The following is a 114844-nucleotide window of genomic DNA, read 5'->3' on the forward strand; positions in this document are numbered from 1 at the left end:
GCGAGGTGCCGAGTGTTGGGGCAAGAGCGTTTTGCTTACTTTTGCGCTTTTCAAAAGTGAGCCGCCGTAAGGGCGGAACCAATTTCAGCCGTTACCCAAATAACGGATATGCCCCCCCAGCCAACCCTTTGTCGCCAAAAAACCGCCACAACATTCCCCGGTTTTATTGGGTGCACTTAACCAAAGTCCCAGCTAATCTCCTAACACCCAATATTCAATCAAAATGGATATTTTTTTGACGCCAGGTCAGCAGTCGCAGGGAATGCACATGACAAAGGGACGTAGTGGCAGAGAGAGGCGAACGCTGCCAGAGGGCACTGCAATGAGGTGGCGCCACACGTTCCAAACCCGTATCGCCGGGGTGCTGGCGCTGTTACTGCTGGTAGTGGTCGGCGCCACCTATTTCGCCGTCAAGACCGCCACCACCCGCGCCGTGGAAAACCAGGCGCAAGTCCAACTGCAAACCGGCAGCCAAGTGTTCGAGCGTCTGATCGACCTGCGCGGGCGTCGCCTGCAGTACGGCCTCGACTGGCTGACCGTCGACCTCCCATTCAAACAAGCCGTGGCCGAAGCCAAGACGGTGCCGATTCTCGCCGCATTACGTCGCCACGGCACGGGCATCCGTTCCAGCGAAGTGTTTGTGCTGGGCCTGGATGGCAAGGTCATGGTCAGCACTTTGCCGATCCTCACGCGCGGCCAGCTTTTTCCCTATGACGACGCCCTGCGCCATGCCCGGCGTACGGGCCTGCAGATGCTGATCGTGGCCCTGGATGGGCGGCCGTATCTGCTGGTACAGGATGAAGTGATCGACGAGTTGCCCATCGCGCGCATCGTCATGGGCTTTCCCATGGACAAGCTGTTCGCCAATGAACTGCGTTCCATGAGCAATCTGGAGGTGTCGTTCCTCAGCGTGCAAAACGGCACGCCCGGCCAGCTGTACAGCACTCAACCGGATGCTTACCAGGCAGCCACCCTCAGCCTGTTGCGCGAAGGGCATGTCGACCCCGAGCCGAAAATCCATTTGTTCTACGGCCAGCGTGTGCTCAGCCAGGTGTTGCCGCTGGCCAATACCGGCGATGGCGATGAAGTGCGGGTGCTGCTGCAAAGCCCACTCGACCATGCCCTGGAGTCCTTTGCGCCGCTGGACCGGCAGTTCCTAGGGATTGCCCTGGCGGTGCTGCTGGTGTCGTTGGCCGGTGCGCTGTTTCTGGCGCGACGAGTATCGCGCCCGCTCAATGCCCTGGTGCAGGCGGCCGAGCGTATTGGTGCCGGTGATTACCGCACGCCGGTGCGGGTGCGCAGCCACGATGAATTCGGCTTGCTGGCCCGCGCCTTCAACGCCATGCAAAGCGGCATCGCCGTGCGCGAGCGGCAGTTGGCGCATAACGCCCTGCATGACCCATTGACCGGCCTGCCCAACCGCGCCCTGGCCATGGAGCGGCTGGGCAGTGCGATCAGTGCGCGGCGGCCGGTGGTGTTGTTGTATGTCGGCATCGAAAATTACCGCGTGATCAACGAAGGCTTCGGCCCCGAGGGCGTCGAAGAGATGCTGCGCGAAGCCAGCCGCTGCCTGTCCATAAGCCTGTTGGCCAGTGATACGGCGGCGCGCATCGCCGGCAGTGAGTTTTTGCTGTTGCTGGAAAACACCGAGGTCGACCGCGCCGTGGCCCGCGCCGACCGCCTCTACGCGTTGCTCAGCGAACCCCAACGCATTGGCAACGACGAGTTGCGCCACGAAGTGAGCATCGGCATCGCCGCCTACCCGGCCGACGGCCAGCAAGTGGAAGAGTTGATCAGCCGCGCCGCCATCGCTCGGCATGACGCGGCCAGCCTGCCCGGGCATTTGCAGATCTACCAGCAGGACCGCGACTTGGCCCACCAACGCCAGATCACCCTGATCCGCGACCTGCGCCGTGCCGCCATCGAGGGTGAGTTGTTCCTGTGCTACCAGCCCAAACTCGACCTCAAGCACGGCCATGTACGCCAGGCCGAAGCCTTGTTGCGCTGGCAACATCCGACCTTGGGCCAGGTGTCTCCGGCAGAGTTCATCCCCTTGGCCGAGCGCACCGGCAGCATGGGCAGCCTGACCCTGTGGGTGATCGAAGAAGCCATCCGCCAGATCGCCGAGTGGTCGCGGCGCGGCATGTTGATTCAGCTGTCGGTAAATATCTCGGTGGATGATTTGGCTGATGATGACCTGGCGATTCGCGTCACTGCGCTGTTGATGCAATATCAGGTCGAGGCCGAGCAACTGATTTTCGAGATCACAGAAAGCGCGATCATGCACAACCCGCAACAGGCCCTCAGTGTGTTGGAGCAGTTGCGCGGCTGCGGTATCAGTTTGTCGGTGGATGACTTCGGCACGGGCTATTCGTCCCTGGCGCAATTGCAGCGCCTGCCGGTGCAGGAATTGAAGATCGACCAATCCTTCATACGCAACCTCGACAGCACCAGTGGCGACGGGGTGATCGTGCGCTCCACCATTGAAATGAGCCACAACCTCGGGCTCAAGGTCGTCGCCGAGGGCGTGGAGTTCGCCCCTAGCCTCAAGCTGCTCAAGCAGTGGAATTGCGACACCGCCCAGGGCTACCTGATCAGCCGTCCGTTGAATGCCATGGCGTTCGAGATGTGGATGCGCCGGGAGCGGGTGCCGCTTTGATCGGTATAAAAAAGGCGGCTACCTGTGAAGGTAGTCGCCTTTGTTTTACCGCCAGTGTTACTTAATCCGGCAGTTTGAACGCCATCACATAGTCACCCTGCTTGGTCCCCAGGGAACCGTGACCGCCGGCCATGACCAGCACGTACTGCTTGCCGTCTTTACCGGTGTAGGTCATAGGGGTGGTTTGCGCGCCGGCTGGCAGGCGGCCTTCCCACAGTTGCTTGCCGTTTTTCACGTCATAGGCACGCAGGTACTGGTCGAGCGTACCGCTGAGGAACGCCACGCCACCGGCGGTGGTGAAGGTGCCGCCCAGGCTAGGCACACCCATGGTCAGCGGAATCGGAACCGGCGCGCTGTCACGCACGGTGCCGTTCTTGTGCATCCAAATGGTCTTGTGGGTGGTCAAGTCGACCGCCGCCACGTAACCCCACGCCGGCGCCTGGCACGGCAGGCCCATTGGCGAGAGCATGGCTTCGAGGATCACACCGTACGGCGCGCCTTTGTTCGGCTGCACGCCTTCGGTTTCGCTGACGCGTGGACCTTGCTTGGCAATGTCGGCGGCCGGGATCAGCTTGGATTTGAATGCCATGTAGCTGGGGTTCACGAACGCGATCTGGCGTACCGGGTCGACGGAAATGCCACCCCAGTCGAACACGCCGAAGTTACCTGGGTAAACGATCGAACCTTGCAGCGATGGCGGGGTGAAAGCACCGTCGTAGCGCATGGATTTGAAATCAATCCGGCACAGCAGTTGGTCGAACGGTGTCACGCCCCACATGTCACGCTCTTTGAGCGGCGGTGGCATGAAGTTCAGGTCGGACTTCGGTTGGGTCGGCGAAGTGCGGTCGCCGGCTACAGCGCCTTGCGGTACAGCCACTTCGTGGATCGGCACTACCGGCTGGCCGGTCGCACGGTCCAGCACGTAGATGCTGCCTTGCTTGGTCGACGCCATCACCGCTTGCTTCACGCCTTCAGCGGTCTTGATGTCGATCAGCGACGGCTGGCCACCCACGTCCATGTCCCACAGGTCGTGGTGAGTGAACTGGAAGGTCCACTTCACGTGGCCGCTGTCGATGTCCAGGGCGGTCAAGCCGGCGGCGTATTTCTCGGATTCGTCGGTACGGTCGCCGCCGTATTGGTCGGGCATCTGGTTACCCATCGGCAGGTAGAGCATGCCGAGTTTTTCATCCACGGCGAACATGGACCACATGTTCGGCGAGTTGCGGGTGTAGGTCTTGCCTTCGGCCAACGGAGTTGTGTCGTCCGGGTTGCCGCTGTCCCAGTTCCACACCAGTTTGCCGGTGTGCACGTCGAACGCGCGGATCACGCCGCTCGGCTCGTCGGTGGAAACGTTATCGGTCACGTGACCGCCGATGACCACCAGGTTCTTGGTCACGGCCGGTGGCGAGGTGGAGTAGTAACCGCCTGGGGCGAAGCTGCCGATGTTGGCACGCAGATCGACCTGGCCTTTGTCACCGAAGTCTTCGCACATCTTGCCGGTGTCGGCGTTGAGGGCGATCAGGCGGGTGTCGGCGGTCGGCACGAAGATGCGTTTCGGGCAGGCATTCGGCGCGGCAGCCGGGCTGGCGCTGCCGGTCGGGCTCTGCTCGGAAGCGTAGGCGGCGTCATCGTGATACGACACGCCACGGCAAGTCATGTGTGCCCAGCCCTTGAAGTTTTCGGCACCCTGGCTGCTGATCTTCGGATCGAAGCGCCAGATTTCCTTGCCGGTATCCGGGTCCAGGGCAATCACTTGGCTGTGCGGCGTGCACACGTAGAGCATGCCGTTGACTTTCAGCGGGGTGTTTTCTGCGGTGGTCTCGCCTGGATCGTTCGGGCCAGGGATGTCACCGGTGCGATACGTCCACGCCGGCACCAGCTTGTGGGCGTTTTCCGGGGTGATCTGCGCCAGTGGCGAGTAGCGATCGCCGTAGGCCGAACGCCCGTAGGAGTTCCAGTCACCATCAGCTTGTGACGGTGCAGCGCTGGCCATGCCAGGGACTGCATCGCGGTCCAGTTGGCCGGTCTTGACCATTTCACCGGGGTTGGTGAATTGGCTGGCCAGGGCGGTAGCACCCGCCAGCACCACGGCCACGCTCAGCGCGCCAGTGCCCAGCGGGGCAGGTTGGCCACGCAGCAACGGACGGCGAAACCACGGGAGCAACATGACGATGCCCAAGGCGAACAGCAGCGCCAGGCGCGGCACCAATTGCCACCAATCCAGGCCGACTTCCCACAGGGCCCACACGGTACTGGCGAACAGCACCAGTGCGTACAGGCCCAGCGCGGCGCGGCGGGTGGCCAGCAGCAGGATGCCGGTCAGGGTGATGCCGATACCGGCCAGCAGGTAGTACAGCGACCCGCCGAGCATCGTCAGCTTGATACCCCCGGCCAGCAAGGCCAGGCCCATGATCAGCAGCAAGACGCCTAGCAACCTGGGCAGCAGGCGGCTTGGGCTTGAAGCACCATCAGTGCTCATAGTGTGTTTCTCCGTGACGTTGGAATTATGTATCCCCGTGTTTCTTCACTGTAGATGACGATTCGACACGGGCTTGGTTCAGCGTTAATTCGGTTTTTCTGGGGATAAGTGTGGTTATCCACAGGCGGGCGATTTATTCCCAGGCGCAGGTCGGTGTAAGACAGCGCTGTCTTGGGCGGAGGGGGAATTCGGCAAGATAGGGTCGACCGCGGGCGTGAAACGTTTCAGTTTGTTGCGGCAAGGATAAAGGGAGAGCGCGTCGAGAGAAAGCGTCAATCGCAAGATGCATCATTTCAGATTTGGTAACAGTGACAGAACGTCGCTGCAAAGGGTCCTGCAAAACCTGTAGGAGCCGGCTTGCCGGCGATGGCGGTTTCAAGGACGCCATCGCCGGCAAGCCGGCTCCTACAGGTTAGAATTGCGGTGTTTTTAGAAGGTGGTTCGAACGCCGAACTGCACACTTCTACCCGGCGCCGGTGCAATGTCGCGCAAGATCGAGCTGGCATACCGCACAGTCTGGTTGGTCAGGTTTTCACCGTTCACGAACGCCAACCACTGACTGCCACCCATGTTGAAGTGATAACCCGCGCTCGCCCCCAACGTGGTGTAGCCATCGGTGCCACTCTCGTTATCCGGCACCCGGCCTTGGCCCGCTGCATGTTCCACGTCAATGCGCGCCTGCCAGCGGTCCAGTTCCCACAGCAAACCGCTGTTCAAGCGCAGCGGTGCAATACGCGGCAACGCTTCGCCGGTGTCCAGGTTGGTGGCGCGGGTGTAGTCGCCCGACAACTCCAGCGCGAACTTACCGTAGGCGCTTTCGCCAAGTTTCCAGTGATCCTGGGCTTCGAAGCCGGCGAAACGTGCACGCACGCCGGAGTATTTGTACTCAGGGATGCCGCCTGCGTCTTCTTCACCTTCATCGTTCAGCGTGCGACCGCTGCCCAGCAGGCCTATGTAGTTGGAGAAACGGCTGTAGAACACGCCGAAGCTGCCCTTGTGAGTGCCATTGTCAAAGCGCAGTGCCAGGTCGCTGGACACGGCTTTTTCTTTCTTCAGGTTGGCATCGCCCAGCTCGTAGGTGCCGGTGGCGACGTGGGCGCCGTTGGCATACAGCTCGTAGAAGGTCGGTGCGCGTTCGGTGTAACCCAGGGTCGCGGCCAGGGACCAGACCGGCGTGAGGGTGTAGACCGCACCGGAAGACAGGCTGCCGGCGGTGAAATCGTTGGATTTGTCGGCACCGGCAAAGCGTGCGTTGCCCTTGGCGTCCGGGTCGACGCTGGTGTGTTCCAGGCGGCCGCCGAGGCTGAGTTTCAGGCGTTCAGTGGCCTGCATTTCTTCGAGGATGAACAGCGCGCCGGCCGTGGTGTCGGTCTGCGGCACGAAGGCTTCTTCACCGAGGGCCGAGAACTCGTTGCGGGTCACTTGTGCGCCAACCACGCCATCGAGCGGGCCGATGGGCTGATGGCGGGCTTCAACGCGCGCTTCGTAGCCTTTGTTCTTGAAGATCGTGCCGGTTTCGCCACCTTCGATTTCGCGGTGTTCGTAGTCGGTGTAGCCGGCATCGAGTTTCACCGAGGTAAACGGGCCTTGCAGGTTGCGGATTTCCGACGCAAACGCGTAGTGATCCTGCTTCATGCGGATACGCACGTCCTGCTCGGCCGGCGAGCCGTAGTTCGCGTCGTAATTGCTGTAGGACAAGCCGGCATAACCGTCGTCCCAGGTGTAGGAACCGCCCACGGCCCCGCCGTCCTGGCGTCCGTCACTGTTGCCCAGGCGCGCGTTTTTACCCGGAGTGTCTTCGGTTGCCGGCGCGTGCCGACTGCGTGCCTGGCCGGGGATTTTCAGGTCATTGAATTCCCGCGCGTTGGCGTCCAGGTGCAAGGCAAAGGTGCCGTTACCGGCTTCCAGTCTGCCCGCGCTGCTGCGGGTGGTGTCGGCGCCGCCGTAGCGCAGTTCACCGGCACCGTGGATGCCTTCGATGGCCTCGGTAGGGATGCGGTTGTCGAAGGTGTTGACCACACCGCCGATGGCGCTGCCGCCATACAAAAGCGCCGCCGGGCCGCGCACGATTTCAATGCGGTCGACGTTGACCGGGTCCAGCGGCACCGCGTGGTCGTAAGACAGCGACGACGCATCCAGCGCGCCCACGCCATTGCGCAGGATGCGAATGCGGTCACCATCCTGGCCACGGATGATCGGCCGACTGGCGCCTGGGCCAAAGTACGAAGACGACACGCCCGGTTGTTTGTTCAGGGTTTCACCGAGGCTACCTTTTTGTTGCAGGGTCAGGTCATCGCCTTCCAGCACGGTGGTGGGCGAGGCGAGCTGTTCATTGCCCAGCGGGTTGCCGGTGATGACTTGGGGCTGCAGCTCAAGCGCGTGGGCTTCGGAGCAGATCAACAGGGCGGCGGCAAGCGGGGACAAGCGCCACAGAGAAGAGAAGGACATCAGACACATTCCTTGGCAAAACGACTAAAAGATTTGAAAGGTATGGTTACAATATAACATCTCTTTTTCGTTGAGAACGGGAACTTTTTTCTTCGTGCTAAAGTGACCGGCTGTATTTCTACTTTTTGTAAAAGGCCCGGCATGACCGCGACAAGCAACGACCCACTCCACGGCGTGACCCTGCAGCACGTCCTCACCACCCTGGTGGAACACTACGAATGGGAAGGCCTTGCCGAGCGTATTGATATCCGCTGCTTCAAGAGCGACCCCAGCATCAAGTCGAGCCTGACCTTCCTGCGCAAAACTCCGTGGGCGCGGGAGAAAGTCGAAGGGTTGTACGTGAAACTGATGCGCACCAAACGCCCGCTGGATTGAACCCATGAAGCGGTTAGTGGCAGCAGCGGCGCTGGCTGGTTGGACAGGGTTGGTGATTCAGCAATACCTGATTTTTTATTCGCGCTGGGAGTCTGGCGCCAGCCTGCTGGGCGGGTTGATCAACTTTTTCAGTTTCTTCACCGTGCTGACCAACACCCTGGCGGCGGTGGTGTTGAGCTATGCGTGGGTCGACCGCGATTCAGCCGCAAAGCGGTTTTTCCTTGAGCCCAAAATCAGCAGTGGGGTCGCCGTGAGCATTGTGGTGGTGAGCCTGGCCTACAACCTGTTGCTGCGGCATTTGTGGCAGCCCGAAGGCTTTCAGTTTATTGCCGACGAATTGCTGCACGACGTGATGCCGGTGCTGTTTTTTATCTATTGGTGGCGGTGCGTTCCCAAGGGCAGCTTGCAGCTCAAGCACGTTGCGGGGTGGGTGCTCTACCCGCTGGTGTACTTTGGCTATGTGCTGCTGCGCGGGGATTTGCTCGGGCAGTATCAATACCCGTTCATTGATGTGGGGACTCTTGGTTATCCACAGGTGTTTGTGAATGCCGGGGGGATATTGGTGGGGTTTGTACTGATTGCGTTGGCAGTAGTAGGGTTGGACAGGTTTCTGAAACCACCACAAATCTAATGTGGGTGCCGGGCTTGCCCGCGATGGCGGAGTGTCAGTCGACAGATGCACCGCTATCGCAGGCCAGCTCCCACATTTGATCTTCAGTGTGTTCGAGGGTTTTAGTCTTCTTCGCTGCCCTCGGCACGCCAGTAGCCCACGGCCTTGAGAAACTCTTCATTAACCTTGTGGGTATCCAGCAACACCCGCCGCACCTGGCGTGACAGCTTGGACTCGGTGGCGACAAAGCTGTACAGCGAGCCACTGGGCAGCGTCAGTTTCTGCACGGTATCCAGCAGATCATCCTGGCCGCGAATCACCCAGATCACCTCAACATCGGCAGCACTCTTCAGTGCCTGCTTTTCAGCCGCATTGGCGATCTCAAGCACTGCCAGCACCTTGCGCCCCGCCGGCAGTTCTTCCAGGCGTCGCGCAATGGCGGGCAGGGCGGTTTCATCGCCGATCAGCAGGTAGCTGTCAAAGATGTCCGGCACGATCATCGAGCCCCGTGGCCCGCCGATGTACAGGTGCTGGCCGACCTTTGCCTGCTCGGCCCACGTGGAGGCCGGGCCATCGCCGTGCAGCACGAAGTCGATATCCAACTCACCGATGCTCAGGTCAAAGCGACGCGGCGTGTAGTCGCGCATGGCCGGCTGTGGGCCGTCGCCCTTGATGGTGAAGGCCGGGCTTTCCAGCGCGGCCTGCTCGGCGGCGTTCTGTGGAAACAGCAGCTTGATGTGATCGTCGGCACCCAGGCTGACAAACCCCGCCAGCTCTGGCCCGCCCAGGGTGATGCGACGCATGCGCGGTGTGATGTCGACCACCCGCAACACTTGCAGGCGGCGGCGTTTGATTTCGTGGGTCACGCGATGGATGACTTGCGTATTCATTGAGCTTTCCCCTGGATAGGTGGGACGACCGGGCCGTCGACAATGGCTTGGGCAGTGCTGTTGAGCAGCGCCGCAACACGAATGATTTCTTCCGGGCTCCAGCGCCCGTGATGCAACTGCAAGGCATGGCGCAGGTTATGCACCGCCTCGTGGATTTCAGGCGGGCGATCATGGCCGCGCAACGAGCGTTTGCTCACATCGATGCGCATGCGCACGCCTTCCAGTGCAATCGCCTGCTCACCTAAAGAAAGACGACCGGCGTCGGTGATTGTGTAGCGTTTTTTTCCGCCTTCGGCGTCGCTCGTGACCAGTTCGCTTTCTTCCAGGAAGGTCAGCGTCGGGTAGATCACACCGGGGCTGGGGCTGTAGGCGCCGTCGAACATCCCTTCGATCTGGCGGATCATGTCGTAGCCGTGGCACGGCTGTTCTGAGATCAACGCCAGCAACAGTAGCTTGAGGTCACCGGAGGCAAATACGCGTGGGCCGCGGCCACCGCGTTCGCGCCCGGCGCGTTTTTCGAAATTGTCACGGCCATCGCTGTGCTCGCGGGGGGGATGCTCGCTCATATTCCGTTTCCTCTGTTTTGATAAGATATAACTTAAGATATATCTTTGTGCGGTGAAAGGCTTAGGTGACCAACGGTAACTCCCTGCGTGCGTGGCACCCATGTCGTACTACAGTCAATACTAAAACTTTTAATTGTGTTTTCAGCTCTGAAAGTTGTTTTTTAGTATTATTTGTATATCCTTTTCAATAATATTAAATGGTGTTTAATTTTTGTAGGTTTATTCTTTCAGGTGGACTTTAGGTTTTGACTAAATACCATCTTTTTCAGTCAAGCTTTGAACATTAAAGCCACGCTATTGTGCGAAATGGCTGGCATTCCTGTGGGTTGAATTGCTCCATCATTACTCCGCTTTTCATTCATTGATCAGCGCGTAGTACCCAACGCTAGTTGTGCCGTGGGTTACCCCTTTCACAACTTTTAAGCAATTCATATCAATGCAAAAACAGGTGTCGACTATGTTCAAGAAATTTGCAATTGCCGCCCCCCTGGCTGCTCTGGCGCTGTGTTCCACGGCGTTTGCAGCCGGTGAAGCCAACCACACTGTCAATATCAAGGCGAGCATCCCTACCACCGTGTTCCACGTACAACCGCGCGACCCGAACTGGGGCCGGGATGAGACCATGGCTTACAACTTGGCCAATGGTGAGTTGGCACCGTTGAGCGCTATCTATGACATGCGCAATACCAACGGTTCGATCCATGCCTACATCGACGGTGGCCCGGCCATGCTGTTCAACGGTGACGCAACTCAAAACATCCCGCTGACCGCCACCCTGAACGGTGTAGTGCTGACGGGCACGCCTCAGGAAGTTGTCAACGACGCAGACTCCACCCCGGGCCTGGGAGCCGAACTGCGTATTGCCGCTGCCAAGCCGTCGGCAACCCAGCGCGGTAGCTACACCAGCGTCATGCCGCTGGTATTCGACGCGGTACTGCCAGCCCTTTGATGCTAACCCGCGCCTTTTAGTCCAGTACTAAAGGGCGTCGCATCAGCAGGCCGGCGGGCGTTTCCAGACGTCGCCGGCCTGCTTTTCATTCTTGTCATTTGGCATTCAGAGTATTAGTTCATGTTCCCGATGACTCACATCGCGGCGGCGCTCGCGCTGCTGATTTGTATGGGTGTCCTGGCGGCGCCGAGTTCTGGTGCTGAGAACCCTGGCAGTCTGATCGCCCAGGCCCAAGACTTGCCCATGGGGTTCAGTGATCACTTCTTCGATGTCCCGCTGGCGGTGCGGGTCGATCTTGACCAGCAATGGCTGGGCGAGGCGTTGATCGTGCTGTCCCGGGATGATCGCGTAACGCTGCTTGAGTTTACCGACGTGGGTGAGAGCAAACTGCCCATGGCGACTCGCGACACTTGGCAGGCCATCCTTGAGAAGGGCGTGGCCCTGGGCGCCTGCAGCCAGTCGTGCCCCGAGCAAATGCTGTCTACCCACTACAGCCTTGAAAGTTCACAGCTTTCGATCATCACGCAAAACGTCGAGCACGCTGACGACGCCCCGCGCTATTACGCGCAGCCTGAGGGCGGCAGCCGTGGCTTGATCATTAACAATCAATTGAACCTCAATGGCGGCCAGGATGAAGACCTCGGTGGGCGGTTTGGTTTGCAGGCCAGTGCCAGCCTGGGTAACTGGAGCCAGGTGTTCAACCTGCAACTGGCTCGCCAGAGTGGCGATGAGGAGCAACTGCGCCACGCGATCCACGAGCTTTATAGCCAGCGTGAGTTGGAAGGGCGTTTTCTGCGACTGGGGCATTTCACTCCCAACTCCGATGGCCTGACCCGCCAACTGCGCAGTTTCGGCGCCAGCCCCGACACCGCGTTGGGGGTGATGTATGGCAGCTCCGACACCCTGGCGATCAACGACGCCAAGGCCAGTGTCTATCCGATCTACGTCACGGCCAACCGGCAGGCCGCCGTGGAGATTTACCGCAACGGCCTGCTGATCAATACCCAGTCGGTGGCCGCCGGTTTGCAGACCCTGGATACGCGCCCGCTGCCCGGCGGTATTTATGAGGTGGAAGTGCGCCTGGTGGAGGACGGTATGACCGTCAGCACCACCCAGGAGCTGGTGTACAAGCCGAGCAACTGGCGCAACGCTGATGACCGCTGGCGCTACAACGTGTTTGCCGGCCGGGAGACCAAATTATTCAGTAACTGGGATGAGCAGGCTTCCGGGGCGGTAACAGCGGGTGCGTCCGTCAACTACCTGCTGCACCCGCGGGTGATCCTCGGCCTCTCGGCGCGTGAAGTACGTGAGCAACTGCAATACGGCGGTTCGGTGGATTGGACCGTGGCCAACAACACCAGCCTCTACGCCAACCTCTACAAAACCCAGGAACACGGCACCGGGATGGACCTGCAGGCGCTCTACACGTTGGGTGCCACCAACCTGGTGTTCAGCCACAACCGCAGTTGGCTCGACACCCGCGATACCTATGAAACGCTGCCTGACGGCACGCGGTTGCGGCGCAATACCTTCGTCGGCGAAACCAGCCACTCGGCGTTGTCGGTCAACCACCGCGTCGATGCCTTCAACTCATGGAACGTGCGCCTGTCCCACAGCGAAGGCAACGTCGAGGGCACCGGCCTGGACCTGGGCTGGAACCGTCGCGGCACCTTGCTGGGCCATGACGCCAACTGGCGCTTCTCGGCGTTTGATCGGCCGGGCACCAGTGGCACCGACGATCAACGCAACCGTGGCATCGACATCACCTTGAGCCTGGCTCTGGGCACCGACGGTCGGCAAGTGTCCGGCAGTGTCGGCACCCGCACTGCCCGTGATGGCGGTCGCGACAACAATGCCTCGGTCACCTATCGTCAGGACCTCACCGACCACGTGCTTCAAAGCGTTTCGGCCACCGCCATCACCGACACCTATGGCGTTGGCCTATCAGGCACAGCCAGCTTCACGACGGACACGGTCAGCGGTGACGGCTACCTGCAGCGCAGCTCGTTCAACAACAAACTCACCGGTGGCTTGAACCTCAACAGCACGTTTGTGGCGGGTGCCGACAAGGCGTTGCTGACCAGCCAGTACCACGGCACGGGTGCGGGGATGATCATCGATGTCGAGACTGATCTCGACGCCATCACTTTGCGTGCCGACGACTTCAGTGGCGGTGGCGCGGTGCTGCGCCCCGGTCGCAATTTTGTGCCGCTGTCGGCCTACAAGAGCAGCACCGTCAACTTCGATTTCGAGGGCAACCACCCGCCGGCCGCCAATATCCAGCCGGCGCGTACCCGCTACCACCTGAACAAGGGTGGGGTGGACTACCGCAAAGTCACGGTGATGAAAACCGTCTCGGTACTGGGGCGCCTGCTCGACGCCCAGGGCCGACCTCTCAAAGGCCATCACGTGATCAACCATGCCAGCCGCGGGGTCAGCGAGGTGGACGGGTTCTTCTCGATGGAAATGAGCGCCAGCTCACCGACCTTGGAAGTGCGCTACCAGAACCAGTTGCTCTGCCAGTTTCGCCTCGACCCGGCCAACGCGCCGAATGAAAGCGATGTGCTGATGATCGGTGATCTGCGCTGCACGCCCGACTCGCTGGCCGAAGCCAACCTCAACGCAGGAATCGCTGGCTGACGGCTGCCCGCATCTTTGAACCGGAGAATGTATGAAGTTAGTTGCCGTAACCCGAAGTGCCTTGGGATCTTGTTGCGTACTCGTCCTCTTCATGGGCCTGTTCAGCACGCCGGCGCAGGCATTTGTCGAGGATATCACCGCCGTGTTCCGCCCCGATCCGAGCAACCCGATGGTCAACAAGTTTCAAAACACCACGCCGGAAAGCGGGATTTGCCCCTGGCATATTCCTGCGCGGTGCAAGGCGATGAATATTTTCACTATTCGCCGAGCCTTCAGCGCTAGGTCCAATCAGCCAATCGTTGCTTACGCCGAACCGCGTAAAAGCGCCTATTTCAAGGTTCCTTCGCAATGGCGCGATTTTCAAGTGACCCACCGTGCGACTGGAGCAATCGAGACCGTTCAAATGCGCATTGCCGGTATTGGCGTGCATTGGGATATCCCTCGTCCTCCCGGTGTCTCTGCTTGGGCGAGCACCATCACGCCCAATTGGTCGTCGCACTGGCGGAATGCACCGCCCCCTTGCCAGGGGGTGAACTATCTTGCGGCTGGGACATTCTTTGCGTTGGTTTTCTGGCTGGTCCCCGAGAATGCCGGTGCATGCAATGTGACGGCCGGCACTGAGATTCCCTGGATGAAATACTCGGCGCTTGAATACGCCTACGAACTCAGGACCCCGAACCCGCTTGCAATGTTTTCCGGTGAATACATCGGGGGCATCAGCTATACGATTGGCCCGGGCGGTGATTTCGACTTTGGTGATGTCATGGAAAGTGCGGACAGCGTCGCCACGTTCAACTTCCAGCTGTCCGTGGAACACGCCCTCAAGGTCGACATTCCACCCGGCGGCAACCGCATCGAGTTGATGCCCCAGGGCGGCTGGCAGGCCTGGCTCAACCATGGGCGCGCACCGGCACGTTTGTACCGCGACCAGACCTTCCGCATTGCGAGCAGCTCGCGTTTCAAGATGCAGCTCGAATGCTCGATCGTCATGGGCAACACCTGCGGCCTGCGCAATGCCGAGGGTGATGACGTACCGCTGCAGGTCGCCGTGACCTTGCCCAGCGGTTTGGTCGACCAGTACGGGCAAGCGGTGAACAAATTGCCGCTGCGCCTGGATGGTGTCGGCAGCGAGCTGTTCCAACCTTTGCATTACGTGAGCGACCGGCCGGGCAGCCTGCACTTCGAGGTGCAGCGAGACGACATGGGCGAAATGCTCAAGCGGCCGGGGAGTACTTATTCGGGCGTGGTGACCGTGGTCTGGGATTCGCAGGTCTAGACGGCCATCCGCAGTACCGGCCCGCGGGCTGTGTTCAATCATTGAGGCGTAATCAAACATGAAACATGCAGTGTTATGGATCGGGATGTTCCTTTATGCCCTGGGGGCCCAGGCGGCGCCGGCAATCAACGTCGGGGTGGTGTATGACTATCTGGAGCAGGACCGCAGCTCCTATCTCAAGCGCGTGTCCAACACCGGCACAAGCACGGCGTTTATCCGGGTCGATGTGCTGGAGATCATCTACAACGCCGACGGCACGCACCGCGAGGTGCCGGTAGCGTCGCTGGCCGACAACGAGGGCAAGACCACCAGTCGCGATGGTCTGATGGCCAGCCCGGCGCGGCTGATCGTGCCGGCCAATGGGCGCCAGGGCACACGGCTGTTGTACATGGGGCCGCGGGATAAGGAGCGCTATTTCCGGGTGCGTTTCATCCCGGTGGTACCGGAAAAGGACGACAACTTCACCGTCACCGACGAAGAGCGCGCCGAATACAAGGACAGCTTGGCGGCGGGGGTCAACGTCATGGCGGGCTACGGCACGGTGTTTTTCGTGCGGCCGAAAAACACACGTTTCGATACGCAGGTCAAAGAGACGGCTGGCCAGTACCAACTGCGTAACAACGGCAACAGCGTGGTGGTGCTGGATGAGTTTCGCGACTGCTCTGCGACGGCAAAAAACGACTGCCTGCCGACCACCAAGCACCACGTCATGCCAGGACGCCAGTTGGTATTCGAGAAAAAGGCCGAGCGCACCTACGTCTTTCAAATGATTGAAGGGCAGAAGAAAAAGTTGATCACAGTCGACAGTAACGGGTGATGACGATGTTCAAGCAACTGACAAGGCTTACGGTGTTGGCGGTACTGGTGTTTACCGCCGGTTCTGCCTGGGCGATCGAGGAGCGCCACGTGTTCGAGGTGTCGGTGACGATTCCTGTTCATGAGGCCTATGTCCTGCCTTCGGAGCCCGATTGGATGGGGCATGATCAAGTGCTTACGTGGAACCTGGTGAGCTCCCAGTTGAGTCGCCTGCGCAAGAATTTCGATGTGAAAAACCTTTCCGGCGGGGTCGCCGCACGCTTGGGTGCTGAGGCCTATCTGTTCGACGGACGGAACCGGATCGACTTGCGGGTACTGTTCAACCTGGTTCCCCTGACTCTGGACAGTACCGAGGTGGTCAAGGCTGCAGAGGCCCAGGTGGGCCGGCGCGCGGAACTGGAGGTCGCGGCGATTGAGCCCGTGGGCGGTTATAAACCCGGGGAGTATTACGGCACGGTCCATATCGTGTTCGACTTCCTTGCGCCTTGAATCGGGGCCAGCGCAGATAATGGTCTACCGCCGTGGGTCGCTGCACAGGCCTTGGCTTTCATGCTCCCTCTGCAAGAAAGCAATTTATGAGTCAAGCCGACTCCATCGCAGCGCTTCGCCATCGGTCTCTGGATCAAATCCACAGCCTGTTCGCCTGAGAGGGGGCTGGGTGCACACTTCACGGCGTGCACGTTGAGCGCCGAGCAGCTTTACCTGCGCCCCCGGTGCAGTCTCTGGCGGTCATTCTGATTACACGGCCTTGACGGGTGTGTTGTTGGCGAGCCTGGAAGCGGCATCCGGGCTGGATGTCGCCCCTCGCCACCGCTGACATTTCTTATCGAGCATTGCTTAAGGATGGTCTGAAATAGCCAGGTATTTTCCGGCTATCGAGCGGTCAGCACTTCAAAAAAACGACGCACATCAGAATTTGATCAATGCTCTTCGGTTTTTCAGGCCCATTGGGCACAGTAAGCCTCTGCGCAGCAGCTATTTCCTGTATCACACGGACACCTCTCCTGCGTTCGCCAACACATGTTGACGCGCCATCCACTGGTTCGACAGGGCGAACAGCGTCACCATCGGTGCAGTGTTTTCACCAAGCCTCGGAAGCGCGCCTTCGCATAACCGAACTGGCGTTTGATCACCCGAAACGGGGGCTCGACCTTGCGTATCGCTTTGTATATGGCACTGCGTTTTCCGTGCTTTTTGTAAGTACTGCGACGGGCTGCAATCTGCCAGATGACCTCGCGCCCTGCATGCTCTTCGCGTTTCTCGGCCCCGGTGTAACCGGCATCAGCGCAGATCACGTTTTCCTCGCAGTGCAGCAATTTTTCGACCTGCGTGGCGTCCGCAACATTGGCTACCGTGACGACCATGCTATGCACCAGGCCGGATTCATCATCTAAAGGCACGGCGACTGGTATCCGAAGATTTTGCCAACTCAGGAAGTCTTTTACAGAATCTCCTTGTAATCCGGTTCTTACATACAGGTACTGCACTAAGTCTTTATGATTAATGTTCGTGTAGTTCTCTTCTTACAGGCATTTCCCATGTTTTGGCAAATTGCCACACTTTTCCTATATCTCTCGGTATAACAAGACTACGCCGCTGTCTGAATTACCCGGCTTACGTACTCAACGTATCAGATGGAAACTTACATCGCTTCGAACGGATGCTGATCTGCAATACAAATAGTTGGAAAAGTTGCTTCGCGCTTAATGACGTGATTCGCACTTTTAGCTGTATCAAATCAGACGCCATATCTCGATCGATGCTGACTGAGTCCTACGCACTCCTGCGGAAGGGTTTCTACATGACATTCAATACTGTGTGAGTACGTGCAAATGAAAACCAAAATGAACACTGCGCTGTTGTCTATCGGGTTGCTGGTGGGTTCGGCTTCCGTTGCTCATGCCGCCGATGGAACGGTGACGTTCATGGGGTCGGTCCACTCGGGTGCTTGCTCGATCAAGCCTGACTCTGTCGATCAGACAGTCAACCTTGGTGCGATTGCCAAACACCAGTTGGAAAAGGGAGGCAAGTCTGAAGCACGGCGCGTGCTGATCGAGCTTGAAGGGTGCGATTTGAGCGGCCTCACCGATAACACCGTCACCACGACCTTCACCGCTGCGCCATCAAGCACCGTCCCCGGTGCAATCGGCACGGTGGGAGGCGCGGGTAACGTGGGCATCATGATGACCCATGGCAGTAAACCTATCGGGCTGGGTGTCGCTACCACCCCGCAAGCTATTTCCACCGGTAATAACACGTTGGAATTCGGTGCCTATGTACAAGGCGCCGCGACCGCGCCAATCGTCCCTGGTGAATTCAGCGCAGTCACCAACTTCACCTTGGCTTATCAGTAAGTTTTACCCCCGCCACTGCGGTGGTGGGGGGAACTTGGCGGGAGATAAAGGTGAACACAGTTATAAGTCTCGCTATTGCCTCTTCATTGACGATGCTCATCAGCCCTTGCGCTGTCGCCCAGGCGCCTGCGCAAGGCGAGGGTGTGGTCACGCTCGCAGGTGAAGTTGTCGACTCAGCCTGTGGGCTGGAACTGGCCAGTGTCGATCAAGTCATCGAGATGAACCCCGAGCCCATCGGTCGGCTCTTGCGAAACGCGCGGGGGGACATCCATCCCTTCCAGTTGCGCCTGGTCAATTGCTCATTAACGCGTCCTGACCCCTCACGGCCCGGTGCGAACCTGCCGGACTGGCAGCACATGCGTGTGACGTTTGATGCGCCCACCGACAGAGAAGGGCGCTCGTTTGCTCTCTTCGGCAGCTCGCAGGGAGTGGCCCTGCATATCGAGGACGCTGCGGGCCAGGAGGGTGTCCCGGGTGTGCCGATGGCGCTGCTTCCGTTGGTGGCGGGCGATATGACACTTCACTACACGCTGCGCCTGGTTGGCAATGGATTACCGCTGGCAGCCGGGCCTCACAACGCCGCAGTGCGGTTCAAGTTGGAATACTTTTGAACATTGATGGGCTGCTTGCATGTTGAATACATCGAAGGTCAGAAATACGCTGCGCCCAAGCCTTTTTGGCGGGTTGATATCACTGGCGGGTACCGCATTGGGTGCCGGGGATATCGAGTTCAATACCGACGTTCTTGATCTGAGTGATCGTTCCAATATTGACCTGTCTCAGTTTGCGCGCAGCGGGTTCATTCTGCCGGGTACTTACTCGATGGTCGTGCAGATCAATACTCAGCCTCTGTCTGAGCAGTCGGTGGCGTTTTACCCACCGGATAATGATCCCAAAGGCAGTCAAGCCTGCTTATCACCAGGCCTGGTGGAACAGTTGGGCCTCAAGGCGTCCGGCGCGGCCAGCCTTACCTGGTGGAAAAGCGGGCAGTGCCTGGATATTCAAGGCTTGCCAGGCATGGAGGTCAGTGGCGACCTGGCTACCGCCACGCTGAGCATCAGCCTGCCCCAAGCTTACCTCGAGTACAGCGACATTAACTGGGACCCGCCCTCGCGTTGGGATGAAGGGGTGCCGGGATTGCTCGTTGACTACAATCTGACCGCGCTGTCCAGCTACCGAAAGAACGACGGGGCTCGTAATAACCTCACGGGTAACGGAACGCTCGGCGCCAATGCCGGGGCCTGGCGCCTGCGGGCAGACTGGCAGGGACGTGTCGAAAAAGGCCGCGACGGGGCGCCCAGTCCTCAGCGGCTGGAGTGGAGCCGTTACTACGCTTATCGCGCCATTCCAGCGCTGAGGGCGCGCTTGGTTGTGGGCGAGGACTATCTGTATTCGGACCTGTTTGACAGCTTCCGCTTTACAGGTGCGGCGCTCAACTCGGATGAAAGCCAGCTGCCACCTAACCTGCGCGGTTATGCCCCGGAAGTGGTTGGCGTGGCCAAAACCAATGCGAAAGTTGTCATCAGCCAACAGGGGCGTGTGCTGTATGAAACGCTTGTGGCGGCGGGCCCTTTTCGCATTCAGGACCTCAATGACGCCGTCAGTGGCAGGCTGGATGTGCGGGTGGAAGAGCAGGACGGTTCGGTACACATTTCCCAAGTCGATACGGCAGGCGTTCCCTACCTGACGCGCCCGGGGCGAGTGCGTTACAAGCTGGCAAGCGGGCGACCGTCCAATCTCCAGTACGGCGCCGAAGGTGACTTTTTTGGCACGGGTGAGTTCTCTTGGGGCGTCAGTAATGGCTGGTCTCTGTTTGGCGGCGGCATCAGCGATAACAACTATCGGGCGCTCTCCATTGGGGGGGGCCGCGACTTGCTGGCGTTCGGGGCCGTATCGTTGGATGTCACGCAATCCCACGCCAACGTGTGGAACGAGACGCTCTCGGGTAAATCCTACCGCCTTCAATATTCCAAGCACTTTCAAGAGTACGACAGCCAAGTGACCTTCGCGGGTTACCGGTTCTCCGAGAAAAACTTTCTGAGCATGAGTGAGTACCTGGATGCTCGGCATTTCGGCAGGAACGGCGAGCGCCGCGGCGAGGGCTACGACCAATATGGCCACTACAGCGAGAGTGGGAAGCCAATTGGCGCCAGCAAGGCCCTTTATACGGTGACGGTCAATAAACAGTTTCGTGACCTGGGAGCCACCGTCTATGCCAGTTACAACAAGCAGACTTACTGGGACCGGCCAGACACTCATCGCTGGAACCTGTCGGTGTCGCGCTACTTTAATGTAGGCACTGTCAGGAACCTGAGCCTGTCCCTCAACACCTATCGGACGCAGGATTACAACTATAAGGATAACGGCGTATCGCTGACGGTGAGCTTGCCGTTGGGGCCCACTGGCACATTGTCGCTGGATGCCAATAGAGGTGCAGGGACCAACCGTTTTTCAACGCGCTACAGCGATCGAATCGATGAGCGTAGCAGCTACCAGCTCAGTGCAAGCGACAACGCTGCCAGCGGTTACTTGAGTCATGTGGGCGATCAGGCTGACATCAACCTCAGCGCCAGCCAGCAAGAAGGCAATTACAGCACCCTGAGCATGTCTGCCCGCGGCGGTGGCACGCTCACGCCTTACGGTGCAGCACTGCATCGTACTACCAGTACCGGCGGCACCCGTCTGATGCTGGATACCGCCGGAGTGCCCGATGTACCCGTGCGCGGTTACGGCACACCGACGCGCAGCAACGCCTTCGGCAAGGCGGTCATTGCCGATATCAGCAGCTATCAGCGCACGGCGGCCAGTGTCGACCTGGAGAGCTTGCCGAGCAACGTCGAGGCCACTCAGTCCGTCACGCAACTGACACTCACCGAGGGGGCTATTGGTTATCGCTCGCTGGAGGTGATTGCCGGCGAGAAGGCGATGGCTGTTCTGCAACTAAACGATGGCAGCACGCCGCCCTTCGGCGCGATCGTGAAAAACATGAAGCACCAGGACACCGGGATTGTGAATGACGCTGGCAGCGTCTACCTGAGCGGCATTCAGGCCGGCGAGCAGATGGTCGTCAGTTGGGGCGGTGCCGAGCGATGCAGGTTCACGCTCCCTGTCATTTTGCCCGCTGATGGCCTGACCGATGCCCTGCAATTGAACTGTCAGCGGATAGCCGCTGACCCATCCTCGCCCGCCCCGGCAGTGCTGACCGGCAAGCCACTCGATACGGAGACAACATCCTCATGACGCTGAATACACCCCTCACCGTGCAGGCATTTGCACTGCTGGTTCTAGGTTTGAGCCAGGGCGCTTATGCCGCAGTTGGGCTGGATCGTACCCGCGTGATTTTTGATGGCGGCAAAGAGGCCACCAGCGTGAACATCACCAATAACAACACCCAGTTGCCGTATTTGGCTCAGGGTTGGATTGAGGATGAAACCGGTCAAAAGATCACCTCGCCCTTGATCGTGCTTCCACCGGTTCAGCGCTTGGAACCTGGCAAACAAAGCCAGGTGAAAGTTCAGGCGCTGCCGGCGGCCAAATTGTTGCCCCAGGATCGAGAGACGGTCTATTACTTCAACTTGAGGGAGATTCCGCCGCGCAGCGATAAAGCCAACACCCTGCAAATTGCGTTGCAAACCCGCATCAAGTTGTTCTACCGACCGCAAGCCATCACGCCCAGTCAGCAAGACTTGTCCAACCCCTGGCAGGAAAAACTCACCCTCAGCCTTGAGGGCGAGCGCTATCGGGTGAACAACCCGACGCCTTACTACGTGACCCTGGTGGATGCACGCAGCAGTAAGGACGGCAAAACCGTGCCGGGCTTCGAGCCGCTGATGGTTCCGCCCAAGGGCTCGCTGACCTTGGGGCCGACGGCCAAGGCACTCGGCACCACCCCCTATCTGGCCTACGTGAATGATTACGGCGGACGCCCGCTGATGGCTTTCATCTGCAGTGGCAACGCTTGCAAAGTGAACGCGCAAGCATCCGCGGCCAATGAGTAGCGCCTGTTGCCGGAGAAAATCATGAAGTCGCACAACGTGAAAGTCGTGGGCGGCCTGTTACTGGCCTTGGCAGGCGGCTTACAGGCTCAGGATGGCGAGGATGTGGAGGGCATGAATGGGATGTTGAACGTCACCGGGTCCATGCACGAAATCCCGTGCAGTCTGGAGATGACCTCACTGCATCAAACGATTGACCTGGGCGCCGTGTCGACCAGCCGATTGCAACGGCCCGGTGATCAGGCAACACCTGTGGCCTTTCAGCTGCGGTTTGCCGATTGCCAACGCACCGCCGGCAGCATTCGTAGTGAGCGAACCGGGAACCTGACATGGAGCGCCTACCAACCCGTGCTCTCGGTGGCATTTCTTGCCCCGGCCGATGCCGACAATCCCCGGCTGGTCAAAGTGCACGGTGTCACCGGGATGGGCCTGCGCCTGACTGATGCACAGGGCCGCGATGTCCGTCTTGGCTCAAGGGGCGAACCGTTGTTTTTGCCCTTGGGCGGCAGCACCCAGACCTGGAGTGTTCAACCCACGCGCACCTCCGCGCCTTTGACCAGTGGGGCATTTCGGGCCGTGGTGGATTTCAGGCTCAATTATGAGTGAAGGCAGAACAATGGCTAAGTCAACCGGCTCACGGGCCGTGCTCCTCGGTGGCGGCCTGCTATGGGCGGTCAGCCAAGGTGTGCAGGCCGACACCAATCTGACCATCCGCGCGGTCATCATCGCGCCGCCCCCGTGCGTCATTAACAACGGCACCACGCTGGATGTGCCGTTTGGCAATGACCTGCTGACGTCACGGGTCGACGGGGTGAATTACCGCCGCGGCGTACCCTATACCGTCACCTGTGATTCGCCTTTCAGCAACGCCTTGACCCTGGAACTCAAAGGCACGGGTGCTGCGTTTGATAACCGCGTGCTCGTGACCCGCAAGCCGGACCTTGGCGTAAAGCTGTTCGTGAACGGCGACGACTGGCCGCTCAATACCGCCGTGAATTTTACCTATCCAAACTTTCCGGTGGTGCAGGCGGTACCCATCAAACGCACGGGCAGTACACTGACGGGAGGGGCCTTTGATGCGACCGCCACCCTGGTGGTCGACTATCAATGAAGAGGAATGATCAATGACCTGTTGGCAGCAGCGAGCGTTGCTCGCCTTGTGCTCCATCGGCCTATGCAGTGCAGCGTCGGCCAACCTGACCTTCAGTGGCACGCTGAACGAGCCACCGCCCTGCACGATTGACGCGGGTAACACGATTGAAGTGGATTTCGGCGATGTCGGGGTCAAGCGCGTCGACGGTGTGAAATACCGCAAAGGGCTCGCCTACACCATCAGTTGCGGCCCGGCCACGCTGCCGTGGGAACTGAAGCTGAGCGTGAACGGGTCCCCCACGTCGTTTGACGCCTCAGCGGTGCAGACCAATGTGCCTGCGCTGGGCATCCGGCTGTATCAGAACAACGTGCCGTTTCCACTCAATACGCGCTTGGACATATCTCTGCCTTCACCGCCGGTATTGGAAGTGGTGCCCGTCAAACAGCCCGGTGCAACACTGGCCCCCGCCAGGTTCGCAGCGGTGGCCACGTTGTTGGCCGAATACGAGTAGGAGCTGAGTCGATGCGACATGAAAGCGTTCACAAGGCTTGGTCATGTGCCGGGTTGGCATTTGTGCTGACCTGCGGCCTGGCGCCCAAGGCGTATGCGGCGGATAACCTGAGCCTCAAGGGCAACCTGGTTGAAGAGGCCTGCACGATTCGCCCTGGCGACGAGGCCATCACCCTGGAACTCTGGGACGTTACCAGCAAGCACCTTTACATCAACACGCGCACGCAGGGTAAGGGTTTCAAGGTGCACCTGGAGGACTGCGATACCACGATTGGCAACACGGTCACCATCCAGTTCGGTGGCCGGGAAAACACCGCACTACCGGGGCTGTTCGCGCTGGATGGTGGCAGTGGCGCCTCGGGGATCGGAGTTGGCCTGGAGACGCCAAGCAACAAACCACTCCCCCTCAATACCGTCAGCGATGAACAGGTGTTGAGCAATGGCAGCAATGTGATCGAGCTCAAGGCCTACGTGCAGGGCGAGCCGCGGGCCATCAACGATCAAACCATCGGGCACGGCGCCTTTACGGTGACCTCCACGTTTACGTTGGACTATCCGTAAACGCCGCAGACAAACCTCAACTCTATCCAGGCTGCTCGCAGGGCAAGGTCTGGGTAGCGTCGCAATGAGAGAAAAAAATGAAACGACTTTATGATGGAATCATGGTGCTTCTCGTCGTAATGGGGATTGCTACGACCGTCCGAGCGGCTGATTGCCGTGTGAACGGTGGACCGTGGATAGCGGTTGACGGAACCCTGCCTCTACAGGTTCCCGTCACTGTCCGGCTTGGTTCGGACACAACCCGCATTATCCTTGAAGGGGTGAGATTGGAGTGCCGGTTCACACCTGGCCAGCCGTATCCGACATTTCAGGACTATTGGGGAACTGCGGCTATATCCGGTGCTCCTTGGACAGCCGGCCCCAAATTCGCCAGCCAAGGCACCGGCTTACGAATAAACGGAGCGTATTACAACACCCCTGTTCCGTATAACATTCGGATATCGACCTTAGCCAATAACGGCGCGGCTTACCCAATCGATGTAACGCCCTACATTTTGGTAAACAACAACCCGACGAACCCTATCGACGTTCGAATAGGTGACGTTCTTGGTGTGTTACGGCTCAACCAGACAAACAATTATAATAGCGAGAGGAGGGGGCTCATGATTACGTACACCGCCGCCAATAACTTCTCCATTTCCCCTTCAACCTGCACGATCAACAACAACAACCCTATCGACATCAACTTCGGTAACGTCCACCAGCGTGCAATAGGCACCGATCCTTTGACAACGTCCATCCGCAGCGACCGCAGGCTCACTTACTCATGCCCGAACGGCGGGATCAGTACACCGATAACCATCTCCTATAAAGGCACCCCGTCATCCTTCAACAGTCACCTGTTGACGATGACCAACCCGGACATAGGCACGGCGCTTGTTCGTGCGGGGTCTGCGGTTCAAGTCAACGGTTCGTTCCTGACCCGTATTACCAACAGCGTGGGGGGCGACGATGTGACGTTTACGCTTGTTCGGCGCGCCGGGTCCCTACCTGCCGCCGGGCCCATCAGTGGCAGCGGTGTGCTGGTGATGGGCGTGCCGTGACGCCCCCACCATGCTGATGACCCTTCCCATGCGCATGGAGCCAGTGCGGTGAGCACCCTGAACTCTCCCTCTTACTCACCTACACCCCTGGAAATACAGAGTTACCTGAATCAGATCGGCCACCAGTAGCAGGGCATCGACACGCCGTTGCCGTCCAAGTGGCCGCTCCCGCTCGAGTTGCAGAAGCTCGAAAAGCTCAACCAGACGCTCACGGCGCATCAGCAATCGCACCTCGGTAAAAGTCGCGCGTTGTACGCCAGTGTTGCAGCCGCCGACTTGCAGAGCGACGCCGGTAAGCAACTGCTGACGAACCTCAAGCGTGACCTCACGCAACAGTTGCAGGCGCTCGATGAAGTCAGCCTACTCGACAGCAAGAGCCTGCACGCCTTCATGGCAAATGATGCCGGCCTGGTCGCGCTGGAACTGGAAGCCAAACTCAACGTCCAGGACTATCTGCTGCACCGTGAAGAAGCGCTGCTGGTGGAGAACCTCGGGTTAGGCCCGGCCTTCCGACCTGGCGTCTATGCGCTGACGTTCAGCTATCAGGCACACACCGTCGAATTTGCCGGCGCCTTTGTGCTGACCGAAAAAAATCCCTGAGGTCTCGCAGCTACCTCCCGCTACTGATGTCGGCTACGTCGTGTTGTTCACGCCACACCGTGGGTTCGAGTCGTTCAGTTCGCTGGCGGACATGAACACACGGTTGGGCGAAGGCATGCTGCAACCGGGCGTCGCCAGCACCTACGAGGGCAATGTCACGGTGATCTGGGACTGCGAGGTGTAGCCGGCGCGAGATGGCCGGATCGCCGTTTCATCATCAATGATCAGGTCAAACCTGCGAGGTGTGTAGGTGCGCATGGCCGTTTGCGGCCCTTCATCCTTGAGGGTGAAGCTCGGATTTTCCAGCGTGGAGCGAGCAAGCTCGCTCCTGCAATCAACAGCCTTGTGGGTCAGACGGGAGGCTGGGACGGGCCCGGAAGCGTCAAGTCTATGGGGAAGAAAAGTCCCAGTCGGTTGACGCGGGCCGCAACAGTAGGAATAGCCATATTGAAGGTGCCGTCGGACTTCACGTATTTGCTCCAGGAAGAGGGGTGGAGGCCATGATCAGTGGCAAATTTCCAGACCGCGCGCATGTTCTGGTTCTCCGGTCGAAGGGACAACTGATACCAGTCTTGATAATGCTTGTCGGTGAAGTGGGCGAAAGATGCGTCGGCGGGTTTTGTCAGTTTGGCCAAACGGGCTTTGCCAAGTTTGTTCAACGTCCCTTTCTTCGCGTCCAAGAACAAGGTTATACGCTCTGGACGAATGTTATGTAATTTCGCAAATGCAACTGCAGCTGCTTTGTTCGGTTGCTTCATGTTTACCCATTTCATGAACAGTTTGTTTGACAGGTGTGTAAACGTCTCAGGATTGAGCCGCGCCTTGCCCAGTTCGGAAATTTCGCCGCCTGACTTTACAAACTTGTTCCACGAGTAGTACGTGAGATTGCGACTCTTGAAAAAAGCGGCGGGGTCCAGCGTGGTGGCCGGGTTGGGCAACGCCGCGTTGGCTTTGACGTGTGCGTCCCATTCTCTAAGTGCTACGGTTACTTTGTTGTCGCTTCTTGGTCCGCCGCCGGGCGCGCGTTGCCATGTGTCCAATTCCCACCGTTTGTTCGGCAGGCGCCGCAACCGGAATGGGGTCAAGCCTCCAGAGGGAGTGAGCACGGGGGCGACCAAGCCATTGCGGTCATAGACGTTGAAAGAGTTCTGAATGCGAAACACCGGCTCTTTGCCCTTTTCACCGACGCCGCGTACCAGATAGGTGGGTGGCGAGCCGGGGACTCGATAAATGCCTGTACCTTCCGCCAGTTCCGCTCCGGGCGGGATGCCATTTTTCACCAGCAGGCGGGAGCTTTCCTGCTGGAAGTCTTTCTGGTATTTCGCCAGGTTCGGTCGCCGTATGCTTCTCGCGGGCCTCAGTAGCATGGGCAGTGGCTTGATACCCAGGCTGGTCGTGCGCGTCACTCCGGCGACCGTGGTGGTGACCTTTGCAAGTTCAAACAGCATGAGTGCGCGTGGCCCGCGACGTACGACAAGCCCCACCGCGCTTTGCCCCAGGCTGCGCAAGGCATGGACCGTGGTGCGCCCGACCCGGCCGACGAACCTGGCGGCCGAAGAGGCCAGCTGCCCGCTCCAGGGAAGACCGCCCAGCACGGTTGCTACCACTTCAATGCCGAACAGCACCTTATTGAGGGTGGACTGGGCGTTCAGCTCTTCGTTAGTCACGCTCTGCTCGTCGGCTTTGTTCAGCAGGTATAGATAGTTTTGCCGGTACAGCCCGGTCCAGACATCGCCTGAGTGTGCGACCAGGCGCGGATTGAGTAAGCGTGTATCGGCCGGTAAGCGTGCGCGAAGATAATCCAACCAGGCGGAGCCCTGCATCAGCCGGATCAGTTCAGCCTCGTTGGCCAGTTCCCTTAGCTCCAAACCGTCGGGCGCATGCGGGGTATACAGTACGCGCATGTCATCGGCAGCAGTGGAGAGAATCAGAACGCTATTCACGGTTTGTCCACCATGGCCTTCGGGGGCGTTGTTGGCAGGGTTGAACATCAGTGCATTGGCGATCACTGCGTGCCCGTCGACCAGTGGGCGTGTCGCGGGGTTTGGAGCGGCCTGCACCGCCGCCATCCAAGCGGCTGCTTTCTTTTGCTTGGGGGCACTGTGTGTTTCCCTGAGGTAGATATCAGGATTCAACCGGGCCGAAAGGGCCGCATAGTCAATAACGGATGCCTGGCTCGCGCGCCACGCCTGTCTCAAGGGGCGGGCCTCGGTTGCCGTAGCCTGCGGGGCGAGGTATTTATCGAGCACGTTTTGCGTGTACTGGTGGGCAACATTCAGGTCCTTGACCCACAGCTCAAGGCGTTGTTTGTCCACGGTGATGGGGCGTCCACGTGTATCGCGCACCCAGTTCCCTTGGGGGGTGGTCAGTGTGGCATCCAGATCGTCGTTTTCGACCCAGGTGAGGCTCTTTTCCCAGGGTTTGGTGTTTTTCAACAGCAGGTTGGTCAGGCTCATCGGCTTGCTCTTGGAGCTGGTATGCGTAGTTCCAAAACCGCCTCCACCGGCTACGACCCGTGTTCGAGTGGTCTGGGTGACTATCGTCTTGTCTGGGTCAATGCCCTGTTCGGGATAGTCCTGGCCTTTTTCAGCCAGGAAGGCACGAATCTTTGTCAGTACCTGTTGCTTTGCATACTCGGCCAATGTTGGGATAAGCGCTTGCCATTGCTTTGTCAGTTCATCCTGTTTGCCCTGGGTAGTGTCGGCCTGGTCTTGCAGAGCCTTCTGGTCCGCCGAGCTCAAGCGCTTTTCCCAGTCTGGCCGCCAGTGATCCTTCAGCAGTCGGTTGCGCGCCATAAACGGCCCGGCCAAATCCAACAGTTCGACCAGTTCCACGCGGCCATTTTTTTCAGTGTCCGGTTCGCCCTCGGTCAGGCCCAGAATGGTCTCGATGTCGGACTGCTGTTTGTCGAGCAGCGCCTGGATGCCGTCAGCCACGAAGTCGTCGGTTATCGGCGCATAAGTGGTACTCAGGTCGTTGCCCCACAGCCCGGTTTTGCCATGCTGAACCGCCAGCGGCAAGCCGCTGATACACAACCTGCCGGCGTCTTCGCCAGCATTGATGCGGGCTTTCAGCGTGTCATGCAGGGCTTGCAGGGACGCACATTCTTCAAACCCCATGTCCGGGGTATAGAGCACTACCGCACCAACCCCGGCCGTGTGAGTACTGAGGTTTTTGTGCCCATGGGGCCAATGGGGAGCGACGGGGCTGGAGCCGTCATCCAGGGTCAGGAAGAAGCTGGCGGCCATGCGCGCACGCGCGGCGGGGCCAGTGTCGACGGTCAACTGATACACACCGGGGCGGTTGCCATGGCTGAAGCGTGCTTCACGTCGGGCCTGGGTCGGGTAACGCATTGCGCGATCAATCAGCAATTTGGCTTGCGGGCTCAAGGTATTGTCGGCCACGCGCAGGCGTGCCTGTATCTCCAGGACCTGGCGCTGGACATCGATCAGCCGAACCTGTGGGCAAACCAATTCCGGCGCTATCGGCGTACGCCAATAGGTGGTGATCTGCTCGGCCAGTCGTGTCTGTAGGGTGTGCGCCAGGTCCAGCAGTGTATCGGTCTGGGCCAGCTCGTCGACCTCGTTGATAGCGGTCGGGCTGCTGAAGACGCTTTCAGCGAACGTGTCGAGCGTGGCGGTGCCCTCTTCTTGTGCTGTTTGATCCTCGTGCGTTTGCTCTGCGGGGGTGTCCCAAAGCAACAAGGCACACACCGCCTCGAGCAAGGGGCGGGAAGACTCAAAATGACGCAGGCCATCGCTGTCAATAAGGTAGCGGTTGACATACAGGCTGTGCAGCCCGGTGTCGGGTGGCAGATGTGGGTAGGTTTCTTTGAGCAGCGATGTCAGCACACCGTCCAGCGAGGGGTGTTTGTCCTTTTCCAGTACCTGGTCGAGTTGTTGGTTAAGAGAGTTCCACTGTTGTATCAGGTGCGTTTGTTGCCCTACGTCCGGCAAGGTCAGTGGGACGGGAGAGGCGCGTGTCAGGTCCGGCGATTCGGGCATGCGGGCGATCAGCCCAGGGTTGCCATTGAGGGGCAGTGCCAGGGTGGTTCGTACGCTGGCTGCCAGGGCTTCGAACGTGGCGTGGGACGCGCCGAAGGCCTGTTCGATATCGGCCTCTTGCTGGCGACGTTGGGCGTGCAGGCATGCACTGAATACCGGCCCGGTGATCGAGGGATAGGTGAGTGCCTGCCGACTTCTTAACGCGTCGGTGGCAGCGGAGCGTTCGCTGGCGACGATGTTGGCGAGCAGCAGGGTTCTTTCGTCGCTTCTCACCAGGCGTAGGCGCAAGGTATTTTCCATGGTGGAGAAACTCACGAAGAACTCAACGCCGAATTGCGGGGTATACAGGACGGTCGGTCGTATCCCATGCATGCGTTCGGTGAGTACGAAGCAGCCATTGAGTGGTGCGGCCCATTCAGGCTGGTCGGTCAATTCCAGCGTGAGGCCGAGTATGAGCGGCGGTGTGGCGTTGTTCGTGGTCTCATGGAGCACGCAGTTTTCGATCAATTGTCGGCCTTCGATCAACACCTCAAGGTGTGACTGGGCCGTGGTGACGGCCGCTTGCGCGTGGGTATCTTCAGGCGTTTTCTTTAGGGTTTGCTCGGCTTGGCTGAGCTGTTGCCGAGCATCCTGCAGTTTCAGGTCGGCCTCGAGCGTAAATACCTCACGCTGCTTTTGACTCACAGCCTCCAGGACACTCAGTGCACCCGTACTCGCGTGGGGCGATGACCAGAACGCCCTGAGACTGTTCAAGTACAGCGTCTGGCAGTTGAGTTGCAGATCACTGATCAACTGATTGACTGCTGCGACTTCCAACCGCGCCATCTCATTGCTGCGGCCGGCGCCGTTGGCATTTGCATAGAATCCGACTGCCTGGTTGATGGCGCCGGTTTCCGGCTCCTTGGTCAGCGCGGTCGGCATGTTTTGGGTGGCAATCGTCTCTTGAAGCACCTGGGTCAGGTTGCGTGCGCGGGTGATGCGGGGTGTCCGTGCGGTGCTGTCTTGATCTGCCTGCGACGCAGTGTCGTAAACGTACTCGTTGAGATAAACCGTATCCGGGTTCGGTGTACTGGCAGGCAAATGTTTTGCCAATGCCTGGCGCAGTTCTGTGGCCATGACCGTCGTCAGGTCTGGCTGTGCGTCCAGTAGGTGCTCGATGGCGGTGATACACACTGACGCACGGCGTATCAGGTCTTCGGTAGAAGGTTGGGGTTGTGAAGGCATAGCGCGGGTTTCCTGTCGCGATAGGGGGAATCGTGCAGGCCGGTGTCAGGGAAGGGGCTGCACGCTGATGCCCAGACTAATGGGCGTCGAGCGAGCGGCAGGTCTAAATAAGCACTACGTGATCCCTTCCTCTTACCGCAGGCACGTGGCGGAACCCCGAGGTTGCAGTAGCGGGTAGAGAATCGGAGCCATGCCTTTGAGCACCTGTACCGGCAACGCCGACGTGAAGGTGAAGTGCTGGGCGGAGGTGCCCGGCACAAAGGCGGTCAGTGTGCCGAAGTGGTATTCGCCGATGTAGAACACAAAGGTTGCCGTGCGGTTGATGGATTTGGAATTGAGAATGTGCCCGCCGGTACTCATGGCTTGGATGCGGTTATCGCCGGTGCCGGTTTTACCGCCCATGGCCAGCGGTGTGCCGTCCGCCAGCGTGAAGCTGCCGGCCACGCGTTTGGCCGTGCCCGCGTCCACGACTTGCGACAGCGCGCCGCGCAAGGCGCTGGCGACTTCGCTGGAGATCACGCGTTTGCCGAGATTCGGGGCGTTGATCACACGCGTTTCATAGGGGGTGCCCTCGGCAAACAGCAGGCTGTCGATACGCAGTACCGGCAGGCGCACACCATCGTTGAGGATAATCCCCATCAGTTCGGCGAGCGCAGCGGGGCGGTCGCCGGAGCTGCCGATGGCAGTGGCCAACGACGGCACCAAGTGGTCGAACGGGTAGCCAACCGCCTGCCAGCGTTGGTGGATATCCAGAAACGCTTCGATCTCCAGCATGGTGCGAATCCGGCTGTCACGGGCGCTCTGGTGACGGCTTTTGAACAGCCAGCTGTAGACTTCCTGGCGCTCGAATTCGCTGGCCTTGACCACCTCGCTGAAGGTCGCTTCAGGGTGGTTGAGCAAATAGCCCAGCAGCCACAGGTCCAGCGGATGCACCTTGGCGATATAGCCTTGGTCCGGCAGGTCGTAGGCGCCAGGGCCGTAGCTTTGGTAGAGCGTTTGCAGACGTGCATCGGTGAGTTTTTCGGCGTTCTTCAGGTGTGAACGTACGAAGCGATTGAAACTCTCCTGGCTGGCCTGGGGCAGCAGGTAGCGGTGCACCGCCGCCAGGCGAATCGCGGTGGGGTGCAGGCTGTCCATGAAGGTGTCGAGGCGCGTCTGGGTGTCCTTGTTGCGGTATTTTTTCCAGAATTTGAGCAGGAACGCGGTGCCTTCGTGGTCGGCGAATTTAGCCAGGTATTCCTGGCGGCGCGGGTCGTTGTCGTCCTTGAGCAGGCGCGCGCTGTTGTCTTCGCCGGAGTAGGTGGTGTAGCGCACCAGGTCGCGCATCAGGCGAATGAACGGCAGGTTGATCGACTCGCGCAGGGCATCGCGCAGGGTCGGGTTGCGGCTGTTGTCTTCGTTGCGAAAGTTATGAAAGCGGTGCAGGCCGCCGCCGGTGAAAAATGCTTCGCCGGGGCTGGCGGAATACGTGCGATCGAGAGCAGCATCGAGCATCTTCGACAGGTCGCGGTCGCTGCTGCGCAGCAGATAATCCAGCGCCCAGCGCGACAGCGGGTCCTGCTCGGGCACTTCGACTCTTTTCAACTCTGCGGGTGTTTTTGCACTGTAGCGCTCATGCAGTTCGTTGATGATTTGCAGGTAAGTGGTCAGCACCCGCAGCTTGGCGGTGGAACCCAGTTCTAGCTTGCTGCCTTCGTTGATATCGAAGGGCTGGTCGGTGTTGTCGGTTTGCACCCGCACGCGTGCGCCATCGGGCGTGAGTTCGAACAGGGTGAAGCTATAACGCACCTGAGGCGTGCTTTGCGGCGTGAGCAGGCGCGGGCCGAGCAGGCCCATTTTTGCGGCGAACGTCGGGTCGGCGAGGTGCTTGAGGTAATCGGTAGTCTGGCGTTGCAGCGCCGATTGCAGGGTGCTGGTGGCCGACAGGTCGAGGCGGTCGAGGTCATACAGCGAGCGGTTCAGCAGGCTGGCCAGGCGGCTGCGGGCGACGTTGATCGCCTTGTCTGTTTCCACCGGTTGGATCGTCGGCTGCTGCTGCCAATCGCGGTAGCCCAGGTGGCTGGCGAGGGCTGCGGAGGATAAAGCGGCCGGGAGGATGCCGTTCTGCGTCAGCAGGCGGATATGGCTGTCGGTCAGTTGCGCCAGCTCGTCGCGGCCCTTGTTCAGGTAGTGGGAGGGGCGACGCTGGGCGATCATCAACGCCAACACTTGGCGCAGTGCCAGCCCGCGTTCGGCCAGGCGCTTCGGGTCTTGCTCGGTGTCACTCAAGGCGCGGTTGACCTGATTGAAGTCTGCGCCGAACCACACCCGCAACCCCTCGGCCAGGCCGTGCACTTCACCATGCCCCGGTACCGCCGACAGCGGCACGCTGTTGAGGTAATCGCGCAGGATATTCTCCCGGCTGCCCAAGGTATTCGGCCCGGCCTGGTAAGCCCTGACGCTGGCGGAAAGCATCTGGCGGATTTTTTCGCCACCGGACAGCGTCAGGCCATCGGGCGAATGGCGGTACTTTTCGAGCTGCGTGGCCAGGGTACTGCCACCGGCGGTTTGCCCGGGCAAATGCAGCAGTTTGGCCACCTGTGACCAGGCCGCTTTGGCAAAGCGCGGCCAGTCGACCGCCGGGTTGGCCAGGGGTTGCTTGGGGTCCAGCAGGTCGCGGTCTTCGATAAACAGCAGGCTTTGCACCACCAGCGGCGGGATCGCGGCGAAGTTGGCATAGAGCTGTTGCGGGTAGGTGAAACTGTACAGCGGCGTAGCGCGGCAATCGGTGATGCTGAGGCCGGCCTGGACTTTTTCTGCGTAGGGCACGAACAGCCCCCGCTGCGCGTAATCCATCAACGGCGGTGAGAAGCGCGCCTGTGCCTGGACCAAGTAGTTGCGCTTGAGCAGGCGCGGCAGGAACTCATCCAGGTCGCTGTAGCCCAGGCGCTTGTCGAAGGGACCATCGCCCGGATAAACCACGGCCTCGCTGGTGCCGGGTGTGACCTCATAGCTCAGCGACGCCGCCAACGGGCTGAGGTACTCGGCCTGCAGGCGGGAGGTGCGCATTTCCTGGCTGGCGGCCCAGCACAGCGCTGCCAGGGCGATCAACAGTATCAGCCACACCAGCCGCCACCACAGCCTTCGCGAGCGGGGGCTTTGTGGCAATGGCGGTTGATCCGGGCTGTCGGTTGCTAACGCAGCCCTGTTCGAATCGGTTTGCCATAAAGCGCCCATAGTCGATTGATCCATTCACGCAGATTGATCGGACGTATGTGAAAGCTTAGACGCTGCTGGGCGTGGTCAAGGAATTTGTCTTGCGCCTAGCGGTTCTGCTGTTTGAGGCTTTGGTTGAGCAAGCTGCGCCAGCGCACGTCGTTGGCCTGTGCCCAGCAGTGCTGACCCTGATCATTGAGAAATACGAATATGCCTTCAAGGTCCCACTCGATCAGCTTGATCTCAAGCTCGTTGTTTGAGGGGAGCCAGAGCGCTGACTTTGTGGCGAAGACGGCTGATTTTCTCGGCGCTGTGAGACGTGGCAGCCGGTGCAATGACGCTGCACCCTCGCTGTGCAATACTCGGCGCCCGTTTATCGGCGACGATTCCTACGCTGTCCAGGTAAAGCTCCTCCGCAAAAGCGGCTTTTGCCGAGACTTCTCGCTGAATCTTGCCGTTTATTGAGTGAAAATCCCTGGGTTGAGCTTTTTATACTGCACCCCCGCTGATCTGGCCCAAGAGGCCAGCCCGGTGCGAGGACGTCATGGCCGACCCGTCATGACTTCCGGCACCCAGTGGCTCAATCCAATAACAAGACGAGGTTGTACCCTTATGCCCGTTGGCAACCACCTGCCCCATGGCGAGACCGCTCAGGGCGGCCCGCTGAAACGTGAACTGGGCGAACGGCATATTCGCCTGATGGCGCTCGGCGCCTGCATCGGTGTCGGCCTGTTCCTGGGCTCGGCCAAGGCCATTGAAATGGCCGGCCCGGCGATCATGCTTTCCTACATCATTGGCGGCCTGGCGATCCTGGTGATCATGCGCGCCCTTGGCGAAATGGCGGTGCACAACCCCGTCGCCGGCTCGTTCAGCCGTTACGCCCAAGACTATCTCGGCCCGTTGGCGGGCTTTCTGACCGGCTGGAACTATTGGTTCCTGTGGCTGGTGACCTGCGTGGCGGAAATCACCGCCGTGGCCGTGTACATGGGCGTGTGGTTCCCCGACACGCCGCGCTGGATTTGGGCCCTGGCGGCGCTGATCAGTATGGGCAGCATCAACCTGATCGCGGTCAAGGCCTTTGGTGAGTTCGAGTTCTGGTTCGCGCTGATCAAGATCGTCACTATCATTGCGATGGTGATCGGCGGCGTCGGCATTATTGCGTTCGGCTTTGGCAATGACGGCGTGGCGCTGGGTATTTCCAACTTGTGGGCCCATGGCGGCTTCATGCCCAATGGCGTGCAAGGCGTGTTGATGTCCTTGCAAATGGTGATGTTCGCCTACCTGGGTGTGGAGATGATCGGCCTCACTGCCGGTGAAGCGAAGAACCCGCAGAAGACCATTCCGAGTGCCATCGGCTCGGTGTTCTGGCGCATTCTGCTGTTCTACGTGGGCGCATTGTTCGTGATTCTGTCGATCTATCCCTGGAATGAAATCGGCACCCAGGGCAGCCCATTCGTGATGACGTTCGAGCGCCTGGGCATCAAGACCGCCGCCGGTATCATCAACTTTGTGGTGATCACTGCGGCACTGTCGTCCTGCAACGGCGGCATCTTCAGCACCGGGCGCATGCTCTACAGCCTGGCGCAGAACGGCCAGGCACCAGCGACCTTCGCCAAGACGTCGAGCAACGGCGTACCGCGCAAGGCACTGCTGCTGTCGATCTTTGCGTTGCTGCTGGGCGTGTTGCTCAACTACTGGGTGCCGGAGAAAGTCTTCGTATGGGTGACGTCCATCGCTACCTTCGGCGCAATCTGGACCTGGCTGATGATCCTGCTGGCCCAGCTCAAGTTCCGTAAGGGCCTGAGCCCGGCCGAACGGGCAGGGCTCAAATACCGCATGTGGTTGTTCCCGGTCAGTTCCTACCTGGCGCTGGCATTCCTGGTGCTGGTAGTTGGCCTGATGGCGTACTTCCCGGATACCCGAGTGGCGCTGTATGTGGGGCCTGCGTTCCTGGTGCTGCTGACGGTGTTGTTCTACGTGTTCAAGCTGCAACCCACCAACCTGGCCTCGCCTTCGGCGCGTTCGGCCTGATACTGGGAATGGCCCGTTGCGCGCAACGGGCCATACAGCCTACTGCGGCTGTGCCGCCAATTTAAGCGACTGATCCAGTCGTTTGTTGAATTCCAGCCAGACAGCCAGCATCACCATTAATGCCGCGCCAGCAACTGCCGTCAGTATTTGCATGGCGAATGCATCGCCTGCCAAGGCATTGATCATGTCCGCGAGTGGCGCGAGCACCACGCCAAGGCAAAACACTTCCAGCGAGTAACGGCCCATGCGACAGATGTGCTGCGCCAACCTGTTTTCGGTCCACGCACGGCTCGGCAGCAACTTCGCCGTCACATAGGCCAACGCGAGGAAATGCAGCAGGCGCACGGGTGACAGGTCAGTCTTGCTGATGGGGTAGAGCAAGTCGCTGAGCTGCGCGGGCATCCAAGCGTCATGCACCTCGGGCCAGCGCCACGATAGCGTCAGGATCCCCGCGGCCATCACGTACAGGGCCGCCGCCACGAACAGGGGGCGGTGCAGGAGCGGGCGGGTGTCCACAGGACGTGTCTTCCCCGCATGGATAGCCGCCGCGCCGCCCAGCACAAACAAAAATTGCCAGGTGACCGGGTTGAAGTACCACACGCCATCGGCAATGGCCCTTAAGTTCCAGCCCATCCAGGGGGCCAACAGGTAAATCGTTGCTGACCCGACCACTACCATCCAGGTCTTGCGCAGCATCAGTGGCAACACCAGCGGCAAGCCGGCCAGCAGCACGATATACAGCGGCAACGGGTCCATCAGGTTGGGCTTGAAGCGCAGCAGCAACTCATCTGTCAGGGCCTGTTGCGGATGGGTAACGAAGTGCGTCAGCCCCATCTCCTCGACAAGGTCGCGGGTTTCGACATGGCTATTGGCGAAGAACACGATGCCCATCAGCATCGCCAGCAAGAAGATATGCACCACGTACAACACCCAGGTACGACGCAGGATTTTCAGCGAGGCAATCCAGTAGCCGTCGCGTTGCAGGATCTTGCCGTAGGCCAGTACGGCGGCGTAACCGGCGAGGAACACAAACACCTCCGCCGCATCGCTGAATCCGATGTTGCGCAGGGTGATCTGGCCGAGGGGGTTGTGGGGGACGTGATCCCAGAAAATGAAGATCAACGCCAGGCCCCGAAAAAAATCGATGCGTGGGTCGCGTCCGTTCAGCATGGCAGCGGGCTCTTGTACGAAAGGTTTAGTAATGACAGGCGAACGCGGGTGTTGTCGTACGCCGCACGTCGGGCGGGCGCAGGTTGGCGGTATTTGTAAGTAATTGCAAAGGTTGGGTATTACTGAATGTCTCTATACATCCAGGATAACCAAAGTGCCATGGCTGCCTGCAAGTACGGCATGGGCGATACCCGCTTCGACAAGATACATCTGGCCCGCGTCCACCCTGATTTCTGCATCACCAATGCTCAGGCGCAAGCATCCGTTGATCACCAGCAAACCTTCGTTGTAGTCGTGGGTTTCTTCTTCGTAGGCCTGCTCATCCATGCGCAACACCTTGATCCGCGCCGGGCCGACCTGGCCCAGGCGCGTTGATTTCCACGTGGCGGGCAGTTGCCCAGCGATGGCGGCGAAGTCGAGTAGCGGCATGTGAATCTCCTTGTTTCAACAATGCCGTCGGTGGTCCGGTTCAGCAGGTAGGGATTGTTAATTTATCAGGCGGCAGCCACTTCATGGGGTTCAAAACTGTCGGCTCGCGCCATCTGCCACATGCGCGAGTAAAACTCACCGTTCACTTCACCGGTCAGCAACTCACCGGGTTTGAGGAACACATGCAGTTGCGAAAACAGCTTGATCTCGGTTGCCGACATGCGCCGTACCAAGTGCTTGGCCGATAACTGCGATGGATGATCGAGACCGGCGGCGGCGAGCATTTCCGCCAAGGCCTTGAGTGTGTTGCGGTGGAAGTTGAACACGCGCTGGGCTTTGTCCGGCACCACCAGGGCGCGTTGGCGCAGTGGGTCTTGGGTCGCGACGCCGGTCGGGCATTTATTGGTGTGGCAGCTCTGGGATTGAATGCAGCCGATGGCAAACATAAAGCCGCGCGCCGAGTTGGCCCAGTCGGCGCCGATGGCCAGCACGCTGGCGATATCGAATGCGCTGACGATCTTGCCGCTGGCGCCGAGCTTGATCTTGTCGCGCAGGTTCAGGCCCACCAGGGTGTTGTGCACAAACAGCAGGCCTTCGCGCAGTGGCACGCCGATATGGTCGGTAAACTCCACGGGCGCTGCGCCGGTGCCGCCTTCCTTGCCGTCCACCACGATAAAGTCCGGGAGGATGCCGGTTTCGAGCATGGCCTTGGCGATGCCCATGAACTCCCATGGGTGACCCAGGCAGAACTTGAAGCCCACCGGTTTGCCGCCGGACAGCTCACGCAGTTGCGCGATGAACTGCATCAGTTCCAGCGGCGTAGAAAACGCGCTGTGGCGTGACGGCGAGATGCAATCTTCGCCCATCATAATGCCGCGTGTATCGGCGATTTCCTGGGTGACCTTGTGCTTGGGCAAAATCCCGCCATGGCCGGGTTTGGCACCCTGGCTCATCTTGATTTCGATCATGCGCACTTGCGGGTTCTGCGCCTGCACGGCGAAACGTTCCGGGTCAAAACGGCCGTCGCTGGTGCGGCAGCCGAAGTAGCCGCTGCCCAATTCCCAGGTCAGGTCGCCGCCGTTTTCGCGGTGGTAGGGGCTGATACTGCCTTCGCCGGTGTCGTGGGCGAAGTTGCCCAGTTTGGCGCCTTGGTTCAACGCGCGAATCGCGTTGGCGCTCAACGAGCCAAAGCTCATCGCCGAGATATTGAACACCGATGCCGAGTACGGCTGCGTGCATTGTGGGCCGCCGACCATCACGCGAAATGCGCTGGGGTCGCTCAACGGCGCCGGGCGCATGGAGTGGCCGATAAATTCGAAGCCCGACTGGTACACGTCGATCAGGGTGCCGAAGGGTTTGTCGGCGGTTTCATTCTTGGCGCGCGAATACACCAGTGAACGCTGGGCCCGGGAGAAGGGCAGGGCGTCGCTGTCGGACTCCAGCAGGTACTGGCGGATTTCCGGGCGGATGGCTTCCACCAGGTAACGGATATTGCCCAGGATCGGGTAGTTACGGCGCACGGCGTGGGGGCTTTGCAGCAGGTCGAAGATACCGATCAGGCTCAGCACACCCGTGACCACGGTGATCGGCCACAGCCATTCATGTTCGATAAAGGGAAGGCTTGCGAGGGTGAAAATGACGCACACGGCAAAGAAGGCGTAACGGCTTAGTAACGACAGGCTCATACGGTTTTCCTTGGTTCGGACTCATCGGCTAGGCGTTTTGCGCCTGTAGAAAGATCGAGAACAGCTCTGACTGGGATTTGATCCCTAGCTTGCTGTAGATGTGTTTCTTATGGACTTTCACGGTTTCAACAGAGATTTGCAGCTTACGAGCGATTTCCTTGCTGGAGCAACCGCTGAGCATCAAGCGGCCTACATCCAGTTCGCGGGCAGTGAGTTGCGCGCCCCAGTCATCATTCTGGATCGGTTGCGGCGTGCTGACCTGCTTGAGTTCATGGGGCAGGCGTTGGCGCAGCAGGCTCAGTACCCAGGGTTGAATCAGCGACAGCAGGGCAATCTGCTGCGGATTGAAGCGTTGCTTCGAGCCCAGCGACAGGCACAGGGTACGCCCATCCGGCAGATGGCAATTAAATTGGATTTCATCGGCGACCACGTTCAGGCGGAAGTAGCGCTGATAGTACTCGGTGAGTTCGAAGTGCTCGGGCGCGACTTCGGCCAGGCGCAAAAGCCCCGTGCGCGCGTGTTCGCGGCTGGCGATGTAGAAGGGGTCGAGCAGGTACAGGCCGTTCAGGTAGTCCTGGAACAGCTGGTCCGGCGTGCCATCGGCGCCTGGGCATTCGGCAAACACCAGCGGGCGGTGTTCGCTGCTGAACAGCAGAGCCACCCAGCTATCGGACGGCACGTACTGGTCGAGCAATCGGACCAGCTGGGTCCAGAAATTGGGCTGGTCCAGCGCGTCTATCATTTGCCCCACCGCACGGTGCCAGGCGATGTCTTGCAGCGACATGGTCATCGATCTACCCCTATCGGGTTACCCCCGCCGCGTGATTCCCTGGGGGGTTGTGGCTGCGCATACTGCGGCACAGATAAAGAACAAGGAATACCCATGAAGGTCGAATTTGCCCAGTTGGCCGGTCGTGATAACGATACAGCTTACAACCTTGAACGCGCCTTGGCGGCGATTGCCGCCTGTGCCGACGATACGCAACTGATCGTATTTCCGGAAACTCACCTGACCGGTTTCCCCACGGCCGAGACCGTCGCCGACATCGCCGAACCGCTGGAGGGGCCTACCGTGCAGGCCATTATCGAGGCCGCCCGTGCGCGTGATATCGCCGTGGTCATTGGCATTGCCGAACACGATGGCGGCCAGTTTTACAACACCACTTTGCTGATCACCCCCGAAGGTATCGCCCTACGGTACCGCAAGACCCACTTGTGGCCGCTGGAACGAGGCGTCTTCAATCCCGGCGACCGTTACCCCACCTGCATGTGGAACGGTCTGCGCGTAGGCCTGTTGATCTGCTACGACATCGAGTTCCCGGAAACCGCCCGTGCCCTGGCGCAATTGGGCGCTGAGTTGCTGATCGTCACCAACGGCAACATGGACCCGTACGGTCCCACCCACCGCACCGCGATCATGGCCCGTGCCCAGGAAAACCAGGCGTTTGCGCTGATGGTCAACCGGGTGGAAGCGGGCGATGGCGACCTGGTGTTTGCCGGCGGCAGTGCGTTGGTGGACCCGTTTGGCACGCTGCTGTTTGAAGCGGGGCGTGAGGAGGGGCAATTCGCGGTTGAGCTGGATCTCGACCAATTGGCGGCGGCTCGCAAGGACTACCGCTACCTGGATGACCAGCGCATGAAATTGCCGGGTGAGGTGATTGAGCGCAGCGATGGCGCGCGCGAGCTGTTGATCCCACAAGCTCAACGCTAGCCCCTGTGGCGAGGGAGCGAGCTCCCTCGCCACGGGTAATAACTCTAAAAAACAGTGTGTGCAACACCGACTTCAGTTCTGCCATAAATCTAATAATTGCGCGGAGAATCACCCATGGCTCGTTTGCAACGCACCCTGTCGTTAGGGTCGGTGGTGCTGTTTGGCATCGCCTATATGACGCCGATCATTGTGCTCGGCACCTTCGGCATCCTGGCTCAATCCACCGCGGGCATGGTCCCCGCCGCTTACCTGGCTGCGCTGGTGGCGATGTTTTTCACCGCCATGAGCTACGGGCGCATGGCGTCGGCGTTTCCGGTGGCCGGTTCCGCCTACAGCTACGTGCGCAAGGCCATCAGCCCCAAGCTCGGCTTTATCGCCGGTTGGGCGGTATTGCTCGACTATCTGTTCTTGCCCATGGCCATCTGGCTGATTGGTGCGGCGTACCTGAACTCAGCCTTCCCGGCGGTGCCGCAATGGGTTTGGGTGCTGGCATTCATCGGGGTTACCAGCGCCATTAACATCGTCGGCCTCAAACTGGCCAACGGCATCAACGCCTTGCTGATGCTGGTGCAATTCCTGGTGCTGATTGCCTTTGTGGCGCTGTGCATTCACTACATCGGTGGAGATGCGAGCAAGCCGCTGTGGACCATCGCCCCCTTCTTCAATGGCCAGATGCACATGCCATTGATCATGAGCGGCGCCGCCATCGCCTGCTACTCGTTCCTGGGCTTTGACGCGGTGAGTACGCTGACCGAAGAAACCCGCGACCCACGTCGCACCATCCCACGGGCGATCATGTTGATCACTTTGATCGGCGGGCTGATCTTCGTGGCGGTGTCCTACTTTGTGCAGGTGGCCCATCCGTCGTTCGAGTTCAGCAATGTGGATTCGGCGGCGTATGAGATCGCGCGCAATATCGGTGGCGACTTGTTTGTGTCGATCTTCCTGATTGGCCTGATTGTCGGCCAGTTCGCCTCGGGGCTGTCGGCCCAGGCCAGCGGTTCGCGCCTGTTGTTTGCCATGGGCCGCGACGGTGTGTTGCCCAAGTCGTTCTTCGGCAGCCTGCATGCGCGCTTCGGCACTCCAGTCAACAGCATCCTGTTGTGTGCAGTGGTGGCGCTGCTGGCGTTGAAGCTGGACGTGACCACCTCCACTTCATTCATCAATTTCGGCGCATTCCTGGCGTTTAGCCTGGTCAACCTGTCGGTGATCTTCCACTACTGGATCGGCGCCAAGCAGCGTGGCGTGCGCGAATTGATCCTGTTCCTGGTGTTCCCGTTCATCGGCCTGCTGGCGGACCTGTGGCTGATGGTCAGCCTCGATCACTTGGCGATCTACCTGGGCCTGGTGTGGTTGGCGATCGGCCTGGTTTACCTGAGCGTGCTCACGCGTGGCTTCTCCCGACAGCCACCGGAAATGGGCTTCCAGGAAGCCGCATAGAAGCTGCCGGCCTATTCTTATTGCAATCGGTTCTCGTTTGGGTGCACTATTTGTGTTACTGTATAACACATCAAATGCATCCAAACGCCCCGGAGGCCTTATGAAAGCTGGTATCCATCCCGACTACCGCACCGTGCTGTTTCACGACACTGCCGCCGACGTGTTCTTCCTGATCGGCTCCACTGCCGACAGCGACCGCACCCACAAGCACAGTGATGGCAACACTTACCCCTACATCCCGCTGGACGTGTCCAGTGCCTCGCACCCGATCTACACCGGCCAACAGCGCAAGACCCAGGCCGAAGGCCGGATTGCCGGCTTCAACAAGCGTTTCGCTTCGTTCGGTTCGAGCCCCAAAAAAGCCGACGCATGAGCGCGACTCGGCGGCGTGTCCTACGCCGCCGTTTGCCTAATCGGCAACACCACCCGAAACGTTGTCCCTTTGCCCAGCTCGCTGCTGACGGAGATGTCGCCACGGTGTTTCTTAACGATGCCGTAAGAGAGCGAAAGCCCCAACCCTGTTCCTTCGCCCACCGGTTTGGTGGTGAAGAACGGATCGAAGATTTTCTGCAGGGTTTGCGGCGCGATCCCATAGCCGTTGTCTGCCACTTCCAACCACACGTTCTCGCTGTCCACGCCAGTGCTGATGGTAATGGTGCCGCGCTCTGGCCCCATGGCTTGCGCCGCGTTGATCACCAGATTCATCACCACTTGGTTGAGCTGTGAGGCCAGGCATTCGATTTCTGGCAATGCGCCGTAGTGTTTGACTACATCGGCTTTGTACTTGAGTTCGCTGGCGACGATGTTCAATGTCGAATCGATGCCCTGTTGCAGGTTGGCAAATTGCCAGGTCTGCTCGTTGTCCACCCGCGAGAAGTTTTTCAAGTCCTTGACGATCTGCACCACGCGACCAATGCCTTCCTTGGACTCCTTGATCAGGACCGGAATGTCTTCCTTGAGAAAGTCCAGTTCCAGGCCGACGCGCATGGCCTTGAGCTGCTCGCTTTGTTCCGGTGGCGTCACCAAGACTTCAGCACGTTGATAGGCATCCAGCATCTGTTGCAGCTGGTTGAAGTAGCCGTCCAGGGTGCTGAGGTTGGACGAGATAAACCCCACCGGGTTGTTGATCTCATGGGCCACACCGGCTGCCAGCTGCCCCAGCGACGCAAGTTTCTCCGACTGGACCAATTGGCTTTCCAGATGCTTGCGTTCGTCAATCTCCATTTGCAGCGCTTGGGTGCGCTGTTCCACCAACTGCTCCAGGTGGGTGGTTTGCAGCGAGGCGCGGCGGGCCATGTCCCATTTGTTGGCCAGGGTGTTGGCCATCTGCTGGACTTCGATGTTGTCGAAGGGTTTTTTCAGGATCAGCAACCGATCATGGGCGTGCAGCCGCTCCAGCAGGTCTTCCCAGGAATAGTCCGAATACGCGGTACAGATCACCACTTGCAGGTCGGGAGCGACTTTCCACAGTTCTTCTATGGTTTTCGCGCCGTCCCAGCCTTGGGGCATGCGCATGTCGACAAAGGCCAGGGCATACGGCTGTTTGCGCTCCATGGCCGTGACGAGCAACTGCAGGCCTTCTTCTCCGCCATAGGCCGAATGCAGTTCGAACACCGGGGCCCGGGCTTTTGTCGTGTCGCCGAACAGCGCCGACTCCATAGCGTCCAGCGCCTGGTTGGTTTCAACGACAGGCATCAGGATCTTGCGAAAATCATCGTGAATCGACGGTGTGTCGTCGATCAGTAATAGACGCCGGTTAGGAGGTTGGTTCATGTGGGGTCTCCGGCAAGGACCATAGGGATAGTCAAGGTGAACATGGCGCCCAGGCCCGGTCCGTCGCTATGGGCGGTCAGTTGGCCATTCATCTCCACCGCTGCCAGGGCGCAACTGTGCAGGCCGAAGCCGTGGCCTTCCTTGCGGGTGGTAAAGCCGTGGGTGAAGATCCGGGTCATGTTTTCCGCCGGTATGCCTTCGCCGTCGTCTTTCACGCTGATCTGCAAGGTTGCGTCATCGCGTGGTTGGACCGTAAGAGTCATTTGCCGCGGCCGGTCGACAAGGTTGGACATCGCGTACTTGGCATTGCTGATCAGGTTGACCATGATCAGCAGCAACCGGTGTTTATCCGCCAGGATCTCCGGCACCTGGGCATAGTGTTTTACCACCGTGACGTTGTGCCGGCTCAGCGCCCCTGCGTTCATGCGCAAGGCATCGTCCATCAGGGCGCTGATGTGCACCGGCTCCTTCAGCGCGGAGGCACCGGCATAGTGTTGTTGGGTAGCGACAATGTCCTTGATGTGGTCGACGCTCTTGCTCAATTGCGTCAGTTCATCAGTCATGCCTTGTTGTTCCAGCGCAATGGCGTCGACCAGTTGATTCAAGTAACCCGGCAAGAGCTTGCCCTTTTCATCCTCGGTAAAGAAGGTGCCCAGGTCACCTTGGCGCTCGTTGATCAACTGCATGGCCCGGCCCAGGCCCAGTGCCTTGCTGCTGCGCAGCTTTCGAGTGACCAGATCGGCGGAGGTATTCACGCTGTTAAGTACGTTGCCCACATTGTGCAGCACGTTGGTGGCGATCTCCGCCATGCCCGCCTGGCGAGCACTGTCGAGCAGTTCGCTCTGGGCATCCTTGAGTTGTTGGGTGCGGCGTTCCACCCGTTGCTCCAGGGTTTCGTTCGCCGCTTGCAGGGCACGGTTGACCCGGTTGATCTCGGCGAAACTGCGCAGCAGGCGCATCGCCAGGTAAAGCAGCAAACCCACCAGCAGGATGGAGAAAATCAGCAGGTAGCGATGGTATTGGCGATCGACAAGGTCGGCGGCTTGCTGATCCTGGTTGAGGTGGGTCGTCAAGTCGTCCAGACGCTCGGCGACCGGCACGGCGGCAATCCGGTCGACCAGGCCGTTGACCACCGGCTGCTCGCGCAGGATCAGCGAAATATGGTTGCTGAGGATCTCGACAGGCCCCTGAAACTCAGGGGGCAGGCGCTCCTTGTTGATCGCCAATTTGCCCAGGCCCACCAGGATATCGGCGGCGCGGTCGTCGCTGGTGACCTGGGCGAATTCCAGGCTGCTGAGCAACAGGTCGTAGGTATCGGTGGCGACATCGTGCAGTTGCAGGCGGCCTTCATCGCCGTAGCGATTGAACTGGGCCTGGATGTCATCTTCGGCGGTCGGCAGAAAGGCCAGGGAGTTGCGCAGCACGGCGTTGTGGGATTTGAACTGGTCCACCAACCGGGCTTTTTCCTGGATCGCGGCTTGGTAAGCTTCCAGATTGGCCTGCCAACCAGGCAGGTCGGCAGGGTCGTGGTAGAAGTCGCGGTTTTCCAGATCGGCCCAGATCCGGGTCATTTCCTGCAGCGGTGCCACCAGGGGGTCGTAATTGTGGGTGAGGGCGATCCTGGCCTTGAGTACTTCACTGTCCCATTGGGCATTGAGCTGCTGGAGCTGGCGGATCAGGTCCCGTGATTGGGTATAGGTAGCCGTCTGGTCACGGGAAGACTTGAGGTACAGAAACACCAGGGTGGACGCCAGCAGCAGGGTCATCAGGCCCAGCAACACTTGGCCGGCACGGCGGCGGGAAAGGGTCATGAGGGTATGCTCATAATGGCTTGCCCGCCCATTCGCCGCTCAGGGTCTTGAGAAACTGGATGATCAGGTCCTTGTCCTCCTGGGACGGATTGCGCCCCAACTGATACTTGAACATGACGTCGACCGCTTCCTCAAGGGTCTTGGCCGAGGCATCGTGGAAGTACGGCGCGGTCGCGGCGACGTTGCGCAGGCTGGGTACCTTGAACACATGTCGGTCTTCTTCGTCCTGGGTCAGCAGATAGCGGCCTAGGTCCGACTCGACCGTTTTGCCGCGCGCCTTGAAGTAGTCGCCCATCACACCGAACTTCTGGAACATATTGCCGCCGATATTGATGCCTTGGTGGCAGGCGATGCAGCCATAGTCCTTGAAGCGCTGGTAGCCGTATTTTTCCTGGATCGTGAAAATCTTGGTGTTGCCAAGCAGGTATTGGTCGAACCGCGAATTGGGCGTCAGCAATGTACGTTCATAAGTGGCCAGGGCGTTTTGTACGTTGGCGGCGGTGACGCCATCGGGGTAGGCCTGCTGGAACGCCGCTTGGTAGGCGGGCAGGGCGGAAAGGTTCTGCACCACGGTTTTCCAGTCGCTGCCCATTTCCACCGGGCTGATGACTACCTGTTGGATCTGTGCCTCCAGCGTATCGACGCGGCCATTCCAGAACTGCTTGAAGTTCAGGCTGGCGTTGAAGACAGACGGGGTGTTGATGTCCACGGGCTTGCCATCGAAGCCAATGGAAAACGGCTTGTTGTCGGCACCTCCCGATTCCAGACGATGGCAGCTGGCGCAGGACAGCGTGTTATTGACCGACAGACGCGGCTCGTTGAACAGCTGGCGCCCCAGCTCAACCTTGGCCGGGTCCAACATCGGAACTGCGGGGACAGGTTTCAGTGCTTCGTCCAATGGCGCGGCCATCAAAGGCATGCCCAAGCCCAGGCACAACATGAACACGACGCCGAAACGGCAGGTCAGTACTTCATTCAAGCGAGCACTCCTTGCAAGCATAAGGCTACTGGTCGGGCATCAGAGTGGCGCTACCCGCTTGCAGCAACCGGGCGAAGTCCTTCGACGGCACGGCCTTGCTGAACAGATAGCCCTGGCCCTCTTCGCACCGCTGGGTTTGCAGGAATTTCAGTTGTTCGACGGTTTCTACGCCTTCGGCGATGATATTCAGGTCCAGGCTCTTGCCCATGCCGATGATAGCGCTGATCAGTTGTTCGTCCTGGCTATTGACCTTCAGGCCGTGAACGAATGATTGGTCGATTTTCAGCACATCGATGGGAAAACGGCGCAGATAACTCAGGCTGGAGTAACCCGTACCGAAATCATCCAGGACCAGCCGCACGCCCATCGCCTTGATTCTGTTAAGGATCTCGACAGTCTCGTCGACATTCTGCATCAGCACGCTTTCGGTGATCTCTAGTTCCAACTGTGTCGGCGGCAGACCGGTTTGCTTGAGGAGGGTGGCAAGATTGTCGACAAAATCCCGCTGGCGAAAGTCGATGGCCGAGATGTTCACCGATATGCACAACGGCGCCAGGCCCATGGCGCGCCAGGCTTGCGCCTGTTCACAGGCCTGGCGCAGTACCCATTGGGTCAGGCGCACAATCAAGCCACTGTCTTCGGCGACCGGGATGAAGTCGGCCGGGCTGACCCAACCCGAGCGCGGCTGGAACCAGCGGATCAGGGCTTCCGCACCGACGATTCGCCCGGATTTCAAGTCCAGCTTCGGCTGGTAGTGCAGTTCAAACTCCTCGCGCTCGAGGGCCTGGCGTATCGCGCTTTCCAGGTTTTGTCGATGCTGGGCGCGGTGGTTCATGTCATCGGTGTAAAAACTGAAACAGTCGGAACCCCGCTCTTTACTGGTGTGCATGGCGGTTTCGGCGTGTTTGATCAACTCCACCGCCGTGCCACTGTCATTGGGGTAAATACTGATGCCCAGGCTGGCGGTGATGCTCAGGTCATGCCCTGCGACATGGCGGGTAGCGCTGACGGCATTAAGTATTTTTTGAGCAACGTGCTGGGATTGTTGGGGATGCTGCACATCCTGCAGCAGGATCACGAATTCGTCGGAACCGTAGCGAAATACCGAGTCCGATTCACGCACTGCCGCCACCAGGCTCTGGCTGACCTGCTGGAGCACCTCGTCGCCCACCGGATAGCCCAAGGCATTGTTGATACGCTTGAAACGGTCCAGCCCGATGAATATCACCGCCAACTGGGTGTCATGCCGTCGGCCCAGGGCAATTGCCTGGGTCAGCCGGTCGCCGAGCAGCGTGCTGTTGGGCAGTTCTGTCAACGCGTCATACTGGAGCAGGTGCGAGACCTTGAGCAGCTCCTGCACGCGCTCCTCGATGGTTCGTTCCAGGCCAATCACTTTGAGCGCGATGTCCTGGGCGAGCTGCCATTTCCAGGTCAGGGCGCTGGCCATCTGGCGAATTTCCAGGTGATCGAAGGGCTTTTTCAGGATCAGCAGTTGGTCGTTGTATTTGAGCCGCGCTTCGATGGCCTCGAAGGAGTAATCGGAGTAAGCCGTGCACAGCGCGATCTGCAGGCGGGGATCGACCTCCCACAACTGTTCGATGGTTTGCAGGCCGTCCCAGCCAGGTGGCATGCGCATGTCGATGAAGGCCAGGGCATACGGTGCCTGGTCGGCCAGCGCCTTGTTCACTAGGGCCAACGCTTCCTGGCCCTGGTAGGCGGAGTCCAGCTCGTAGGCCTGGCGCGCTTTGGGGGTGGTGCCGAACAGGGTTTCTTCCAGGCTCTCCAGCGACGGTTCGCCATTGGGATCGGCGCAGAGGATCTTGCGAAAGTCCTGGTGGATCGAGGCCGTGTCATCGACGATCAGAATGCGCCGGTTGGCCCGTGCCGAGTCCGCACTCATGGGGCGCTCCGTACCGATAAAAGGTCCGACGGCATAACGACTCCTTCCCTGATTCCACTGCTGAGGCGGATACAGCCTAATGTGACAGCATAGTCGAGCGGCCTTGATATCGGGGGCCAGTTGGCGTCAAATCGACCCCGCGCGTTGAGCAAGGGAAGACAGCTTGGCACAGAGGTTGAATTTAGCTCGATTTGGTTTAATTTGAAGGCGCAGCAGGCATGGATGAACATACCGCGACAAGACCCACCGTTTTGCTGGTCGACGATGAAGAGTCGATCCTCAACAGCCTGCGCCGCTTGCTGCGCGGCCAGCCCTTTGATGTGGTGCTGGCCGGTAGTGGCGCCCAGGCGCTGGAAATCATGGCGGCGCAGCCCGTCGACCTGATCATGAGCGATGCGCGCATGCCGGGTATGGACGGGGCGCAGTTACTGGCCGAAGTCCACCGCCTGTACCCCACCACCAGCCGCATCCTGCTGACCGGTTATGCCGACTTGCCGACGATCATCAAGGCGATCAACGAAGGGCAGATCCACCGCTACATCGGCAAGCCCTGGAATGACGACGAACTCAAGTTGATCCTGCAGCAGGCCCTTGAGCACCAACGGCTTGAACGCCTGACCCGGGTGCAGAACGATCAGCTCAAGGTATTGAATACCACCCTGGAAAAACGCGTGGTGGCGCGCACCTCCGAGTTGCAGCAAACCGCCGACATGCTCGACCTGGCCTACGAAGAACTCAAACGCAGCTACGTGACAGGCACCGAAGTCTTTTCGTTGCTGGCCAACTTGCGCCTGCCCAAGAACAAGCAGACCAACCGCCAATTGATCGAGTTGGTCCGCGTCTATTGTGCTGCCCAGTCCATGGACGAAGCCGCTACGCGCGACCTGACCATGGCCGCCGCGCTCTACAACATCGGCAAGCTCAGTTGGAGCGACAGCCTGTTGGTTGCCGCCGCCGATAAGTTGCACAGCAGTGACCGTGAACAATACCGAGGCTATCCGAGCCAGAGCGAATCCCTGCTGATGACCCTGGAACCGATGAAGGACGCGGCGCGGATCATCCGTCATCACCAGGAACGCTGGGATGGCAGCGGTTTTCCCGATCACCTCAAGGGCGATGCGATACCCTTCGGTTCGCGACTGCTGAAGTTGGCGGTGGACTTTATCGAACTGCAAAAAGGCCTGATCCTTGAGCGGCAGATGAACAGCGACGAGGCTTTGCTGTACATCCGAAAGTACGCCGGGCGCCTCTATGATCCAGAGCTGGTCGAAGACTTTGTCCAGGCCTGCGCCGCGTTTCTCAGTGATGTGACGCTGGGTGATCCCTCGGTCAAGGCCCTGACCACCCGTGAACTGGAAGCCGGCATGGTCCTGGCGCGCAATCTCAACGCCGATAACGGCATGCTGCTGCTCAACGCCGGCAAAGTGCTGAACCTGCCGTTGGTGGACAAGCTGATTGCGTTCGAGTCGATGGAGGGCGCGAAATACACCATATTCATCAAACTACCCGAAGAGACAGCGAATCTTTCATGAGCATTTCCACTATTCGTATCGCCGCCGCCCTCCTGATCGGCGCTGACGGCCAAACCTTGCTGGTGCGCAAGCGCGGCACCCAGGCCTTCATGCAACCTGGCGGCAAGATTGACGCTGGCGAGCAGCCTGCCGAGGCCTTGGCCCGTGAGCTGCACGAAGAACTGAACCTGCGTATCGAGCCAAGTGCTGCGGTCTACCTGGGAAAATTTTCTGCGCCGGCCGTCAACGAGCCGGGTTTCACCGTGGAAGCCGAGCTGTTCCAGGTGCAGATCGATGTAGCGGTCACGCCTGCCGCCGAGATTGAAGAAGTGCGCTGGATCGACCCGGCCGGAGATGGCGGCCTGCAACTGGCCCCGCTGACGCGCGATCTGATCCTGCCGTTTTACCGCGCCTCGCTGACGGCATGATCATTCGCACGCTGGCGGCCAGCGACGCCGAAGCGTATCGGGCGTTGATGCTGGAGGCCTATGGCGCCTATCCCCAGGCCTTCACCTCCAGCGTGGCGGAGCGTGCGGCGATGCCGCTGGGCTGGTGGGAAAAACGCTTGAGCAGCCCGTTGGATTGCCTGCTCGGTGCGTTTGACGGGGATGAGTTGGCCGGCATTGTCGGTCTGGCCTTTGAGCCGCGAGAAAAAGCGCGGCACAAGGTGACCCTGTTCGGCATGTACGTGAATGCGGACCACCAACAAAAAGGCTTGGGCCGTCAGTTGGTGGAAGCGGCGCTCGACGAAGCGCGCACACAGCCGCGCCTCAAAGTGATCCAGCTGACGGTCACCGCCGGCAATGAAGCCGCGTTTGCCCTGTACCAGCGCTGCGGCTTCATCCAGTACGGCCTGGAGCCGCTGGCGGTGCGAGTCGGTGTGGATTACTTCGATAAGATCCACATGTGGCGCGAGGTCGCGGTTTAGCGCACCGCGCTGACCCCATCCAAGGTGGAAAACGACGTGTCCTTGGCCGTCAGCAGGAAGTCACGCATGTAGGGCGCATCCAGCATGTCCGCACGGATTCCCGCATATAGCGTGGCAAACAAACCTTTCTCACCCAGGCGCTTGGCTTTCACGTAGCCACGCGAGCTGTACTCATGCAGCGCCCAATGGGGCATGCCGCACACGCCACGGCCGCTGGCCACCAGTTGCATCATCATCACCGACAGCTCGGACGTGCGCACCTGAGCCGGTTCCACATCGGCGGGTTCGAGAAAGCGGGTGAAAATGTCCAAACGGTCGCGTTCCACCGGGTAAGTGATCAGGGTTTCGGTCAGCAAGTCATCCGGCACGATGTACGCCTTGTTCGCCAGCGCATGCTGGTTGGCGACCGCGAGCATGGCTTCGTAGGTGAACAGCGGTACATAGGTGATGCCTGGCAGTTCCAGCGGGTCGGAGGTCACCACCAGGTCCAGGTCGCCACGGGCTAGCGCTGGCAGCGGGGCGAAGGCGAAACCGGAGGCCAGGTCCAGTTCGACTTCCGGCCAGGCATCGCGGAACTGGTCGATGGTCGGCATCAGCCACTGGAAGCAGCTATGGCATTCGATTGCCATGTGCAGGCGTCCGGCAGTGCCGCCGGCCAACCTTGCAATGTCGCGCTCGGCGCCGCGCAGCAGCGGCAGGGTGGCGTCGGCCAGTTGCAACAGGCGCAGGCCGGCACTGGTGAAGCGCAGCGGCTTGGTCTTGCGCACGAACAACGGCATGCCCAAGCGCTCTTCCAGCTCTTTGAACTGGTGCGACAGGGCCGACTGCGTCAAATGCAGGCGCTCGGCGGCTTCGACCAGGCTGTCGGCTTCGCGCAGGGCGTGCAGGGTCTTGAGGTGACGGATCTCGAGCACGGGCTCTCCATGAATACAATTTGTGATGAATTCGAATGGCGTGAGTTTGTCTCATGTTGTCCTTCCTGTCGACCATGACCGCTGAGCACTCTTCATCAAACTGTCATGCAACTGTGGCAGCGCGCTTGAACAAACTTCATCAGACTCGCGCTCTACTGGGGTTCTGCGTTTCGGTGTTTTTCATGCGCGTGTTGTTTTTACTGGCCGCTCTGTTGTTCGGCCTGCCGTCCTTTGCGGCTTCTCGATGTGACGTCAATGTCCCGACCCAAACGGTCGACCTGGCTCAGGTAAGCATTGCCTACCAGAGCATCGGCCGTGCGTCTGATCCTGCGTTGCTGCTGGTGATGGGCCTGGGCGGGCAATTGATCCACTGGCCGGATGAAGTGGTGGTCGCCCTGTGCCAACAGGGTTTCCGGGTGATCCGTTACGACAACCGTGACGTTGGCCTGTCCACCTGGCGCCAGGCGCCTGCCAACGCCAACCTGACCTTTGAAGTGCTGCGCTACAAGCTCGGCCTGCCGGTGGCGGCGCCCTACACGCTGACCGACATGGCCGACGACGCCATCGGCTTGATGGACGCGTTGCAGATCCAGCAATTTCACGTGCTGGGCGCGAGCATGGGCGGCATGATCGCCCAGCACCTGGCGGCGATGGCGCCGCAGCGGGTCGAGAGCCTTACGCTGATCATGACCAGCTCCGGTGCCGAAGGCTTGCCGGCGCCGAATGCGGCGTTGGTACAACTGCTGTCGCGGCGCAGCGCACCGAACCGTGAAGTGGCCCTGGAGCAGCAAGCCGATTTGCTGGCGGCCCTGGGCAGCCCTAATGTGACGGATGATCGCCAGGCGCTGTTGCACCAGGCGGCGCTGTCCTACGACCGCGCCTTCAACCCGGACGGCGTGAAGCGCCAGATCATGGCGATCCTCGCCGAACCCAGCCGCGTGCCCTTGCTCAACCAACTGCGCGTGCCAACTCTGGTGGTGCACGGCACCGCCGACCCGCTGTTGCCGGTCATGCACGGTGTACACCTGGCGGCGCATATCCAGGGCAGCCAGTTGAAACTGATCCCCGGCATGGCCCATCGTTTCCAGGAAGCGTTCAAGGCGCCGCTGTTGACGGCGGTGCTGCCGTACCTGCAAGCCCATCGTGAAGACGCGGCGCACTGGGCGCAGATTGACCTGGGCGAGCCTTCGAAGGTGTTGTGACATTGGTGTATCGTGCAACCTTTGTGGCCCATTTGCGCCTGCGAGGTTGCCTGTCATGAGTACTCCCCTGAAAATCGATTTCGTCAGCGACGTGTCCTGCCCCTGGTGCATCATCGGCCTGCGCGGCCTGACCGAAGCCCTCGACCAGCTTGGCGCCGAAGTGCAGGCCGAGATCCATTTCCAGCCGTTCGAGCTGAACCCGAACATGCCCGCTGAAGGGCAGAACATCGTCGAACACATCACCGAAAAATACGGCTCCACCGCCGAGCAATCCCAGGCCAACCGCGAACGTATCCGCGACATGGGCGCCGAGTTGGGCTTCGCGTTCCGCACTGACGGCCAAAGCCGCATCTACAACACCTTCGACGCACACCGCCTGCTGCATTGGGCCGGTCTGGAAGGCTTGCAGTACAACCTCAAGGAAGCGCTGTTCAAGGCCTACTTCACGGATGGGCAGGACCCGTCCGACCACGCCACCCTGGCGATCATCGCCGAAAGCGTCGGCCTGGACATCAAGCGTGCGGCCGAGATTCTCGCCTCCGATGAATACGCCGCTGAAGTACGCGAGCAAGAGCAGCTGTGGATCTCCCGTGGCGTGACCTCGGTGCCGACCATCGTCTTCAACGACCAGTACGCCGTCAGCGGCGGTCAGCCGGCGAAAGCCTTTGTGGGGGCGATCCGCCAGATCATCAACGAAGCGAAAAACTAAAGCCGATCACGGTTCAAAATGTGGGAGCGGGCTTGCTCGCGAATGCAGTGTGTCAGCCAAGTATTCAGTGACTGACACACCGCATTCGCGGGCAAGCCCGCTCCCACATTGGTCAGTCACCGTCTTCAAGAGTTGTGCTGGCCCGTCCCTTGCATTGACCCCCTAAAGCCTTAGGGGACACTGCCTTGAACATTCTTGACCTCGACCACAGCCTCACCGGCCAGGCACCGATTGCCCGGCGTCTGGCCAGCGGCCGTGCCACGCGTATCGACCTGCTGGACCTGGGCCCCAAGCTGCGCCTGTGGTCCACCGAAAAAACCTGGAAACGCTTCGCCGAACGCCTGGCCCAACGGCCCCGGCCCACCGATGCGCGGCCGGAAATCCTGTTTGTCGGCTCCGGCGACTATCACCACCTCACGCCGGCCTTTCTCGCCGATTTGAAAGAGCCCATCAGCCTGATCCACTTCGACAACCACCCCGACTGGGTACGCTTTGCGCCCAAGCGCCACTGTGGTTCGTGGGTCAACCGCGCGCTGAAGATGCCGGCGATCAAGCGCATCGTCACCCTCGGCCCGTGCAGCGACGACCTGCACAATCCGCAGTTGCGCGGTGGCAACCTCGGTGCCCTCAAGCGCGGGCACTTGCAGTTGTTCCCCTGGCAGCATCCGCCGTCGAAAGTCTGGGGCCGGGTAGGGGACGGCGCCGGTCACCAGCAGCAGGAAAACCACCTATATTGGCGCAACCTGGCCGAGCTGGACTGGGCGGCCTTCCTGGAGCAGATGATCACCAGCCTGCCCACCGAAGCGATCTGGATCACCATCGACAAAGACGTGCTCGCCAGCGAAGACGCGGCCACCAACTGGGACCAGGGCGGCATGCGCCTGACCCATCTGCTGCAAGCCTTGCGGGCCTTGGCAGCGCGTAAACGCATCATCGGCATCGACGTGTGCGGCGAGTTCGCCACGCCAGCCTTCAGCAACGCGTTCAAGCGTTGGGAGGCTAAATCCGACCAGCCGCCGCCCGAGCGCTGGAGCGTCGAAGATCTGCAGCGCAACGCCGCCACCAATGAAGCCCTGATCGACCTGTTTGAGGAGCTGTTCCCGTGACGTTGACCGTGGTGTTGCTGGTGGCGTTTTCCATCGTGCTCGATGTGATCGGCCAGTTGTGTTTCAAGATCGGCCTCGACCGTTTGCCCGAGTTGGACGGTGGTTTTCGCCTGAATGCGTTCTGGGGCCAGGTGTTCAATGCGCCGTTGTTGTGGGCCGGGATCGGCGCCTATGCCGTCGAGTTCTTCGTGTGGCTCGAAGCCTTGTCCCGTGCGCCGTTGAGCCTGCTGTTTCCGGCTGCCGCGCTGGCCTATTGCGGCGTGGTGCTGGCGGGCAAGGTGGTGCTGGGCGAAACCGTCAGCCGCCGCCGTTGGTTGGGCACGCTGGTGATTACTTTAGGCGTGATGTTGGTAGCGATTGCAGGGAGTCAGGCATGAGTACGCAGATTATGAATAACGGATGGTTGCACGGGCGCCTCGGCACGGTGGTGCTGTGGGCCTTGTTGATCTGTACCGAAAGCGCCGGCCAACTGTTTACCAAAGTGGCCGGGGATCAACTGGGGCAGATGGATTTGAGCTGGCAGTGGCTGGCGGACGTGGCGCGTAACCCTGGGATTCTGGCGGCTATTGCCAGCTACATCGGGGCGTTTTTCGTGTGGATGCTGATCCTGCGGCGCAGCAGCCTGTCCCTGGCGTTTCCGCTGAGTTCACTGGTGTTTGTGGTGGTGTTGCTGGGGTCGTGGCTGGGGCTGGGGGAACATATCAGCCCGCTGCACTGGGTGGGGGTGGCGGTGATTATCGGCGGTATCGCCCTGCTGGCCGAAGGCGAAGAAAACTGATCACTTTGGTCTGGTTTGATTTTTGTGGTGAGCGAGCTTGCCTCGCGCAGGGCAAGCCTGCTCACCACAGGGGTTAGTGGCGAGTCAGGGTCTTCTGTGCGCCACCAGAAAGCCCAACCCGTGTGACACTGGAAGCTGCTTCACCCCCGCCTCACGCTGTTGCTCGGCAATCTCGCGATGAAACGCCTTTACCTTGGTCCAGTGCATCTTGGGCCGGTAGTGGTGCTCGGCGTGGTAGCCGTTGTTCATCCAGATCAGGTTGTACAGCACGCTGTAGGAACTCACGCCCCAGGCAATCGGCAGGTCCGGGTTGCCGCCGAAATGTTCGTAGTAGCCGTTGAGCGATGACAGGCACTGGCCCAGGTACCAGAACGGCAACAGCCACAGCACCGCCTGCCAGTTGTAGAAGGCCAAGGCGATATAAAACGCCACCGTCACGCCGATCTCGACCTTGACCCAGCGCGCATCCGCCGGGCGCTTGCGCTTCATCTCGTCGTAGAACGGCTTGGGATCGTCGCGGAAAAAACTCAGGAAAGTGTAAGCCCACGGGTTTTCCGGCTGGCCATTGTGGCCGCGCTGGTAGATCGACAGCGGGTCGATGGTTTTACCGTCCGGGCCCGGCAGGTCGGCGTTGCCACGGTGATGGCGGTTATGGATGTCGCGGTAGAGCGTCTGGGAAAAGCCGATGGTCACCGACAGCAGCAGATCGAACGCCCGGTTCATCGCACGATGGCTGAAGTAGGCGTTGTGGATCTGGTTGTGGGAGATGCTGTTGATGCTCCACGACAGGCTGATCGCATAGACCAGCGCCAGGGGCACGAGCGCCCACCAGCTCAGGCTGTGGAACGCGGTGACCAGCCAGATGACAAAGGCGAAATGCGCCAGGCCCAGGGCAATGGGGATCAGGTCCCACAGCGAATGATGCAACAGGCGGTAAGCGGGGCGAGCCATGAAGAGTGTCCTGGAAAAATGGATTCCAGAGCCTCATTGCAAACCCCAGACCAACCTAGTCGAACGTGTAGCTGATGGCTGTTTGCACCTGGCCCTGGTTCACTTCGCCGGTCTGCCGGACGATGCTGCTGTCGGCCGCCGAGCCCACCAGGTGAACCCAACTGGCGCTGGTCAGCAATGACCATTTAGCCGCCAGGGGAAACTCGAAACTCTGGGTCAGCGTCAGGTTCTGGAAGCCGCCGCTGGCGTTGTAGGGGCGAAAGCCCGTGGCAGCGGCCTCGTTGTCGTCTACGCCGAAAAACGTGTTGGTCTGGCGCGCATCTGCGAAATGCGCGACCAGGCCGCTGCTGCCGATGATCCCGCCCCCCAGGGGGTAGCCCAGTTCGCCGCCGACTTTGCCCAGGGTACCGCTCTGTGAATGCCCACCGCCCACGGCTTGACCCAGTTGCGCGTAGACCCGCCAGAAATCAGCCGGGGCGTATTGGATGAAACCACCGACTTCCGCCATGTCCGACACATTGCGCAGGCCCTGCAGATCGCCATTCGACGTGCGCCCCGACAGGTAATTGATATAGGGGCCGGCGGTCAGGCCTCGGGTGCTGAGCGCGCTCCAGGTCAAGCCGTCATCGGTGCTCAGGCTGACATCGCCCCAGTCCAGGTCGAAATAGGGAACGGGCCGCGTTTCGTAGCGGCTGCCGGTAGGGTCATGAGGTTGGTAGCTGACGCCCGCGCCCACTTCACCGGTGATGCCCTCGGCCACGGCAGCGTTTGAATAGCTCCACAGGCCAAGCAAACCGGCGAATGCAGCGCATGTGATCCTCAACATGGTCACAGTTCCTTGATTGAATATGCGCGCATGAACGCGCAAAGCATCCTTTCCACGCAAGCACTCATCTTGTTTGTAGCAAGCTACAAAAATTGTAGCTCCTGCGACACAAATCGCCGGCCATGCCAGGCAAAGCCCCAGCCCTGCTGGGCGGTGGCCAGTTGGCACACTCCCTGCTCTACACCTTGTTGCAAGCGCACACAGCGCGCTCCTCCAAGGTAAACAACGATGATCCAGTGGCATATCGTGTGTGACTTCGACGGGACCATTACCCCCACCGATGTCATCGACAACGTCCTCCAACGCTTCGCCGGCCCCGAGTGGGAAACCATCGAACAGGAATGGCTGGATGGGCATATCGGTTCACGCGAATGCCTGAGCCGCCAACTGGCGCTGATCAAGGCGACTCCCTCCGAACTGCTGGCGTATTTCGACAGCGTCGAGATCGACCCGGACTTCCCGGACTTCGTCGATCACGTAATCGGCCTGGGCGCTTCCATCGAAGTGGTCAGCGACGGCATCGAGCAGGGCATCGCGCGGATCCTTTCACGCAACTACGTGACCTTGCTGCCGATCCTCGCCAACCGCCTGCGCCAGGTCGACCAGAACAGCTGGCGCATCGACTTCCCGTACGCCAGTGATGCCTGCCGTGCCGCCTCCGGCAACTGCAAGTGCAAGTCCACGCCGCGCAACAAGCGCGTGCTGGTGATCGGCGACGGCAAGTCCGACATGTGCGTGGCTTCCACCGCTGACTTCGTGTTCGCCAAAGGCAGCCTCGCCAAGTACTGCGAAGCCAACAACATTCCTCACGCACGCTTCGACACCTTTGCCGAACTGCCTGCGCTGCTGGCCCGACTGCCGCAAGGCATCGCCGCCAACGCCACCTCCTTTGCTGCTGACAGCCTGTCTAACGAAAATCAGGAACTCTTCCACCATGTCTGATATCCGTATCGCTACCGCCGACGACCAGATCCTTCTGGATAAAGAAGCCAAATACTGCTCCTACGGCGACACCGTTCACTACATCGAGCCGCCGCGCATTTTCAGCCGTTGCGAAGGCTCCTACGTGTGGGACACCGAAGACCAGGCCTACCTCGACCTGCAAATGTGGTACTCGGCGGTCAACTTCGGCTACGCCAACCCACGCCTGAACAATGCACTGAAACAGCAGATCGACACCCTGCCGCAAATCGCCAGCCAGTACCTGCACAAAGGCAAGATCGAGCTGTCCGAAATGATCGCGGTCGACGCCAAGAAGAAATTCGGCCTCGACGGTCGCGTGCACTTCAACGTCGGCGGTTCGCAGTCCATCGAAGACTCCCTGAAGGTCGTGCGTAACGCCACCAACGGCAAGAGCCTGATGTTCGCCTTCGAAGGCGGCTATCACGGGCGTACGCTCGGCGCGTCGTCGATCACTTCCAGCTACCGCTACCGTCGTCGTTATGGCCACTTCGGCGAGCGCGCGCAGTTCATCCCGTTCCCGTATCACTTCCGTGGCCCTAAAGGCATGACCAAGGAAGAATATGGCAGCCACTGCGTGCAGCAATTCGCCCGCCTGTTCGAGACCGAGTACAACGGTGTGTGGGACCCGAAAGTCGGTTCCAGCGAATACGCCGCGTTCTACGTCGAGCCGATCCAGGGCACCGGCGGCTATGTGATCCCGCCGATGAACTTCTACCGTGAGTTGAAGCACGTACTGGATCAGCACGGCATCCTGATGGTCTCCGACGAAATCCAGATGGGTTTCTATCGCACCGGCAAACTATGGTCGATCGAACACTTCGACGTGCAGCCGGACGTGATCGTCTTCGGCAAGGCACTGACCAACGGCCTCAACCCACTGGGCGGCATCTGGGCCCGTGAAGAGTTGATCAACCCGAAGATCTTCCCGCCTGGCTCGACTCACTCCACCTTCGCCTCCAACCCGTTGGGCACGGCGGTGGGCCTGGAAATGTTCAAGATGACCAACGAAGTCGACTACGGCGCGATGGTCATGGCCAAGGGCAAGTTCTTTCTCGAAGGCCTGCAAGACCTGCAGAAACGTTTCCCGATCATCGGCGACGTCGACGGCCTGGGCCTGGCCCTGCGCTGCGAAATCTGCGGCCCGGATGGTTTCACGCCGGACAAGGCGACCCTGGACTACATGGTTGAAGAAGGCATGAAGGGCGACATGGTGGTGGACGGCCAGAAACTCGGCCTGATCCTCGACGTGGGCGGTTACTACAAGAACGTGATCACCCTGGCACCGTCCCTGGAAATCAGCTACCCGGAAATCGAACTGGGCCTGAAGCTGCTTGAGCAACTGCTGGTGCGAGCGACCAACCGGTGAACACAACAGAGATCGACCTCGGTGAGGGTACTGCCGGTTTCGTTCTCGGTGATGGTCCGGTCGGGATCCTGTTGATCCACGGCCTGACCGGCACCCCGACGGAATTGCGCCAGGTTGCCAAGGGCCTGGCCAAGGTGGGCAATTGCACGGTGTACGTGCCCACTCTGGCCGGGCACTGCGGTGACAACAGCGACCTGCAGGCCACAGGCTGGCGCGACTGGTACGAAGGCGTGCGCAAGACCTTCGTCGGTGTGAAACAGCGCCACGAACAGGTGTTCGTCGGTGGCTTGTCCATGGGCGCGGTGATGTCGATGTACCTGGCCTCGGAGCATCCGGGCCAGGTCGCCGGGTTATTGATGTACTCCACCACGCTCAAGTACGACGGTTGGAGCATCAACAAAATGGCGTTCATCACGCCGCTGCTGATCCGCATTCCTTTTGGCGTGCGCCTGTTCCGGTTTACCGAAAAACCACCTTACGGCATCAAGAACGAACGCCTGCGCGCCATCGTTGAACGACAGATGAAAGAAGGTGAGAGCAGCGAAGCGGGCTTGTTGACGATGGAAGGCGTGACCGTACGCGAATTGCACTGGATGAACGCCGAGGTCAAAAAACGCATGCCGTCGATCAAGGTGCCGGCGCTGGTGTTGCACTCCATCGAGGACGACATCACCAGCCGTTGGAATGCTGACTATGTGGAACGCCACCTCGGTGGCCCGGTGACCAAGATCCTGCTGGACAACTGCTACCACATGATCACCGTCGATTTGCAATACCGCCGGGTGATCGAGTTGAGCGCGGAGTTCATCAACGAGCGAGCTCTATGTAGTGAGCGGGCTTGTCGGGTCGCCGCATCGCCCGCGCTGGGTGGCGAAGCCGCCCTAAAAACTGCAATTGCGGTTTAACTGGAAAAACTCAGTGCCGGAAATGGGGCGGCTTCGCCACCCAGCGCGGGGCAAGCCCGCTCACTACAGAAATAAGGGACCGAAGTGATTACCACCCAAGCCTTCCCGACCATCCGGGCCCTCCAGCGCAGTGCCTGGAACGACTGTTTCCCGGGAGCCCTGGAGGACTGGGACTATTACGTCGCCGTGGAAAACGCCGCCATCAGTGATTTCCAGTGGCGTTACCTGGCGGTTTACGAAGATGGAACGCTGGTGGCTGTGGCTGCGGCGTTCATCACCCATTATCGCCTCGACACCACGGTGTCGGGCGCCGGCAAGCGCTTGACCGAGCGTGTGGAACGACTGTGGCCGGGGCTTTTGCAACTGGGGCTGTATGCCCTCGGTTCGCCGGTGGCCGAACGCTGCGACGTCGGCTTTGCCAGCGGTGTGGCGGATGTGCGCCGCCCGCTGCTGCTCAAGCACCTGCTGGAAGCTGCGCGCCAGGATGCCGATGACTTTGGTATCGGCTTGGTGGCGGTCAAGGATGCGCCGAGCAAAGACCCGCATTGGATCGAGAGTTGCCGCGCGGCGGGCTTCCAGAGCATGCCGAGCTTGCCCACGGGCGTGTTGCCGCTGCCCTACGGCTCGGTGGACGCCTACCTGGGCTCCCTGGGAAAATCCACGCGCAAGGACCTGCGCCGCAAACTGCGCGCGCCCGGGCCACGGGTGGAGTGGCGGCGCACTATCGACGACGTGCTGCCCGAGGTCATGCGCCTGTACGAAGCCACGCTCACGCGTGCCGAGCTGCAGTTCGAGCGGCTGCCCGCCGGCTACTTCACCGGAGTGCTGGAACGGCTTGATGAGCGGGCGGTCTGTGTTCTTTACTGGGTGGACGAGCAACTGGTGGCGTTCAACCTGATCCTGGTGGACGAACACCGGCTGGTGGACAAGTTTTTCGGGCATGACGTGGCGTTCACCCGCGACTACAACCTGTACTTCCGTAGCTGGCTGACCAATGTGGACTACTGTATTCAACACAATATTGCCGTGTATGAGTGCGGCCAGGCCGGGTATGCCAGTAAGCTGCGCCTGGGCTGCGAGTTCCAGGGCAACAGCGTGTTTTTCCGCCACCGCAACCGGCTGGTCAACGGCCTGCTCAAGCTTGTAAAACTGTTTATTCGACCGGATCGTTCCGACCCTGCCATGGCTGCTGCGATAAGCGAAACCTGATGATCACCAAGACCCGCCAGAAAGCCCGCCCCTTTGCCATTTCGCGCTGGAGCGTCCAGCGCAAGCTGGTGCTGGCGTTCTGGTTGGTCAGCGTGATTCCGACCATGATCGCGGCGGAGTTGGCCGCCACTACGCTGTCGCAGATCTTCGACAGCAACGTGCGCATCTGGCTGCAAGAGTCGACCAAGATCGTCAAGGACGAGATTGGCGACATCCTTCACGACAACGCGCGCATGGCCAAGTTGTTCCTGCGCTACACCAGCCCGCCTGCGAGCAAGCAAGCGGCCAAACACGATCGGCTGACCGCCGACATAGCCGATGCCACCGATATCGACGTCGTCGCGCTGATCCGCACCAGTGACCAGAAAATCGTGTTCAGTACCGCCGCCGCCGACATCGTCAAGCAGATCAGTTTGGCCAAAAACACCGTGTTGCAGACCGTACAGGTGGGGGGCGCGTCCACCGGCATTGTGGTCTCGACCTTCGAGACCTCACAGGACGGCGTCGATTACGAGTTGCTGGTCGGGACTTACCTGGACAGCAGTTTCCTCACCAGCGTGGCCGATGTGCACTCCCTCGACCTGCGCCTGTACCTGGCCAATCCCGGCGGGTTCTCCGAAATATTCTCGACCCAACGCTTCGAGGATCACCCGTCGCGTATCCCCAAGAACATCGAAACCGCGATGCGCGCCACCAAGCAGCCCAGCGAGCAGTTCACCAGCAACTACAGCGGTTTGTACTGGCCGATATTCAACGATGCCGGTGACTTGCAAGGCGTGATTTTCAGCGGCCTGTTGCGCCATACCAGCCTGGTGGGGCTGGTGAACCAGAGCAATCTGTTCGTGCTGATCTTCCTGCTCAGTTCAGCACTGTCGTTGGCGGCGGGGGTGTTGGTGTCGCGGCGCCTGACCAAGCCGTTGCGCGACCTGTCCCAAGGCGTAAATGCGGTGATTTCCGGCGATTACGCGCACCGCGTGGTGGTAAGCGGCGGCGACGAACTGGCGCAGTTGAGCAGCACCTTCAACCATATGACCGAACGCCTGGGCGAGTTGCATCACCTCGAAGCCCAGTTGCGCCGGCGTGATCGCCTGCACGCCCTAGGTGAAGTCGCCATGGGCCTGGCCCACGAGATCCGCAACCCGCTGGGGATCATCAAGACGGCGACACAGTTGCTGCATCGTCGCGCTGACCTGGCGGAAACTGATAAGCGTCACCTGGAGTACGTGATCAGCGAAGTCAGCCGCATCAACGACCTGATCACCGAATTTCTCGACTTTGCCAAGCCCAACCCTCCGTTGCGCGTGGTGCAGCCTGCGCGCCCATTGGTGGAGGAAATCCTCGGCTTCTGCGGACCGGAATTGGCCATCCATAACATCGACGCACACGTCGATGACCAGGCGCCGGGGGCGACCCTCTACGCGGATGCCAAGCAGCTCAAGCAGGCGTGCCTGAACCTGATTCTCAACGCTATCGACGCGATGCCCGAGGGCGGACGCCTGACCTTGGGCATTCGTACCGTGGGCGAGAATACGCTGATCAGCATCACTGACACCGGCCAGGGCATTGCGGCGGAAATGGTCGAACGTATCTTCACGCCATTCGTCACCACCAAGGCGTCGGGCACCGGCTTGGGCCTGGCTAAAGTCTATTCGATCATGGAAAGTCACGACGGCAGCATCGAATGTGCCAGTGAGAAAGATGCCGGCGCCACCTTCAGCCTGTACATTCCGGCAAGTGGCGAAGACGAAGAGGACAGTCATGACGCATAACATTCTGGTAGTCGACGACGAACCCAAGCTCTGCGACCTGCTGGCGTCGGCCCTGGGCCAGAACGATGTGCAGGTGTTTATCGCCGGCAACGGCCTGCACGCGCTCAAGGTGCTGGAGCAGGAAGACATCGACCTGGTGATCAGTGATTGGCGCATGCCGGGCATGGACGGGCCGGCGCTGCTGGCCGAGATCAAGGTGCGCTACCCCCATGTGCCGGTGATCGTGATGACCGCCTACAGCACGGTGAAAAACGCCGTGCAGTCGATGCGCAACGGCGCCTACGACTACATCGCCAAGCCGTTTGATATCGACGAGCTGGACATCACGGTGGCCAAGGCCCTGCAATTTCGCGACATCATGCGCGACAACGCGCGCATGCGTGCCGAGCTGGACGAACACGCCCAGTTCGACAGCCTGGTGGGCGACAGCCCGGCGTTTCGCAAAGTGCTGCAAGCGGTGGACTCGGTGCGCGACAGCAGCGCTACCATCCTGCTGACCGGCGAGAGTGGCACCGGCAAGGAAATGGTCGCCCGTGCCATCCACAAGCATGGCAGCCGCGCTGACAAACCCTTCGTGGCGGTCAATTGTGCGGCGATCCCGGAAGGGTTGCTGGAAAGCGAAATGTTCGGCCATCGCAAAGGCGCGTTTACCGGCGCCGTGGCCGACCGGGTAGGGCGCTTCCAGCAGGCGGACAAGGGCACGCTGTTTCTCGATGAAGTGGGTGATATGCCCCTGGCGTTGCAGGCCAAGATCCTGCGTGCGTTGCAGGAACGGGTGATCGAACCGGTGGGCGATCCCCGTGAACGCAAAGTGGACGTGCGAGTGATCGCCGCCACCAACAAGAACCTGCTGGAGGCAGTCGCCAACAAGGAATTTCGCGAAGACCTGTACTACCGCCTCAACGTGTTCCCGATTCCCCTGCCGGCCTTGCGCGAACGGGTGGAAGACATCGCACCCCTGGCCCGTCACTTCGCCCAGACACTCAGCGCCACGGCCGGCAAACGTATCACTGGCTTCAGCCCAGAGGCGTTGCAGGCCATGGCGGCGTATCACTGGCCGGGCAACATCCGTGAGCTGCAGAACTGCGTGGAGCGCGCGACCATCGTGGCGGCGTCACCGGTGATCGAAGACATCGACTTGCCGGGTTACTTGTTTGCGTCCAAGCCGAGTGAAGGCGATGTGACGGCGATCCTCAGCGACGGGCCGGGTATTCCCCAAGACCTGGATGCGGCGCTGGCGGAGGTGGAGAAGGCCTACATACTCGCGGCGTTGCAGGAGAGCAACGGCGTGCAGGCAGCGGCGGCAGCGAAGATCGGGATATCGGAGCGCAGCTTCTGGTATCGCCTGAAGAAGCTGGGCATCCAGGTCGACAAGATCGTCCGCTGACCCCACTCGGATTAAAAATGTGGGAGGGGTGTGTCAGGTATGAAGACGCCCCCATACCGTGACCAACACCGTCGCGGCCATCAACCACGCTACGGCCGCCACAGCCAACGAAGCCTCCAACCGCATCCGATCCACCATCACATACAACGTCGCCAAATACACAAAATACGGAATGATCGACCACATCCCGAACAGGATCGTGGTCTTCAAGTCGTCCACCGAACGGCCTTTGCCGACGATGTAGTGGGCGATCAACGCAAAGGTCGGAAACAGCGGCACCAGGCCTGCGATGTAATAATTCTTGGTCTTGGCCAGCGCGGCCAGAATCAACACCACGGCCGCGCCCAGGGCGGCCTTCAATACCAGATCCATCAGTGGCTCAACCCGTATTTTTTGACTTTGTCGAACAGCGTGGTCTTGGCCATCCCCAGTTCCTGGCTGGCCTGGGTCAGGTTGCCGCCGCTGCGTTGCAAGGCATCATTGAGCAGGTTGCGCTCGAAAGCTTCCACCGCTTCGGTGAAGGCCAGGCCTTGGCTGCCGCTGCTGGAGCCGCTTTTCTTGAAGGCCGGCAGGCCCAAGGCGAAGCGTTCGGCGACATTGCGCAGTTCACGCACGTTGCCCGGCCAGTCGTGGCTCATCAGGCTCGACAGGGTCTGGTTGTCCAGCTCCGGAACACTGCGGTCAAAACGCAGCGACGACTGCTGCAGGAAGTGTTCGAACAGTTGCAGGATGTCTTCGCGGCGCTCGCGCAACGGTGGCAGTTCCAGCGTCACTACGTTGAGGCGATAGTACAAGTCGCTACGGAACTGATTGGCACGGCTCAGTTCATCAAGGTCCGACTTGGTGGCGGCGATCACCCGGCAATCCACGGCCACGCTCTGGTTCGAACCCAGGCGCTCCAGAGTGCGTTCCTGCAACACCCGTAACAGTTTGATCTGCAGGTTGATCGGCATGCTTTCCACTTCATCGAGGAACAACGTGCCTTCGTGGGCGTGTTCGATCTTGCCGATGCGACGCTTGCCGGCACCGGTAAAGGCGTTGGCTTCGTGGCCGAAAATCTCGCTTTCGAACAGGTTCTCCGGCAGGCCGCCGCAGTTCAGGGCGACGAACTGGTGGGCGTGGCGCCGGCTGAAATCATGCAGGCAGCGCGCAACCAGTTCCTTGCCGGTGCCGGTCTCGCCTTCGATCAGCACGTTGGCCGAGGTGTCGGCGACATTGGCGATCAGCTCGCGCAGGTTTTGCATGGCCGGCGAACGGCCGATAATGCGGCCTTCCAGCGAATCGCGCTCGGCCAATTGGCGGCGCAGCGACCAGACTTCCCGCGCCAGCCCACGCTGTTCCAGGGCGCGGCGCGCCACGTCGACCAGGCGTTCGGGGGAGAAGGGTTTTTCCATGAAGTCATAGGCGCCGTTGCGCATGGCGCCGACAGCCATGGAGATATCGCCATGCCCGGTGATCAGCACCACCGGCAGGCTTTTATCCAGGGCCTTGAGGCGGGTGAGCAACTCCAGGCCGTCAATGCCTGGCAAGCGGATGTCGCTGATCACGATGCCGGCGAAGTTCTCGCTGATGCGCTTCAACGCCTCTTCGGCGCTGCCCACGCCGACGCTGGGAATGTCTTCCAGGGCCAGCGCCTGCTGGCAGCCGAGCAGCACATGAGGATCGTCTTCGACGATCAGCACCGTGAGTTCGTCTTTAATGGCTTTAGCGTCTGTATTCATGTCGACTCAGCTTTTTGAGCGCCCGCCAACGGCAGGCACAAGACAAAGGCCGTTCCACCACTGGCCGGGTGCTCCACGGCAAGGTTGCCGCCGGTGGCCGCCGCGAGGCTGGCGGACAGCGTCAGGCCCAGGCCCAAGCCTTGCTCGCCGGGCTTGGTGGTGAAGAACGGTTCGAACAAATGCTTGCGCGCCTCGGGGTCGATGCCGTGGCCATTGTCGCGCACTTGCAGGCGGTATTTGCCCTCGCTGCTGCTGCCGTCCAGCCACAGTTCGGGAGCCGGTTGGGCTTGCATGGCGTCGAGGGCATTGCCGATCAGGTTGACCAGGATCTGCTCCAGGCGCGTCTGGTCGATTTGCAATTGGGCGTGGGAAAAGTCGCGGTGCAGGGTCAGTGGCAGGCTGTCCAGGCGTGCGCCGAGAACCTGGAACGCCGCGTCGACCGCTTTGGCCAGGCTGGCTTCGCCCTGGTCGTCGCCGCGCCGGGCGAAGGAACGCAGGCTGGCGGTGATGCGGCCCATGCGGTCGATCAGTTCGTTGATGGTCTTGAGGTTGGCGCTGGCGGTGTCCAGGGCGCCGCGCTCAAGAAAGCGCACGGTATTGCCGGACAAGGTGCGCAGCGCTGCCAGCGGCTGGTTCAATTCGTGGGCAATGCTGGTGGACATCTGGCCGATAGCGGCCAGTTTGCCGGCCTGAACCAGCTCATCCTGGGCGCGACGCAGCGTTTCTTCGGCCTGGCGTCGTTCGCGAATCTGGCCCTTGAGCCGTTCGTTGCTGGCGCGCAGGTCGGCGGTGCGTTCGGCAATTCGCCGTTCCAACTGGCTGTTGGCTTCCTGCAAGGCTTCACGGGCGGCGAGGCGGGTGGCGATGACCTTGCGCCGCTCATTCCAGGCGATCAGCAAAAATGCGACCAAGCCAAACGCAACGGCCACCAGAATGCCCTGGTTTATCGCGGCACGGCGCAGGTCGTTGAGCGGCGTGAGCAGGGTAAAATTCCACGGCGTGTCATTCAGCGGGCGGGTTTGCGCCAGGTAGCTGACTTCGTGCTCGTCGTTGACCACTTCACTGTTGGCCGGGAAGGTTAGTTTCTCGGTGCCTTCGTTGAGGCGCTCACGGGCCAGGGGTTCCAGCTCGTTCAACGTCGCCCAGTAATATTGCAGGCTGTGGGCCAGGCGTTCCTTGGTGTCATCGCTCAGCGGGCGCACGGCCTTGAGGCGGCGGGCCGGGTCGCTGGAAAGGATGATGATGCCGTTCTCGTCGCTCACAAAGGCTTCGAGGCGCGCGCGCTGCCAGCGCTCTTCGAGGGCTTCGAGGCGCACCTTGACCACGGCGACGCCGATAATCTTGCCGTGCTCTTCCAAGCCGTGCGCCAGGTAGTAGCCGGGTTCGCCATTGGTGCTGCCGATGCCGTAGAAACGGCCAGGCTGGCCACGTACGGCGTTCTGGAAATAGGCGCGGAAGGACAGGTCTTCACCCTGGTAACTGTCGGCATCGCGCCAGTTACTGGTGGCCAGCACGCGGCCAGTGGTGTCCATCACGTAGATGGCCCGACTGCGACTGCGTCGGTTCAGGCCTTCGAGGTAATCGTTGACGGTCTTGCGGGTTTCCTGGTTCGGGTCGGCCAGCAGCGTGGAGACGCTGGACTCCAGTTCCAGCAGGCTGGGCAGGTAGGTGTATTTGCTCAGTTCGCTTTCGACGGTGCGGGCATGCAACTCCAGCTGGCGTTCGCCGGTGTCGCTGAGGGTGCGGATGCCATAGTACTCACTGATCCAGAAGCCGATATAACCCAGGCCGATCATCAGGGCGATGATCAACGGCGGCAGGAACAGTTGGCGGATCAGACGTGGTTTCACGGCAAGTGATGGCGGTGCGGCGCGAAATTGGTTGGGGTCGCATTTCATCACAGATGCCTTGGGTCAACCAGAGCTGCCAGCCCGTGCGGGCCAATGTGGGAGGGGGCAAGCCCCCTGCCACATTGGCCCGGTTTCCACAGTCGGCGCTATGTAGTGCTTAGTGCTGCAGGATTTTCTCAAGGAAGTGCTGCGCGCGTTCGGAGCGGGCGCTGATGTCGCCGAAGAATTCTTCTTTCGGGCAGTCTTCGATGATCTTGCCGGCGTCCATGAAGATCACGCGGTCGGCCACTTTGCGGGCGAAGCCCATTTCGTGGGTCACGCACATCATGGTCATGCCTTCGTGGGCCAGTTGCACCATTACGTCGAGTACTTCGTTGACCATTTCCGGGTCGAGGGCCGAGGTTGGTTCGTCGAACAGCATGACGATCGGGTCCATGGCCAGGGCGCGGGCAATCGCCACGCGTTGTTGCTGACCGCCGGAGAGTTGGCCAGGGTGCTTGTGGGCGTGTGCCGACAAGCCGACGCGGTCGAGCAGTTGCAGGCCTTTCTTGGTGGCTTCTTCCTTGCTGCGGCCGAGCACCTTGATCTGCGCGATGGTCAGGTTCTCGGTGATGGTCAGGTGCGGGAACAGCTCGAAGTGCTGGAACACCATGCCCACGCGCGAACGCAGTTTCGGCAGGTTGGTCTTCGGGTCGGCGATGGAGGTGCCGTCGACCACGATGTCGCCCTTCTGGAACGGCTCCAGCGCGTTGACGCACTTGATCAGGGTGGATTTGCCCGAACCGGACGGCCCGCACACCACGATCACTTCGCCTTTTTTAACCTCAGTGCTGCAATCGGTCAGCACCTGGAAGTCGCCATACCACTTGTTGATGTTCTTGATAGAGATCATACGGCAAACCTTTTTTGCAGACGCTTGACCAGCAGCGAGGCGGAAAAGCTGATGATGAAGTAGACGACACCGGCAAAGATCAGGAACTCGTTGGAGCGGCCGATGATGTCGCCGTTGGAGCGGGCGGAGTTGAGGAAGTCCACCAGGCCCACGGTGTAGACCAGCGAGGTATCCTGGAACAGGATGATCGACTGTTGCAGCAGCAACGGGGTCATCTTGCGGAACGCCTGGGGCAGGATGATCAGGCGCATGGTCTGGCCATAGGTCATGCCCATTGCCTGTGCCGCCGCCATCTGGCCTTTGGGGATCGACTGCACGCCGGCCCGCACGATTTCGCAGAAGTACGCGGCTTCGAACATCATGAAGGCCACGACGCACGAGGTGAACGCACCGATCGGCGTGTCTTCGCCGGTGATCCAGCGCAACACGAACGGTACCGCCAGGTAGAACCAGGTGATTACCAGCAACAGCGGGATCGAGCGGAAGTAGTTCACATAAGCGCCGGCAACGCGCGACAGCAGTTTGCTGGACGACAGGCGCATCAGCGCCAGGACCGTACCCAGCGCAATGCCGCCGACCACGCCCATGACCATCAACTGCAAGGTCATGACCATGCCGTTCCACAGGCCTGGGATAGCAGGGATGATGCCGCTGAAATCGAAGTCCATTATTTACCCCCCACGGAGATCAGGCCGGGCACTGCGACTTTCTTCTCGACCAGGCGCATGAGCAGCATCAGGCTCATGTTCAGGGTGAAGTAGATCAACGTGGCCAGGGTGAAGGCTTCAAACAGGTTGGCCGAGAACTCGGCGGTCTGTTTGGTTTGCGCCAGCAGTTCCATCAGGCCGATCAAGGACGCCACGGAGGAGTTCTTGAAGACGTTGAGGAATTCCGAGGTGAGCGGCGGAATGATGATCCGGTAGGCCTGTGGCAGCAGCACGTTCCAGTAGATCTGTGGCAGCTTGAAGCCCATGGCGCGTGCGGCGGATTCCTGGCCGCGTGGCAGCGCCTGGATGCCGGTACGCACTTGCTCACACACACGGGCGGCGGTGAACAGGCCCAGGCACACGACAACGCTCAGGTAGGCCGAGGTGGTCGGGTTGAGGTCTTGTTTGTACCAGTCCTGCAGGTTCTGCGGCAGCATGTCAGGTACCAGGAAGTACCAGATGAACAGCTGAACCAGCAGCGGCACGTTACGAAACAGTTCCACGTAGCAGGTCGCGATGCCCGATACGATGCGGTTTGGCACGGTGCGCATGACGCCCAGAATGGACCCCAGCAGCAAGGCGATAATCCATGCCACGACAGCGATGGCGATGGTCCAGCCCAAGCCGGCGATGTACCAGTCGAGATAAGTCTCGCTGCCCACGCCAGTGGACTTGAAGAACACGCCCCAGTCCCAGTTGTAATTCATTAGGGTCTCCCCTCGAAGTCGATCGATGTACAAGCACCCGCTTGGGGAAGATCCTTTCCCGCCTGACGGAGAACGCCAGGCACACGCGATCGGCTCGAAAACCGCCAGGTCGAGTGTTCCAAAATAAAGCCAGCAGGTAGTAACAGACGCCTGAGGGAGGGTGGCTCCCTCAGGAGATAAGCTTAGTCAGGTATCAGATTTTTACGTCAGGCGCTGGCTTGTCGCTTGGGTTGGCGATCAGCTCCTTCACCTTGTCGCTCATCGGGAAGTTCAGGTTCAGGCCTTTTGGTGGGATCGGGCTCTCGAACCACTTGCTGTAGATCTTGTTGATTTCGCCTGATTTGTACAGGGCAACGATGGCGTCATCGACCGCTTTCTTGAAGGCTGGGTCGTCTTTACGCACCATGCACGCGTAGGCTTCGAAGGATTGCGGAGTACCAGTGATGACCCAGTCGCCCGGCTTCTTGGCCTTGGCTTCTTCACCGGCCAGCAGGGCGTCGTCCATCATGAAGGCAACGGCGCGGCCGCTTTCCAGCATCTGGAAGGATTCGCCGTGGTCTTTGGCGGAGATGACGTTCATGCCCATTTGCTTGTCGGCGTTCATCGCTTTGATGATGCGCTCGGACGTGGTGCCAGCGGTGGTCACGACGTTCTTGCCTTTCAGGTCAGCGAAGTCGGCGTAGCTCGGCTTGCCATCCTTGTCTTTCTTGACCAGCAGACGGGTGCCGATTTCGAAGATGTTGACGGTGAAATCAACTTGCTGGGCGCGTTCGGCGTTGTTGGTGGTGGAACCGCACTCGAGGTCCGCAGTGCCGTTCTGGATCAGCGGAATACGGGTTTGCGAAGTCACCAGGTTGTACTTGGCCTTCAGATCGGGTTTGTTCAGGTCTTTTTTCAGTTGTTCGACGACGGCCAACTGAATGTCGTGGGAGTAGCCCACGGGTTTGCCCGAACCATCCGCGATGTAGGAAAAGGGAATGGAGCTGTCGCGGTGAGCGAGAGTGATGGTGCCGGATTCGTTGATCTTCTTCAGCGTGCCGGTGAGTTCGGCGGCGAAAACTGGAGTGCTGATCAGAGCAGCAGCGATAGCTGCGCCCAGAATATGGGGAACGATGCGCATCAATACTTCCTCGACATTTGTTTTTTTTATGAAGCCGGCTAAACGGCTCTCTTGTACAGCGAATGCCCATGACGGCTCCTGAGGCGTCCCAGGCAATCGTCCAAGAGTGTAGAGCATGAGTCGTGCCAGGCTCGATATAAAAGGTTAACTACTTGTTTTGTAAGAAAATTAACTTTATATGACGACGTTCTTTCAAGCCTTGGATCCGGCAAACCGAATTGATGGCACTGCGGCGTTCGGAAAACCGAATGCGAAAAAAAGCCCCTGGGCCGTTCGGCGCAGGGGCTTTTGTAGTACTGGTCCGTCAGGCTGCTTCGATCTTGCTGCGGTTCTGCTCAACGGTGGACAGGTATCGCTGCACGTTGGCCTGTTCTTCCGGAGTAGTGAACAGACCCAGCTTGGTGCGACGCCACAGCACGTCCTGAGGCTGGGTTGCCCATTCCTCGGTGCACAGGTAATCAACCTCGCGGGTGTACAGGCCGCCACCCAAGTGGTCGCCCAGGTCGGCCAGCGATTGCACGCCTTCGAGCAGGCGCCAGGTGCGGCTGCCGTAGGTGGTGGACCAACGGCGCGCGATCTCGCTCGGTACCCAGTCGAACTTGCTGCGGATGGCGTCAGCCAAGGCTTCTGGCGTGGTCATGTCTTCGCCGCCGGGCAGGCTGGCGGTAGCAGTCCAGCTTGGGCGCATCTGGGTGAAGTAGGGGGCCAGTTGCGCCATCGCCGATTCAGCCAGCTTGCGATACGTGGTCAGCTTGCCGCCGAACACCGACAGGATCGGCGCCTCGCCCGTGCCGCCGGACAATGCCAGGGTGTAGTCGCGGGTGATGGCCGACGGGTTGTCCGATTCGTCATTGCACAGCGGACGCACGCCGGAGTAGGTGTGGACGATGTCGTCGCGGCTCAGCTGCTTCTTGAAGTGAGCGTTGACCACTTTCAGCATGTAGTCCGTTTCACCTTCGGTGATCGCAACTGCAGCCGGATCACCGGTGTATTCACGGTCGGTGGTGCCGATGATGGTCAGGTGGTTCAGGTACGGGATGGTGAAGACGATGCGCTGGTCTTCGTTCTGCAGGATGTGCGCGTGAGCGCCTTCGTACAGTTTCGGCACGATCAGGTGGCTGCCCTGGATCAGGCGGATGCCGTAAGGCGAATCCAGCTTCAGGTCGTCCTTGATGAACTTGGCGACCCATGGGCCGGCGGCGTTCACCAGTGCGCGAGCACGGATCGAGAACAGGCTGCCATCGGCGCGTTCCATGTTCATTTCCCACATGCCGTTGCTGCGGTGGGCGCTGATGCACCGGGTTTGCGTGTGGATGTGCGCGCCTTTTTCGCGGGCGGCCATGGCGTTCAGCACGACGAGACGGGCGTCATCCACCCAGCAGTCGGAATATTCGAAGCCTTTGGTGATTTCGCTTTTCAGCGGGCTGTCGGGGCCGAACTTGAGGCTTTTCGAACCGGCGAGCTTTTCGCGCTTGCCCAGGTTGTCATACAGGAACAGGCCGGCGCGGATCATCCACGCCGGGCGCAGGTGCGGGCGGTGCGGCAACACGAAGCGCATCTGCTTGACGATATGCGGGGCCTTGGCCAGCAATACTTCACGCTCGGCCAGGGCTTCGCGCACCAGGCGGAATTCGTAATGTTCGAGGTAGCGCAGGCCGCCGTGGATCAGCTTGCTGCTGGCGGACGAGGTGTGGCTGGCCAGGTCGTCCTTTTCGCAAAGGAATACCGACAAACCGCGACCGGCTGCGTCTGCTGCAATGCCGACGCCATTGATCCCGCCACCGATCACGGCAACGTCATAGACTTCGGCAAGCGGTGGAGCAGGCAAGGTGGAAGGGTTCATCGGCTGGCCTCGCGATTTTTTCGTCTTGGAATTCGAACATTAATGTTCATTTGCGAAAATGGTAGCTGATAAACGCGCGCACAGCCACCCGACTTCGATTGAAAAAACTCATCGAAGGGCGGGGAAAGAAAAATTTGCGAACAATTGCAGGTAATTGGAGTGCCTGTTCGATCGCTATCGCGGGCAAGCCCGGCTCCCACATTCGATCGCATTCCTATGTTGGAACTCGGTCAACTGTGGGAGCGGGCTTGCCCGCGAAGGCGGCGTACAGGCGGCTGAGATGTCGAAGCCTTAGACGACTTCCAGCCGAACCTTGTGCTCATTGAGCAACTGCACCAACGCCGGCACTGGCTGCTGATCCGTCACCAGGCAATCCACCAGGCTGATCGGCCCCAGGCGAATCATGGCGTTGCGCCCGAATTTGCTGGAGTCCGCCGCCAGGATCACTTGGCGTGCATTGGCGATGATCGCCTGGGAAACCCGTACTTCCTGATAGTCAAAGTCCAACAAGCTGCCGTCTTCATCGATACCGCTGATACCCACAAGTGCAAAGTCGACCTTGAACTGGTTGATGAAGTCGACACTCGCCTGGCCCACCACACCACCGTCACGCCGCACGTTACCGCCGGTCAGCAGCACATCAAAGTCGTCCTTGGCACTGAGCATGGTGGCGACGTTGAGGTTGTTGGTGATGATTTTCAGGTGATTGTGGTTGAGCAACGCACGGGCGATGGATTCGGTGGTGGTGCCGATATTGATGAACAGCGAGGCGTGATCGGGGATCTGCGCAGCGATGGCTTCGCCAATGCGCTGTTTCTCGTCGCGCATCTGGTCGGCGCGCATGGCGTAGGCGGTGTTCTCGACACTGGAGTCATAGGCCGCGCCGCCGTGGTAGCGGCGCAGCAGATTGGCGTCCGCCAGCTGGTTGATATCGCGGCGGATGGTTTGCGGGGTAACAACGAACAGCTGCGCCATTTCCTCGATGCTGACATAACCGCGTTCGCGGACCAGCTCGAGGATTTGTTGTTGGCGGGGAGGCAGATTCATGGGGCGTCCTTTGGGCTGCCATACAAAAGTGGCCCATGATGACGCAGGAATCCGCTCCCTGCCAGTTACAACCGGACGTTGGCTTATTCAGCGCCTTCGTGGGGCTCCCAGTCACGGGTGCGGCTGACCGCTTTTTGCCAGCCGGCGTAGAGCTTCTCTTTGGCCGCTTCGTCCAGTTGTGGTTCGAATTCGCGCTCGATCACCGCCTTGCCGCGCAATTCGTCCAGGCTGCCCCAGAAGCCGCACGCCAGGCCGGCCAGGTAGGCGGCGCCGAGTGCGGTGGTTTCACGCATTTGCGGGCGCTCGACCTGGGTGCCGAGGATGTCGGCCTGGAATTGCATCAGGAAGTTGTTGGCCACGGCGCCGCCGTCCACACGCAGGGCTTTGAGGCGTTCGCCGGAGTCCTGTTGCATGGCGTCGAGCACGTCACGGGTCTGGTAGGCAATCGACTCCAGGGCTGCACGAATAATGTGATCCACGCGTACGCCACGGGTCAGGCCGAACAGTGCGCCACGGGCGTACGGGTCCCAGTACGGGGCGCCCAGGCCGGTGAAGGCCGGCACCAGGTACACGCCGTTGCTGTCCTTGACCTTGCCGGCAAAGTATTCGGTGTCGTGGGCGTCGTTGATGATTTTCAGCTCATCACGCAGCCATTGCACGGTGGAACCACCGTTGAACACGGCGCCTTCCAAGGCGTAGGCCACTTCGCCACGCGGGCCACAAGCGATGGTGGTGAGCATGCCGTGCTTGGATTTCACGGCTTTGTCGCCGGTGTTCATCAGTAGGAAGCAGCCGGTGCCGTAGGTGTTCTTGGCTTGGCCGGCTTCGACGCACATCTGGCCGAACAGGGCAGCTTGCTGGTCACCGGCGATACCGCCGATGGCAATGCCGCTCTTGGTGCGGCCGTAGATTTCAGACGACGACTTAACTTCCGGCAACATCTCGCGTGGGATGTCGAGGATCTCCAGCATCTTCGCATCCCACTTCAGGGTGTGGATGTTGAAGAGCATGGTACGCGAGGCGTTGGTGTAGTCGGTGACGTGGGTCTTGCCGCCGGTAAATTTCCAGATCAGCCAGCTATCGACGGTGCCGAACAGCAGTTCGCCATTGCGCGCACGCTCGCGGCTGCCTTCGACGTTGTCGAGGATCCACTTGAGCTTGGTGCCGGAGAAATAAGGGTCGGTAACCAGGCCGGTGGTGTCGCTGATGTACTGCTCGTGGCCGTCGCGCTTGAGTTGCTGGCAGATTTCGGTGCTGCGGCGGCACTGCCAGACGATGGCGTTGTAGATCGGGCGGCCGGTGACTTTGTCCCACACCACGGTGGTTTCACGCTGGTTGGTGATACCAATGGCGGCGACCTGGTCATGGTGCAGGCCGGCCTGGGCCAGGGCTTCGACCATCACCGCGCTTTGGGTGGCGAAGATTTCCATCGGGTCATGCTCGACCCAGCCCGCTTGTGGGTAGTGCTGGGCGAACTCACGTTGGGCGGTGCAGACCACGTTGGCGTCACGATCAAAGATGATCGCCCGGGAACTGGTGGTGCCTTGGTCAAGGGCAATGATGTAGTTCTTATTCTGAATATCGGTCATGTCGAATGCCTTGGGAAATAAGAAAATCGGTAATCAGCCTGGGCTACAAAAGGGCAAGTGCCCAGGCTGGCGCTATCAGGAAATACGGGTCTTGCCGTTGACAGCCGTGTCAGGTGTTTCTTCATCTATAGCAGGTGCGGCGCTTGGCAGATGACGGGCAATCAGCCCGCGATAGGCAGCAGCACCGAGGCAGGCGCCGACGATCGGCGCGAAAATCGGCACCAGGAAGTAAGGAATATCACGGCCACCAGTGAAGGCCATTTCACCCCAGCCTGCGAAAAAGGTCATCAGCTTGGGCCCGAAATCCCGTGCCGGGTTCATCGCAAAGCCGGTCAACGGGCCCATGGCGCTGCCAATCACCGCGATCAGCAGGCCGATCAGCAGCGGGGCCAGCGGGCCGCGTGGCAAGCCGTTGTTGTCATCGGTGAGGGCCATGATCACGCCCATCAGGATTGCTGTAATGACCATTTCCACCAGGAATGCCTGAGCAGTGCTCAACAGCGCATGGGGGTAGGTGGAGAACACCGACGCCAATTCCAGGCTGGCCTGGGAACCGCGCACCATGTGGTGGGTTTGTTCGTAATCGAAAAACAGGTTGCTATAGAGCGTGTACACCAGGGCCGCCGAGCAAAAGGCGCCGGCGATCTGGGCGAGGATATAGAAGGGCAGTTTGCGCTTGTCGAAGTCAGCGAAGATACACAGGGCAATACTGACGGCGGGGTTGAGGTGGGCCCCGGATATCCCGGCGCTCAGGTAGATCGCCATGCTGACGCCGACCCCCCAGATGATACTGATCTCCCACAAGCCAAAGCTGGCACCCGCGACCTTGAGCGCAGCGACACATCCTGTACCGAAGAAGATCAGAAGCGCAGTCCCCAGGAATTCGGCCATGCATTGGCTCGAAAGTGAAGGCTGTTGAAGAGCAGTTGTCATGGAAAACCTCAGTTGTTGTTCTTGTCTGGCGCACAACCTCAACGGATTGTTGCGCGATTTTCACCGTGGCAAGGATCCCCATCCCGGTCGCGGCTTACTGCTTCAATACTGCGGGTCTATTCCTACAGTATTCGGAAACGAAAAAATATAGACAAGAATGACGGCTGTCAAAGGTCGAAAGTGAACTGTCAGTCACTTTCAAACTATTGGTCTGGTGAATGATCACGCTTGTCACAATGCGCGCGCACCTTAAGAGTGGGCGGGCTAGAGCGTTTTGTGTGGGCTTGGCCTAGAATTGGCCATCTGTTTGCCACGCCCGGAGACGTCATGACCCCCGCATTGGACCTGTTGAAAAAAGTTCGCGCCGAACATCGTATCCACAGTTATGAACACGACCCCAAGGCGGCGTCCTATGGGCTGGAGGCCGCGGAAAAATTGGGCCTCGACCCGGCGCAGGTGTTCAAGACCTTGTTGGCGAGCAGTGAGAAGGGCGAATTGTTGGTGGCGGTGGTGCCGGTCGTCGGAAGTCTGGACCTGAAGGCCCTGGCTCATGCGGCAGGCGTCAAGAAAGTCGAAATGGCCGACCCGGCAGCGGCGCAGCGTTCAACCGGTTACCTGTTGGGCGGCATCAGCCCGTTGGGGCAAAAGAAACGCCTGCGCACGTTTATTGATGCAACGGCGCAACCCTTTGCAACGATTTTTGTAAGTGCGGGGAGAAGGGGCTTGGAAGTTGAATTGCCGGCGGCTGTGCTGGCTGAACATACCCAGGCCAAATTCGCAGAAATTGGCCGGGCATGATCGGACGTTATACCGGGCTGTAGCGTCTCACGCCGGATTCGACTTGAGGGATCTGCGCGGCGGTACTGCCTGAGGCCTGGAACAGCACCAGGTGTTCGGCGGCCACACGGATCCCCACATCCGCGCCGACCTGATGGTCGGCATGGCTCGGGAAAATCGACTCCAATTGCGCGCCGGTCGGCAGTTGCAGGCGGTACAAGGTCGATGCGCCGAGAAAGGTCTTGCCGACGATCCGCGCTTTCAACGCGCTGTCCGGTGCGTAGACGATGTCATCCGGGCGCAGCAACACGTCCACCGCACCGCCGGTAGGCCAGGTGTAGGCGCGGTTGCCGCGCAATTCACCCAGTTCGGTACTGACCGATTCCGGCGAACTCAATTGGCCACGGATGAAGTAACCCTGGCCGATAAAGCTGGCGACATAGGGCGTCTGCGGTTCGTGATAGAGGTTGTAGGGTGTGTCCCACTGCTCCAGACGACCCTCCTTGAAAACCCCGACCTGGTCGCTGACTGCAAAGGCTTCTTCCTGGTCATGGGTCACCAGGATCGCACTGGTGCCGCGTGCCTTGAGGATGTCACGCACCTCATGGCTGAGCTTGCGGCGCAGCTCGCCGTCCAGGTTGGAGAAGGGTTCATCCAGCAACAACAGGGCCGGCTCCGGCGCCAACGCGCGGGCGAGCGCGACGCGTTGTTGCTGGCCGCCGGAAAGCTCGTGGGGAAAGCGCTTGCCCAGGTTCTTCAGGTTGACCAGCTCCAGCAACTCAGCCACCACGCGGTCTTTCTGCGGATGCTTGCGAATACCGAAGGCAATGTTGTCGGCCACGCTCAAATGAGGAAACAGTGCGTAGTCCTGGAACACCATCCCGATACGACGTTTCTCTGGTGCCAGTGTGAAACCGGCACTGGAGATCACTTCGCCCGCCAGGCTGATCTCGCCGTCGTGCACCGGCTCAAACCCGGCAATCGCACGTAACGTGGTGGTTTTGCCGCAACCCGAGGAGCCCAGCAGGCAGCCGATGTCGCCGGCGTTGAGGTGCAGGTTGAGGTTCTGTACCACCCGTTGATCTTGATAGCCGCATGCCAGGTTGCGCAGGTTCAGCAGTAATGAATGGCTCATGCGTGGTGGTACGACGGCGGGACGAGGAATTCGAGCAGGGCTTTTTGCGCATGCAGGCGGTTTTCAGCCTGGTCCCAGGCGACCGAGCGTGGGTCGTCGAGCAGGTCGGTGCTGATCTCTTCGCCACGGTGGGCCGGCAGGCAATGCATGAACAGCACGTCTGGCGCGGCCAGGTCGAGCAGGGCGCGGGTCACCTGGTACGGGGCGAACAGGGCCAGGCGCTTGGCGGTTTCCTCTTCCTGGCCCATGGAGGTCCAGACGTCGGTGCTCACCAGGTGCGCGCCGATCACCGCATCACGCGGGTCGCGCACCAGGGTCACGCGGTCGCCGGCCTGGGCCAGAAAGCGCGCGTCAGGCTCGTAGCCTTCCGGGCAGGCAACGCGCAGTTGGAAGTCGAACTGGATCGCCGCTTCTATATAGCTGTTGCACATGTTGTTGCCGTCGCCGATCCAGGCCACGGTCTTGCCCTGGATCGAGCCGCGGTGCTCAAGGAAGGTCTGCATGTCGGCCAGCAACTGGCACGGGTGCAGGTCGTCGGACAGGCCGTTGATCACCGGCACGCGGGAGTTCGCGGAAAATTCGGTCACGGTGCTGTGGGCAAAGGTACGGATCATCACGGCGTCGAGCATGCTCGACATCACCTTTGCACTGTCGGCGATCGGCTCGCCACGGCCCAGTTGGGTGTCACGCGAGGACAAGAAGATGGCTTGGCCACCCAATTGGATCATGCCGGCTTCGAATGACACGCGGGTGCGGGTCGACGACTTCTCAAAGATCATGCCGAGCACGCGGTTTTTCAAAGGCTCGAACAGTACGCCGCGGTTACGCAGGTCTTTAAGCTCAATGCCTCGACAGATCACGCTGACCAGCTCTTCGGGCGTGCAATCCATCAGGGAGAGAAAGTGCCTTGCGCTCATCATTAACTACCTTTTTGCAACAGACCGCAGATACTCAAAGCCTTGTTTATTGTGACAACGGGCGAGACCTGCGGCGAAAGCCGCACGGGGCGACGAAATAGGGGAAGGCGCGATCTTATAATTAAATGTCGCGTCTTACCAATAGGGCTACGGTTTTTAAGGGTGTTCAAGCAGGGCGCCGGGGCGCTTTTGAAGACTATTTCCAGACAGCAGCGAGCCATTTGTACACTGGCGCCGAGACCTTTTGCAACGTGCGGGGGCGGGCGCAGGCCAGGCTGCGTCGGTTTCAGAGGCGGTATGACGGGTTTTGAAACATTTGCTCACGCTTGTCCATGGCCTGGCCTGATGCAGGCCGATTCACGGGACGAACATTGGTGGCGCCCCCGTCGGTCTCGACCCATAGTGGGATCAAAGCCCCTATAAAAGAGACTGGCCATGACCAAGACTCTCCACCACCGTGCCTGCCACCTGTGTGAAGCCATTTGTGGCCTGACCCTGGAAACCACCCAAGCCGACGACGGCAGCCTGGCGATCACCTCGATCAAGGGCGATGCGTTGGATACGTTCAGCCGTGGGCACATCTGCCCCAAGGCCGTCGCGTTGCAGGATATCCAGAACGATCCCGACCGCTTGCACCAGCCCATGTTGCGGGTCGGTAGCGAATGGCAGCCGATTGCGTGGGAAGACGCCTTCGCGCTTGTAGCCGAGCGGTTGTCAGGCATACAGGCGCAGCATGGGCAGAATGCGGTGGCGGTGTACCAGGGCAACCCCAGCGTGCACAACTATGGGCTGATGACCCACAGCAACTACTTCCTGGGCCAGTTGAAGACGCGCAATCGGTTTTCCGCGACGTCTGTGGACCAGTTGCCCCATCACCTCACCAGTTACCTCATGTACGGCCACGGGCTGTTGCTGCCGATCCCGGACATCGATCACACCGACTTCATGCTGATCCTGGGGGGCAATCCGCTCGCGTCCAACGGCAGCATCATGACCGTGCCCGACGTGGAGAAGCGCCTCAAGGCGATCCAGGCGCGGGGCGGCAAAGTGGTGGTGATCGACCCACGGCGCAGTGAAACGGCGGCGATGGCCGACCAGCATCTGTTCGTGCGTCCAGGCGGTGATGCGGCGTTGTTGTTCGGCGTGCTCAACACCTTGTTCAGCGAGAGCCTGACCCGCGACAGCCATTTACCGATTGAAGGCCTTGAGGACGTACGGCGCGCTATCGCTGGGTTTACCGCCGAGACCATGAGCCGCCAATGTGCGGTGCCTGCCGAGCAGATCCGCCAGTTGGCGCGGGACTTTGCTGCAGCCGACAAGGCCGTGTGCTACGGGCGCATGGGCGTGTCGACCCAGGCATTCGGCACGCTGTGCCATTGGCTGGTGCAGTTGATCAACCTGGTGACTGGCAACCTGGACCGCGTCGGAGGCGCGTTGTGCACCACGCCGGCGGTGGATCTGGTGGCGTCGACCGGTGGAGGGCATTTCAATCGCTGGCAGAGTCGGGTTTCCGGGCGTCCGGAGTACGGTGGCGAGTTGCCTGTGTCGGCCCTGGCTGAGGAAATGCTCACCGAGGGTGAAGGACAAATCCGTGCATTGGTCACGGTCGCGGGTAATCCCGTGTTGTCGACGCCGAACGGCCGGCAATTGGAACAGGCCCTCGATAGGCTGGAGTTCATGGTCAGCATCGACCTCTACATCAACGAAACCACGCGCTATGCCGACCTGATCCTGCCGTCTACGTCGGCGCTGGAAAACGATCATTACGACACCACCTTCAATATGTTTGCGGTGCGTAACGTCACCCGCTTCAATCGGGCGATCTTGCCCAAGCCTGCGGGCGCGCTGCATGACTGGGAGATTTTTGTCGGCCTGGCCAAAGCCTTCGCTGCTTACAATGGTGTCGCGCTCAAGCCGACGATGCCCCCTGCGCAAATGATTGATTTCGGTCTGCGTGCGGGCGCCTATGGTGATGCATCCAGCCACAAGTTGTCCGTGGCCATGCTGGCGGATTATCCCCACGGCGTGGACTTAGGGCCGCTGCAACCCAACCTTTCAGCGCGTTTGAAAACCGCCGATGGCAAGGTGCAAGCGGCGCCGCCAGTGATCCTTGCCGACCTGGTGCGTTTTGCCGCGCAACCGGTGCCTATCGATGACGAACTGCTGCTGATCGGTCGTCGCCATGTGCGCAGTAATAATTCGTGGATGCATAACTATCACCGGCTGGTGAAGGGCAAGCCGCGCCATCAATTGCTGATGCATCCGGACGATCTGGCCAGTCGTCAATTGAGCGATGGCCAGCGGGTCCGTGTCAGCTCGCGCATCGGCATGATCGAAGTGGAAGTGGTGGCCAGCCTGGACATGATGCCCGGCGTGGTAAGTCTGCCCCATGGTTGGGGTCACGGACGGCCGGGAGTACAGATGACTATCGCCAGTGGGCAGCCAGGGGCGAGTGCCAATGATTTGACCGACGAACGGCAACTGGACGAGCTATCGGGCAATGCAGCGCTCAATGGCGTGCCGGTGCAGGTAGCAGCCGCCTGAGCACCAGGCTGGAATTTTGCGTTACAATGCGCCACCGTGCCGACCTGTGAGTCGCAAAGTTCCAGCCGAGGTGTTCCATGGATATCATCGAAACGATCAAAGAGCAGATTGCCAACAACACCATTCTGCTTTACATGAAGGGCGCGCCAAACGCTCCTCAGTGCGGTTTCTCCGCGAAGGCGTCCCAGGCCATCATGGCGTGCGGCGAAAAATTCGCTTACGTGGATATCCTGCAAAACCCTGAAATCCGCGCCAACCTGCCGAAGTACGCCAACTGGCCGACCTTCCCACAACTGTGGGTTGCCGGTGAGCTGGTCGGCGGAAGCGACATCATCACTGAAATGGCCGCAGACGGTTCGTTGCAGTCGTTGATCAAAGATGCAGCGGCAAAAGCGGCAGCCAAGACTGAAGCTTGATCCGGACGCAATAAAAAGCCCCGCTTCTCGTGAGAGAGCGGGGCTTTTTTGTACCTGCGAGCTGGGGGCTTATTCTTCGCCCATCTGCGATTGCAGGTAGTTTTCCAGGCTGACTTTGTCGATCAGGCCCAGTTGGGTCTCCAGCCAGTCGATGTGTTCTTCCTGGTCTTCGAGGATGTCTTCCAGCAGTTCGCGGCTGCCGAAGTCACCTTTGCTTTCGCAGTGAGCGATGGCGGCCTTGAGGTCGCTGTGGCTCTTGTGTTCGAACTTCAGGTCGCTGCTGATCATTTCCTGGGTGTGCTCGCCGATGTTCAGCTTGCCCAGGTCCTGTACGTTCGGCAGGCCTTCCAGGAACAGGATGCGCTTGATCAGCGCGTCCGCATCTTTCATGGCCTTGATGGATTCTTTGTATTCGCGCTTGCCCAGCTTTTCCAGGCCCCAATCGTCATACATGCGCGCATGCAGAAAGTACTGATTGATCGCGACCAGTTCATTGGCAAGGATTTTGTTGAGTTGCTGGATGACTGAGATGTCGCCTTTCATGACTGGGGTCCTGCCCTGTAATAGCTGTGTATAAGGCGGAGTTTGAGCGGCGAATTCCCTAGTGTCAAACCTAAGTTATTGAATAATAAATGAAAATTAATCGGAATAAGAATGTTTGTGTTCCGCGTCTTGACGCTAACTAATTGAATTGCGGGCATAAAAAAACCGGACACTAAGTCCGGTTCTTTAAAACACGCCCAATCAGGCGTGTGTAAATTCTGCTGAATAGGGGAGCGCGGCCTGGGCTGTCTGCAGCTGCGTCAGGGTTTCCCGTACCACTTGCTTGGCGAGGCAAGCGCATTTACCGCACTGGCTGGCAACGCCGGTGGTTTCACGCACTTCCTTGTAGCTGCAGCAACCTTCATAGATTGCTTCGCGGATTTGTCCGTCGGTGACGCCAGTACAGAGGCACACATACATAAGGGAGAACCGTCGCGGGTTTAAGGCTTAAGTGCGATGGATCTTAATGTTAACGAGAATGATTGTCAAAGTAGATTCGTAGGGTATTTGCTGGCACCGCGCCCGCACTGACGAACGGTTTTTTCAGTGTATGATGGTCGGTCTTCACGAAGCGTGACTGCGTCACAGGGCTGTCGCTTATTAACGGCAGACTCGAGGCCGGTCCTTTTACTTCAATCGTCACCTCTACATCAGGAGATACCCAATGAGCGTACTCGTCGGCAAACAAGCCCCGGATTTCGACGTCCCAGCCGTCCTCGGCAATGGCGAAATCGTAGACAGCTTCAAACTGTCTGAAGCCATCAAAGGCAAATACGGCCTGGTGTTCTTCTACCCGCTGGACTTCACCTTCGTCTGCCCTTCGGAGCTGATCGCTCTGGACCATCGCATGGACGATTTCAAGGCGCGCAACGTTGAAGTGGTAGCTGTTTCCATCGACTCCCATTTCACCCACAACGCCTGGCGCAACACCGCCATCAATGATGGCGGCATCGGCAAAGTCAAATACACCATGGCTGCCGACATGAAGCACGACATCGCCAAGGCCTACGACGTTGAGTCTGAAGGCGGCGTGGCCTTCCGTGGCGCTTTCCTGATCGACGACAAGGGCGTTGTCCGCTCCCAGATCATCAACGACCTGCCACTGGGTCGTAACATGGAAGAGCTGATCCGCCTGGTCGACGCCCTGCAATTCCACGAAGAACACGGCGAAGTCTGCCCTGCCAACTGGAAAAAAGGCGACAAAGGCATGAACGCTTCGCCAGAAGGCGTTGCGGCTTACCTGACCGAGAACGCTGGCAAGCTGTAAGCCAGGTTCGAGGTACAAAAAAACCGGCCTGAGAAGGCCGGTTTTTTTGTGGTAAGCCCGCACACCATAGTCGGCGGGCTCACCACAAAAGCGCTGTTAGTCGTTGAAGTCTTCCCAGCCGCCCATGTCTTTCCAGCGGTTGACGATGCCGCAGAACAGCTCGGCGGTTTTCTCTGTGTCGTAGCGAGCCGAGTGAGCCTCACGCCCGTCAAAGTCAATACCGGCGGCCTGGCAGGCTTTCGCCAACACGGTCTGGCCATACGCCAGGCCGGCGAGGGTGGCCGTGTCGAAGCTAGAGAACGGGTGGAACGGGTTGCGCTTCATGTCCAACCGCGCCACGGCGGCGTTCAGGAAACCCAGGTCGAAACTGCTGTTGTGGCCGACCAGGATCGCGCGTTTGCAGCCATTGGCCTTCAACGCCTTGCGCACACCACGGAAGATATCGGTCAGCGCCGCTTCTTCACTCACCGCCATGCGCAGTGGGTGATCAAGCTTGATGCCCGTGAATTCCAAAGCGGCGGCTTCGATATTCGCGCCTTCAAACGGTTCGACGCGGAAGAAGTGGGTGTGTTCCGGGAACACAAAACCCTGCTCGTCCATGCCGATGGTGGTTGCGGCGATTTCCAGCAATGCGTCGGTGGCGCAATTGAAACCACCGGTTTCTACGTCGATGACAACCGGCAGATAGCCGCGAAACCGCTCGGCCATCGGGTGACGCGAACCGCCACCACTGTGCTCGTGTTCGTCATCGTAATGGTCTTCACTCACTTGCTTTCCTCCAGCAGGCGCCAGCGCAGTGTTTCACCGGCGCGCAGCGGGATGACAGTCAGCTCGCCAAACGGCAGGCTGGCAGGGGCGGTCCAGTCTTCACGGACCAGGGTGATGCGGTCGGTATTCGCCGGCAGGCCGTAGAAACGCGGGCCGTTGAGGCTGGCGAAACCTTCGAGCTTGTCCAGGGCGTTACGCTGTTCGAACGCTTCGGCATACAACTCGATCGCTGCATAGGCGGTGTAGCAACCGGCACAGCCACACGCCGCTTCCTTGGCGTGCTGGGCATGAGGCGCGGAGTCGGTGCCGAGGAAGAACTTCGGATTGCCGCTGGTCGCTGCATCCAGCAAGGCCACCTGGTGGGTGTTGCGCTTGAGGATCGGCAGGCAATAGAAGTGCGGCCGAATCCCGCCCACCAGCATGTGGTTGCGGTTGTATAGCAAGTGATGCGCGGTGATCGTCGCGCCGACGTTGGCGGAGGCCTCGCTGACGAACTGCACGGCATCGGCGGTGGTGATGTGTTCGAACACCACCTTGAGGGTCGGGAACAGCTCGACCACACGGCGCATATGCTCGTCGATGAAGATCTTCTCGCGGTCGAAGACATCCACGTCGCCACGGGTGACTTCACCGTGGATCAACAGCGGCATGCCGACTTCGGCCATGGTTTCGATGGCCGGCAGGATCTTGTCGATACTGGTCACACCGGAATCGGAGTTGGTCGTCGCGCCGGCCGGGTACAGCTTGGCGGCGTGCACGAAACCGCTGGCCTTGGCCTCTCGAATCTCTTCGGGCTGGGTGCGGTCGGTGAGGTAGAGCACCATCAACGGTTCGAAGCGGCTGCCGGCCGGTCGTGCAGCGAGGATACGCTGGCGATAGGCATCGGCTTGCTCGGCATTACGCACCGGAGGTACCAGGTTAGGCATGATGATGGCGCGGCCAAACGTGCGCGCGACATCGGCCACGGTGTGGGGTAACGCAGCACCATCGCGAAGATGAATATGCCAGTCGTCGGGACGCAGCAGGGTCAGGCGGTCGGACATTGGGGATTCCAGGCGGGTCAATCTGGTGGGAATGCTACCGGAAAAGACGCTTTCAGGCACTCGCTATCAAGTTTTGCAGGATGCAACCGATAGCCTTGGGTATGCCTTATCGATGTATGACGCTTTGAAGTGTTGTAGAAACCAGTGGAGCCTCACGTGCGCCAGCAATATCTAGCCCTGCTCAGTGTGTTCGCCAGCCTGCCTGCGATGGCCCTCACGTTCCAGACACGTCTGGAGAATATTGAGTGGAAGGTGGAAGGCGACCAGTTCGAGTGCCGCTTGACCCAGCCAATCACCGATTTCGGTTCGGGTGAGTTCGTGCGCCGGGCCGGCGAGCAGGCGACATTTCGCCTGAAAGCCTACAATGGCTCGCTGGGAGCCGGTTCGGCCACGTTGCTGGCCGCCGCTGCGCCGTGGCAGCCGGGGCGAGGCGATATCAGCCTCGGCGCCGTGCGTGCCGGCAGTGGCGATGTACTGTTCAACAGCTCCCAGGCGCAGGCCGGGCGCTTGTTCAATGGCTTGCTGGAAGGGCGTAGCCCGACCGTGCGGCACTATGGGCGTGAGGGCGGCTATTCGGAAATCCGTCTGCTGCCGGTTAAATTCAACAAGGCCTACAACGATTACCAGCTGTGCACCGCCAAGCTGTTGCCGATGAATTATGACCAGGTCAAACAGACTGAAGTCGGTTTCCCGGGTGGCGGAATCGAGCTGGACGCGCTCGCCAAGAAGAAACTCGACGTGATTCTCGCGTTCATGAAAGCCGACCCCACCGTCAACCATATCGAGTTGAACGGTCATTCGGACAACAGCGGCAACCGACTCACCAACCGCGACGTCTCGCGCCGTCGCGGCCTGGCGGTCATGGACTACTTCAAGGCCAACGGGATTCCGGAATCGCAGATCACCCTGCGTTTCCACGGCGAAAGCTACCCATTGGCGCCCAACACCAATGCGGCCAACCGGGCACGTAACCGCCGCGTGAATATTCAGCTAGAGCGCGTGGCTGCCCCCGAGAAACCGGCCCCCACCGCCACCGGCCCAAGCAACCCCGCGCACACCTCCTAAGGTGCGACCATCGGTCGCCCGTTCGACATAATCTGTCGCTTTATCTTCATTTGCTGTCGCGCCCCTGTAAATTCGCGGTTTTGGTCGGTAGAATCGACGCCTTTCCGTACAACCCCGTGGAGTGATGGCATGGCCGACGTAAACAAGGTCGTTCTCGCGTATTCCGGCGGCCTGGACACTTCGGTGATCCTCAAGTGGCTGCAGGATACTTATAACTGTGAAGTGGTGACCTTCACCGCTGACCTGGGTCAGGGCGAAGAGGTCGAACCAGCACGTGCCAAGGCGCAAGCCATGGGCGTGAAAGAGATCTACATTGACGACCTGCGCGAAGAGTTTGTCCGCGATTTCGTTTTCCCGATGTTTCGCGCCAACACCGTCTACGAAGGCGAGTACCTGCTGGGTACCTCCATCGCACGTCCGCTGATCGCCAAACGCCTGATCGAAATCGCCAACGAAACCGGCGCCGACGCCATTTCCCATGGCGCTACCGGCAAGGGCAACGACCAGGTGCGTTTCGAACTGGGTGCCTACGCGCTCAAGCCTGGCGTGAAAGTGATTGCCCCTTGGCGTGAATGGGACCTGCTGTCCCGTGAAAAGTTGATGGATTACGCTGAGAAGCACGCAATCCCGATCGAGCGCCACGGCAAGAAGAAATCCCCGTACTCGATGGACGCCAACCTGCTGCACATCTCCTATGAAGGTGGCGTGCTGGAAGACACCTGGACCGAGCACGAAGAAGACATGTGGAAGTGGACCGTCTCCCCGGAGAACGCTCCCGACAAGCCGCAATACCTGGAACTGACCTACCGCAACGGCGACATCGTCGCGCTGGACGGCGTCGAAATGACTCCGGCCACCGTACTGGCGACCTTGAACCGTATCGGTGGCGAACACGGTATCGGCCGTCTCGACATCGTCGAGAACCGCTACGTGGGCATGAAGTCCCGCGGCTGCTACGAAACCCCAGGCGGCACCATCATGCTGCGCGCCCACCGCGCCATCGAGTCCATCACCCTGGACCGTGAAGTGGCTCACCTCAAAGACGAGCTGATGCCCAAGTACGCCAGCCTGATCTACACCGGCTACTGGTGGAGCCCTGAGCGTCTGATGCTGCAACAGATGATCGACGCTTCCCAGGTTCACGTGAACGGCGTTGTGCGCCTGAAGCTGTACAAGGGCAACGTGATCGTTACCGGTCGCAAGTCCGATGAATCGCTGTTCGACGCCAACATCGCTACCTTTGAAGAGGACGGCGGCGCTTACAACCAGGCGGACGCGGCAGGCTTTATCAAGTTGAACGCATTGCGCATGCGCATTGCGGCCAACAAAGGTCGCTCGCTGTTCTAAGTCTCAACGTGTTGTGAAGAATGGCCCCTTGCTAAAGGGGCCATTTTTTTTGCCTGTGATTCTGTGAAGACTTTTATGTTTATAACGATTAAACAGCCGTGGATGTTTTTCCTCAAAACCTTTACCAAAAATTGGGTTTGAATGAATTATTGTTCAAATGTTGTAGGGGGAATGAATTTTTTACATCTGTGTAGGAACTGGTCTTACAGATAATTCACTCATACAAGTGCGGAGAAGAGACAAAACATTGAATGGTCTGTAGGAATTAAGGATGTAAGTGAATATGTTAAATGGAACTAAAGCAGACGCCTCATTCTGGCCGTTTCCCCCTGCGGCGGGCGAGAGACAAGGGGCATTTCCTGAGAGTCATGTGCGGCACGTTTACCCAGCCCCCTATAAGCCACGGATATTTCACTCAAAGTATGTAGGCCCCCGGAAAGTTCTGAAAGGATCCATAAAACCTGATCCCTCCGAGAGGGCGTTTTTTTGTAGGGCAATTCCTTTATCGCTGTGGGGTGGGTCTCTGCTTGCTGTTGCTTGGGGGGTAACGCTATGCCAACTAGGAAACGACTAGGCTATTGTGCTTGCTCTAAATAATTCGAACAGCGAAATTGGACTTTCTCATGAATAAAGTGCTGATCGTGGACGATCATCCCGTCATTCGTCTTGCTGTGCGTATGCTAATGGAACGTCATGGTTATGAGGTCGTTGCCGAGACCGATAACGGTGTCGATGCGTTGCAACTTGCGCGGGAGCATATGCCGGACATAGTGATACTGGACATCGGTATTCCCAAACTTGACGGCCTGGAAGTTATTTGCCGGTTGTCTTCCACCAAGCAGGCTGTGCCATTCAAGGTGCTGGTCCTCACATCTCAGGCCCCTGGTCACTTTTCCATGCGTTGCATGCAGGCGGGAGCGGCAGGCTACGTATGCAAGCAACAGGACCTGACCGAGTTGCTGAGTGCTATCAAGGCGGTCCTGTCGGGCTACAGCTATTTCCCGAACCAGGCGCTCAACTCGGTACGCTCCACCATGGGCAATGCCAGCGAGGCCGATATGGTCGAGCGCCTCTCCGGGCGAGAAATGATGGTATTGCAGCAGCTGGCGCGGGGCAGGACCAACAAGGAGATTGCCGACGGCATGTTTCTCAGCAACAAGACCGTCAGCACCTACAAGACGCGTTTGCTGCTCAAGCTCAATGCGCGTTCACTGGTGGACCTGATCGAGCTGGCCCAGCGTAACGGCTTGGTATAGAGGAGGGCATAGCACAGCGTATTGTCCGGGGCACCGGCAGAAAAAAGCCTCCGCGAAGGAGGCTTCCGGCTGTCGATTGCTCGATCAGAGGTCGAAGTCGTAATCGGCCAGCTGTTTTTGCAAGCGTCGTTCTTCCAGGAGATTATCGATAGTGCGGCGTTTGCTTAAATTGGTCTTGGCGACCTCTGCCACAGGCGCCTCTGCCCCATCGTCGTCCGACTCAACGAGGTCGTCTTCCACTTCCAGTTGCTCTTTGCCAGTGCTCATAAGGTTCACTCCGGGCTAAGACTGCCGTTGGCGCTCCTTATAACGATAATCCATGATCCGGTAAAAAAGATTTTTTCAATCGATTGATCGAGAAAATCAATGATCTGTCAATCGTCGGACGTCTTGTCCTTGTATTCGCACAGGTCTTCGATGCGACAGCTGCCGCAGCGCGGCTTGCGGGCCTGACAAACGTAGCGGCCATGAAGGATCAGCCAGTGGTGGGAATCCAGCAGATAGGGCTTGGGCACGAACTTCATCAGCTGCTTTTCCACCTCCACCACGTTCTTGCCACGGGCGATGCCGGTTCGATTGCTGACCCGGAAGATATGGGTGTCCACCGCCATGGTCAGTTGCCGGAACGCGGTGTTGAGCACCACGTTGGCGGTTTTGCGCCCGACGCCTGGCAGGGCTTCCAAGGCTTCGCGGGTTTGCGGTACTTCACTGCCGTGCAGTTCCACCAGCAGGCGGCAAGTTTCAATGACGTTCTTGGCCTTGCTGTTGTACAGGCCAATGGTCTTGATGTATTCCGACAACCCATCCACACCCAATGCATGGATTGCTTCGGGAGTATTCGCCACAGGGTACAGCTTGGCTGTGGCCTTGTTCACGCCGACGTCCGTGGATTGAGCCGACAGGATCACCGCAATCAACAACTCGAACGGCGTGGTGTAGGCCAGTTCGGTCTTGGGTTCTGGATTGTCTTCGTGGAGCCTGCGGAAAATTTCCAGGCGTTTTGCGGCGTTCATGGGGTGGGGTTTCCCTGGCAGTCGATCGGCGGGATTGTAGCAATACAGGTTTTGCGGGTCAGGTGTTGCCGTGGGTATCCACTTGACGCTGCGCCTCTTCTAAGTTGTGTTGCGCCTCGGCCAGTTGTTGCGGGCTGGCGTTTAAGTCATGAGCTTTCTTCAATTCCACGCGGCGCATTGCCAGCTGGATTTTCGCGCGCTTGAGGTCGGCAGTATTCGAAGTCGTACCTACTGCCTTCGGTGCGGTGCCCAGTTCCAGCGCGGTCAGCGCTTGTTCTGCCGCTTCGAACTGCTGCTGCAAGACGATCAACTGCGACTGTTGATCAAAGGTTGGTGGGTGGCCGAAGGCCTTCAAGGATTTATGCAGTTGTGCGCGACTCATGGCGACCGTGATTTTGGCTTTCTTGATCGCTGCGTCCTGTGCTGTACCGACCTGCACAGGCAAATCCGGTACTGAGCGTTTTGCCCGAGCCAGGCGTTCAGCGAGCTTCTGCGCTTCTTCCCGTTGCAGCCGTGCATTGCGTTGTTCATAACGGCGTCTTGCCCGGTCGCGCTTGAGAGCTCGTCCTTGCCGTTGCTGATCGTTGGTGGCCAGGCCACCCACAATCGGTAATACGGTGGCGGTCGGACGCATTTCAATGCAGTCAACGGGGCAGGGCGCGACGCAGAGGTCGCAACCGGTGCACTCATCGACGATGACCGTGTGCATCAGCTTGGCTGCGCCGACAATGGCATCCACCGGGCAGGCCTGGATGCACTTGGTGCAACCAATGCACTCGGCCTCGCGGATATAGGCGATCTGGGCCGGAGCTTCCCCTCGGCTGATATCCAATTCCAGCACCGGCACGCGCAACAATTGCGCAAGACCCGCAATGGTTTCCTGTCCCCCGGGCGGGCACTTGTTGATCGCTTCGCCTTGAGCAATACCCTCAGCGTAAGGTTTGCAGCCTGGGTGCCCGCATTTGCCGCATTGGGTCTGCGGCAGCAGCGCGTCGATACGTTGAATGAGATTCATGGGGTGATCATGGGCATGCCGGTTAAGCAAACTGGGCTGGGGTGGTTGCGCTTTCTTGTGGTGAGCGGGCTTGCCCCGCGCTGGGGCGCGAAGCGGCCCCATCATTGCCACCACGGTTTTTACAGATAGAACCGGGTGCCTGGTTTTAGGGCCGCTTCGCAGCCTCGGGCGGGGCAAGCCCGCTCACCACAAATACTAACTTTGCAGGCTACTTGATCCGTTGGCCCGGCTTCGCACCACTGTCAGGACTGAGCAGGTAGATCTCTTCCCCACCCGGGCCGGCCGCCATCACCATGCCCTCGGACATGCCGAACTTCATTTTCCGAGGTTTGAGGTTGGCGATCATCATGGTCAGGCGACCATCCAGCTTGGATGGGTCCGGATAAGCGCTCTTGATGCCGGAGAACACGTTGCGTTGCTCGCCACCGAGGTCCAGGGTCAGGCGCAGCAGCTTGTCGGCACCTTCTACGGCTTCGGCCTTGACGATCAGCGCGACACGCAGGTCTACGGCAGCGAAAGCATCAAAGTCGATTTGCGCAGAGATCGGATCTTTGGCCAACTCACCATTGCCCGCGGGCGCAGCCGAACCGGTATCGGTCTGGCTGGCGACCAGGTCTTCTTTCGAAGCGTCGGTCATCGCCTGGACTTTGACCGGGTCGATACGGGTCATCAGCGGCTTGAACTCGTTCAACTGATGGTTGCTGAGCAGCGTGGTGTGATCGTTCCAGGTCAGCGGCGCCACGTTGAGGAACGCCTCGGCGTCGGCGGCCAACAACGGCAGCACCGGCTTGAGGAATATCACCAGTTGGTGGAACAGATTGACGCCCGTGGCGCAGATCGCCTGCACTTCCGCCTGCTTGCCTTCCTGTTTGTTCAGCGACCACGGTGCCTTGTCGGCGATCCAGGCGTTGGCACGGTCGGCCAGGCCCATGATTTCGCGCATGGCACGGGCAAAGTCGCGGGCTTCATAGGCATCGGCGATGCTTGGCGCAGCGGCCAGGAAGGCGTCGGTCAGTTCCGGAGCGGCGTTCTCGGCCACCAGCAGGCCAGCGTTGCCCTTGTGGATAAACCCGGCACAACGGCTGGCAATGTTGACGACCTTGCCGACCAGGTCCGAGTTGACCTTCTGTACGAAGTCTTCCAGGTTCAGGTCCAGGTCATCGACGCCACGGCCCAGTTTGGAGGCGTAGTAGTAGCGCAGGTATTCCGGCGACAGGTGGTCCAGGTAGGTGCGCGCCTTGATAAAGGTGCCACGGGACTTGGACATCTTCTGGCCGTTGACCGTCAGGTAGCCGTGCACCGCGATGGCGGTCGGCTTGCGATAGCCCGAACCTTCAAGCATTGCCGGCCAGAACAGCGCGTGGAAGTTGACGATGTCCTTGCCGATGAAGTGGTACAGCTCGGCAGTGGATTCCTTACTCCAGAACGCGTCGAAGTCCAGATCCGGCGTGCGGTCGCACAGGCTCTTGAAGCTGGCCATGTAGCCGATCGGCGCGTCCAGCCACACGTAGAAGTACTTGCCCGGCTCGCCCGGGATTTCGAAGCCGAAGTACGGCGCATCGCGGGAGATGTCCCACTGCTGCAGGCCGCTGTCGAGCCATTCGGAGAGTTTGTTGGCCACGGCGTCCTGCAAGGTGCCGCTTCGGGTCCAGGTTTGCAGCATCTGCTGGAAATCCGGGAGCTTGAAGAAGAAATGCTGGGAATCCTTGAGCACCGGGGTGGCGCCAGAGATTGCCGACTTAGGGTTCTTCAGCTCGGTGGGCGCGTAGGTCGCACCGCATTTCTCGCAGTTGTCGCCGTATTGGTCTTCAGTGCCGCATTTCGGGCAGGTGCCCTTGATGAAGCGGTCGGCCAGGAACATTTTCTTTTCCGGGTCGAAATACTGGGTCACCGAACGCTGGTCGATATGCCCGGCTTCTTTCAAACGCAGATAGATCTGGCTCGACAGCTCGCGGTTTTCTTCGGAGTGGGTCGAGTGGAAGTTGTCGAAATCCACCAGGAACTCGGCAAAGTCGGCGCTGTGTTCAGCCTGCACGTTGGCGATCAGTTGTTCCGGGGTGATCCCTTCCTTTTCGGCGCGCAACATGATGGCCGAACCGTGGGCGTCGTCCGCGCAGACATAAATGCATTGGTTGCCACGATGCTTCTGAAAGCGCACCCACATATCGGTCTGGATGTACTCAAGCATATGGCCAAGATGGATGGAACCATTGGCATAGGGCAGGGCGCTGGTGACGAGGATCTTGCGTGGCTCGGACATGGGGCTCGGCTACTTGATGAAACGGAGGTCGGCCACTATAAAGCGCCGGGAAATATATTTCACCCCGTGGCGCTGTTTCAGAATCTTCCGAACCTGCGAAAGCATGCCGTAACGCCGCTGGAACGGTTAGGATAGCCGCCTGTTTCAGTCAGTCTTTTTCGGGAGTAGCCCATGAGCGCCGTCAATCGCGCAGCGGTGGAAGCCGTGCTTCGCCAGTACACCGACCCTTATTTGAACCAGGACCCGGTCAGTGCCGGCTGTGTGCGTGCCATCGACGTCCAGGGCGACCAAGTGTCGGTCCAGTTGGAACTGGGTTATGCCGCCGGTCTGTTCAAGAGCGGTTGGGCGCAGATGCTGCAGATGGCCATCGAGGGCTTGGACGGCGTGCGTTCGGCCAAGGTCGACATCCAGTGTGTGATTGCCGCGCACAAGGCCCAGGCGCAAATCCCAGGGCTGGCCAACGTCAAGAACGTGGTGGCTGTGGCCTCCGGCAAGGGCGGCGTGGGCAAGTCCACCACGGCGGCCAACCTGGCCCTGGCCTTGGCCCGCGAAGGCGCACGCGTGGGCATCCTTGATGCGGATATCTACGGCCCGAGCCAAGGCGTGATGTTTGGCATCGCCGAGGGCACACGGCCTAAGGTCAAGGATCAGAAGTGGTTCGTGCCGATCGAGTCCCTGGGTGTGGAAGTGATGTCGATGGCCTTCCTTACCGATGACAACACGCCGATGGTCTGGCGCGGGCCGATGGTCTCCGGCGCCTTGCTGCAACTGGTCACCCAGACCGCCTGGGGCGACCTGGACTACCTGGTGATCGACATGCCTCCAGGCACCGGTGATATCCAGCTGACCCTGGCGCAGAAAGTCCCGGTGGCTGGCTCGGTGATCGTCACCACGCCCCAGGACCTGGCATTGCTCGACGCGAGAAAAGGCGTGGAAATGTTCCGCAAGGTCAATATCCCGGTGCTGGGCGTCGTGGAGAACATGGCCGTGCACATCTGCTCCAACTGCGGCCACGCCGAGCATCTGTTCGGCGAAGGCGGTGGCGAGAAGCTTGCCACCCAGTACGGGGTGGAACTGCTGGCTTCATTGCCACTGTCGATGGTGATTCGTGAACAGGCGGACGGTGGCAAGCCGACTGTTGCGGCGGACCCTGATGGCCAGATAGCCATGGTGTATCAGGAGCTGGCCCGCCATGTGGGCGCGCGTATCGTGCTGCAGGAAGCCGCTGCGCCGGCGATGCCGACCATCACCGTCAGCGACGACTGAGGGCATTGAAGGGAAAAAGCCTCGACGGTGTCGGGGCTTTTTCATGGCTGGACGGTGGTCAAGGCGGGTTTATTTCTCATTTACGCAATTGGTCGTGTAAGCATTTGCTTACTTTTTCGTAAGCGTTTGGTTTTTTTGCCCGCCAAGTACGTCCCGGTTCATCGAGAGTGTTTTCTATCCTGTTGAAAAATAACAATTAATTATTATCTGCTGAGCATGAAAGCGTGTCGGTCGCAGGAATGGATCCCGTTGAACTTCCTTCGGAACTCTCTAACATCAGCCCTGTGTCCACGGATTGACACAGCCATCAAGGAACGATGGTTTAGGGAACGTCGCAGGATGCGATTCATCAGGATGATGAAAAGGAATACAGGGACTAGGGAAAAAATGTGGGCGGGTCATACCGCCCCTTTTTTTTGCCTGTAGGAAAGTGAAACCTGCTTTCCAGAAACGCAAAAAGGCCCGCAAGGGGCCTTTTGGGAGGCGACGCTATCAGCGCTCGAGGTCTGCAATCTTACCTTTTTTGCCATCCCACTCCGCTGCATCCGGCATCGGGTCTTTGCGTTCAGTGATATTCGGCCAGATTTCCGCCAACTCGACGTTCAACTGAATGAACTGCTCCATACCTGCCGGGACTTCGTCCTCGGAGAAAATAGCGACGGCCGGGCATTCAGGTTCACACAGGGCGCAATCAATGCACTCGTCCGGGTGGATGACCAGGAAGTTCGGGCCTTCGTAGAAGCAGTCCACCGGACATACTTCCACGCAGTCGGTGTACTTGCACTTGATGCAGTTGTCGGTAACGACGAAGGTCATTTCTAATTCTCTCCTCAGGCGGCGGCGGCGAAACCCTTTGTGGCAGGGCTCGCGAGGTTCGGGAGCGATAGTCTGCAGGCCAGGCTAATAGCCTGCAGCATCCCAAACCGCGCGAGAGTCTACCAGCTTGCTGGCCTCAGCGTTATATCCGAGTCTTCAGTGCATATAACATTTCGAGCGCTTTTCGCGGCGTCAAGTCATCCAGGTCAAGCTTTGCCAACTCATCCAGCACCGGGTGGGGCAGGCTAGCGAACATGTCGCTCTGATGCGGCGCCGCCGGTTTGCTGGAGGCTTTGGCAGGGCTGGCGACCACGGTCTCATGGGGCAGCGCCGTGGTTTCCAGGCGGCTGAGGTGTTCGCGGGCGCGGGTGATTACGTCATTCGGCACGCCCGCCAGTTGGGCCACGGCCAGGCCGTAACTCTGGCTGGCTGGCCCCGGCAGCACGTGGTGCAGGAACACGATGCGCTCGTTGTGCTCAGTAGCGTTCAGGTGCACGTTGGCCACCAGTGGTTCGCTTTCCGGCAGCACGGTCAGCTCGAAATAGTGCGTGGCAAACAGCGTGTAGGCACGCAGATGCGCCAGGCGTTCGGCTGCCGCCCAGGCCAGGGACAGGCCGTCGAAGGTGCTGGTGCCGCGGCCCACTTCGTCCATCAGCACCAGGCTGCGTTCGGTGGCGTTATGCAGGATGTTGGCGGTTTCGCTCATCTCCACCATAAAGGTCGAACGGCCACCGGCCAGGTCGTCGCTGGAGCCGATCCGGGTGAAAATGCGGTCCACCAGGGACAGCTCGCAACTGGCCGCCGGCACAAAGCTGCCGATATGCGCCAACAGCACGATCAATGCCGTCTGGCGCATGTAGGTGGATTTACCGCCCATGTTCGGACCGGTGATCACCAGCATGCGGGTATCGTCGTCCAGCGACAGGTCGTTGGCGACGAACGGCGTGGTCAACACTTGCTCTACGACCGGGTGGCGACCTTGCACGATGCGCATGCACGGCTCGCTGACAAAGCGCGGGCAGTTCAGGTCAAGGTTCAGCGCGCGCTCGGCCAGGTTGCTCAGCACATCCAGCTCGGCCAGGGCGGCGGCGGTGTCCTGCAGCGGTGCCAATTGGCTGATCAGGTCTTCCAGCAGGTTCTCGTAGAGCATCTTTTCCCGAGCCAGGGCACGACTCTTGGCCGACAGTGCCTTGTCTTCGAACTCTTTCAGCTCTGGGGTGATAAACCGCTCGGCGCCTTTCAGTGTCTGGCGACGTTGATAGTCGATGGGCGCCGACTCGGCCTGCTTGCTCGGCAATTCGATGAAATAGCCGTGCACGCGGTTGTAGCCGACTTTCAGGTTGGCCAGGCCGGTACGGGCTTTTTCGCGGGCTTCCAGGTCAATCAGGAACTGCCCGGCGTTTTCGCTCAGGGCTTGCAGCTCGTCCAGCTCGCTGTCGTAACCGGTCTTCAGAACGCCGCCGTCACGGATGATTGCTGGCGGGTTGTCGATGATGGCTTTTTCCAGCAACGCCGCCAGCTCCGGGTAAGTACCGGCGGTGACCGCGAGCTGTTGCAGGTGCGGCGTGTCCAGTTCGGTCATCGCCGCTTGCAATTGTGGCAAGGCACCGAGGGCGTCACGCAGGCGCGCCAAGTCACGCGGACGCGCGTTACGCAGGCCGATCCGCGCCAGGATGCGCTCGATATCGCCGATTTCCTTCAACTGTGGCTGCAGCTTTTCAAAGCGATAGCCGTCCAGCAGGCAAGTAATAGAAGTCTGACGCGCCTGCAGCACACTCAGGTCGCGTAGCGGACGATTCAACCAACGCGTCAGCAAGCGGCTGCCCATAGCGGTCTGGCAACGGTCGACCACCGATTGCAGAGTGTTGTCACGCCCGCCGGCCAGGTTGGTGTCCAGCTCCAGGTTGCGACGGCTCGCGCCATCGAGTACCACGGTGTCGTCCAGACGCTCATGACGCAGGCTGCGCAAATGCGGCAGGGCGGTGCGCTGGGTTTCCTTGGCGTAACCCAGCAAGCAACCGGCGGCACCGATGGCCAGGGTCAGGGTTTCACAACCGAAGCCTTTAAGGTCTTGTACTGAGAACTGCTGGCACAGACTTTTCAGCGCCGAGTCACGCTCGAAATCCCACGGCGCACGGCGCTTGGCCCCACGGCGTTTTTCCGCCGGCAGATCCTTCGGCCAATCATCCGGGATCAACAACTCCACCGGATTGATGCGCTCCAGCTCCGCCAGCAGGTTCTCCCAGCCCTTGATCTCCAGCACCGTGAAGTTGCCACTGGTGATATCCAGCACCGACAGCCCGAACAGGCGCTCATCGCCCAACACCGCCGCGATCAGGTTATCGCGACGCTCATCCAGCAGCGCCTCATCACTCACCGTCCCCGGCGTAATAATGCGCACCACCTGACGTTCTACCGGCCCCTTGCTGGTGGCCGGGTCGCCGATCTGCTCACAGATCACCACCGACTCGCCCAGCTTCACCAGCTTGACCAGGTAACCTTCCAATGAATGGTAAGGAATCCCACACATCGGAATCGACTGCCCCGCCGACTGCCCACGCGCCGTCAGGGTGATATCCAGCAGCTTGGCGGCCTTCTTCGCGTCTTCGTAGAAGATCTCGTAGAAGTCGCCCATGCGGTAGAACATCAACTGATCAGGGTGCTGGTTCTTGAGGCGCCAGTACTGCTGCATCATTGGGGTGTGGGAGGACAGGTCTGAAGTGGTTTTACTCATTGGGTCGTAGGCAAATTCGTTGAAAGGAGTGGAGCAAAGGTGGGGCATTCCGCCCTGCGATTTTGCGATGGGCGCAAGGTTAACACGCGAGGTCTGCGGTTCGCAGTCCACATCACCACACTTAAAAGGGCCCAAGAAATGCATCGGTTATGCATAAATAATGCAAATTAGCATTTGCCAACCCCGAAATCTCCCGTCACTATCCCCGTTATGCAAAAACGCAACGTTTCTATCGTCTTACGCGAACTGCTGGACCGCGACCGGATCTCCCCCACGGAGCTTCACCGGCGTACCGGCGTGCCTCAATCCACGCTGTCCCGGATCCTCAGCGGCAAGATCGTTGATCCGTCGGACAAGCACATTTCCCGCATCGCCGAGTACTTCCGCGTGAGCACCGACCAACTGCGCGGGCGCGTGGCGGTGGGCGTTTCGCGGGAGGACGGGCGCGACCCGATGCATTCGGAACTCAAGGACATAAGCCTGTGGGACGACGACACGCCCGTTAATGATGACGAGGTGTCGATCCCCTTTCTGCGCGAGGTTGAATTGGCTGCTGGATCAGGAAGATTCGTCATCGAGGAAAGCGAGAAAGCCAGCCTGCGGTTCGGCAAGCGCAGCCTGCGGCATAACGGTGTGCAGTTCGACCAGGCCAAGTGCGTGACGGTACGCGGCAACAGCATGTTGCCGGTGCTGCGCGATGGCGCGACGGTCGGGGTGAATGCGGGCAAAAGTGGCATTGGTGACATCGTCGATGGTGACTTGTATGCCATCAACCACAACGGCCAATTGCGGGTGAAACAGCTCTACCGCCTGCCTTCCGGGATTCGCCTGCGCAGTTTCAATCGCGATGAGCACCCGGATGAGGACTACAGCTTCCAGGATATCCAGGATGAGCAGATCAGCATCCTGGGTCATGTGTTCTGGTGGGGTATGTACGCCCGTTAACCTTCTTCTGTAAGACAAAGCCCGCCAACGAGCGGGCTTTTTTTCGCCTGGAAAAAACCACCAAACCCGCTGTCCACAAGGACGTAAATGCGTTTGTGCATTTGCGCGCTGAAAATAAATGCATTTGTGCATTGACTGTATATGCATACATGCATATTCTTCATCTCAAGCCAGCCAACAAGGTCTGGTGGAGGCGGCAAGGATGCTGCCAGTCAACACAAGGAAGTCACGCAGCACCGGCAAGGACGCCATCCGAGCGATGGCAAGGATGCCAGCAACACCGGCAAGGATGCCGACGCTCTTTAGTTTCACCGCTTAACAAACAGGCAGCGATGAACCGGCCTTAACGGTTCAAAGGGTTGGCAACTGACCCGGGTGTGCAGCGTAAAGCACCAAAAGCAGTTATCCGGCAGACAGGGATCGTGGTCGGAAAAACATCGAGGAAAGATCCGTACCGCGCCAGTAGCGCCGAAAGATCGAGTTTGGACCGCATTACTGAAAAGCCTGGGCAACCGGGCTTTTTGGAATGCCTACCTACACATGGATTTACCCAAGAGCCGGCCCCATGCCGGTAGTGCTCAGCCAGGAGGCGTGACATGACAAACGAGCAGCAAGCGTTAGCGGAAATGCCTATCTGGCTGGTAATCGTACTGGCGCTGATCGGCGGTGTATCCGGCGAAATGTGGCGCGCCGATAAGGAGGGCGCCCGTGGTTGGTCGCTGATCCGGCGCCTGGCCCTGCGGTCCGGGGCGTGCATGGTCTGCGGGGTATCGGCATTGATGCTGTGCTACGCCGCCGGCATGTCGATCTGGACTGCGGGCGCCATTGGTTGCCTGACCGCCATGGCCGGCGCGGACGTGGCCATCGGCCTTTATGAACGCTGGGCGGCCAAGCGCATCGGGGTCAACCAGGCCTCGAACTCTCGCCCGGATCAGCAGTAAGCGCTGCAAGGATGCAAGCAGATGACACTTCTCGAAAAACCTTCCCAACTGCCCATGGCAATCGGGGACGCGCTGAAGCGCGCGTTCCCACAACTACGGGTCGGTAATCACCATGACTTCTCCGACACGGGCGACAAAACCGGCATTTTGATCAGCGTGGAGCGCAATGGCCCGGGCGTTCGCTCCCTTGCCGGGCGCAAGGCGCATGTCTTGTCGGTTTCACTCAAGGCCACGGTCGTCAGTGGCTCGACGCCCTTTGACGCCTGCGACCTGGCCAGCCGACTGATGGATTTGGCCCTGGATAACCGCTGGGGCTTGCCGCCCGAGCAATGCGACTTGCCCACTGCGCTTGTCGCGGCCCCTTCCGTGCTCAGCAGTGCGGAAACGGACTATGACAGTTGGATTGTATCCTTCACCCAGAACTTCTACCTCGGACTGTCTTTGCTCAAAGATCCCGCAGGCATGCCGCCGTCTAAGGACCTGTGTGTAGGTGGGTGTGAGAGGGCGGCGAATGTAACGCCGCTTCCTACTCAATCACACGGAAAAGGTGGTTCAGTAAAAGGAATTTGCAGATGTTGAAAGAATTCAGATGCGGTAACTGCAAAAGACTTCTCGCCCGTACGGGTGGGTTTACAGAGCTCCAGATCAAATGTTCCCGATGTGGGACGCTGAATCATGTGAAGGCCGCGAGCCTCGAGCAATCGCCCATGAGCGCCATACGCCCAATATAGAGGCCTGAACTTAAATCAGCTCAGTAACGGAGTTTAAAATGGAAAACGCAAATTCAGCGTCTCAAACCTTGCAAGATCTTTGGACTCAAGTACAACCGGTGGATAACACCGGCATGCTTAGGCGCGTGGTTTTTGCGGACGGCAAGTTTTATGCGGCTGGTGGCAACGGTCTTCCCACAACCACTCAGGTTGTCAGCGGAGGCGCGACTGGTACAGCGTGGACCAAGCTTAAGGACGTCGTCACCTCTGATAGCGGAAAGGTCCTCAACGACCTGTACTGGAACGGTCTTGGGACACAGCTTCAAGCCCTTTCTCAATCCGGCAATGTGGTCTACGGCAGCACAGCACGCCCTGAAAGGGCTTGGACAGACATTACGGCAACTGTTCGCGCGTCCGGAGACTTGCAAGGCGTTGTGTATTATCAACCAATTAACGGCAGCAACACGACCTGGATACTGGTTGGGTCTAACGGTAAAGTCTTTTCCCGTTATGGCGATTGGTCAGGCCAGGTGGAGCGCACTACGACCTTCACTTCTGGCGAGACTGTGTACTGCGTCAACGTCATTGGCGTTTTTGTGTTGGTTGCGGGATCGAATGGGAAGCTGCTTAGCGCTGTGAAGATGGCGACGAATGATTCGCAATCATTCGCGACCAGAACCAGCACCTTCGGCACTAGCACCATCCTTTCCATGAAGCTTTGCAACGGGAAAATGTTTATCGTTGGTGCGGATGGCAAGATGGCATATTCATCCGATGGGCTTACCTGGACTGCTGTAGGAGATACCAGTTTCGGTGGAACCATCATCCGCGATATTGCTTACGGTAATGGCAAGTATGTAGCTGTCGGCGACGGCGGCAAGACAGCCGTTTCCGAGGATGGGATCGGCTGGGTTCAGCAAGCCAACACTTTCGCAGGAGCCGATATCCGGAGCGTCGCCTACGGCAACGGCAATTTTGTAGCTGTTGGTGCAAGCGGCAAGATTGCTTACTGGACTCCATGATCTTCTATCTCCTTGCGTAATAGAGCCCAGCCGTCGCGCTGGGCTTTTTCATTTCTGATTCAGGCTCGCCACAGCCAGGGTGGCCCTTCGGGGGATGCCTGGACGCTGATAAGCCGGTAGTGCAGCGCTACGGAAAAAAACCGGAAGCCCGTGCGCTCTGTTCACACCAGACTTCCAGAGTGGCGCGAGACTGGATTGGCGAGATCGATGCATTGGGGCGTCGACGCTGGGCTGATCTTTGGCTGACTGCGGGAAAGACCGCGCACCTATTCAGGGCCTCGACATGATCGGGGCCTTTTCGTTTTCGGCTCCACCACACCCATTGCTCCGAGCTGGGAGTGCTGCTGGGGCCGTTCCAATTCAAGTCATGCCCCACGGAGTCGAGCGCATGGAGTATTTACAGCGCCTGCTCGACAAGATCGACAGGTTCGAATTGTTGATTGCGGGCCTCGTTGGGGCGGTGATCGCCAGTTGGTGGCACAAGGACGACCTGGCGAATTGGCGTACCTGGGTGATCTTCTTAATCACTGGGGGCGCGAGTTCGTTGCACCTGGCTGGAATGGTCAGTGCCTATCGCAGTTCCAACACGGACGTTGGTTTGTCTACCTAGGGGGGCTTTCAAGGTGACTGTGGTGTTGATAACGCAGCCTCAATTGATTCAAATCATGCCAGGCGCTCGCCGTATGGCGGGCCTTTTTTCAACCGCGCTGAATGCGACTTTTGTTCGGTACGAAATCAACAGCGTACTGCGCGCTGCTGCTTTTCTCGCGCAGATCGGCCACGAGTCCGGCGAACTGCGCTACGTGCGCGAACTCGGCAGCGATACTTATTTGAGCAAGTACGACACCGGCACCCTGGCCGCACGCCTGGGCAACACCCCTGAAGCGGACGGCGACGGCCAGAAGTACAGGGGCCGGGGGCTGATCCAGATCACCGGTCGCCGCAACTACCTGGCCTGCAGCGAGGTGCTGTTCGGCGATGATCGCTTGCTGCGACAACCCGAATTACTGGAGCAACCGCAATGGGCTTGTGAATCCGCCGCCTGGTTCTGGCAAAGCAATGGCTTGAATGAACTCGCCGACAAGGACCAGTTCACCACCATCACCCGGCGTATCAACGGCGGGCTCAATGGCCTGGAGGACCGTTTGCAGTTGTGGGCGCGGGCCAAGGCGGTGCTATGCGTTTCCTAGGTGTGCTTGGCGTATGCGTGCTGTTGGCTGTTGTCTGGCAGGTGCAGGCGTGGCGGTACGGGGCGCAGATTGAACACTTGTCAGCAATACAGACCCAGGCAGCCCTGCAGCAACAGCAGGCCGAACAAGACAAGCGGCTGGCCCTTGAGCAACAGCTCAGTGCCATCGACCAACAACATGCCCGGGAGTTGAGCGATGCCCAACGTACTCAAGCAGCTTTGCGTGACCGCATTGCCACTGCTGATGTGCGGCTGTCAGTCCTTCTCGACGCTTCCAGTGGTTGCCCAATGCCGGCCGCCACCGCCGCCGGCAGCGTGGTTCATGCAGCCCCGCGAGCCCGACTTGACCCAGCGCATGCTCAGCGAATTATCCGCATCACCGACGACGGCGACAGCGCCCTGATTGCCTTGCGTGCCTGCCAGGCGTATGTGCGAGCCGTCGCCCGTTAGTGTCTTGAGACAGTCCGTCACTTGCGTGTGAGATTGTCTCCTGTAGGGTAGGCGAACCCCCGCCCACGACTGGAGACAACCGTGAAGGAAATCACTCAACTGGCTGCCGAACTGGGCCGCCGCCTGCAGGTGCTCAACGCCCATGTCACCACGGCCGAGTCCTGCACCGGCGGCGGTATCGCGGAGGCCATTACGCGAATTCCGGGCAGCTCAGCCTGGTTCGAGGCGGGCTATGTCACCTATTCCAATCGGCAGAAGACCCGGCAATTGAATGTGCCGGAGACATTGTTTGCAAAAGTCGGGGCCGTCAGCCAGGAAGTGGTGGAGGCAATGGTCCGTGGCGCCCAGGAAAAAAGCCTGGCGCGGTTTGCTGTCGCCGTCAGTGGTGTGGCAGGGCCGGACGGTGGTTCGCCGGACAAACCGGTGGGTACGGTATGGCTGGCCTTTGGCGTGGGCGATGAGCTGACGGCTGAGCTGCAGCACTTCCCTGGCAACCGCGACGAGGTCCGCCGACAAACGGTAAAGGCCGCGCTAGAGGGCTTGTTGCGACGAGCTGCAGCAGAAATAGAAAATCAGGGGTAGGCGATCTCCGATCTTTGTGGAACAATACTGTCTACTTATACAGGTGTTGGCCGCCCCGGCCTTATTGATTACGTGAGGACTTTAATGGACGACAACAAGAAGAAAGCCTTGGCTGCGGCCCTGGGTCAGATCGAACGTCAATTCGGCAAGGGTGCCGTAATGCGTATGGGCGATCACGACCGTCAGGCGATCCCGGCTATTTCCACGGGCTCTCTGGGTCTGGACATCGCGCTCGGCATTGGCGGCCTGCCAAAAGGCCGTATCGTTGAAATCTACGGTCCTGAATCTTCCGGTAAAACCACCCTGACCCTGTCGGTGATTGCCCAGGCGCAGAAAATGGGCGCCACCTGTGCGTTCGTCGACGCCGAGCACGCCCTGGACCCTGAGTACGCCGGCAAATTGGGCGTCAACGTTGACGACCTGCTGGTTTCTCAGCCGGACACCGGTGAGCAAGCCCTGGAAATCACCGACATGCTGGTGCGCTCCAACGCCATCGACGTGATCGTGGTCGACTCCGTGGCCGCCCTGGTGCCCAAGGCTGAAATCGAAGGCGAAATGGGTGACATGCACGTGGGCCTGCAAGCCCGTCTGATGTCCCAGGCGCTGCGTAAAATCACCGGTAACATCAAGAACGCCAACTGCCTGGTGATCTTTATCAACCAGATCCGTATGAAGATCGGCGTGATGTTCGGCAGCCCGGAAACCACCACCGGTGGTAACGCGCTGAAGTTCTACGCTTCGGTCCGTTTGGACATCCGCCGTACCGGCGCGGTGAAAGAAGGTGATGAGGTTGTAGGTAGTGAAACCCGCGTTAAAGTCGTGAAGAACAAAGTGGCCCCGCCTTTCCGCCAGGCCGAGTTCCAGATTCTCTACGGCAAGGGCATCTACCTGAACGGCGAGATGATCGACCTGGGTGTGCTGCACGGTTTCGTCGAGAAATCCGGTGCATGGTATGCCTACAACGGCAGCAAGATCGGCCAAGGCAAGGCCAACTCGGCCAAGTTCCTGGCAGACAACCCGGATATCGCTGCCACGCTTGAAAAGCAGATCCGCGACAAGCTGCTGACTGCCGCTCCAGACGTGAAAGCTGCCGCCAATCGCGAGCCGGTTGAAGAAGTGGAAGAAGCTGACACCGACATCTGAAGCACACGATGACAGTTGTACTGGATACACTCGTCGCCGTTCGGCGCACTGCAATGGACCTGCTCGCTCGCCGCGAGCATGGTCGAGTCGAGCTGACGCGTAAATTGCGTCAGCGCGGCGCAGAGCCCGAGATGATCGAAACCGCCCTCGACCGCCTGACGGAAGAGGGGCTGCTTTCCGAAGCCCGATACCTCGAAAGTTTTATCTCCTACCGAGCCCGCTCCGGCTACGGCCCGGCGCGTATTCGCGAAGAGCTGAGCCAGCGTGGCCTGCAACGCGCTGATATCGATCATGCCCTGCGCGAGTGCGGGATCAGTTGGCAGGCGCAGTTGGAGGACACCTGGCGGCGCAAGTTCTCTGGTCATCTTCCGATTGATGCCAGGGAACGAGCGAAGCAGGGACGATTCCTCAGCTACCGCGGGTTTTCGATGGAGATGATCAGCCGCTTGTTGAGCGGCCGGGACATCGATGATTGAGCTTCTGAACAAACAAAAGACCCACTATGAAAATAGTGGGTCTTTTTTTTTGCCCTCAAAAAATCACGCCGGCTCCGGCGCCACTCGCTGCTGCGCCTTGCCCTGGGCCTGTGCCCAGTTCTCCGGCAAATTGATGTAATCCACCAACTCCCGCAACCGGCCCTGGTCGCGCCCGTTGAAGTTGAACACCAACCGCGTCAAATGGCTGAACCTCGGCTCATCATGTTCCTCGCCGGTATACGCGAGCTGTCGGAACTCTCCACTCAGTCGCAGGCTGGCGAACTCGCCTTGCAAATGGGCCAATGCCTGTTCACTGAGCGGGTGATTCATGCGCACCACAAACTCGCGCTTCAGCCAGCGGGTGGAGTGGAAGTTGGCATAAAACTGGTTGATCTCGTCCACAGCCTCTTCGGCGCTGTAAACCAGTCGTATGAGCTTGAGGTCGGTGGGCAGAATGTAGCGGTTGGCTTCCAACTGGTTGCGGATGAAGTCCAGGGCGCCTTGCCAGAATCCGCCGCCTGGCGCGTCCAGCAGCACCACCGGGACCAGCGGGCTCTTGCCGGTCTGAATCAGCGTCAGCACTTCCAGTGCTTCATCCAGGGTACCGAAACCGCCTGGGCACAACACCAGGGCATCGGCTTCCTTGACGAAGAACAACTTGCGGGTAAAGAAGAAGTGGAAGGACAGCAGATTCTCTGTCCCATCGATGGTTGGGTTGGCATGCTGTTCAAACGGCAGGGTGATATTGAACCCCAGGCTGTGTTCCAGACCCGCGCCTTCGTGGGCGGCGGCCATGATGCCGCCACCGCCGCCGGTGATCACCATCAGGTCCGAACGCGCCAGTGCCGCGCCGACTTCACGGGCCAGTGCATACAGGGGGCTTTCCACCGGGGTGCGTGCCGAGCCGAACACCGTCACCTTGCGGCGACCCTTGAACTGTTCGAGCACGCGGAAGGCATTGTCCAGTTCGCGGATGGCTTGCAGGGTGATCTTGGCGTTCCAGCGGTTGCGGTCGTCCTGGGCCATGCGCAGCACGGTGAGGATCATGTCGCGATACAGGGGGATATTCGGGCTGTTGGGGGCGATCAGCTGGAGTTGTGCGTCGACCTGCTGGGTGAGGTCGGTGCCGTGTTCTTCGAAATGTCGGAGCAGGCGGTCATTCGGTTCGTAAGGCATTCAACTTCTCCTTCTTGCAGGGCACCTTCGCCGGAGGCTACGACACTGCTTGTGTCGCTGTTTGCCGCGGGGGGCAACCTTCTTTTGCCCTGAAAATGTTACAGAACAGCATGAAAAACACTGTGGATGAATGGGCGGGATGACTTGATCATGGGCCGGAAAACCCTTGGCTGGCAACCACTTATTGGTCGCTCAGTACGGAGTCTAGCTGTCTGGGAGGCGTTGAAGCGGGGGAGTACGCGCCACCGGACGGCAGCGCGCGAAGGTCAAGCCGTTACTTTTTCTTTTTTGTCGGTGCCGGGCAATCCGCTTCCACGAACTTTACCGAGGCCACAGGGCGGTTGGTCTTGTTCTCGGTGATTTCGTAACGCATCACCGCGCCTTTGGCCATCAGCTCACGGTAACCCTTGTTCAGGCATACGCTCTGGCCGAGTTGGAAATACACCGCCTTGGGATTAGCGCGCATCTGTTCGGCGCGGTCGGGCAAGACGCTCAGGTGATCGATCAGTTGCATGCCTTCAACGGTGTAGGCCACTTCCAGGGTCTTTTCGTCGATTTCCCGGGGCAGGTCTTTGTTGCTCTCAGCCGCGACGCTTTGCAGCTTCCGGTTCATTTGGGCCTCCAGCAGCGAGGCCGCCTGGGCGCACACGGGCAATACCAGCGCGAGGGCGACGGATGGGGCGACAAGGCGCAGCATGGAACGCAGCATGAAACTCTCCTGATTCGGTTACTGGTGCATAGACCAGCCACTGCGCTGTGCGTTCAGTGGCGCGCAATTATAGGTGAGCCCTTGCCACTACAGCCAGGCGTATCGCTGGTAAACTGCCGCCACCTCAGCCGTCCACGAGTTTTCACCGTGTCGATTTACCCGTCCCACCGGCGCATCCGATGAGCCACGCCGTGTACCGCCTGCGCACCCAGCGCCTGGCCCGTGCCGTCCGTCCGTTCCTCAATCGTGGTTCGCGTGCCGAGCGCTGCCCCGGCTGCCGTGTCATTCCTGAGTACTGCTTGTGTGCCTGGCGACCAAAAGTCGCCGCCACCTCAGCGATGTGCCTGCTGATGCATGACGTGGAGCCCATGAAACCCAGCAATACCGGGTGGCTGATCGCCGATGTGATTGATGACACCACGGCGTTCGCCTGGTCGCGCACCGAAGTCGATCCTGAACTGCTGACCTTGCTGGCCGACCCGCAGTGGCAACCCTATATCGTGTTCCCCGGCGAATTCGTCGCGCCGCAGCGTGTTGTCAGCGAAGTGAAGGTGGAGGAGGGCAAGCGCCCACTGTTCATCCTGCTGGATGGCACCTGGAGTGAAGCGCGCAAGATGTTCCGCAAAAGCCCCTACCTGGAGCATTTGCCGGTGCTCAGCCTGGCGCCCGAGCAGCTATCGCGCTACAAACTGCGTCGTTCCAAACGCGATGATCATTTTTGCACCGCCGAGGTCGCCGCGCTGTGTCTGGAACTGGCCGATGATCGGGTGGCCAGTGAAGTCCTGGATGCCTACCTGGATGTCTTCAGTACTCATTACCTGGCCGCCAAGTTCCAGATGCCTCTGGATCCGGCGGACACAGTTCATGCGCGTCTTGCTCCCTATATTCCGAAGGTGTAACCAGACGACGTTTGCATGATGGCACCACGAACCCGCAACCCGCTAAAATGCCCACGGGCGTAGCGCTTGACCCTCCAGGCTACGCTGGGCATGCTGGGCGCCGATCAGGGCACCCCTAAAAAACAGGATCATTTAATCAATGGCCACATACGAAATCCTGATAGCCGATGACCACCCGTTGTTTCGCAGTGCGCTGCACCAGGCCGTGACCTTGGGCCTTGGGCCGGACGTCCGCCTGGTCGAAGTGGCCAGTATTGCCGAGCTGGAAGCCCGCCTCACCGAAAAATCCGACTGGGACCTGGTGCTGCTCGACCTGAACATGCCCGGTGCCTACGGTTTCTCAGGTTTGGTGTTGTTGCGCGGTCAATACCCGCAGATTCCCGTGGTGATGGTCTCTGCCCAGGAAGAAGCCGACGTGGTGGTGCGCTCCAAGGAGTTTGGCGCCAGCGGTTTCATTCCCAAGTCCAGTGCGATGGAAGATATCCAGAAGGCTGTACGCACCGTGCTGGATGGGGATGTGTCCTGGCCGCCGCAAGCGTTTGAAGAAATCAACGTGTCCGACGAAGCCAAGGCCGCCCGTGATGGTCTTGCCAGCCTGACACCGCAGCAGTTCCGGGTGCTGACCATGGTCTGCGAAGGCTTGTTGAACAAACAGATTGCCTACGAGTTGAGCGTGTCGGAAGCGACGATCAAGGCCCACGTTACGGCGATCTTCCGCAAGCTGGGCGTGCGTACGCGCACCCAGGCGGCGCTGCTCTTGCAACAACTTGAGTCAATTTCGCAGCATTAAGCGGCTACCGATTCACGCTTTTTTGACTTTGCGTGATCTAGTTTTCCCACTCCTTTTAGTTCAGTTGCCAACGTCTATGTCGCCTTTCAAGGGTCAAACCGGTATCAAACGTATCTTCAATGCTGGGGGTTATTCGCTGGATGGCCTGCGCGCGGCGTTCACTGGCGAGGCAGCGTTCCGCCAGTTGGTGCTGCTTAACGTGATCCTGATCCCGTTGAGCTTTTTCCTGAATGTCAGCCGGGTCGAGCGTGCTTTGCTGATCGCGGTCTGCCTGCTGGCGTTGATCGTCGAATTGCTTAACTCGGCAGTGGAAGCGGCGATCGACCGCATCTCCCTGGACCGCCACCCGCTGTCGAAAAACGCCAAGGACATGGGCAGCGCTGCGCAGTTCGTCGCACTGACCATGATCACCCTGGTCTGGGCCGTGATCCTGATCTAACCCTCAGGCAATGCTCGGCAGCACGATCTCGTCGCTGCGCTGAACCCCGGCGGTGAAGGCGCGGCATAGTTCCAGGAACTCGCGCATTGCCGAGGTCTGGTACTTCTGTTTATGCCAGATGAAGTAGAACTGCCGGGCCAGGTCCAGGTCCGGGGTTTCCACCGGCACCAGGCTGCCACGCCGGAATGCGTCGCGTAGCGCCAGCCGCGAAATGCAGCCAATCCCCAATCCTGACTCCACCGCGCGTTTGATCGCCTCAGTGTGCTCCAGCTCAAGGCGGATATTCAGCGCGCTACGGTGATGGCGCATGGCTTGGTCAAAGGTCAGGCGAGTACCTGAGCCCTGTTCTCGCAGGATCCACGCCTCTTGGGTCAACTCGTCCATGGTTGCCATGCCTCGTTTGGCCAGGTGATGCTGCGGCGCGCAAAACACCACCAGTTCATCCTCCACCCAGGTTTGCACCTCGATATCCGGGTGGCTGCAGTCGCCTTCGATTAGACCCAGGTCAATTTCGTAGTGCGCCACCTGGTGCACGATATGCGCAGTGTTCTGCACATGCAGCTTCACCTGGCTCTCGGGGTGTTGCTGCATGAAGCTGCCGATCAACAGGGTCGCCAGGTAATTACCAATGGTGAGGGTGGCGCCCACCGCCAGGGAACCGAAGCCGGACTTGCCGTTGAGCAGGTCCTCGATCTCCTTGGCCTGGTCGAGCAGCGCAACCGCCTGGGGCAATAGCTGATGACCGAGGGCGTTGAGGCTCAGGCGTTTGCCCGCGCGGTCGAATAATTGGCAGCTGGATTGGCGCTCCAGCTCGGTGATCGAGGTGCTGGCGGCGGATTGAGATAAGGCCAGAAGGCCAGCAGCGCGCGAGACGCTTTCCTGCTGGGCGACGGCGACGAAGACTTGCAGTTGACGGAGAGTAAATCGCATATCGATATAACCGATAACCCTTATCTTAATAATCCAGTTAACAGATATTGTCGCCGCCATTAGAATGCTGTGCAATTGCGCATCCCATCTTTGGCGCAGACCCATTTCCAGGAGTCCCCCGTACATGAGCAACATGAACCACGAGCGTGTCCTCAGTGTTCATCACTGGAACGACACTCTGTTCAGCTTCAAGTGCACCCGCGATCCGGGCCTGCGCTTCGAGAACGGTCAGTTCGTGATGATCGGCCTGCAACAGCCCAACGGCCGCCCGCTCATGCGCGCTTACTCCATTGCCAGCCCGAACTGGGAAGAGCATCTGGAGTTTTTCAGCATCAAGGTCCCGGATGGCCCGCTGACTTCCCAATTGCAGCACTTGAAGGAAGGCGACGAGATCATCATCAGCAAAAAACCGACAGGCACCTTGGTGCTTGACGATTTGAAGCCGGGCAAACACCTGTACCTGCTCAGCACCGGTACTGGCCTGGCTCCGTTCATGAGCGTAATCCAGGACCCGGAAACCTACGAGCGCTTTGAAAAAGTGATCCTGTGCCACGGCGTGCGTTACGTCAACGAAGTCGCCTACCGCGAATTCATCACCGAGCACCTGCCGCAGAACGAATTCTTCGGCGAGGCCCTGCGTGACAAGTTGATCTACTACCCGACCGTGACCCGTGAGCCTTTCGAAAACGAAGGTCGCCTGACCGACCTGATGCGCAGCGGCAAGCTGTTCAGCGACATCGGCCTGCCGCCGATCAACCCCGAGGATGACCGCGCCATGCTGTGCGGCAGCCCAAGCATGCTGGACGAAACCAGCGAAGTGTTGAATAGCTTCGGCCTGAAAGTTTCCCCACGGATGCGTGAGCCGGGTGATTACTTGATCGAGCGTGCGTTCGTCGAGAAGTAATGCTGGGTCAGTAACAACACAGATCTAAAAAATGTGGGAGCGGGCTTGCTCGCGAAAGCGGAGTGTCAGTCGACAGAGTTATTGACTGATACACCGCTTTCGCGAGCAAGCCCGCTCCCACATTTTGTTTCCGGTTTATTCAGTGAGCTGGGAGTACTTCCAGTACACAAATCATCCCAGGCTCGGGATAGTGCCAACGCACATCCACATCCCAGAACTGCGCGCCATATTCCCGCTCTGGCCCCGGCGTCTGATACGCCGGCCGTGGATCCTGTGCCAGGCACTGATCAATCAGTTCCACCAGTGGCTCGCCCAGGCGCTGAGCGTGGCCTTGTGCCTGCTGCAGCGCTGTCTTGAGCCATTGCACCGGAATCAGCTGTGGCGCGACGCTGGCGATGTCGTTGGTCGCCGTGTCGACTACGTCGGCATACGGCACATACGGCTTGATATCCAGCACCGGCGTGCCATCGAGCAGATCAATCCCGGAAATCCACAGCCGTCCTGGCTCCACTTTTTCCAGCTTGACCACTGACTGGCCGATGCCGTTGGGTCGGTGGGTGGCGCGGGTGGCAAACACGCCCATGGACGTGTTGCCACCCAGGCGCGGCGGGCGCACTTTCAGGCGTGGCTTGTCTTCCAGCGCCTGGTGGAACAGGAACAGCAACCACACGTGGCTGACCTGCTCCAGGCCTTGTACGGCTTCGCCACCGTCGAACGGCGCCACCAGTTCCAGCACGCCACGGGCGGCAGGTGCCAACTGAGGTTGGCGTGGGATGGCGAACTTCTCCTTGAAGCAGGAGCGCACGAAGCCGACGGGCGAGACGTTGTAACTCATGGCTTACGCACGAACTCGCAGCGTCAGGCCCTTGAGGAAGTTGCGCAGCAACTGGTCGCCGCACGGGCGATAGTTGGTGTGGCCGAACTTGCGGAACAGCGCGCTCAGCTCAGGCTTGGACACCGGGAACTCGGCGGCCTTGAGGATGGCGTGCATGTCATCTTCCTTCAGTTCGAAGGCCACGCGCAGCTTCTTGAGGATGATGTTGTTGGTCACCGGGGTCTCGATCGGCTGCGGCGGACGGCTTTCGTCCTTACCGCGCTTGAAGATCACCAAGCCGTCGAGGAAGTGCGCCATGACGTCATCCGGGCAGAACACGAAGCCTTCTTCCTCATCTTTCTTGAGGTAGGTCAGCAGGTCGTCCTTGGTTACG

At 59.7% G+C, this 114844-nt stretch carries 106 protein-coding genes and 2 pseudogenes (1 of these 108 cut by a window edge); 62 read left to right on the top strand and 46 right to left on the bottom strand.

The window, feature by feature from the left end:
• Positions 1-239 (top strand): hypothetical protein (locus EJ576_RS29875; protein WP_218570331.1); only part of this gene is annotated, 239 nt, incomplete at its 5' end.
• Between the two features lie 83 nt (positions 240-322).
• Positions 323-2659, top strand: coding sequence for a bifunctional diguanylate cyclase/phosphodiesterase (locus tag EJ576_RS06295; protein WP_122723960.1), 2337 nt, complete (start codon positions 323-325; stop codon positions 2657-2659).
• Between the two features lie 61 nt (positions 2660-2720).
• Here EJ576_RS06295 and EJ576_RS06300 read toward each other — a convergent pair whose 3' ends face one another.
• Together EJ576_RS06300 and EJ576_RS06305 are read right to left on the bottom strand one after the other, a co-directional pair.
• On the bottom strand, positions 2721-5138 hold the full coding sequence (locus EJ576_RS06300) for a glucose/quinate/shikimate family membrane-bound PQQ-dependent dehydrogenase (protein WP_122723962.1): 2418 nt from the start codon (positions 5136-5138) through the stop codon (positions 2721-2723).
• A 429-nt stretch (positions 5139-5567) separates the two neighbouring features.
• The gene (locus tag EJ576_RS06305) at positions 5568-7586 is read right to left on the bottom strand and encodes a TonB-dependent receptor (protein WP_123474733.1); all 2019 of its coding nucleotides are present in this window, start codon (positions 7584-7586) and stop codon (positions 5568-5570) included.
• A gap of 141 nt (positions 7587-7727) precedes the next feature.
• On the opposite strand from EJ576_RS06305, the gene EJ576_RS06310 reads away from it, so the two are divergent.
• Positions 7728-7961: a VF530 family DNA-binding protein gene (locus EJ576_RS06310; protein ID WP_012722427.1), complete on the top strand. Its 234-nt coding sequence runs from the start codon at positions 7728-7730 to the stop codon at positions 7959-7961.
• A gap of 4 nt (positions 7962-7965) precedes the next feature.
• Complete coding sequence (locus EJ576_RS06315; protein WP_123474731.1) at positions 7966-8592, top strand: Pr6Pr family membrane protein; 627 nt, start codon at positions 7966-7968, stop codon at positions 8590-8592.
• Positions 8593-8693: 101 nt separating this feature from the next.
• Here EJ576_RS06315 and EJ576_RS06320 read toward each other — a convergent pair whose 3' ends face one another.
• Both EJ576_RS06320 and EJ576_RS06325 read right to left on the bottom strand, forming a co-directional pair.
• Positions 8694-9461 (bottom strand): siderophore-interacting protein, encoded by a 768-nt coding sequence (locus tag EJ576_RS06320; protein ID WP_123474729.1) that lies wholly within the window; start codon positions 9459-9461, stop codon positions 8694-8696.
• Complete coding sequence (locus EJ576_RS06325) at positions 9458-10027, bottom strand: PadR family transcriptional regulator (RefSeq protein ID WP_126569850.1); 570 nt, start codon at positions 10025-10027, stop codon at positions 9458-9460. The genes EJ576_RS06320 and EJ576_RS06325 overlap by 4 nt, the downstream gene beginning before the upstream one ends.
• Before the next feature lie 457 nt (positions 10028-10484).
• On the opposite strand from EJ576_RS06325, the gene EJ576_RS06330 reads away from it, so the two are divergent.
• The 5 genes from EJ576_RS06330 (at position 10485) to EJ576_RS06350 (ending at position 16197) form a co-directional block, all read left to right on the top strand.
• Positions 10485-10976, top strand: coding sequence for a CS1 type fimbrial major subunit (locus EJ576_RS06330; RefSeq protein WP_123474725.1), 492 nt, complete (start codon positions 10485-10487; stop codon positions 10974-10976).
• A gap of 120 nt (positions 10977-11096) precedes the next feature.
• A complete protein-coding gene (locus tag EJ576_RS06335; RefSeq protein ID WP_122723974.1) occupies positions 11097-13616 on the top strand; it encodes a TcfC E-set like domain-containing protein in 2520 nt (839 codons plus the stop codon).
• Between the two features lie 91 nt (positions 13617-13707).
• Complete coding sequence (locus EJ576_RS06340) at positions 13708-14892, top strand: hypothetical protein (protein WP_256656590.1); 1185 nt, start codon at positions 13708-13710, stop codon at positions 14890-14892.
• A 58-nt stretch (positions 14893-14950) separates the two neighbouring features.
• Complete coding sequence (locus EJ576_RS06345; RefSeq protein WP_122723978.1) at positions 14951-15709, top strand: molecular chaperone; 759 nt, start codon at positions 14951-14953, stop codon at positions 15707-15709.
• Between the two features lie 5 nt (positions 15710-15714).
• Positions 15715-16197 carry a CS1 type fimbrial major subunit gene (locus EJ576_RS06350; RefSeq protein ID WP_123474741.1) on the top strand — a complete coding sequence of 161 codons (483 nt, stop codon included), beginning with the start codon at positions 15715-15717 and terminating at the stop codon, positions 16195-16197.
• 498 nt (positions 16198-16695) lie between these two features.
• On the opposite strand, the pseudogene EJ576_RS06355 reads toward EJ576_RS06350, so the two are convergent.
• Positions 16696-17108: pseudogene (locus EJ576_RS06355) on the bottom strand (transposase); the annotation flags it as partial.
• 432 nt (positions 17109-17540) lie between these two features.
• Between EJ576_RS06355 and EJ576_RS06360 the strand changes: the two are divergent.
• The 11 genes from EJ576_RS06360 to EJ576_RS29650 all read left to right on the top strand — a co-directional run bounded on the left by EJ576_RS06360 (position 17541) and on the right by EJ576_RS29650 (position 26048).
• Complete coding sequence (locus EJ576_RS06360) at positions 17541-18062, top strand: fimbrial protein (protein WP_178083525.1); 522 nt, start codon at positions 17541-17543, stop codon at positions 18060-18062.
• 50 nt (positions 18063-18112) lie between these two features.
• A complete protein-coding gene (locus EJ576_RS06365; protein WP_126569853.1) occupies positions 18113-18673 on the top strand; it encodes a fimbrial protein in 561 nt (186 codons plus the stop codon).
• A 19-nt stretch (positions 18674-18692) separates the two neighbouring features.
• On the top strand, positions 18693-21302 hold the full coding sequence (locus EJ576_RS06370) for an outer membrane usher protein (RefSeq protein ID WP_158628942.1): 2610 nt from the start codon (positions 18693-18695) through the stop codon (positions 21300-21302).
• A complete protein-coding gene (locus EJ576_RS06375; protein WP_123474713.1) occupies positions 21299-22060 on the top strand; it encodes a fimbria/pilus periplasmic chaperone in 762 nt (253 codons plus the stop codon). The genes EJ576_RS06370 and EJ576_RS06375 overlap by 4 nt, the downstream gene beginning before the upstream one ends.
• 21 nt (positions 22061-22081) lie before the next feature.
• Positions 22082-22663, top strand: coding sequence for a fimbrial protein (locus EJ576_RS06380; protein WP_126569855.1), 582 nt, complete (start codon positions 22082-22084; stop codon positions 22661-22663).
• Positions 22664-22673: 10 nt separating this feature from the next.
• A complete protein-coding gene (locus tag EJ576_RS06385) occupies positions 22674-23168 on the top strand; it encodes a fimbrial protein (RefSeq protein WP_126569857.1) in 495 nt (164 codons plus the stop codon).
• A 13-nt stretch (positions 23169-23181) separates the two neighbouring features.
• Positions 23182-23661, top strand: coding sequence for a fimbrial protein (locus EJ576_RS06390; protein ID WP_126569859.1), 480 nt, complete (start codon positions 23182-23184; stop codon positions 23659-23661).
• An 11-nt stretch (positions 23662-23672) separates the two neighbouring features.
• Positions 23673-24221, top strand: coding sequence for a fimbrial protein (locus EJ576_RS06395; protein WP_126569861.1), 549 nt, complete (start codon positions 23673-23675; stop codon positions 24219-24221).
• A gap of 77 nt (positions 24222-24298) precedes the next feature.
• On the top strand, positions 24299-25264 hold the full coding sequence (locus EJ576_RS06400; protein ID WP_126569863.1) for a fimbrial protein: 966 nt from the start codon (positions 24299-24301) through the stop codon (positions 25262-25264).
• A 147-nt stretch (positions 25265-25411) separates the two neighbouring features.
• The gene (locus EJ576_RS06405) at positions 25412-25864 is read left to right on the top strand and encodes a hypothetical protein (protein ID WP_126569864.1); all 453 of its coding nucleotides are present in this window, start codon (positions 25412-25414) and stop codon (positions 25862-25864) included.
• A gap of 40 nt (positions 25865-25904) precedes the next feature.
• On the top strand, positions 25905-26048 hold the full coding sequence (locus tag EJ576_RS29650; protein WP_158628943.1) for a hypothetical protein: 144 nt from the start codon (positions 25905-25907) through the stop codon (positions 26046-26048).
• 166 nt (positions 26049-26214) lie between these two features.
• Here the strand turns inward: EJ576_RS29650 and EJ576_RS06410 are convergent, their stop codons facing one another.
• Both EJ576_RS06410 and EJ576_RS06415 read right to left on the bottom strand, forming a co-directional pair.
• Positions 26215-31092, bottom strand: a complete 4878-nt coding sequence (locus EJ576_RS06410) for a hypothetical protein (protein WP_126569866.1) — start codon at positions 31090-31092, stop codon at positions 26215-26217.
• A 132-nt stretch (positions 31093-31224) separates the two neighbouring features.
• Positions 31225-34308 (bottom strand): transglycosylase domain-containing protein, encoded by a 3084-nt coding sequence (locus tag EJ576_RS06415; RefSeq protein ID WP_126569868.1) that lies wholly within the window; start codon positions 34306-34308, stop codon positions 31225-31227.
• Between the two features lie 80 nt (positions 34309-34388).
• On the opposite strand from EJ576_RS06415, the gene EJ576_RS29655 reads away from it, so the two are divergent.
• Positions 34389-34547 carry a hypothetical protein gene (locus EJ576_RS29655; protein WP_158628944.1) on the top strand — a complete coding sequence of 53 codons (159 nt, stop codon included), beginning with the start codon at positions 34389-34391 and terminating at the stop codon, positions 34545-34547.
• A 352-nt stretch (positions 34548-34899) separates the two neighbouring features.
• Entirely contained in the window at positions 34900-36318 is a 1419-nt protein-coding gene (locus EJ576_RS06420; protein WP_028619023.1) for an amino acid permease, read from the top strand.
• A 39-nt stretch (positions 36319-36357) separates the two neighbouring features.
• On the opposite strand, the gene EJ576_RS06425 is transcribed toward EJ576_RS06420, so the two are convergent.
• The 4 genes from EJ576_RS06425 to EJ576_RS06440 form a co-directional block, all read right to left on the bottom strand.
• Positions 36358-37488, bottom strand: a complete 1131-nt coding sequence (locus EJ576_RS06425; RefSeq protein WP_126569870.1) for an OpgC family protein — start codon at positions 37486-37488, stop codon at positions 36358-36360.
• A gap of 132 nt (positions 37489-37620) precedes the next feature.
• Positions 37621-37917, bottom strand: coding sequence for a cupin domain-containing protein (locus EJ576_RS06430; RefSeq protein WP_122723990.1), 297 nt, complete (start codon positions 37915-37917; stop codon positions 37621-37623).
• A gap of 65 nt (positions 37918-37982) precedes the next feature.
• The gene (locus EJ576_RS06435; RefSeq protein WP_028619027.1) at positions 37983-39602 is read right to left on the bottom strand and encodes an FMN-binding glutamate synthase family protein; all 1620 of its coding nucleotides are present in this window, start codon (positions 39600-39602) and stop codon (positions 37983-37985) included.
• A 28-nt stretch (positions 39603-39630) separates the two neighbouring features.
• The gene (locus EJ576_RS06440) at positions 39631-40392 is read right to left on the bottom strand and encodes a LuxR C-terminal-related transcriptional regulator (protein WP_122723992.1); all 762 of its coding nucleotides are present in this window, start codon (positions 40390-40392) and stop codon (positions 39631-39633) included.
• Positions 40393-40485: 93 nt separating this feature from the next.
• On the opposite strand from EJ576_RS06440, the gene EJ576_RS06445 reads away from it, so the two are divergent.
• From EJ576_RS06445 to EJ576_RS06455, 3 genes are all read left to right on the top strand, one after another.
• Entirely contained in the window at positions 40486-41313 is an 828-nt protein-coding gene (locus tag EJ576_RS06445; RefSeq protein WP_123474704.1) for a carbon-nitrogen hydrolase family protein, read from the top strand.
• 114 nt (positions 41314-41427) lie between these two features.
• Positions 41428-42753 carry an APC family permease gene (locus EJ576_RS06450; RefSeq protein ID WP_126569872.1) on the top strand — a complete coding sequence of 442 codons (1326 nt, stop codon included), beginning with the start codon at positions 41428-41430 and terminating at the stop codon, positions 42751-42753.
• Positions 42754-42853: 100 nt separating this feature from the next.
• Complete coding sequence (locus EJ576_RS06455) at positions 42854-43126, top strand: type B 50S ribosomal protein L31 (RefSeq protein WP_016970719.1); 273 nt, start codon at positions 42854-42856, stop codon at positions 43124-43126.
• A gap of 20 nt (positions 43127-43146) precedes the next feature.
• Here EJ576_RS06455 and EJ576_RS06460 read toward each other — a convergent pair whose 3' ends face one another.
• The 4 genes from EJ576_RS06460 to EJ576_RS06475 all read right to left on the bottom strand — a co-directional run bounded on the left by EJ576_RS06460 (position 43147) and on the right by EJ576_RS06475 (position 49216).
• On the bottom strand, positions 43147-44526 hold the full coding sequence (locus EJ576_RS06460; protein WP_126569874.1) for an ATP-binding protein: 1380 nt from the start codon (positions 44524-44526) through the stop codon (positions 43147-43149).
• Positions 44523-46337 carry a DAHL domain-containing protein gene (locus tag EJ576_RS06465; RefSeq protein ID WP_126569876.1) on the bottom strand — a complete coding sequence of 605 codons (1815 nt, stop codon included), beginning with the start codon at positions 46335-46337 and terminating at the stop codon, positions 44523-44525. Before EJ576_RS06465 ends, EJ576_RS06460 begins: the two co-directional genes overlap by 4 nt.
• Positions 46338-46347: 10 nt before the next feature.
• Positions 46348-47277 (bottom strand): cytochrome-c peroxidase, encoded by a 930-nt coding sequence (locus EJ576_RS06470; RefSeq protein WP_371923935.1) that lies wholly within the window; start codon positions 47275-47277, stop codon positions 46348-46350.
• Positions 47278-47341: 64 nt separating this feature from the next.
• Entirely contained in the window at positions 47342-49216 is a 1875-nt protein-coding gene (locus EJ576_RS06475; protein ID WP_126569880.1) for a bifunctional diguanylate cyclase/phosphodiesterase, read from the bottom strand.
• Between the two features lie 218 nt (positions 49217-49434).
• Here EJ576_RS06475 and EJ576_RS06480 point away from each other — a divergent pair, with 218 nt between their 5' ends.
• The 3 genes from EJ576_RS06480 to EJ576_RS06490 are packed head-to-tail and all read left to right on the top strand — an operon-like array spanning position 49435 to position 51655.
• Entirely contained in the window at positions 49435-50748 is a 1314-nt protein-coding gene (locus EJ576_RS06480) for an HD domain-containing phosphohydrolase (RefSeq protein WP_126569882.1), read from the top strand.
• Complete coding sequence (locus tag EJ576_RS06485) at positions 50745-51155, top strand: NUDIX domain-containing protein (protein ID WP_122724009.1); 411 nt, start codon at positions 50745-50747, stop codon at positions 51153-51155. The genes EJ576_RS06480 and EJ576_RS06485 overlap by 4 nt, the downstream gene beginning before the upstream one ends.
• Positions 51152-51655: a GNAT family N-acetyltransferase gene (locus tag EJ576_RS06490; protein WP_068936993.1), complete on the top strand. Its 504-nt coding sequence runs from the start codon at positions 51152-51154 to the stop codon at positions 51653-51655. The genes EJ576_RS06485 and EJ576_RS06490 overlap by 4 nt, the downstream gene beginning before the upstream one ends.
• Here the strand turns inward: EJ576_RS06490 and metR are convergent.
• Positions 51652-52569 (bottom strand): transcriptional regulator MetR, encoded by a 918-nt coding sequence (metR, locus tag EJ576_RS06495; RefSeq protein ID WP_028619038.1) that lies wholly within the window; start codon positions 52567-52569, stop codon positions 51652-51654. The genes EJ576_RS06490 and metR overlap by 4 nt on opposite strands.
• A 182-nt stretch (positions 52570-52751) precedes the next feature.
• On the opposite strand from metR, the gene EJ576_RS06500 reads away from it, so the two are divergent.
• From EJ576_RS06500 to EJ576_RS06520, 5 genes are all read left to right on the top strand, one after another.
• On the top strand, positions 52752-53771 hold the full coding sequence (locus tag EJ576_RS06500; protein ID WP_122724013.1) for an alpha/beta fold hydrolase: 1020 nt from the start codon (positions 52752-52754) through the stop codon (positions 53769-53771).
• Between the two features lie 55 nt (positions 53772-53826).
• Positions 53827-54480, top strand: a complete 654-nt coding sequence (locus EJ576_RS06505; protein WP_126569883.1) for a DsbA family oxidoreductase — start codon at positions 53827-53829, stop codon at positions 54478-54480.
• 185 nt (positions 54481-54665) lie between these two features.
• The gene (locus EJ576_RS06510) at positions 54666-55586 is read left to right on the top strand and encodes an arginase (RefSeq protein ID WP_123474697.1); all 921 of its coding nucleotides are present in this window, start codon (positions 54666-54668) and stop codon (positions 55584-55586) included.
• Complete coding sequence (locus EJ576_RS06515) at positions 55583-55963, top strand: transporter (protein ID WP_016977488.1); 381 nt, start codon at positions 55583-55585, stop codon at positions 55961-55963. Before EJ576_RS06510 ends, EJ576_RS06515 begins: the two co-directional genes overlap by 4 nt.
• The gene (locus tag EJ576_RS06520; RefSeq protein WP_126569885.1) at positions 55960-56364 is read left to right on the top strand and encodes an EamA family transporter; all 405 of its coding nucleotides are present in this window, start codon (positions 55960-55962) and stop codon (positions 56362-56364) included. Before EJ576_RS06515 ends, EJ576_RS06520 begins: the two co-directional genes overlap by 4 nt.
• An 84-nt stretch (positions 56365-56448) precedes the next feature.
• On the opposite strand, the gene EJ576_RS06525 is transcribed toward EJ576_RS06520, so the two are convergent.
• Together EJ576_RS06525 and EJ576_RS06530 are read right to left on the bottom strand one after the other, a co-directional pair.
• Entirely contained in the window at positions 56449-57315 is an 867-nt protein-coding gene (locus tag EJ576_RS06525) for a fatty acid desaturase (RefSeq protein WP_126569886.1), read from the bottom strand.
• Between the two features lie 55 nt (positions 57316-57370).
• Entirely contained in the window at positions 57371-58141 is a 771-nt protein-coding gene (locus tag EJ576_RS06530; RefSeq protein ID WP_126569888.1) for a MipA/OmpV family protein, read from the bottom strand.
• Between the two features lie 228 nt (positions 58142-58369).
• Between EJ576_RS06530 and EJ576_RS06535 the strand changes: the two genes are divergently transcribed.
• The 6 genes from EJ576_RS06535 (at position 58370) to EJ576_RS06560 (ending at position 65740) form a co-directional block, all read left to right on the top strand.
• Positions 58370-59083: an MtnX-like HAD-IB family phosphatase gene (locus tag EJ576_RS06535; RefSeq protein ID WP_122724023.1), complete on the top strand. Its 714-nt coding sequence runs from the start codon at positions 58370-58372 to the stop codon at positions 59081-59083.
• Positions 59076-60470: an aspartate aminotransferase family protein gene (locus EJ576_RS06540; RefSeq protein ID WP_126569890.1), complete on the top strand. Its 1395-nt coding sequence runs from the start codon at positions 59076-59078 to the stop codon at positions 60468-60470. Before EJ576_RS06535 ends, EJ576_RS06540 begins: the two co-directional genes overlap by 8 nt.
• The gene (locus tag EJ576_RS06545) at positions 60467-61375 is read left to right on the top strand and encodes a carboxylesterase (RefSeq protein WP_126569892.1); all 909 of its coding nucleotides are present in this window, start codon (positions 60467-60469) and stop codon (positions 61373-61375) included. The genes EJ576_RS06540 and EJ576_RS06545 overlap by 4 nt, the downstream gene beginning before the upstream one ends.
• Before the next feature lie 84 nt (positions 61376-61459).
• Positions 61460-62584 (top strand): GNAT family N-acetyltransferase, encoded by a 1125-nt coding sequence (locus tag EJ576_RS06550; RefSeq protein WP_126569894.1) that lies wholly within the window; start codon positions 61460-61462, stop codon positions 62582-62584.
• Positions 62584-64353 (top strand): HAMP domain-containing sensor histidine kinase, encoded by a 1770-nt coding sequence (locus EJ576_RS06555; RefSeq protein WP_126569896.1) that lies wholly within the window; start codon positions 62584-62586, stop codon positions 64351-64353. Before EJ576_RS06550 ends, EJ576_RS06555 begins: the two co-directional genes overlap by 1 nt.
• Positions 64343-65740 carry a sigma-54 dependent transcriptional regulator gene (locus EJ576_RS06560; protein ID WP_126569898.1) on the top strand — a complete coding sequence of 466 codons (1398 nt, stop codon included), beginning with the start codon at positions 64343-64345 and terminating at the stop codon, positions 65738-65740. Before EJ576_RS06555 ends, EJ576_RS06560 begins: the two co-directional genes overlap by 11 nt.
• Positions 65741-65773: 33 nt before the next feature.
• Here EJ576_RS06560 and EJ576_RS06565 read toward each other — a convergent pair whose 3' ends face one another.
• The 11 genes from EJ576_RS06565 to EJ576_RS06615 all read right to left on the bottom strand — a co-directional run bounded on the left by EJ576_RS06565 (position 65774) and on the right by EJ576_RS06615 (position 78149).
• A complete protein-coding gene (locus EJ576_RS06565) occupies positions 65774-66112 on the bottom strand; it encodes a GlpM family protein (protein WP_126569900.1) in 339 nt (112 codons plus the stop codon).
• On the bottom strand, positions 66112-67461 hold the full coding sequence (locus EJ576_RS06570) for a sigma-54 dependent transcriptional regulator (RefSeq protein WP_032864516.1): 1350 nt from the start codon (positions 67459-67461) through the stop codon (positions 66112-66114). Before EJ576_RS06570 ends, EJ576_RS06565 begins: the two co-directional genes overlap by 1 nt.
• A complete protein-coding gene (locus EJ576_RS06575; RefSeq protein ID WP_126569902.1) occupies positions 67458-69359 on the bottom strand; it encodes a sensor histidine kinase in 1902 nt (633 codons plus the stop codon). The genes EJ576_RS06570 and EJ576_RS06575 overlap by 4 nt, the downstream gene beginning before the upstream one ends.
• A 109-nt stretch (positions 69360-69468) precedes the next feature.
• The gene (locus EJ576_RS06580) at positions 69469-70203 is read right to left on the bottom strand and encodes an amino acid ABC transporter ATP-binding protein (RefSeq protein WP_003188952.1); all 735 of its coding nucleotides are present in this window, start codon (positions 70201-70203) and stop codon (positions 69469-69471) included.
• A complete protein-coding gene (locus tag EJ576_RS06585) occupies positions 70200-70871 on the bottom strand; it encodes an amino acid ABC transporter permease (RefSeq protein ID WP_010212763.1) in 672 nt (223 codons plus the stop codon). Before EJ576_RS06585 ends, EJ576_RS06580 begins: the two co-directional genes overlap by 4 nt.
• Positions 70871-71617, bottom strand: coding sequence for an amino acid ABC transporter permease (locus EJ576_RS06590; protein WP_010212762.1), 747 nt, complete (start codon positions 71615-71617; stop codon positions 70871-70873). The genes EJ576_RS06585 and EJ576_RS06590 overlap by 1 nt, the downstream gene beginning before the upstream one ends.
• 193 nt (positions 71618-71810) lie before the next feature.
• Complete coding sequence (locus EJ576_RS06595) at positions 71811-72737, bottom strand: glutamate/aspartate ABC transporter substrate-binding protein (protein ID WP_122724036.1); 927 nt, start codon at positions 72735-72737, stop codon at positions 71811-71813.
• 304 nt (positions 72738-73041) lie between these two features.
• Positions 73042-74580, bottom strand: coding sequence for a glycerol-3-phosphate dehydrogenase (gene glpD / locus EJ576_RS06600; RefSeq protein ID WP_028619054.1), 1539 nt, complete (start codon positions 74578-74580; stop codon positions 73042-73044).
• A 291-nt stretch (positions 74581-74871) separates the two neighbouring features.
• Positions 74872-75627, bottom strand: a complete 756-nt coding sequence (locus tag EJ576_RS06605) for a DeoR/GlpR family transcriptional regulator (protein WP_017526345.1) — start codon at positions 75625-75627, stop codon at positions 74872-74874.
• A gap of 83 nt (positions 75628-75710) precedes the next feature.
• On the bottom strand, positions 75711-77216 hold the full coding sequence (gene glpK / locus EJ576_RS06610; RefSeq protein WP_126569904.1) for a glycerol kinase GlpK: 1506 nt from the start codon (positions 77214-77216) through the stop codon (positions 75711-75713).
• A 75-nt stretch (positions 77217-77291) separates the two neighbouring features.
• Positions 77292-78149 carry an MIP/aquaporin family protein gene (locus EJ576_RS06615; RefSeq protein WP_010212751.1) on the bottom strand — a complete coding sequence of 286 codons (858 nt, stop codon included), beginning with the start codon at positions 78147-78149 and terminating at the stop codon, positions 77292-77294.
• A gap of 327 nt (positions 78150-78476) precedes the next feature.
• On the opposite strand from EJ576_RS06615, the gene ybaK reads away from it, so the two are divergent.
• Complete coding sequence (ybaK, locus tag EJ576_RS06620) at positions 78477-78947, top strand: Cys-tRNA(Pro) deacylase (RefSeq protein ID WP_028619057.1); 471 nt, start codon at positions 78477-78479, stop codon at positions 78945-78947.
• Between the two features lie 7 nt (positions 78948-78954).
• Here ybaK and EJ576_RS06625 read toward each other — a convergent pair whose 3' ends face one another.
• On the bottom strand, positions 78955-80061 hold the full coding sequence (locus EJ576_RS06625) for an ABC transporter ATP-binding protein (protein WP_028619058.1): 1107 nt from the start codon (positions 80059-80061) through the stop codon (positions 78955-78957).
• On the bottom strand, positions 80058-80978 hold the full coding sequence (argF, locus tag EJ576_RS06630) for an ornithine carbamoyltransferase (protein WP_126569906.1): 921 nt from the start codon (positions 80976-80978) through the stop codon (positions 80058-80060). Before argF ends, EJ576_RS06625 begins: the two co-directional genes overlap by 4 nt.
• A 435-nt stretch (positions 80979-81413) precedes the next feature.
• Between argF and EJ576_RS06640 the strand changes: the two genes are divergently transcribed.
• Positions 81414-83522 carry a molybdopterin oxidoreductase family protein gene (locus EJ576_RS06640; RefSeq protein ID WP_126569908.1) on the top strand — a complete coding sequence of 703 codons (2109 nt, stop codon included), beginning with the start codon at positions 81414-81416 and terminating at the stop codon, positions 83520-83522.
• A 77-nt stretch (positions 83523-83599) separates the two neighbouring features.
• Positions 83600-83938 (top strand): Grx4 family monothiol glutaredoxin, encoded by a 339-nt coding sequence (gene grxD / locus EJ576_RS06645; protein WP_095014901.1) that lies wholly within the window; start codon positions 83600-83602, stop codon positions 83936-83938.
• A gap of 69 nt (positions 83939-84007) precedes the next feature.
• Here the strand turns inward: grxD and bfr are convergent, their stop codons facing one another.
• A complete protein-coding gene (gene bfr / locus EJ576_RS06650) occupies positions 84008-84481 on the bottom strand; it encodes a bacterioferritin (protein WP_028619062.1) in 474 nt (157 codons plus the stop codon).
• Between the two features lie 201 nt (positions 84482-84682).
• A complete protein-coding gene (locus EJ576_RS06655; protein WP_010564137.1) occupies positions 84683-84901 on the bottom strand; it encodes a bacterioferritin-associated ferredoxin in 219 nt (72 codons plus the stop codon).
• A 244-nt stretch (positions 84902-85145) separates the two neighbouring features.
• Between EJ576_RS06655 and EJ576_RS06660 the strand changes: the two genes are divergently transcribed.
• Positions 85146-85748 carry a peroxiredoxin gene (locus EJ576_RS06660; RefSeq protein WP_003172097.1) on the top strand — a complete coding sequence of 201 codons (603 nt, stop codon included), beginning with the start codon at positions 85146-85148 and terminating at the stop codon, positions 85746-85748.
• 96 nt (positions 85749-85844) lie between these two features.
• On the opposite strand, the gene rnt is transcribed toward EJ576_RS06660, so the two are convergent.
• On the bottom strand, positions 85845-86516 hold the full coding sequence (gene rnt, locus EJ576_RS06665) for a ribonuclease T (protein WP_010212742.1): 672 nt from the start codon (positions 86514-86516) through the stop codon (positions 85845-85847).
• Positions 86513-87559: a dihydroorotase gene (pyrC, locus tag EJ576_RS06670; protein WP_122724048.1), complete on the bottom strand. Its 1047-nt coding sequence runs from the start codon at positions 87557-87559 to the stop codon at positions 86513-86515. The genes rnt and pyrC overlap by 4 nt, the downstream gene beginning before the upstream one ends.
• Before the next feature lie 156 nt (positions 87560-87715).
• Here pyrC and EJ576_RS06675 point away from each other — a divergent pair, with 156 nt between their 5' ends.
• From EJ576_RS06675 to EJ576_RS06685, 3 genes are all read left to right on the top strand, one after another.
• Entirely contained in the window at positions 87716-88624 is a 909-nt protein-coding gene (locus EJ576_RS06675) for an OmpA family protein (RefSeq protein ID WP_126569911.1), read from the top strand.
• A gap of 129 nt (positions 88625-88753) precedes the next feature.
• Complete coding sequence (locus EJ576_RS06680; protein ID WP_010212738.1) at positions 88754-89971, top strand: argininosuccinate synthase; 1218 nt, start codon at positions 88754-88756, stop codon at positions 89969-89971.
• 623 nt (positions 89972-90594) lie between these two features.
• Positions 90595-91227: a response regulator transcription factor gene (locus EJ576_RS06685; protein WP_028619065.1), complete on the top strand. Its 633-nt coding sequence runs from the start codon at positions 90595-90597 to the stop codon at positions 91225-91227.
• 84 nt (positions 91228-91311) lie between these two features.
• On the opposite strand, the gene EJ576_RS06690 is transcribed toward EJ576_RS06685, so the two are convergent.
• The 4 genes from EJ576_RS06690 to metG form a co-directional block, all read right to left on the bottom strand.
• The gene (locus EJ576_RS06690; protein WP_028619066.1) at positions 91312-91494 is read right to left on the bottom strand and encodes a PA3496 family putative envelope integrity protein; all 183 of its coding nucleotides are present in this window, start codon (positions 91492-91494) and stop codon (positions 91312-91314) included.
• A 107-nt stretch (positions 91495-91601) separates the two neighbouring features.
• Entirely contained in the window at positions 91602-92240 is a 639-nt protein-coding gene (gene nth, locus EJ576_RS06695; protein WP_028619067.1) for an endonuclease III, read from the bottom strand.
• Between the two features lie 58 nt (positions 92241-92298).
• The gene (rsxB, locus tag EJ576_RS06700) at positions 92299-93255 is read right to left on the bottom strand and encodes an electron transport complex subunit RsxB (protein WP_126569913.1); all 957 of its coding nucleotides are present in this window, start codon (positions 93253-93255) and stop codon (positions 92299-92301) included.
• A 208-nt stretch (positions 93256-93463) separates the two neighbouring features.
• Positions 93464-95515, bottom strand: a complete 2052-nt coding sequence (gene metG / locus EJ576_RS06705; RefSeq protein ID WP_126569915.1) for a methionine--tRNA ligase — start codon at positions 95513-95515, stop codon at positions 93464-93466.
• 171 nt (positions 95516-95686) lie between these two features.
• Here metG and apbC point away from each other — a divergent pair, with 171 nt between their 5' ends.
• A complete protein-coding gene (gene apbC / locus EJ576_RS06710) occupies positions 95687-96781 on the top strand; it encodes an iron-sulfur cluster carrier protein ApbC (protein ID WP_028619070.1) in 1095 nt (364 codons plus the stop codon).
• 492 nt (positions 96782-97273) lie between these two features.
• Here apbC and fdxA read toward each other — a convergent pair whose 3' ends face one another.
• Together fdxA and mutS are read right to left on the bottom strand one after the other, a co-directional pair.
• On the bottom strand, positions 97274-97597 hold the full coding sequence (gene fdxA / locus EJ576_RS06715) for a ferredoxin FdxA (protein ID WP_122724058.1): 324 nt from the start codon (positions 97595-97597) through the stop codon (positions 97274-97276).
• Positions 97598-97739: 142 nt separating this feature from the next.
• On the bottom strand, positions 97740-100331 hold the full coding sequence (gene mutS / locus EJ576_RS06720) for a DNA mismatch repair protein MutS (protein WP_126569917.1): 2592 nt from the start codon (positions 100329-100331) through the stop codon (positions 97740-97742).
• A 210-nt stretch (positions 100332-100541) separates the two neighbouring features.
• Between mutS and EJ576_RS06725 the strand changes: the two genes are divergently transcribed.
• The 11 genes and pseudogenes from EJ576_RS06725 (at position 100542) to recX (ending at position 107789) form a co-directional block, all read left to right on the top strand.
• A complete protein-coding gene (locus EJ576_RS06725; protein WP_016977944.1) occupies positions 100542-101276 on the top strand; it encodes an XRE family transcriptional regulator in 735 nt (244 codons plus the stop codon).
• 596 nt (positions 101277-101872) lie between these two features.
• Positions 101873-102217 (top strand): phage holin family protein, encoded by a 345-nt coding sequence (locus EJ576_RS06730; RefSeq protein WP_068936982.1) that lies wholly within the window; start codon positions 101873-101875, stop codon positions 102215-102217.
• Between the two features lie 21 nt (positions 102218-102238).
• Entirely contained in the window at positions 102239-102796 is a 558-nt protein-coding gene (locus EJ576_RS06735) for a hypothetical protein (protein ID WP_122724062.1), read from the top strand.
• Positions 102790-102948: a Com family DNA-binding transcriptional regulator gene (locus EJ576_RS06740; protein WP_099494182.1), complete on the top strand. Its 159-nt coding sequence runs from the start codon at positions 102790-102792 to the stop codon at positions 102946-102948. The genes EJ576_RS06735 and EJ576_RS06740 overlap by 7 nt, the downstream gene beginning before the upstream one ends.
• A gap of 38 nt (positions 102949-102986) precedes the next feature.
• Entirely contained in the window at positions 102987-103949 is a 963-nt protein-coding gene (locus EJ576_RS06745) for a hypothetical protein (RefSeq protein ID WP_122724064.1), read from the top strand.
• Between the two features lie 388 nt (positions 103950-104337).
• Positions 104338-104523, top strand: a pseudogene (locus EJ576_RS06750) (MFS transporter); the annotation flags it as partial.
• A 58-nt stretch (positions 104524-104581) separates the two neighbouring features.
• Positions 104582-105139 (top strand): glycoside hydrolase family 19 protein, encoded by a 558-nt coding sequence (locus tag EJ576_RS06755; protein ID WP_122724066.1) that lies wholly within the window; start codon positions 104582-104584, stop codon positions 105137-105139.
• A complete protein-coding gene (locus EJ576_RS06760; protein ID WP_123474680.1) occupies positions 105127-105588 on the top strand; it encodes a lysis system i-spanin subunit Rz in 462 nt (153 codons plus the stop codon). Before EJ576_RS06755 ends, EJ576_RS06760 begins: the two co-directional genes overlap by 13 nt.
• 81 nt (positions 105589-105669) lie before the next feature.
• Positions 105670-106170, top strand: a complete 501-nt coding sequence (locus EJ576_RS06765; RefSeq protein WP_122724070.1) for a CinA family protein — start codon at positions 105670-105672, stop codon at positions 106168-106170.
• Positions 106171-106254: 84 nt separating this feature from the next.
• Positions 106255-107313, top strand: coding sequence for a recombinase RecA (gene recA, locus EJ576_RS06770; protein WP_003189042.1), 1059 nt, complete (start codon positions 106255-106257; stop codon positions 107311-107313).
• Between the two features lie 8 nt (positions 107314-107321).
• On the top strand, positions 107322-107789 hold the full coding sequence (gene recX / locus EJ576_RS06775; RefSeq protein WP_123474679.1) for a recombination regulator RecX: 468 nt from the start codon (positions 107322-107324) through the stop codon (positions 107787-107789).
• A gap of 63 nt (positions 107790-107852) precedes the next feature.
• On the opposite strand, the gene EJ576_RS06780 is transcribed toward recX, so the two are convergent.
• Together EJ576_RS06780 and EJ576_RS06785 are read right to left on the bottom strand one after the other, a co-directional pair.
• Positions 107853-108965: a TIGR00730 family Rossman fold protein gene (locus EJ576_RS06780; RefSeq protein WP_122724074.1), complete on the bottom strand. Its 1113-nt coding sequence runs from the start codon at positions 108963-108965 to the stop codon at positions 107853-107855.
• Between the two features lie 274 nt (positions 108966-109239).
• A complete protein-coding gene (locus tag EJ576_RS06785) occupies positions 109240-109674 on the bottom strand; it encodes a PA3611 family quorum-sensing-regulated virulence factor (RefSeq protein WP_028619092.1) in 435 nt (144 codons plus the stop codon).
• Between the two features lie 179 nt (positions 109675-109853).
• On the opposite strand from EJ576_RS06785, the gene EJ576_RS06790 reads away from it, so the two are divergent.
• The 3 genes from EJ576_RS06790 to EJ576_RS06800 all read left to right on the top strand — a co-directional run bounded on the left by EJ576_RS06790 (position 109854) and on the right by EJ576_RS06800 (position 111802).
• Positions 109854-110573, top strand: a complete 720-nt coding sequence (locus EJ576_RS06790; protein WP_126569919.1) for a tRNA-uridine aminocarboxypropyltransferase — start codon at positions 109854-109856, stop codon at positions 110571-110573.
• Between the two features lie 139 nt (positions 110574-110712).
• The gene (gene erdR, locus EJ576_RS06795; protein ID WP_003189050.1) at positions 110713-111363 is read left to right on the top strand and encodes a response regulator transcription factor ErdR; all 651 of its coding nucleotides are present in this window, start codon (positions 110713-110715) and stop codon (positions 111361-111363) included.
• Between the two features lie 76 nt (positions 111364-111439).
• Positions 111440-111802, top strand: coding sequence for a diacylglycerol kinase (locus EJ576_RS06800; RefSeq protein ID WP_003172176.1), 363 nt, complete (start codon positions 111440-111442; stop codon positions 111800-111802).
• Positions 111803-111805: 3 nt separating this feature from the next.
• Here EJ576_RS06800 and EJ576_RS06805 read toward each other — a convergent pair whose 3' ends face one another.
• On the bottom strand, positions 111806-112732 hold the full coding sequence (locus EJ576_RS06805) for a LysR family transcriptional regulator (RefSeq protein WP_028619094.1): 927 nt from the start codon (positions 112730-112732) through the stop codon (positions 111806-111808).
• Positions 112733-112856: 124 nt separating this feature from the next.
• Here EJ576_RS06805 and fpr point away from each other — a divergent pair, with 124 nt between their 5' ends.
• A complete protein-coding gene (gene fpr, locus EJ576_RS06810; RefSeq protein WP_003189055.1) occupies positions 112857-113636 on the top strand; it encodes a ferredoxin-NADP reductase in 780 nt (259 codons plus the stop codon).
• Between the two features lie 139 nt (positions 113637-113775).
• Here the strand turns inward: fpr and tsaA are convergent, their stop codons facing one another.
• Both tsaA and EJ576_RS06825 read right to left on the bottom strand, forming a co-directional pair.
• Positions 113776-114471: a tRNA (N6-threonylcarbamoyladenosine(37)-N6)-methyltransferase TrmO gene (tsaA, locus tag EJ576_RS06820; protein ID WP_126569921.1), complete on the bottom strand. Its 696-nt coding sequence runs from the start codon at positions 114469-114471 to the stop codon at positions 113776-113778.
• A gap of 3 nt (positions 114472-114474) precedes the next feature.
• Positions 114475-114844, bottom strand: the 3' portion of a protein-coding gene (locus EJ576_RS06825; RefSeq protein WP_016977930.1) for a DUF1456 family protein. The gene runs 92 nt beyond the window's last position; only the last 370 of its 462 coding nucleotides appear in the window; the start codon falls outside the window, past its right edge; it ends in the stop codon at positions 114475-114477.

The sequence above is a fragment of the Pseudomonas sp. C 49-2 genome (assembly GCF_003970195.1).
GTDB lineage: Bacteria > Pseudomonadota > Gammaproteobacteria > Pseudomonadales > Pseudomonadaceae > Aquipseudomonas > Aquipseudomonas canadensis.

Coding starts and splice junctions, on each gene's coding strand:
- EJ576_RS06370 (WP_158628942.1), top strand. CDS start 18,693: ATGTTGAATACATCGAAGGTCAGAAATACGCTGCGCCCAAGCCTTTTT.
- EJ576_RS06340 (WP_256656590.1), top strand. CDS start 13,708: ATGGGCCTGTTCAGCACGCCGGCGCAGGCATTTGTCGAGGATATCACC.
- EJ576_RS06380 (WP_126569855.1), top strand. CDS start 22,082: ATGAAGTCGCACAACGTGAAAGTCGTGGGCGGCCTGTTACTGGCCTTG.
- EJ576_RS06470 (WP_371923935.1), bottom strand. CDS start 47,277: ATGTTGTGCCTGGGCTTGGGCATGCCTTTGATGGCCGCGCCATTGGAC.
- EJ576_RS06745 (WP_122724064.1), top strand. CDS start 102,987: ATGGAAAACGCAAATTCAGCGTCTCAAACCTTGCAAGATCTTTGGACT.
- EJ576_RS06520 (WP_126569885.1), top strand. CDS start 55,960: ATGAGTACGCAGATTATGAATAACGGATGGTTGCACGGGCGCCTCGGC.
- EJ576_RS06505 (WP_126569883.1), top strand. CDS start 53,827: ATGAGTACTCCCCTGAAAATCGATTTCGTCAGCGACGTGTCCTGCCCC.
- EJ576_RS06350 (WP_123474741.1), top strand. CDS start 15,715: ATGTTCAAGCAACTGACAAGGCTTACGGTGTTGGCGGTACTGGTGTTT.
- EJ576_RS06525 (WP_126569886.1), bottom strand. CDS start 57,315: ATGGCTCGCCCCGCTTACCGCCTGTTGCATCATTCGCTGTGGGACCTG.
- EJ576_RS06725 (WP_016977944.1), top strand. CDS start 100,542: ATGCAAAAACGCAACGTTTCTATCGTCTTACGCGAACTGCTGGACCGC.
- EJ576_RS06485 (WP_122724009.1), top strand. CDS start 50,745: ATGAGCATTTCCACTATTCGTATCGCCGCCGCCCTCCTGATCGGCGCT.
- EJ576_RS06585 (WP_010212763.1), bottom strand. CDS start 70,871: ATGGACTTCGATTTCAGCGGCATCATCCCTGCTATCCCAGGCCTGTGG.
- recX (WP_123474679.1), top strand. CDS start 107,322: ATGACAGTTGTACTGGATACACTCGTCGCCGTTCGGCGCACTGCAATG.
- EJ576_RS06540 (WP_126569890.1), top strand. CDS start 59,076: ATGTCTGATATCCGTATCGCTACCGCCGACGACCAGATCCTTCTGGAT.
- glpD (WP_028619054.1), bottom strand. CDS start 74,580: ATGAACCCTTCCACCTTGCCTGCTCCACCGCTTGCCGAAGTCTATGAC.
- rsxB (WP_126569913.1), bottom strand. CDS start 93,255: ATGAATCTCATTCAACGTATCGACGCGCTGCTGCCGCAGACCCAATGC.
- EJ576_RS06595 (WP_122724036.1), bottom strand. CDS start 72,737: ATGCGCATCGTTCCCCATATTCTGGGCGCAGCTATCGCTGCTGCTCTG.
- EJ576_RS06465 (WP_126569876.1), bottom strand. CDS start 46,337: ATGACCCTTTCCCGCCGCCGTGCCGGCCAAGTGTTGCTGGGCCTGATG.
- EJ576_RS06500 (WP_122724013.1), top strand. CDS start 52,752: ATGCGCGTGTTGTTTTTACTGGCCGCTCTGTTGTTCGGCCTGCCGTCC.
- EJ576_RS06435 (WP_028619027.1), bottom strand. CDS start 39,602: ATGAGCCTGTCGTTACTAAGCCGTTACGCCTTCTTTGCCGTGTGCGTC.
- EJ576_RS06400 (WP_126569863.1), top strand. CDS start 24,299: ATGAAACGACTTTATGATGGAATCATGGTGCTTCTCGTCGTAATGGGG.
- EJ576_RS06640 (WP_126569908.1), top strand. CDS start 81,414: ATGACCAAGACTCTCCACCACCGTGCCTGCCACCTGTGTGAAGCCATT.
- EJ576_RS06625 (WP_028619058.1), bottom strand. CDS start 80,061: ATGAGCCATTCATTACTGCTGAACCTGCGCAACCTGGCATGCGGCTAT.
- recA (WP_003189042.1), top strand. CDS start 106,255: ATGGACGACAACAAGAAGAAAGCCTTGGCTGCGGCCCTGGGTCAGATC.
- EJ576_RS06580 (WP_003188952.1), bottom strand. CDS start 70,203: ATGATCTCTATCAAGAACATCAACAAGTGGTATGGCGACTTCCAGGTG.
- ybaK (WP_028619057.1), top strand. CDS start 78,477: ATGACCCCCGCATTGGACCTGTTGAAAAAAGTTCGCGCCGAACATCGT.
- EJ576_RS06685 (WP_028619065.1), top strand. CDS start 90,595: ATGAATAAAGTGCTGATCGTGGACGATCATCCCGTCATTCGTCTTGCT.
- EJ576_RS06390 (WP_126569859.1), top strand. CDS start 23,182: ATGACCTGTTGGCAGCAGCGAGCGTTGCTCGCCTTGTGCTCCATCGGC.
- EJ576_RS06315 (WP_123474731.1), top strand. CDS start 7,966: ATGAAGCGGTTAGTGGCAGCAGCGGCGCTGGCTGGTTGGACAGGGTTG.
- erdR (WP_003189050.1), top strand. CDS start 110,713: ATGGCCACATACGAAATCCTGATAGCCGATGACCACCCGTTGTTTCGC.
- EJ576_RS06490 (WP_068936993.1), top strand. CDS start 51,152: ATGATCATTCGCACGCTGGCGGCCAGCGACGCCGAAGCGTATCGGGCG.
- EJ576_RS06565 (WP_126569900.1), bottom strand. CDS start 66,112: ATGGATCTGGTATTGAAGGCCGCCCTGGGCGCGGCCGTGGTGTTGATT.
- EJ576_RS06590 (WP_010212762.1), bottom strand. CDS start 71,617: ATGAATTACAACTGGGACTGGGGCGTGTTCTTCAAGTCCACTGGCGTG.
- EJ576_RS06325 (WP_126569850.1), bottom strand. CDS start 10,027: ATGAGCGAGCATCCCCCCCGCGAGCACAGCGATGGCCGTGACAATTTC.
- EJ576_RS06360 (WP_178083525.1), top strand. CDS start 17,541: ATGAAAACCAAAATGAACACTGCGCTGTTGTCTATCGGGTTGCTGGTG.
- EJ576_RS06740 (WP_099494182.1), top strand. CDS start 102,790: ATGTTGAAAGAATTCAGATGCGGTAACTGCAAAAGACTTCTCGCCCGT.
- EJ576_RS06615 (WP_010212751.1), bottom strand. CDS start 78,149: ATGACAACTGCTCTTCAACAGCCTTCACTTTCGAGCCAATGCATGGCC.
- EJ576_RS06460 (WP_126569874.1), bottom strand. CDS start 44,526: ATGAACCAACCTCCTAACCGGCGTCTATTACTGATCGACGACACACCG.
- EJ576_RS06305 (WP_123474733.1), bottom strand. CDS start 7,586: ATGTCCTTCTCTTCTCTGTGGCGCTTGTCCCCGCTTGCCGCCGCCCTG.
- EJ576_RS06560 (WP_126569898.1), top strand. CDS start 64,343: ATGACGCATAACATTCTGGTAGTCGACGACGAACCCAAGCTCTGCGAC.
- EJ576_RS06395 (WP_126569861.1), top strand. CDS start 23,673: ATGCGACATGAAAGCGTTCACAAGGCTTGGTCATGTGCCGGGTTGGCA.
- EJ576_RS06410 (WP_126569866.1), bottom strand. CDS start 31,092: ATGCCTTCACAACCCCAACCTTCTACCGAAGACCTGATACGCCGTGCG.
- EJ576_RS06690 (WP_028619066.1), bottom strand. CDS start 91,494: ATGAGCACTGGCAAAGAGCAACTGGAAGTGGAAGACGACCTCGTTGAG.
- EJ576_RS06345 (WP_122723978.1), top strand. CDS start 14,951: ATGAAACATGCAGTGTTATGGATCGGGATGTTCCTTTATGCCCTGGGG.
- EJ576_RS06375 (WP_123474713.1), top strand. CDS start 21,299: ATGACGCTGAATACACCCCTCACCGTGCAGGCATTTGCACTGCTGGTT.
- tsaA (WP_126569921.1), bottom strand. CDS start 114,471: ATGAGTTACAACGTCTCGCCCGTCGGCTTCGTGCGCTCCTGCTTCAAG.
- EJ576_RS06415 (WP_126569868.1), bottom strand. CDS start 34,308: ATGGGCGCTTTATGGCAAACCGATTCGAACAGGGCTGCGTTAGCAACC.
- EJ576_RS06735 (WP_122724062.1), top strand. CDS start 102,239: ATGACACTTCTCGAAAAACCTTCCCAACTGCCCATGGCAATCGGGGAC.
- EJ576_RS06780 (WP_122724074.1), bottom strand. CDS start 108,965: ATGCCTTACGAACCGAATGACCGCCTGCTCCGACATTTCGAAGAACAC.
- EJ576_RS06530 (WP_126569888.1), bottom strand. CDS start 58,141: ATGTTGAGGATCACATGCGCTGCATTCGCCGGTTTGCTTGGCCTGTGG.
- EJ576_RS06295 (WP_122723960.1), top strand. CDS start 323: ATGAGGTGGCGCCACACGTTCCAAACCCGTATCGCCGGGGTGCTGGCG.
- apbC (WP_028619070.1), top strand. CDS start 95,687: ATGAGCGCCGTCAATCGCGCAGCGGTGGAAGCCGTGCTTCGCCAGTAC.
- fpr (WP_003189055.1), top strand. CDS start 112,857: ATGAGCAACATGAACCACGAGCGTGTCCTCAGTGTTCATCACTGGAAC.
- EJ576_RS06555 (WP_126569896.1), top strand. CDS start 62,584: ATGATCACCAAGACCCGCCAGAAAGCCCGCCCCTTTGCCATTTCGCGC.
- glpK (WP_126569904.1), bottom strand. CDS start 77,216: ATGACCGATATTCAGAATAAGAACTACATCATTGCCCTTGACCAAGGC.
- EJ576_RS06300 (WP_122723962.1), bottom strand. CDS start 5,138: ATGAGCACTGATGGTGCTTCAAGCCCAAGCCGCCTGCTGCCCAGGTTG.
- fdxA (WP_122724058.1), bottom strand. CDS start 97,597: ATGACCTTCGTCGTTACCGACAACTGCATCAAGTGCAAGTACACCGAC.
- EJ576_RS06570 (WP_032864516.1), bottom strand. CDS start 67,461: ATGAATACAGACGCTAAAGCCATTAAAGACGAACTCACGGTGCTGATC.
- EJ576_RS06420 (WP_028619023.1), top strand. CDS start 34,900: ATGCCCGTTGGCAACCACCTGCCCCATGGCGAGACCGCTCAGGGCGGC.
- EJ576_RS06335 (WP_122723974.1), top strand. CDS start 11,097: ATGTTCCCGATGACTCACATCGCGGCGGCGCTCGCGCTGCTGATTTGT.
- EJ576_RS06785 (WP_028619092.1), bottom strand. CDS start 109,674: ATGCTGCGTTCCATGCTGCGCCTTGTCGCCCCATCCGTCGCCCTCGCG.
- grxD (WP_095014901.1), top strand. CDS start 83,600: ATGGATATCATCGAAACGATCAAAGAGCAGATTGCCAACAACACCATT.
- EJ576_RS06320 (WP_123474729.1), bottom strand. CDS start 9,461: ATGAATACGCAAGTCATCCATCGCGTGACCCACGAAATCAAACGCCGC.
- argF (WP_126569906.1), bottom strand. CDS start 80,978: ATGAGCGCAAGGCACTTTCTCTCCCTGATGGATTGCACGCCCGAAGAG.
- EJ576_RS06480 (WP_126569882.1), top strand. CDS start 49,435: ATGGATGAACATACCGCGACAAGACCCACCGTTTTGCTGGTCGACGAT.
- metG (WP_126569915.1), bottom strand. CDS start 95,515: ATGTCCGAGCCACGCAAGATCCTCGTCACCAGCGCCCTGCCCTATGCC.
- EJ576_RS06455 (WP_016970719.1), top strand. CDS start 42,854: ATGAAAGCTGGTATCCATCCCGACTACCGCACCGTGCTGTTTCACGAC.
- EJ576_RS06760 (WP_123474680.1), top strand. CDS start 105,127: ATGCGTTTCCTAGGTGTGCTTGGCGTATGCGTGCTGTTGGCTGTTGTC.
- EJ576_RS06800 (WP_003172176.1), top strand. CDS start 111,440: ATGTCGCCTTTCAAGGGTCAAACCGGTATCAAACGTATCTTCAATGCT.
- bfr (WP_028619062.1), bottom strand. CDS start 84,481: ATGAAAGGCGACATCTCAGTCATCCAGCAACTCAACAAAATCCTTGCC.
- EJ576_RS06430 (WP_122723990.1), bottom strand. CDS start 37,917: ATGCCGCTACTCGACTTCGCCGCCATCGCTGGGCAACTGCCCGCCACG.
- EJ576_RS06425 (WP_126569870.1), bottom strand. CDS start 37,488: ATGCTGAACGGACGCGACCCACGCATCGATTTTTTTCGGGGCCTGGCG.
- EJ576_RS06730 (WP_068936982.1), top strand. CDS start 101,873: ATGACAAACGAGCAGCAAGCGTTAGCGGAAATGCCTATCTGGCTGGTA.
- pyrC (WP_122724048.1), bottom strand. CDS start 87,559: ATGTCCGACCGCCTGACCCTGCTGCGTCCCGACGACTGGCATATTCAT.
- EJ576_RS06475 (WP_126569880.1), bottom strand. CDS start 49,216: ATGAGTGCGGACTCGGCACGGGCCAACCGGCGCATTCTGATCGTCGAT.
- EJ576_RS06330 (WP_123474725.1), top strand. CDS start 10,485: ATGTTCAAGAAATTTGCAATTGCCGCCCCCCTGGCTGCTCTGGCGCTG.
- EJ576_RS06790 (WP_126569919.1), top strand. CDS start 109,854: ATGAGCCACGCCGTGTACCGCCTGCGCACCCAGCGCCTGGCCCGTGCC.
- EJ576_RS06450 (WP_126569872.1), top strand. CDS start 41,428: ATGGCTCGTTTGCAACGCACCCTGTCGTTAGGGTCGGTGGTGCTGTTT.
- EJ576_RS06655 (WP_010564137.1), bottom strand. CDS start 84,901: ATGTATGTGTGCCTCTGTACTGGCGTCACCGACGGACAAATCCGCGAA.
- EJ576_RS06535 (WP_122724023.1), top strand. CDS start 58,370: ATGATCCAGTGGCATATCGTGTGTGACTTCGACGGGACCATTACCCCC.
- EJ576_RS06385 (WP_126569857.1), top strand. CDS start 22,674: ATGGCTAAGTCAACCGGCTCACGGGCCGTGCTCCTCGGTGGCGGCCTG.
- EJ576_RS06605 (WP_017526345.1), bottom strand. CDS start 75,627: ATGAATCTGCCTCCCCGCCAACAACAAATCCTCGAGCTGGTCCGCGAA.
- EJ576_RS06805 (WP_028619094.1), bottom strand. CDS start 112,732: ATGCGATTTACTCTCCGTCAACTGCAAGTCTTCGTCGCCGTCGCCCAG.
- EJ576_RS06310 (WP_012722427.1), top strand. CDS start 7,728: ATGACCGCGACAAGCAACGACCCACTCCACGGCGTGACCCTGCAGCAC.
- EJ576_RS06660 (WP_003172097.1), top strand. CDS start 85,146: ATGAGCGTACTCGTCGGCAAACAAGCCCCGGATTTCGACGTCCCAGCC.
- EJ576_RS06440 (WP_122723992.1), bottom strand. CDS start 40,392: ATGACCATGTCGCTGCAAGACATCGCCTGGCACCGTGCGGTGGGGCAA.
- nth (WP_028619067.1), bottom strand. CDS start 92,240: ATGAACGCCGCAAAACGCCTGGAAATTTTCCGCAGGCTCCACGAAGAC.
- EJ576_RS06445 (WP_123474704.1), top strand. CDS start 40,486: ATGAAGGTCGAATTTGCCCAGTTGGCCGGTCGTGATAACGATACAGCT.
- mutS (WP_126569917.1), bottom strand. CDS start 100,331: ATGAGTAAAACCACTTCAGACCTGTCCTCCCACACCCCAATGATGCAG.
- EJ576_RS06680 (WP_010212738.1), top strand. CDS start 88,754: ATGGCCGACGTAAACAAGGTCGTTCTCGCGTATTCCGGCGGCCTGGAC.
- EJ576_RS06575 (WP_126569902.1), bottom strand. CDS start 69,359: ATGAAATGCGACCCCAACCAATTTCGCGCCGCACCGCCATCACTTGCC.